Origin of the sequence: Enterococcus sp. 10F3_DIV0382 (genome assembly GCF_002140245.1) — a bacterium.
GTDB classification, from domain to species: Bacteria; Bacillota; Bacilli; order Lactobacillales; family Enterococcaceae; genus Enterococcus_B; species Enterococcus_B lactis.
This window is the reverse complement of the sequence record NZ_NGMF01000001.1, coordinates 457,021-539,369: the sequence shown is the minus strand read 5'-3', so window position 1 is coordinate 539,369 and position 82,349 is coordinate 457,021. Positions and strand designations below refer to the sequence as shown.

General features: G+C 39.2%; 73 protein-coding genes, 4 pseudogenes and 1 other annotated feature (1 of these 78 running past the window's edge). Of the genes and pseudogenes, 27 read left to right on the top strand and 50 right to left on the bottom strand.

What is annotated here, in order from left to right; genetic code table 11:
- The first annotated feature begins 181 nt into the window (after window positions 1–181).
- Together A5849_RS15395 and A5849_RS02685 are read left to right on the top strand one after the other, a co-directional pair.
- Window positions 182–337 carry a DUF4767 domain-containing protein gene (locus A5849_RS15395; RefSeq protein WP_372537911.1) on the top strand — a complete coding sequence of 52 codons (156 nt, stop codon included), beginning with the start codon at window positions 182–184 and terminating at the stop codon, window positions 335–337.
- On the top strand, window positions 286–534 hold the full coding sequence (locus A5849_RS02685) for a DUF4767 domain-containing protein (protein ID WP_079997858.1): 249 nt from the start codon (window positions 286–288) through the stop codon (window positions 532–534). The genes A5849_RS15395 and A5849_RS02685 overlap by 52 nt, the downstream gene beginning before the upstream one ends.
- 261 nt (window positions 535–795) lie before the next feature.
- On the opposite strand, the pseudogene A5849_RS02680 reads toward A5849_RS02685, so the two are convergent.
- From A5849_RS02680 to A5849_RS02670, 3 genes and pseudogenes are all read right to left on the bottom strand, one after another.
- Window positions 796–1,029 (bottom strand): annotated as a pseudogene (locus A5849_RS02680) (transposase); the annotation flags it as partial.
- A 257-nt stretch (window positions 1,030–1,286) separates the two neighbouring features.
- Window positions 1,287–2,587 (bottom strand): annotated as a pseudogene (locus A5849_RS02675) (PTS sugar transporter subunit IIC).
- Between the two features lie 11 nt (window positions 2,588–2,598).
- Window positions 2,599–3,216: a hypothetical protein gene (locus A5849_RS02670; RefSeq protein WP_002309706.1), complete on the bottom strand. Its 618-nt coding sequence runs from the start codon at window positions 3,214–3,216 to the stop codon at window positions 2,599–2,601.
- Between the two features lie 40 nt (window positions 3,217–3,256).
- Here A5849_RS02670 and A5849_RS02665 point away from each other — a divergent pair, with 40 nt between their 5' ends.
- Together A5849_RS02665 and A5849_RS02660 are read left to right on the top strand one after the other, a co-directional pair.
- Entirely contained in the window at window positions 3,257–3,949 is a 693-nt protein-coding gene (locus tag A5849_RS02665; protein WP_002301588.1) for a MurR/RpiR family transcriptional regulator, read from the top strand.
- Between the two features lie 407 nt (window positions 3,950–4,356).
- Window positions 4,357–5,037: pseudogene (locus A5849_RS02660) on the top strand (IS6-like element IS1216 family transposase).
- 120 nt (window positions 5,038–5,157) lie between these two features.
- On the opposite strand, the gene clpL reads toward A5849_RS02660, so the two are convergent.
- Window positions 5,158–7,272 (bottom strand): ATP-dependent protease ClpL, encoded by a 2,115-nt coding sequence (gene clpL, locus A5849_RS02655; protein WP_002335148.1) that lies wholly within the window; start codon window positions 7,270–7,272, stop codon window positions 5,158–5,160.
- Window positions 7,273–7,543: 271 nt separating this feature from the next.
- Between clpL and A5849_RS02650 the strand changes: the two genes are divergently transcribed.
- Window positions 7,544–8,227 (top strand): PHP domain-containing protein, encoded by a 684-nt coding sequence (locus A5849_RS02650; protein WP_086309940.1) that lies wholly within the window; start codon window positions 7,544–7,546, stop codon window positions 8,225–8,227.
- Window positions 8,228–8,263: 36 nt separating this feature from the next.
- Here A5849_RS02650 and A5849_RS02645 read toward each other — a convergent pair whose 3' ends face one another.
- From A5849_RS02645 to rlmH, 3 genes are all read right to left on the bottom strand, one after another.
- Window positions 8,264–8,761 carry a GNAT family N-acetyltransferase gene (locus tag A5849_RS02645; RefSeq protein ID WP_002295755.1) on the bottom strand — a complete coding sequence of 166 codons (498 nt, stop codon included), beginning with the start codon at window positions 8,759–8,761 and terminating at the stop codon, window positions 8,264–8,266.
- Between the two features lie 55 nt (window positions 8,762–8,816).
- Window positions 8,817–9,725, bottom strand: coding sequence for an IS982-like element ISEfm1 family transposase (locus A5849_RS02640; RefSeq protein ID WP_002332708.1), 909 nt, complete (start codon window positions 9,723–9,725; stop codon window positions 8,817–8,819).
- A gap of 275 nt (window positions 9,726–10,000) precedes the next feature.
- Entirely contained in the window at window positions 10,001–10,480 is a 480-nt protein-coding gene (gene rlmH / locus A5849_RS02635; RefSeq protein WP_002287841.1) for a 23S rRNA (pseudouridine(1915)-N(3))-methyltransferase RlmH, read from the bottom strand.
- A 427-nt stretch (window positions 10,481–10,907) separates the two neighbouring features.
- On the opposite strand from rlmH, the gene A5849_RS02630 reads away from it, so the two are divergent.
- The gene (locus tag A5849_RS02630) at window positions 10,908–12,197 is read left to right on the top strand and encodes a S1C family serine protease (RefSeq protein WP_002290101.1); all 1,290 of its coding nucleotides are present in this window, start codon (window positions 10,908–10,910) and stop codon (window positions 12,195–12,197) included.
- Window positions 12,198–12,235: 38 nt separating this feature from the next.
- Here the strand turns inward: A5849_RS02630 and ytpR are convergent, their stop codons facing one another.
- The 4 genes from ytpR to pepA form a co-directional block, all read right to left on the bottom strand.
- Entirely contained in the window at window positions 12,236–12,841 is a 606-nt protein-coding gene (gene ytpR, locus A5849_RS02625) for a YtpR family tRNA-binding protein (protein WP_002309709.1), read from the bottom strand.
- A gap of 195 nt (window positions 12,842–13,036) precedes the next feature.
- Entirely contained in the window at window positions 13,037–13,501 is a 465-nt protein-coding gene (locus A5849_RS02620; RefSeq protein WP_002292633.1) for a universal stress protein, read from the bottom strand.
- Between the two features lie 21 nt (window positions 13,502–13,522).
- Entirely contained in the window at window positions 13,523–13,843 is a 321-nt protein-coding gene (locus A5849_RS02615; protein WP_086309939.1) for a thioredoxin family protein, read from the bottom strand.
- 142 nt (window positions 13,844–13,985) lie between these two features.
- The gene (gene pepA, locus A5849_RS02610) at window positions 13,986–15,065 is read right to left on the bottom strand and encodes a glutamyl aminopeptidase (protein ID WP_002294156.1); all 1,080 of its coding nucleotides are present in this window, start codon (window positions 15,063–15,065) and stop codon (window positions 13,986–13,988) included.
- A gap of 199 nt (window positions 15,066–15,264) precedes the next feature.
- Between pepA and A5849_RS02605 the strand changes: the two genes are divergently transcribed.
- The 4 genes from A5849_RS02605 (at window position 15,265) to A5849_RS02590 (ending at window position 19,742) form a co-directional block, all read left to right on the top strand.
- Window positions 15,265–15,615: a PepSY domain-containing protein gene (locus A5849_RS02605; RefSeq protein ID WP_002309710.1), complete on the top strand. Its 351-nt coding sequence runs from the start codon at window positions 15,265–15,267 to the stop codon at window positions 15,613–15,615.
- Window positions 15,616–15,799: 184 nt separating this feature from the next.
- Window positions 15,800–16,753, top strand: a complete 954-nt coding sequence (locus tag A5849_RS02600; RefSeq protein WP_002312486.1) for a glycosyltransferase family 2 protein — start codon at window positions 15,800–15,802, stop codon at window positions 16,751–16,753.
- A 12-nt stretch (window positions 16,754–16,765) separates the two neighbouring features.
- Window positions 16,766–18,553, top strand: coding sequence for a DUF6020 family protein (locus A5849_RS02595; RefSeq protein WP_086309938.1), 1,788 nt, complete (start codon window positions 16,766–16,768; stop codon window positions 18,551–18,553).
- Window positions 18,540–19,742, top strand: coding sequence for a hypothetical protein (locus A5849_RS02590; RefSeq protein ID WP_086309937.1), 1,203 nt, complete (start codon window positions 18,540–18,542; stop codon window positions 19,740–19,742). Before A5849_RS02595 ends, A5849_RS02590 begins: the two co-directional genes overlap by 14 nt.
- A 75-nt stretch (window positions 19,743–19,817) precedes the next feature.
- Here A5849_RS02590 and pepV read toward each other — a convergent pair whose 3' ends face one another.
- Window positions 19,818–21,236: a dipeptidase PepV gene (gene pepV, locus A5849_RS02585; protein ID WP_002294157.1), complete on the bottom strand. Its 1,419-nt coding sequence runs from the start codon at window positions 21,234–21,236 to the stop codon at window positions 19,818–19,820.
- A 148-nt stretch (window positions 21,237–21,384) separates the two neighbouring features.
- Here pepV and A5849_RS02580 point away from each other — a divergent pair, with 148 nt between their 5' ends.
- The 4 genes and pseudogenes from A5849_RS02580 (at window position 21,385) to A5849_RS02570 (ending at window position 23,739) form a co-directional block, all read left to right on the top strand.
- Window positions 21,385–22,206 carry an NAD(P)H-hydrate dehydratase gene (locus A5849_RS02580; RefSeq protein ID WP_042958719.1) on the top strand — a complete coding sequence of 274 codons (822 nt, stop codon included), beginning with the start codon at window positions 21,385–21,387 and terminating at the stop codon, window positions 22,204–22,206.
- A gap of 28 nt (window positions 22,207–22,234) precedes the next feature.
- Window positions 22,235–22,674, top strand: a pseudogene (locus tag A5849_RS02575) (acyl-CoA thioesterase).
- 77 nt (window positions 22,675–22,751) lie between these two features.
- The gene (locus A5849_RS14655) at window positions 22,752–22,919 is read left to right on the top strand and encodes a hypothetical protein (RefSeq protein ID WP_002292624.1); all 168 of its coding nucleotides are present in this window, start codon (window positions 22,752–22,754) and stop codon (window positions 22,917–22,919) included.
- Window positions 22,920–23,052: 133 nt separating this feature from the next.
- The gene (locus tag A5849_RS02570; protein ID WP_086309936.1) at window positions 23,053–23,739 is read left to right on the top strand and encodes a GntR family transcriptional regulator; all 687 of its coding nucleotides are present in this window, start codon (window positions 23,053–23,055) and stop codon (window positions 23,737–23,739) included.
- A gap of 459 nt (window positions 23,740–24,198) precedes the next feature.
- Here A5849_RS02570 and A5849_RS02560 read toward each other — a convergent pair whose 3' ends face one another.
- The 6 genes from A5849_RS02560 to infC all read right to left on the bottom strand — a co-directional run bounded on the left by A5849_RS02560 (window position 24,199) and on the right by infC (window position 29,837).
- Window positions 24,199–24,888, bottom strand: a complete 690-nt coding sequence (locus A5849_RS02560; RefSeq protein ID WP_002312478.1) for a hypothetical protein — start codon at window positions 24,886–24,888, stop codon at window positions 24,199–24,201.
- Window positions 24,863–26,992, bottom strand: a complete 2,130-nt coding sequence (locus A5849_RS02555) for a hydantoinase/oxoprolinase family protein (protein WP_002309717.1) — start codon at window positions 26,990–26,992, stop codon at window positions 24,863–24,865. The genes A5849_RS02560 and A5849_RS02555 overlap by 26 nt, the downstream gene beginning before the upstream one ends.
- A 47-nt stretch (window positions 26,993–27,039) precedes the next feature.
- The gene (locus A5849_RS02550; RefSeq protein WP_086309935.1) at window positions 27,040–28,377 is read right to left on the bottom strand and encodes a citrate transporter; all 1,338 of its coding nucleotides are present in this window, start codon (window positions 28,375–28,377) and stop codon (window positions 27,040–27,042) included.
- Between the two features lie 251 nt (window positions 28,378–28,628).
- Window positions 28,629–28,988 carry a 50S ribosomal protein L20 gene (gene rplT, locus A5849_RS02545; RefSeq protein WP_002293355.1) on the bottom strand — a complete coding sequence of 120 codons (360 nt, stop codon included), beginning with the start codon at window positions 28,986–28,988 and terminating at the stop codon, window positions 28,629–28,631.
- Window positions 28,989–29,040: 52 nt separating this feature from the next.
- Complete coding sequence (gene rpmI / locus A5849_RS02540) at window positions 29,041–29,241, bottom strand: 50S ribosomal protein L35 (protein WP_002289309.1); 201 nt, start codon at window positions 29,239–29,241, stop codon at window positions 29,041–29,043.
- A 71-nt stretch (window positions 29,242–29,312) separates the two neighbouring features.
- The gene (infC, locus tag A5849_RS02535) at window positions 29,313–29,837 is read right to left on the bottom strand and encodes a translation initiation factor IF-3 (protein ID WP_002293357.1); all 525 of its coding nucleotides are present in this window, start codon (window positions 29,835–29,837) and stop codon (window positions 29,313–29,315) included.
- Window positions 29,838–29,880: 43 nt separating this feature from the next.
- Window positions 29,881–30,006: a sequence feature (ribosomal protein L20 leader region), on the bottom strand.
- Between the two features lie 150 nt (window positions 30,007–30,156).
- Between infC and A5849_RS02530 the strand changes: the two genes are divergently transcribed.
- Entirely contained in the window at window positions 30,157–30,789 is a 633-nt protein-coding gene (locus A5849_RS02530) for a pentapeptide repeat-containing protein (protein ID WP_086309934.1), read from the top strand.
- A 1-nt stretch (window position 30,790) separates the two neighbouring features.
- Here the strand turns inward: A5849_RS02530 and A5849_RS02525 are convergent, their stop codons facing one another.
- Window positions 30,791–31,696, bottom strand: coding sequence for a magnesium transporter CorA family protein (locus tag A5849_RS02525; protein ID WP_002313988.1), 906 nt, complete (start codon window positions 31,694–31,696; stop codon window positions 30,791–30,793).
- 84 nt (window positions 31,697–31,780) lie between these two features.
- Complete coding sequence (locus tag A5849_RS02520; protein WP_002316609.1) at window positions 31,781–32,440, bottom strand: deoxynucleoside kinase; 660 nt, start codon at window positions 32,438–32,440, stop codon at window positions 31,781–31,783.
- A gap of 315 nt (window positions 32,441–32,755) precedes the next feature.
- Between A5849_RS02520 and mvk the strand changes: the two genes are divergently transcribed.
- The 4 genes from mvk to fni are packed head-to-tail and all read left to right on the top strand — an operon-like array spanning window position 32,756 to window position 36,820.
- A complete protein-coding gene (mvk, locus tag A5849_RS02515; protein WP_002309722.1) occupies window positions 32,756–33,700 on the top strand; it encodes a mevalonate kinase in 945 nt (314 codons plus the stop codon).
- Window positions 33,693–34,670, top strand: coding sequence for a diphosphomevalonate decarboxylase (mvaD, locus tag A5849_RS02510; RefSeq protein ID WP_086309933.1), 978 nt, complete (start codon window positions 33,693–33,695; stop codon window positions 34,668–34,670). The genes mvk and mvaD overlap by 8 nt, the downstream gene beginning before the upstream one ends.
- Window positions 34,671–34,682: 12 nt before the next feature.
- On the top strand, window positions 34,683–35,768 hold the full coding sequence (locus tag A5849_RS02505; protein WP_002309723.1) for a phosphomevalonate kinase: 1,086 nt from the start codon (window positions 34,683–34,685) through the stop codon (window positions 35,766–35,768).
- Window positions 35,765–36,820 (top strand): type 2 isopentenyl-diphosphate Delta-isomerase, encoded by a 1,056-nt coding sequence (fni, locus tag A5849_RS02500; RefSeq protein WP_086309932.1) that lies wholly within the window; start codon window positions 35,765–35,767, stop codon window positions 36,818–36,820. The genes A5849_RS02505 and fni overlap by 4 nt, the downstream gene beginning before the upstream one ends.
- 116 nt (window positions 36,821–36,936) lie before the next feature.
- On the opposite strand, the gene A5849_RS02495 is transcribed toward fni, so the two are convergent.
- The 10 genes from A5849_RS02495 to rhaB form a co-directional block, all read right to left on the bottom strand.
- Window positions 36,937–37,740: a gluconate 5-dehydrogenase gene (locus tag A5849_RS02495; protein ID WP_002320630.1), complete on the bottom strand. Its 804-nt coding sequence runs from the start codon at window positions 37,738–37,740 to the stop codon at window positions 36,937–36,939.
- Window positions 37,741–37,759: 19 nt separating this feature from the next.
- Window positions 37,760–38,602, bottom strand: a complete 843-nt coding sequence (kduI, locus tag A5849_RS02490; protein ID WP_002288239.1) for a 5-dehydro-4-deoxy-D-glucuronate isomerase — start codon at window positions 38,600–38,602, stop codon at window positions 37,760–37,762.
- Window positions 38,603–38,617: 15 nt separating this feature from the next.
- On the bottom strand, window positions 38,618–39,625 hold the full coding sequence (locus A5849_RS02485) for a sugar kinase (protein ID WP_002309726.1): 1,008 nt from the start codon (window positions 39,623–39,625) through the stop codon (window positions 38,618–38,620).
- Window positions 39,626–39,631: 6 nt separating this feature from the next.
- Window positions 39,632–40,276, bottom strand: a complete 645-nt coding sequence (locus tag A5849_RS02480) for a bifunctional 4-hydroxy-2-oxoglutarate aldolase/2-dehydro-3-deoxy-phosphogluconate aldolase (RefSeq protein ID WP_002347814.1) — start codon at window positions 40,274–40,276, stop codon at window positions 39,632–39,634.
- Between the two features lie 99 nt (window positions 40,277–40,375).
- A complete protein-coding gene (locus tag A5849_RS02475; RefSeq protein ID WP_002312464.1) occupies window positions 40,376–41,134 on the bottom strand; it encodes an IclR family transcriptional regulator in 759 nt (252 codons plus the stop codon).
- 126 nt (window positions 41,135–41,260) lie between these two features.
- Window positions 41,261–42,412, bottom strand: a complete 1,152-nt coding sequence (fucO, locus tag A5849_RS02470) for a lactaldehyde reductase (RefSeq protein WP_002312462.1) — start codon at window positions 42,410–42,412, stop codon at window positions 41,261–41,263.
- An 81-nt stretch (window positions 42,413–42,493) separates the two neighbouring features.
- The gene (gene rhaM / locus A5849_RS02465) at window positions 42,494–42,805 is read right to left on the bottom strand and encodes an L-rhamnose mutarotase (RefSeq protein WP_002293379.1); all 312 of its coding nucleotides are present in this window, start codon (window positions 42,803–42,805) and stop codon (window positions 42,494–42,496) included.
- A 1-nt stretch (window position 42,806) separates the two neighbouring features.
- The gene (rhaD, locus tag A5849_RS02460) at window positions 42,807–43,652 is read right to left on the bottom strand and encodes a rhamnulose-1-phosphate aldolase (protein WP_002345460.1); all 846 of its coding nucleotides are present in this window, start codon (window positions 43,650–43,652) and stop codon (window positions 42,807–42,809) included.
- Between the two features lie 13 nt (window positions 43,653–43,665).
- On the bottom strand, window positions 43,666–44,922 hold the full coding sequence (gene rhaA / locus A5849_RS02455) for an L-rhamnose isomerase (protein WP_086309931.1): 1,257 nt from the start codon (window positions 44,920–44,922) through the stop codon (window positions 43,666–43,668).
- Window positions 44,919–46,379, bottom strand: a complete 1,461-nt coding sequence (rhaB, locus tag A5849_RS02450; protein ID WP_002345462.1) for a rhamnulokinase — start codon at window positions 46,377–46,379, stop codon at window positions 44,919–44,921. Before rhaB ends, rhaA begins: the two co-directional genes overlap by 4 nt.
- 152 nt (window positions 46,380–46,531) lie before the next feature.
- On the opposite strand from rhaB, the gene A5849_RS02445 reads away from it, so the two are divergent.
- Complete coding sequence (locus tag A5849_RS02445) at window positions 46,532–47,401, top strand: AraC family transcriptional regulator (protein ID WP_002309732.1); 870 nt, start codon at window positions 46,532–46,534, stop codon at window positions 47,399–47,401.
- Between the two features lie 115 nt (window positions 47,402–47,516).
- On the opposite strand, the gene A5849_RS02440 is transcribed toward A5849_RS02445, so the two are convergent.
- The 9 genes from A5849_RS02440 to tgt form a co-directional block, all read right to left on the bottom strand.
- Window positions 47,517–48,416, bottom strand: coding sequence for an AraC family transcriptional regulator (locus tag A5849_RS02440; RefSeq protein WP_002309733.1), 900 nt, complete (start codon window positions 48,414–48,416; stop codon window positions 47,517–47,519).
- Between the two features lie 163 nt (window positions 48,417–48,579).
- Window positions 48,580–49,404, bottom strand: a complete 825-nt coding sequence (locus A5849_RS02435) for a sugar phosphate isomerase/epimerase (RefSeq protein WP_002345464.1) — start codon at window positions 49,402–49,404, stop codon at window positions 48,580–48,582.
- 10 nt (window positions 49,405–49,414) lie between these two features.
- The gene (locus A5849_RS02430; protein ID WP_002345465.1) at window positions 49,415–50,710 is read right to left on the bottom strand and encodes a TRAP transporter large permease; all 1,296 of its coding nucleotides are present in this window, start codon (window positions 50,708–50,710) and stop codon (window positions 49,415–49,417) included.
- Between the two features lie 15 nt (window positions 50,711–50,725).
- Complete coding sequence (locus tag A5849_RS02425; protein ID WP_002309736.1) at window positions 50,726–51,205, bottom strand: TRAP transporter small permease; 480 nt, start codon at window positions 51,203–51,205, stop codon at window positions 50,726–50,728.
- Between the two features lie 5 nt (window positions 51,206–51,210).
- Window positions 51,211–52,239, bottom strand: coding sequence for a TRAP transporter substrate-binding protein (locus tag A5849_RS02420; protein WP_002316606.1), 1,029 nt, complete (start codon window positions 52,237–52,239; stop codon window positions 51,211–51,213).
- 16 nt (window positions 52,240–52,255) lie between these two features.
- Entirely contained in the window at window positions 52,256–53,362 is a 1,107-nt protein-coding gene (locus tag A5849_RS02415) for a glycoside hydrolase family 105 protein (protein ID WP_002345466.1), read from the bottom strand.
- A 228-nt stretch (window positions 53,363–53,590) separates the two neighbouring features.
- Complete coding sequence (gene adhE / locus A5849_RS02410; RefSeq protein ID WP_002344714.1) at window positions 53,591–56,188, bottom strand: bifunctional acetaldehyde-CoA/alcohol dehydrogenase; 2,598 nt, start codon at window positions 56,186–56,188, stop codon at window positions 53,591–53,593.
- Between the two features lie 304 nt (window positions 56,189–56,492).
- A complete protein-coding gene (gene yajC / locus A5849_RS02400) occupies window positions 56,493–56,873 on the bottom strand; it encodes a preprotein translocase subunit YajC (RefSeq protein ID WP_086309928.1) in 381 nt (126 codons plus the stop codon).
- 100 nt (window positions 56,874–56,973) lie between these two features.
- Window positions 56,974–58,119 (bottom strand): tRNA guanosine(34) transglycosylase Tgt, encoded by a 1,146-nt coding sequence (gene tgt / locus A5849_RS02395; RefSeq protein WP_002294183.1) that lies wholly within the window; start codon window positions 58,117–58,119, stop codon window positions 56,974–56,976.
- 216 nt (window positions 58,120–58,335) lie between these two features.
- Here tgt and A5849_RS02390 point away from each other — a divergent pair, with 216 nt between their 5' ends.
- On the top strand, window positions 58,336–59,034 hold the full coding sequence (locus A5849_RS02390) for a DUF975 family protein (protein WP_002293400.1): 699 nt from the start codon (window positions 58,336–58,338) through the stop codon (window positions 59,032–59,034).
- 228 nt (window positions 59,035–59,262) lie between these two features.
- Here the strand turns inward: A5849_RS02390 and A5849_RS02385 are convergent, their stop codons facing one another.
- Both A5849_RS02385 and queA read right to left on the bottom strand, forming a co-directional pair.
- Window positions 59,263–61,902, bottom strand: coding sequence for a cation-translocating P-type ATPase (locus A5849_RS02385; protein ID WP_002309742.1), 2,640 nt, complete (start codon window positions 61,900–61,902; stop codon window positions 59,263–59,265).
- Between the two features lie 863 nt (window positions 61,903–62,765).
- Window positions 62,766–63,797 (bottom strand): tRNA preQ1(34) S-adenosylmethionine ribosyltransferase-isomerase QueA, encoded by a 1,032-nt coding sequence (gene queA / locus A5849_RS02380; protein ID WP_002293403.1) that lies wholly within the window; start codon window positions 63,795–63,797, stop codon window positions 62,766–62,768.
- Window positions 63,798–63,989: 192 nt separating this feature from the next.
- Here queA and A5849_RS02375 point away from each other — a divergent pair, with 192 nt between their 5' ends.
- From A5849_RS02375 to A5849_RS02360, 4 genes are read left to right on the top strand one after another with little or no spacing between them, the layout of a single operon-like run.
- On the top strand, window positions 63,990–65,165 hold the full coding sequence (locus tag A5849_RS02375; protein WP_002309744.1) for a betaine/proline/choline family ABC transporter ATP-binding protein: 1,176 nt from the start codon (window positions 63,990–63,992) through the stop codon (window positions 65,163–65,165).
- Window positions 65,166–65,168: 3 nt separating this feature from the next.
- Window positions 65,169–65,810, top strand: coding sequence for an ABC transporter permease (locus tag A5849_RS02370; protein ID WP_002345467.1), 642 nt, complete (start codon window positions 65,169–65,171; stop codon window positions 65,808–65,810).
- On the top strand, window positions 65,807–66,724 hold the full coding sequence (locus tag A5849_RS02365) for an osmoprotectant ABC transporter substrate-binding protein (protein ID WP_002335138.1): 918 nt from the start codon (window positions 65,807–65,809) through the stop codon (window positions 66,722–66,724). Before A5849_RS02370 ends, A5849_RS02365 begins: the two co-directional genes overlap by 4 nt.
- Window positions 66,721–67,398, top strand: a complete 678-nt coding sequence (locus tag A5849_RS02360; protein ID WP_002316601.1) for an ABC transporter permease — start codon at window positions 66,721–66,723, stop codon at window positions 67,396–67,398. Before A5849_RS02365 ends, A5849_RS02360 begins: the two co-directional genes overlap by 4 nt.
- Window positions 67,399–67,495: 97 nt before the next feature.
- On the opposite strand, the gene A5849_RS02355 is transcribed toward A5849_RS02360, so the two are convergent.
- The 3 genes from A5849_RS02355 to A5849_RS02345 all read right to left on the bottom strand — a co-directional run bounded on the left by A5849_RS02355 (window position 67,496) and on the right by A5849_RS02345 (window position 73,631).
- Window positions 67,496–69,319, bottom strand: a complete 1,824-nt coding sequence (locus A5849_RS02355) for an APC family permease (protein WP_002309748.1) — start codon at window positions 69,317–69,319, stop codon at window positions 67,496–67,498.
- 351 nt (window positions 69,320–69,670) lie between these two features.
- Complete coding sequence (locus A5849_RS02350) at window positions 69,671–72,376, bottom strand: YhgE/Pip domain-containing protein (RefSeq protein ID WP_002316600.1); 2,706 nt, start codon at window positions 72,374–72,376, stop codon at window positions 69,671–69,673.
- Window positions 72,377–72,683: 307 nt separating this feature from the next.
- On the bottom strand, window positions 72,684–73,631 hold the full coding sequence (locus A5849_RS02345; RefSeq protein WP_002313980.1) for an NADP-dependent oxidoreductase: 948 nt from the start codon (window positions 73,629–73,631) through the stop codon (window positions 72,684–72,686).
- A 187-nt stretch (window positions 73,632–73,818) separates the two neighbouring features.
- Between A5849_RS02345 and rpsN the strand changes: the two genes are divergently transcribed.
- Window positions 73,819–74,088 carry a 30S ribosomal protein S14 gene (gene rpsN / locus A5849_RS02340; protein ID WP_002293413.1) on the top strand — a complete coding sequence of 90 codons (270 nt, stop codon included), beginning with the start codon at window positions 73,819–73,821 and terminating at the stop codon, window positions 74,086–74,088.
- A gap of 171 nt (window positions 74,089–74,259) precedes the next feature.
- Here rpsN and A5849_RS02335 read toward each other — a convergent pair whose 3' ends face one another.
- The 6 genes from A5849_RS02335 to A5849_RS02310 all read right to left on the bottom strand — a co-directional run bounded on the left by A5849_RS02335 (window position 74,260) and on the right by A5849_RS02310 (window position 80,664).
- Window positions 74,260–74,622, bottom strand: coding sequence for a type II toxin-antitoxin system PemK/MazF family toxin (locus A5849_RS02335; protein WP_002289874.1), 363 nt, complete (start codon window positions 74,620–74,622; stop codon window positions 74,260–74,262).
- A 10-nt stretch (window positions 74,623–74,632) separates the two neighbouring features.
- Window positions 74,633–75,754 carry an alanine racemase gene (gene alr, locus A5849_RS02330; protein ID WP_002313979.1) on the bottom strand — a complete coding sequence of 374 codons (1,122 nt, stop codon included), beginning with the start codon at window positions 75,752–75,754 and terminating at the stop codon, window positions 74,633–74,635.
- A 15-nt stretch (window positions 75,755–75,769) separates the two neighbouring features.
- Window positions 75,770–76,120: a holo-ACP synthase gene (acpS, locus tag A5849_RS02325; RefSeq protein ID WP_002293418.1), complete on the bottom strand. Its 351-nt coding sequence runs from the start codon at window positions 76,118–76,120 to the stop codon at window positions 75,770–75,772.
- 129 nt (window positions 76,121–76,249) lie between these two features.
- Complete coding sequence (locus tag A5849_RS02320; protein WP_002345468.1) at window positions 76,250–77,761, bottom strand: DEAD/DEAH box helicase; 1,512 nt, start codon at window positions 77,759–77,761, stop codon at window positions 76,250–76,252.
- A gap of 321 nt (window positions 77,762–78,082) precedes the next feature.
- The gene (gene murF, locus A5849_RS02315) at window positions 78,083–79,435 is read right to left on the bottom strand and encodes a UDP-N-acetylmuramoyl-tripeptide--D-alanyl-D-alanine ligase (protein ID WP_002312441.1); all 1,353 of its coding nucleotides are present in this window, start codon (window positions 79,433–79,435) and stop codon (window positions 78,083–78,085) included.
- A gap of 152 nt (window positions 79,436–79,587) precedes the next feature.
- Window positions 79,588–80,664, bottom strand: coding sequence for a D-alanine--D-alanine ligase (locus tag A5849_RS02310; RefSeq protein ID WP_002309755.1), 1,077 nt, complete (start codon window positions 80,662–80,664; stop codon window positions 79,588–79,590).
- A gap of 195 nt (window positions 80,665–80,859) precedes the next feature.
- Here A5849_RS02310 and A5849_RS02305 point away from each other — a divergent pair, with 195 nt between their 5' ends.
- Window positions 80,860–82,349: the 5' portion of an AarF/ABC1/UbiB kinase family protein gene (locus tag A5849_RS02305; RefSeq protein ID WP_002313977.1), read on the top strand. 256 nt of this gene lie beyond the right edge of the window; only the first 1,490 of its 1,746 coding nucleotides appear in the window; it begins with the start codon at window positions 80,860–80,862; its stop codon lies off the right edge, out of view.

The window sequence follows — 82,349 nt, the reverse complement described above, 5'->3', positions numbered from 1 at the left end:
TCTAGTTTTTTCATTTAATTTGATATTAAATAGCCACATATTAATCAATTTTCATATTAATTATTCATCATATCAGCAAAGTCTTGACTAGTTCTCTCAACAGTACAATCCGAGTGACAATGTTAAATTATACGTACTATAATTCACTGATTCAGTTCTAAATAATAAGTAACAGTCGGTTATTATTAACACACCAATAGTATTGTACTGGTCAGAAAGTGGTGAGGAAGAATTAGGTTACTCTTTAGTTGCTGTTTATTCGGATGCAGAGGCACAAAATCATTTATCGAAGAATTTTTTTTCTTTACCATTAATTCAGGAGTACCCAAAGTGTTAATAACTAGTCAGAATCAAGGGAATCCGAATAATTACTTATACTTTAAAGAAACAGAGAATAAAGAGCTTAAAGATAGTTTTAGTAATATTGTGAATAGTAGTGTAACTTTAGATGATGTGAAATCAAATTTTACCAAAGATGAACAACTCAGCTACTTTATCAGCAACTATGGTCAATTGAGGCTATCTAACGACTGAAAATGATGGCAATGGTACAAGGATTACATATTATGTTGATGAGTCTATTCCAAATGATAAGCAAGCTATATCAGAAGCAATTGAACATCTGGAAACAATTAGTCTATCTGTTCAGCAGAAGGTTGGAGAAGGGATAACAGTAATTGATTAAGCTAGAAACCTTGAATTGTAGGTTTTCTGGCTCTTTGTCAATAAGGGCTGATGAGTTGTGCTAAATCAAATCTGGATCAGAATGAACTTCATTCTGGCTCAGATTTTTTGTTATCTTACTTTGATTAATTGATTAATCATATAAATCTGTATTCTCATATTCTCAAATGATTTAACCCCGTAGGATGCTCTTTTCAATGCCTTAATATGCGTGTTTTTTGCCTCTATTTTACCGTTAGAATAAGGATAAAACATTTCATTTCGTATACCTTCTTTATTTTTGAGTAAGTTTTGTAATTTTTTTCTAAATTCTTTGCCTAAACTTTCTAGAAGATGTTCCAGTAATATCAAGGGCAGTTTAACATTGTAGGTTTGGGGAGACGGATGTTTTTTGGACCTTTTTCAACACATCCCTGACTCTTCCGACATTGAAGAAGAATTAATATTCCTAAAGATCACTTAATCCGTTGCTTATTCTGCCAATCGAATATCTCTTTACATATACTTTTTTATAAAAAATAGGTTGATGGGAAACCCTAAGATTTCCCATCAACACTAAATAGTATAGAACCATATTTTCGTTACAAGGTTAAGAATGACGACTATAGTTTTTCATCTACTAATTTTGTTTTATTGCTCTCCATGACTTTAAAAAATGGATAGTAGATGAAGATGCTGATGACGATCAACAGTAGGCAAAAGAGAATATTGCGCCAGTCCATACTTGAAAGATAAGCTTGTGCAAAAAAAGGTGTGAAGGAAGGATCGACGATAAATCCAATCCCAATCCATCCTAGTTGCTGAGCAAAGTAGGTCAGCAATAATGAAATGATGGGCGTAATCAAAAATGGAATTGCCAAAATAGGGTTAAAAACGATAGGTAATCCGAAAATCACTGGTTCGTTGATGGAACAGATTCCAGGAACCAATGACAATTTTCCAATTGTGCGATATTCGGGTACTTTGCTTCGCATCATCAATAAAACCAAACCCAAAGTACCACCGGCTCCACCAAGTACAGAAATACGGAACATTTGTAAGTTCATTAAGTGTGTCATGGTCTCACAATTTGCCAGTTGTTCAGCATTCAAACCAGTTTGAGCCATTCCCAATGTAAAGACGATAGGGAAAATAATTGACGAGCCATTGATACCAAATAGCCATAGGATGTTACCCAAAGTCACGATCAATAAGAAACCACCTAGACTGCCAGCGATGTTCGTTGCTGGAGTCAGGACTTCCATCACTGCTTCAGGGAAGATTTTGTTTGTTGCTGCCAAGAAAATCAGATTGATGCCATAAAAGATGAATATATTTGTCAGCAGTGGAACGAGCATATTGATAAAGGTTGCTACCATGGGTGGAACTGTATCTGGGAGTTTCAACTTAATATTTTTTACTTCAAATAGTCGGTTGATTTCCACTACTAGCAAGCCGATGATAATTGCGACGAACAATCCGTTTGTCCCAAGGAAATTAAGATTGATGGCACCTTCTTCCACTGGTGTACAAACCATTAGATAAATGACAGATGCAACCATGCCATTCATGGAAGGATTAATTTTGTATTCATTGCAAGGGAAAATGCAATGCCAAAAACACTAATGAATCCGATGATTCCCATTGTCAAATTATAAGGGGCTGTGATGAGATCATAATTTGCTACGGCAAAATCTTTCCAGCTGGCCATAAATTTCATGAAAATATTAGCTGTATCTGGATTGTATTGATCAATATTGATGGGTGGATTTGCAAAAATCAGAAAAAAAGAACCGATAACAATAAAGGGTAGGCCAAACATCATACCGCTGGATATAGCTTTTAGGTGGCGCTGATTACCTATCTTGGCTGCGATGGGGCTAAGTATGTCATTCAGTTTCATGATAAACGCAGAATTTTCCATATAACTTCCTCCTATACTTGCCAAGGATTAAATGAAAACGTACTTGGCACGACGTGATCTGGATCATAGGTCTCGATGATTTTTTCGTATTGTTCCTTGTAGTCATTATCAACTTTTGCTTGGGGGATCACTTTACTTGCTTCATGCAAAAAGTGTTCTGAACCACGCCCCATTGCCTGTCCCCGAACAGTATGTTTATCCAGCGCAATATCAGGAATTTCTGGAATATATCCCATAGCGAAACTCTTGATAACAATGTTCTTAAGTAAATCCGATGAACGATCTTTTTCAGATTGGCATAGGTAACGAATCGCGTGGAAAAAATACATCGCACGATCGGATTCATTGTATTGGAATTCTTTGCGCATGGCGTTTAAGTTATTGATCATGATGGCGGCCATAGGATTGCCCATGCCCACATCCTCAACACTGATCGCCAATAGCCTTCTCCAGAGTTTCTCTTCAAATTGTGGTGAGGTGATATACATTTCATAAGCAAATTCACAGGCTTCTTTTTCTTTGCCTCGACGAATCGATTTCTGTAATGCTGAGATAGCTTCATCTCCACGTAAGCCGTTACGGGTAGTCATTTTTGACCACGGATCTTGAATAAATTTCGTTTCTGTCATAATATAATACTCCTATTAGATAAAATTTGAGGTGAATCTTATGGATGTTGAAATGCTTATAGATAAATACCAACTGAATGACTCAGAAGCTGAAGTCTTACGATTTATGAAAAAAAATCGTCAGTCTTTAAAAAATATTGGGATTCGTGACGTTGCCAAAGCATCGTATGTTTCTACTGCAACGATTATCAATATGGCGAAGAAAATTGGATATTCCGGTTATAGTGAGTTGGTATTTGCTCTAGGAAACAGCCAATCTGACATTACGATGCCAAGCACATTCTCCAATGAGGAGAAGGAAGCATTCATACATTTAATGTCTGCGTATCGCGATAAACGGATTATGATTCTTGGCTCAGGTTTTTCGCAAAATCTAGCCAATTATTTTTCGGAATCTCTTAATCTATATGGATTTCGTGCGACGGCCAATAGTCATTTAGAATTTCTTAGACAGCAAGTGCAACAAGATATTCTGCTTTTTATTATTTCCAATTCTGGTGATACAGTTCGATTAGCCGAATTAGCTAAAATTGCGAACGATCACTTTATCGATGTGATCGCATTTGTTGGGCAAAAAAATTCAAAAATCGGTACGCTGGCAACATTAACCATTAGCACGGAAACCTATATTCCACAAAAAATATCTGATTACCAACCAAATCTTTTCTTTGGCACGACACTGAATCAATTTGAGCTTTTGTTGAGCGCGGCGCTGAAGGCTATTTATAAATAGAAGAACGCTGTGGCCACTGTTTCTTCAAAATCTAGTATAAAGAATCTTTTTTAGAATGTAAGTGTTTTCTGTGTGTTCTGAACATGTTTAGGAATTTCCAAACTTGTTTAGAAAACTTTCTCATTCCCTCCGCTGTAGAATTGAACGCACCTAAAAAAATCTAAACCAAAATATCTACAAGCTTGGAAAGGATCATAGGTTGTTATTAAAAATAATTTTTATTTTTTTCTTATTAAGTAAGGTACATGATCCTATTTCAACCGTATTAAGACACGTTAAACTTTATCAGTGAAATAAAAATAGGCCTGATGAATCATTTCGATTCATCAGGCCGGTTCTGTTGCAAAGTTTTAAATCTACTATCAGATAAGGTAGAATAATAGAAAAAGATAGCAGGAGGAATGACGATGAGTCATTTTAAAGGAAAGCAATTTCAGCAGGATGTGATTATTGTAGCCGTGGGCTACTATCTTCGTTATAACCTTAGCTATCGTGAAGTTCAAGAAATCTTATATGATCGTGGCATTAACGTTTCTCATACGACGATTTATCGTTGGGTGCAAGAATATGGCAAACTACTCTATCAAATTTGGAAAAAGAAAAATAAAAAATCCTTTTATTCATGGAAAATGGATGAAACGTACATCAAAATTAAAGGAAAATGGCATTATTTGTATCGAGCCATCGATGCAGATGGTTTAACCTTGGATATTTGGTTACGTAAAAAACGGGACACACAAGCAGCCTATGCTTTTCTTAAGCGGTTAGTGAAGCAGTTTGATGAACCGAAGGTTGTAGTCACAGATAAAGCCCCCTCTATTACAAGTGCCTTTAAGAAACTAAAAGAATACGGCTTTTATCAAGGGACAGAACATCGTACCATTAAATACCTGAATAATTTGATTGAATAAGACCTTCGTCCAGTAAAGAGACGCAATAAATTCTATCGAAGTTTACGCACTGCCTCTACCACGATTAAAGGCATGGAAGCCATCCGAGGATTATATAAGAAAACCCGAAAAGAAGGCACTCTCTTCGGGTTTTCGGTCTGTACTGAAATCAAGGTATTATTGGGAATCCCAGCTTAAATCATAGATACCGTAAGGGATTTTATTCTTTATTTAAAACTTTGCAACAGAACCTATCAAGCAATCTCCTTCCCAATAAATCTCCTCTTATATAAAGTTATTTATGAACACTGATTTAAGCTAAGCTGCCGATATCACAATCTCAGCATCCACTAAATCAGCCTTCAAGTTTTTGACATCTAAGTGGTCAAGGTAGAAATCTGTTACCTTATCACGAATTTGTTGTTCAATTACTCGCCGTAATGGCCGCGCACCCATTGCTTCATCATAGCCTTGTTCCATCAGCCAATCTTTGGCCGCTTTAGTTACCTCAAGTTTAATGGATTTTTTGGCTAAAGTTTTTTGTACATCCGCCAACATCAAATCGACAATTTGACTTAAGTCTTGCTTAGTCAGATGTGAAAATTCCACGATTCCATTAAAGCGGTTCAGAAATTCTGGGCGGAAAAATGGTGCTAACTTATCCATTAATGACTGATCTCGTTGCTTGTCACCACTTAATGCTTCATTACCAAAGCCAGCATTAGAAGTAGCAATAATAATCGTATTTTTGAAATTAATGACATTGCCTTGTCCATCCGTTAAGCGCCCATCATCCATCACTTGTAACAGTAACGTTAATACTTGTGGATCAGCCTTTTCAATTTCATCTAATAATACAATGGAATATGGATTACGCCGAACCCGTTCAGTTAGAGTATTAGCATTATCTTCATAGCCTACGTATCCAGCCGAGGTACCAATTAATTTCGACACAGCTGTACGATCAGCATATTCACTCATATCTAGCCGAATAATCGCATTTTCATTTCCAAACATATCTAAGGCTAATTGCTTAGCTAATTCAGTCTTTCCTACGCCAGTTGGGCCCACAAACAGAAAACTTCCAATCGGCTGATCCCCCTCTGAAAAGCCCGCACGGTTACGCCGAATTGCTTTTGCTACCATTTCAACCGCTTCATCTTGACCGATTACCTTACTTTTCAGACGCTTATCAAGATTTTTCAAGCGCTCAATATCATTAGCGCCCATATCAGAAACTGGTATACCAGTTAAACGTTCAACCGATTGTGCCACATCATCAATCGTGGCAGTGATTTTTTCTTTTTGATCCGTTTCTTTAATTTTTTGCTTGGTTTCCTCGATCGACTTCTTGATATCAGCGGCTTTTGTAAAGTCCTCCGCTTTAATGGCGGCCTCCTTAGCTGCCTCTAATTTTTTAAGGCGTTGATCCAATGTCTCAACATCAGTTTGCGAATTTTTAGCCGCTAAATGAGCCGCAGTCATGTCGATCAAATCGATAGCTTTATCTGGCAAAGTGCGTTGTGGTATATATTGGATTGAATAATCCACAGCCGCCTTCAAAACATCATCTGGTAATACAACATGATGATGTTTTTCGTACAGCTCTTTAACACCTTGTAATATACGTAAAGTGTCAGCGGCCGTCGGTTCATTAATCACAACATCATTGAATCGCCGTGCCAAAGCCGCATTTTTCAAAATAGTATTGCGATATTCATCTTGAGTCGTAGCCCCGATTACACTCAGCTCGCCACGTGACAAAGCAGGTTTAATGATATCAGCCAATCCTTTGCCACCATCTTCACCACCAGTGGCACCCGTGCCGAGAATCTGATGAATTTCATCGAAGAATAGAATAATATTACCAGCTGCTTTAACTTCCTCTACCAGCTGTTTAATATTTTCTTCAAAAGAACCGCGATATTGAGTTCCCGCTTCCAAAGACGATAAATCAATCGAATAGATTTCTTTATCTTGAATCGTTTCTGGAACTTTACCAGCCACAATTGCTTGTGCCAGACCTTCGACGACTGCAGTTTTACCTACACCGGCATCACCAACTAAGATTGCATTATTTTTCGTTCTACGACTTAAAATTTCTGCAGTTTCTTGAATCTCTTTCTCACGTCCAATCACTGGATCTAGTAATCCATCACGAGCCTGTTCCGTCAAATTAGTCCCTAACTTTTCTAAAATCCCTCCTTTTTTAACAGCCTGTTTACCATCTTTAGATACTTCTATTGTTTTATTATTTTGGGGTAGCTTACCAGTTGCTCGGTATTGAGCAAACTCATCCGGTGTCAACGATTGTCCATTAACTAAATACCGTGCACGCTCCGAATTTTGATTACCCATGCGCCGAAATAATTGATTGAAAACATCATCCATATCATTGTTGAAAAAAGGATCATTTCCGTAGAAATTTGCCATATTATCACACCTCCATAAAAATTTATATGTGTAACTTAGTGACCATAATATCCTTTAAAACTACAACCGAATTGTATCACAATTTTTATGTATCGCTAAGTAAAGTGCTTATAGAATCAATTAGAAATAATTAGGATAACCCGTGGTGCTAGTTAATTTTTTCCTAGAGGAAAATGTCTAAACATGTTGGTAAATCAACAAAAAAACGCATATAGTAGTCTCAAAACTCCCAAGAAATGAGGACTATTTAACAAACTACGATGGTTACGTCGTGACAACTGAACATTTTGACTTAGCCAATCCTGTTACTAAAGTCGATGATATCCCCGATTATGAAATGTACAGTCAAACAATCGATAGCTTAAATAAGCGTTTTGGCAATCGTGTTTTAAAAGGCATAGAAATCGGTTACATCGCTTCTGAAAAGGATCGGATCATCGACTATTTAGCCGATAAAGATTACGATTTAAAATTACTCAGTGTGCATCATAATGGTCAATTTGATTATTTAGATGACGAAGTCAAAGATATGGATCCTGCTATTGTGATTCCTCTGTATTTTGCACAACTTTCAGAAGCACTAGTTGTTATAGAAGCAGATGTCTTTGCTCATTTTGACTATGGTTTTCGGGTATTTGGTCTATCCGTTGCTGAATTTAAACAATATGAAGCGCAGTTTTTACCGATTCTAGATCAAGTAATCAAAAATAAATTGGCATTCGAATTAAATGCTAAGAGCGCTTACTTGTATGACAATTTAGCGTTATATGAATATGTCATCGATTTATATCTTTCACGTGGTGGTACCTTGTTTAGTGTTGGATCAGATGGGCATTACCTTGAACATTTCCGTTTCCATTTCGATGATCTTTTTGCTCTGTTAAAAGCAAAAGATGTGACGGAATTAGCGATTTATCAAAAAGGAAAGCGAATTATGGTTCCATTACCAGTCTAAAAAAACGTCCTCAGCATCAAAAGTGAGGACGTTTTTTTAGATTTCTTTTTCTAAAATCGGACAAATACGATCTTGTTTTCCTAAAGGAAAATGTTTGATCCCGATTTTTTTAAATCCATGACGTTCATAAAAACGAATACCTGCATGATTTTTTTCATAAACAGTCAAACGTAAATAACGTTTTTGTTTCGTTTTAGCATAACGATTCGCTTCATCGAGTAACCGTTGCCCTAACCCTTTGTTTTGATAATCTTTGAGCAGATAGAGCCGTTGAATCTCTATAGCATCTTTTTCATCATTGACTTTCATATAACCAATGAGTATTTGATGATCCTTAATACCAATAAATTTACTGGTTGACTGTGCCAATTCTACTGCCAATATTTCAGTTGTCAATTGTGTCTGTAAATATCCTTGCATATCAAGTGGATCTGCGCCATCGATAAACGATTCATAAAAACTGACAACACTTACAACTTGTAAAGCATCTAGATCATCATAATCTAAATACGCTAGTGTGATTTGATTGTTCATCTAACTCCTCCTTTTGACATAGTATACTATAAATCACCCGTGGTGCTAGTTAATTTTAATATCCTAAAGAATATCTCAAAGTTCCTTCAAAGCGTCGTTGTGCTCGACTTAATAGAACACTGTAAGCCAGTAATATGCTTTCAAATCTACTCTCTAGCCCTTTAACAGAACGTGAGTTGAAATTTTGACAACCTAATTTTTCTAAGGAAGAAAAAACAGTCTCAACTGTTTTTCTTTGTTTTCCAAGTAAGCTGTGGTCTAGTTTTTCTGATTTATCCATGTTTTTACGTGGCGGAACGGATATAGTAATGCCCTTAAGGGCAAGCTTTTCATGGATTTTATGGCTAATATATCCTTTGTCCCCTAGGATATTGGGAAGATTCGCTTCTTCCGATAAAGTCTCTAACACTTTCACGTCATGGACACCTGGATTCGTGATTGAGTAAGTAATCGGAAAGCCAGTCTTAGTAACGATCATATGAATTTTAAGACCATAAAAATAAGATTTTTTTGTTGAATTATAGCCAACTTTGGCTATTTGATTCAATAGTTTTGCTTGTCTATTTCTAACTGGTTTACATAATGGACTAGGAAAACTATCTATAATTCCGACTAGTTCACCTTTGGTGAGCTTCTTGATGAAAAAGTATCGAATAATCTTGATAGTGTAAGCTAAGTTTGAACTTAAGCGAGTGAATCGACTCCTACTAGCAAAGTCACCATTAGGAAATAAGACGGAACAAACCGCTCTATACGTGGCTCTTTGGCTAGTATAGCCATTAATTATGCCCCATATAACACAAGCAATAATCACTGTATCGCGTTGCTTCAGTTGATCAGTATTTCTTCGGTTTTTAATCTTATCTGGTACACAATTGTGGTATATGTTAGAAACAGTTCTCATAATTTCCTTGAATGTTATAAAAGTATCTGTATAATGTTCAGTATATTTTGATGAACGCATATGTAGTCCTCATTTCTTGGGAGTTTTGAGACTACTATATGCGTTTTTTTGTTGATTTACCAACATGTTTAGACATTTTCCTCTAGGAAAAAATTAACTAGCACCACGGGTGTATTTGTTTCTATGTCTACATTATCTTTTTAACAGTATCTATTTTTCTTTTGCAACTTACTTGGCTACCAAAGCAAATAAAAAAGTTATTTATAAATTTCTCCCTACCACTACCTATTGCTATTATTTAAAATAGGGATAATTTTTTCTCTTAAAAAATATCATCACTTATGATACGGAGCCCCCGCGTTGATCCGGAAGGCACGGTAGATTTGCTCGACGAGGATCAGGCGCATCAATTGATGTGGATACGTCATTTTGCCAAAAGAGATCTGAGCATTGCTTCTTTTCATGACGGCTTCGCTGAGTCCTAAAGAACCGCCGATAACAAAAACAAGGTGGCTTTTTCCTTGGATACCTAATTGGTCGATTTGTTTAGCAAAAGATTCGCTTGTGGGATTTTTCCCTTCAATTGCTAAGGCATAGACGTATTCTTGTTCTTTGATTTTCGCTAAGATCCGTTCTCCTTCTTTTTCTTTTACTTGTCTCATTTGCGCTTCGCTTAAATTCTCCGGGGCTTTTTCGTCAGGAACTTCGATCAATTCGATTTTCGCATAGGCATTCAGCCGTTTGACATACTCATTGATACCTTGGATCAAGTATTTTTCTTTTAATTTTCCTACTGAAATAATTTTGATATTCATGTTTTCTCTCCTTTGATCTTCACGCTCACTTTGTTTATTATAATCAATTTTTTCGTCTATATGTTTATTTTGACTATTTTTGTTAAAAAGATTTCCCCAACAGTTATGCACAACATCCACAGGTTTATCCACAGAAAACAGCGTTGTTTTACCTTATTTCATCACATTCATTAGGCAAACATACGTTTTATAGGAATTTATCCACTTTATACACAGGCTGTGGATATGTTTTACCCCTTATTTTTCCAATCCTATCCGCGTAGTTTTACACAATATCTGTGGAAAAAGAAAATCAAATATTTTCATCTGAAAACAATGATTTTTCCTAAAGTTTTTCATAAAAAGTTCAAAGTCTCAAAGTAGACTAAAGTCAACAAATAAGACTATACTAACAGTAGATAAATGAATGTAATTGGAGGAGGAACACATGGATAGAAAAAATGTGACACCAAAGATGAAAAAAAATAAAAATAATAGCCTCTGGCGTAAGTTGGGTCTGGGGCTTGTTGGAGGGATCGTTGGAGGACTACTGACAGCTGGCATTTTTTATGCAGCGATGGGCACTGGCAACAATAGTTCTACTGCTACAAGCGGCAATCAAAATTCTGCCGGTGAAACAGTTGTGGAAAATGTCAAAGTCAATGTAGATTCTGATATCACCAAAGCGGTAGATAAAGTTCAAGACGCTGTCGTTTCTGTTATCAACTTACAAAGTCAAAACCAATCAAGCGGTTTTGGCGGATTATTCGGGCAGCAAGAAGAAAGTAGCAGCTCAGATGATAGTAATTTGGAAGCTTATAGTGAAGGAAGCGGCGTAATCTACAAAAAAGACGGGAATACTGCTTATGTAGTCACAAACAATCACGTAGTAGATGGACAGCAAGGTTTGGAAGTCATGATGAAAGACGGTACGAAGGTAAAAGCTGAATTAGTTGGAACAGATGCCTATTCAGATTTAGCGGTGTTGAAGATCAATTCAGACAAAGTCGAAACGGTTGCCTCTTTTGGGGACTCAAGTGCTTTGAAGGTTGGTGAACCTGCGATTGCGATTGGTTCCCCATTAGGATCTGAATATGCGAATTCTGTCACTTCAGGAATCATTTCTTCCTTGAACCGACAAGTAACAAGTACGAATGAATCGAACGAAACAGTCAATATCAATGCGATCCAAACAGATGCAGCGATCAACCCGGGAAATTCTGGTGGTCCTTTAGTGAATATCGAAGGACAAGTTATCGGTATCAACTCAAGTAAGATCGCAAGTACTTCTGAATCGACTTCTAATGTAAGCGTAGAAGGAATGGGATTTGCCATCCCAAGTAACGATGTAGTGAATATCATCAACCAACTGGAAAAAGACGGAAAAGTGACACGTCCAGCTCTAGGTATCACAATGGTCGACTTATCTGCCGTTTCTACTCAGCAACAAGAACAAATCTTGAAGATTCCTTCATCTGTAACTAACGGTGTCATCGTGACAAATGTCCAAACAGCTACACCGGCTGAAAAAGCTGGATTGAAACAATACGACGTCATTACTAAGATCGATGACAAAGAAGTTTCTTCTGGTGTAGAACTTCAATCTGCTTTGTATAAGAAAAAAGTGGGAGATTCTGTCAAAATCACTTACTATGAAGGCTCGAAAGAAAAAACAACTACTGTTGAATTGACGATCGATCAATCGGCATTAAAACAAAATCAAAATAGTGAAAATTAATAAAAAAGAGGTTGTGACAAAGACTTGTCACAACCTCTTTATTTTGGAAATACTTCTCCGACTACGGCATCCTCAGGCAATACTAAGATTCCTTTTTTTTCTGGAGCATTTGGCAAATGCAATTCACGAGCAGAACAAATCATTCCATAGCTGTCTACCCCTCGCAAAGTTCCTGGCCAGATCATCATTCCATCTGGCATCATGGCTCCTGGTTTTGCAACGACAACTTTTTGTCCAGCTTCGATATTTGGTGCACCGCAAACGATTTGCAATACTGTCCCATTGTCCACTTCTGTCTCAGTAATCGATAAATGGTCAGAGTCAGGATGCGGGACGCATGTTTTTACATACCCGACAACGATCTTCGGTTCATGATCAGCTTCAAGCTGTTCTTCGAATCCTGCTTCTTTAATCAATCGATTCAATTTCGCTAATTCTTCATCTGTTAAGCTTACTTGGCCGTTCCCTTCAATTGTTAGATGATCGGAGATATGGAAAAAGTTCCAAGCAACAACTTGACCTTGTTCATCTTTGATCCGAGCAACATTCCATTTACGTTCGACAGTGTTTTCTGTTCCTTTATCGTCGGCTATGATAACCATCAAAGTGTCTCCGACGTGTGCTTTGTTATAAGCAAAAATCATGTTCTTTCCTCCATTATCCTTTGCTGAGATTTATCTTAACAAAAAATTGCATTCACTGCATGAGATTTTTTTCATGCTTTATTTCCGAAGAAGCTTCTTCTGGAACACCATTTATTCGTAACAAGGGACTGTGACAAGACTTTTGTCACAGTCCCTTTACTGTTTGATTAAAAAGGTTATACAAGTTCCACTTGCTTAATTACTTGGCTGTTCTTCTTCGTCAGAAACGATCAAGACATCACAAGGTGAATGACGTATGACGTAGCTGGCTACACTTCCTGTCATAAAGCGTTCGACTGCATTTAGTCCAGACTGCCCAACCATGATTAGATCGATTGCATATTTTTTTGGCAATTTGACTGCCATGGATTCACGAACAGAGCCGTATGCAATAATTCCTTCTATATTTGTGTAATCAACAGATTTTCCATATTCTTTACATTCTTCGATCATTTGCTTGGCTGTTTCAGTTTGCTGATCGACTAGATTTTGATCAATAGGAGCATAGCCCATAAAGTTATAAAATTGCTGATCGATTACATTTGCTACATATACTTTCCCATTATTACGGCGAGCCACTTCTACCGCTTTTTTGAAAGCAGCAAGTGCTTGTTCACTACCGTCAATACCTACTAAAATGTTCTTATATTCTTGATTCATCTTGACCCCTCCTAACAGATGTCAGCCTTTTATTACACTTTCTAGGAACGTTTCGATTTCCTGTTTTGTTTTACGATCTTTATTCACTAGACGACCTAATTCTTTTCCGTCTTGGATCACGACAAAACTTGGGATACCAAAAATGTTCCATTCAGCGGCTACATCTATGTACTTGTCACGGTCTACTTCAATAAATTGCCAATCAGAAAAGTCATTTTCGATTTCAGGCATTTGCGGTTTGATAAAACGGCAGTCTCCGCACCAGCCGGCAGTAAAGAAAAATACACTCTTTCCAGTTTCTACGTAGCCTGCTAATTCTTCTAAACTATTTGGGATAATCATTCTTTTTCCTCTACTTTCTCTTTATGTATTTTTCAATTAAATTATACACCTTTCTTTCGAACTAACAAACATTGATCCTCTTTTTATAAAAAAAATCTGACAAAAGGTTGCTTTTGCCAGATTTTATAGTTTCACTATCGCGTTATTTCCCGTATACGATCGTGTTCACTGTTGATTTATCTAAACCTTTCAATGTTTGAATCAACATTTCTCGTGCAGCTTCAAAATCGCGAATACTGAACATCGTTTGATGCGTATGGATATAACGTCCCACTACGCCAATCACTGTACTTGGGATTCCTTCATTTTGTGTATGAGCAGCACCTGCATCTGTACCGCCTTTTGAAACAAAGTATTGATAAGGGATGTTGTTTGTTTCAGCGATATCTAGCAAGTACTCACGCAAACGAGGAAGCATGATCAAACCTGGATCTTGGATACGCATCAATGTACCTTCTCCTAAATGTCCGAATGTGCCATTTTTCGTCACTGTGTCATCTGCTGCAGAGCAGTCTACTGCAAAGAACAGATCTGGCTTGAATTTATTGACAGAAGCTTTAGAACCACGCAAGCCTACTTCTTCTTGGACATTCGCGCCTGCAATCAATGTATGACCTAATGTTTCATTTTGCAATGCTTCTAAAGCTTCTAATACCATTGTACAGCCATAGCGGTTGTCCCACGATTTGCTGATGATATTCTTTCCGTTGGCTGTTTTGATCGTTTCAGCGTAAGGAACGATTGTGTCTCCTGGAAGAACACCGTAACTCATTGCCTCTTCTCTTGATTCAAATCCAGCATCGAACAAAATATCTGTTACTTCTACTGATTTTTGTCCGCTTGTTCCTCGCAATAAATGTGGGGGAACGGAAGAAGAAATACATGGATAATTCTTACCAGTAGAGGTCTTAAGTGTAAAACGTTGAGCAGAAACAACGTAAGGGTTCCATCCGCCTAGAGGTACGACTTTAAAAAGCCCGTTTTCTTGAATTTGTGTCAGCATGAATCCGACTTCATCCATATGTGCTGCGACCATTACACGAGGTGCATCCGCTTCTTCATGGTGGCGCAGCCCAAAAATGCCACCCAAACCATCTAACTGTAACTCATCTACCAGCGGTTCCATATGACTTTCCATATAGGCGCGAACGTCTTGTTCAAAACCGCTTGTTCCTTGTAATTCTGTTAACTCTTTGATTCGTTGAAATGTTTTTTCTTCCATATGCTATTCGTCTAAATTTCAGACTAAACTCCTCTCAGACTTATATTGATCTGCGGATAAAATATGATTTTTTCTGCAGACCGATCGTATTTATTATAGCTTATTTTTTCTGGTAGCGGTTATTTATTTCAAAGAAAATATGAGAGTGTGGTAAAATAAGCACAAGGAGTAGCAAGTGAGAAGAAGGAGGTATATCCACATGTATGAAGAAAGCGAATTAAGCTATTTTAAAGGCGGGTTAGCCGTTGGGATCGGTCTAGGATTATTGAGTGGGGTAGCTTCAACGATTTGGTATCATCGCAAAAAAGTGTTATCAGCAGACCAAGTGCTTGAAAATATCAAAACATCTTTTTTAAAAGAAGGCGCAATCGAAGGTGCTTGGATCTCTTTTGAAAAAGAACCTATTCGGAAATTCGCCGTTCGGTCGAGTGCTTATCGGGGTGGGCTTTCCCGGATAGAAGATGGCGAAACTGTTTATTATGAATTTTTAGCAGATGCTCATACAGGAACCGTATTAGACATTTCAAGAAAAAAGGGCGCAATAGATTAATACGTCAAAAAAATGAAATAACGAATACGCACCCACTATCTAAAAGAGAGGTATCCTATCCTTCTTTTATAGTGGGTGATTTTTATAAAAATAGGGCTATTTCCTCTTGGAATAGCTAGTATTTGTAGTTATTATACGGTATTCTTGAAATAAGATTAGTTTTATTATATAAGGAGAGTGACAAATGGAATCACGTGAAAAAATTGCCGTGCTCATTCCTTGTTATAACGAAGAGGCGACAATTTCAACTGTTATTGAAGATTTTAAAAGGGAATTACCAGAAGCAGATATTTATGTCTATGATAATAATTCGACCGATCGAACATACGAATTGGCCGTTCAAGGCGGAGCAATCGTAAAGAAAGAACCACGTCAAGGAAAAGGGAATGTAATCCGTCAAATGTTTTTTGATATTGATGCCGATTATTATTTAATGGTAGATGGTGATGATACTTATCCTGCAGAAGCTGCACATGGTTTGCTTGAGAAATTACGTTCTGGCGAAGCAGATATGGTCATTGGCGATCGACTATCAAATGGAACCTATTTTGATGAAAATAAGCGTCCTTTCCATGATTTTGGGAATAATCTTGTTAAAAATACAATTACTTACTTATATAAAACAAAAATTCGCGATGTCATGACCGGCTATCGAGGATTCAATCGAATTTTTGTCAAAAGCTTCCCTATTATGAGTTCTGGTTTTCAAATCGAAACAGAATTGACGATCCATGCTTTAGATAAAAAATTCAAGTTCGTTGAGATCCCAATCGATTATCGCGATCGTCCTGAAGGTAGCGAATCAAAATTGAATACATTCTCTGACGGATTCAAAGTGATCATGATGATCATCAAAATGTGCAAAGATTATAAACCTTTGCTTTTCTTTGGGGTCTGGACCATCTTCTTCTTTTTATTTGGATTGGTCACGGGGATTCCTGTGATTCGTGAATATATGCTGACAAGCTTTATTACACGCATCCCTTCTGCGATTTTAAGTACGGGATTGATGACTTTAGCCCTTCTTTCATTAGTAACAGGGTTGATTTTGGATACGGTCGTCACAAATGCCAAAAAAGAATATGAATTGAATTTATACCATGTCTACCACGAATATCAAAATAAAGAAATGAAGTAGGAGGCCTTTTTTATGCATAAGAAAAAGGAGAATCTATTTCCTGCTTTTTTTGCCACTTTATTTGCGTCAGGTTTTGCTTTTTTTACTTCTTATGGTTTAGGAACTTTGAATCCAGTAGTAATCATTGGTTTAGCCATGGTTTTGCTACTTGCTTTTAAGCAATATGGAATAGAGTTGTTTTCAATAAAAAACAAAGTTGCAACTATTGCCCGATTGTTTTTTTCTGTAGCTTTTGCTCTTACACTTTCTATTGGCAGACAGATACAATTTCAGTATGTCTCAGCAAACTATACAAAGACAACGATTGCTGATGGAAGTATTTTTTACTTTCTTGTTTTTTTCTCCGTTTTTGTGTATTCTTTTTTATTTTTACAATCGATTTATTTATCAATGCCAAAACTGGAAATATTTTTTACTGCTAAAAACGCACAGGCTTTCTCTTCAAGAAAATATTTTTTATTCTTTACTGTCTTTTTAGTTCTGTGTTGGCTTCCTTATCTGTTGGCATTGTATCCTGGAGTGGTTTTGCCTGATTCGTTAAGTTCGGTCGCCCAATCTATGGGTGATGTTCCTATAAGCAATCATCATCCAGTCTTATTCACCTTGCTGGTCAAGCTATTTGTTCATGATTTACCAACTGATACGATCAATCACGGTGTATTTTTATTTTCTATTTTCCAAACATTGATAACAGCTTCAGCGATAAGCTATTCTCTTTGCTGGCTGTTAAAAAGAAACATCCATTTTTTTCCGGTACTCATTAGTTTATGCTATTTTGCATTTGCACCGGTTTTTCCAATCTACGCCTTGAACATGCAAAAAGATACTTTGTTCTCTATCGCCTGCTTTTTATTTTCCTTAGCGGTTTTTGACTTTATTTTTCAACGAGAAAAGCCAACGATTCTCAATCAGATTTACGTAATCATCCTTGCTTTACTGACTACCTATCTAAGAAATAATGGGATTTATGTAGTAATCGGCACAAGTTTGATTTGCGGCTTGATTGTTTTGAAACAAAAAAGGTATCAAGCGTTCTTTCAAGTGGTACTCGGTTATATAGTGATTGCTGGACTACTCATCCACCCGTTGCTGGCTCGTTATGCTATTCCTACAGAAACTGCCGAACAATTAGGTATTCCTTTGCAGCAAATTTCTAGAACCATTGTTATGGAGGGTGACTTGTCTAAGAAAGATAAAGCATTCATGAATCAGCTACTCCCGATAAAAGATTATGAATCGTATTCTCCTAGTCTCGTAGACTCAATCAAGTGGCATAAAAATTTTAACAATGAATTTTTGAATACACATAAAAAAGAATTTTTATCACTATGGGCAAGAAATTTACCAAATAATATAAAAATTTATACAGATGCTTATATTTTAGAAACGTTCGGGTTCTGGGTACCTGGTACAAAAAATAGTTACGGCTTTTTAGATACTCGTGTAAATACGAATAATTATGGGATAAAGCAAGTAGATTTGATTGAACATCTTACTGGATTGTCAGGAATGAAAAAAATCATTGATGCTCGTGATTTCTTTGGTTCCGGCACATTATTGTGGTTAGCTATCGGCAGTGCACTTTTAGCAATCTTTAAGAAGAAATATCGGTATTTACTCCTTTTTCTTCCCGGTATGCTTGTTTTTGCTACTATTATGATTGCTACTCCTGTGGCTTTTAGTTTACGGTATGTGTTTGTTTTAGCATTAAGTTTGCCTGTCTATATCCTCTCTCCTTTTTTACTAGATAAAAGAGAAAAAATGAAAACAGATATAGGAGATACTCATGAAACTATTTAAAAAGATATTTTTTGCTTTTGTTTTCTTGATTGCTAGCTATTGCGTACTACTGACAATTACTTTTGTCATTCCGCAGCATTCTATTGAATCAAATGCAGAAAAATCTCTACAGATGGTTGAAAAAGAAGGGATGTATCCTTCTATCAATCAAGGAAATATGCTAGGTACTCGGTTAGATAACTTTACTGATCATTTGATGATACGAAAAACAAAAGCAGACCCTGAATTGAACCCATTGGAGAATGCGATGTCTATGGCGGATTATCCTCGTTATTGGCATGGTTATCAGCTCTTTTTGAGACCTTTATTGCTAGTGATGAGTTTAGGTAGCATTCGGATGATCTACGAAGCTGTTCTTTTTCTGTTGATTGGATTCACGAGCTACTTTTTAATCAAGCGTAGCGACATCTATTTAGCGATAGCCTTATTAATCTCGCTTGTTATAGGAAATGCCGCAATCTTTTTCTTCAGTATGCAGTTTTCAAATATTTGGATTTTGACATTATTGTCTGTATTACTATTTTTAACAAAACCACAATTGTTCAAGACCAATCAACAATTATTCTTGTATTTCTTTGTCATTGGTTCTTTAGCTAACTTTTTTGACTTGTTGACAACACCGGTCATCTCTTGGGGAATACCTGTGATCATTATTTATTATGTAACAAATAAGTATTTAATGGATAAACGCAGTTCATTGAGCAAACAAGTAGGCAGTTTTGTTTTTACCGGTATCTTTTGGGGATTAGGCTATGGTTTGACATGGGTGACTAAATGGATCCTATCATCGATCATATTGAACAAAAACATTGTAAAAGATGCAATCAACCAAATCCTCTTTCGAACGGAAGGAAACGACAAATACCCGTTGCATCGATTAGAGATGCTGAAAAGCAATATTAGATTGATGTATCCAAAAGTAGCAATATTATTGCTATTGATTACTTGCCTTGTTTTTCTCTATTTTGCTTATCGTAAACGAAATAGCTGGCATCCGTTCCAACTTCTAGTTTTGTTTGTCTTAGCTGCTGTAACGCCGTATATTTGGTACAACATTTTAGCTAATCACTCACAGATTCATTATTGGTTTACGTATCGTACGCAAATCATCACAAGTTTTGCTATACTTAGTGCTTTCGCCTTTTTGATCCCTCCTGATAAATCAAAAGACGAACTGAATTACTTTTAGGAAGACCGATGTACTGACTCATTTTTAAACATAAAAACTCCAGCTATCAGAGATAGCCGGAGTTTTTTAGTATTTTTATTTCGCCAAACGGTAGATGGCATCTGCATAGATTGCTGTTGCTCTGAACAAGTCATCAAGACTCATAAATTCGTTTGCTTGGTGCATTGTATCAGTATATCCTGGGAACATCGCTCCATAAGCAACGCCACGTTTCAACAAACGTCCGTAAGTTCCGCCACCGATGATTTGTTCGTAGCCTTTTTCTCCAGTGTGGTCTTCATAGACTTGCAATAATGTAGCCACCAATGGATCATCCATCGGTACGTAATGTGGTTCCATTACGCGAGCACCTCGAGTAACTGTTGCACCTTCTTGGCCGACTGTTTGTTCGATATCACTTTGCAATCCGTCTACTGTTACACCTTTTGGAAAACGGAAATTCATATTGATGAAGTTCGCTTCCTCTGTACCATTTTCTTCAAAAGCAAATAGTCCAGCATTCATTGTCAATTTGCCCATTTTTTCATCTTCATAAGCGACTCCTAGTTTTTCTCCATAGAAATCTTCATGGACATAAGCAGCTGCTACATGGATAAATTGTTTAGCAGATCCTAAGAATTCATAGTTATCTAAGAACAATGCCAAGAAAGAACCAGCATTGATACCGGATTGTGGGCTTGCACCATGTGCGCCTTTACCAACTAATTCTATTTTTACATACGTATTGTCTGCTTCAATTGTTCCGCTTACTGGATTGGCTTCGATGAATTGGTAAAATGCTTCTTCCATCGCGATAGCTGCATCTGCACTTGGTACTTGAAGTGCTGCAGTTGCTGTTCCTGGCACCATGTTTTCGCGAAGTCCGGAAACAAAAGATTTCAATACGTAATCTCCTGCATTGTCGCCTTTGAATCGTAAAGCTAAAGAAACATTTCCTTTTTCACCATTGATAATCGGAAATTCAGCATCTGGCGAGAAACCAAAATCTGGTTCTTCTTCATGTTCGAAATAATAAGCCATATCGCCCCAGCCGCTTTCTTCATCACTACCGACTACGAAACGTACTTTTTTCGATAGTTTCAAGTCAAGTTCTTTAATGATTTTCATCGCATAGTATGCTGCCATACTTGGGCCTTTGTCATCACTTGATCCGCGTGCAAAGATCTTTCCATCCTTGATCACTGGTTCATAAGGATCTGTGTCCCAGCCATCTCCTGCAGGAACGACATCCATGTGTCCAAATATCCCTAGTGTTTCGTCTCCTTCGCCAAGATCAATATGCCCTGCATAGTTATCGACATTTTTTACTTTAAATCCATCACGTTCACCATAAGCTAACATATGTTTCAATGCGTCGCGAGGTCCAGGTCCAAATGGTGCATCTGGTGTTACTTTTGAGTCGTCTCGCTCGCTGTTGACACGTAAAAGATTTTTTAAGTCTTCAAGCAAGTCTTCTTTACGTGCTTCTACTTCTTTTTGCCAATCAATTGTCATAAAGTTAATCCTCCACTTATTTAAGTCTTCGTGTTCATGATACCACAAATTACAGAAAAAAATAGTTCAAAAAATCTGACAATTCCTTTTCTTATCTGTTTTTCTCTAAAAAAAATATACGTTATAATGAGTAAAAGGAGGTTTTTTGATGCTGATAGACGAACAACTAGTGAAAAGAGTCATCACACCTCGTCCAAAAATTTCACATAAAGGAACATTTGGACGTGTCGTTTTGATTGGCGGCAATGAACAATACGGCGGAGCAATCATCATGAGTGCTTTAGCTGCCGTACACAGTGGAGCAGGTCTCACAACAGTAGTAACGGATGAAAAAAATCGGAGTGCCCTTCACAGTCATCTGCCAGAAGCAATGATCGTAGATTGGACGGATACTGACCAGTTTCTTTCCGTGATAAAGCAAGCAGATGTACTCTTGATTGGTCCCGGATTGGGCACTTCTTCCAAGAGTTTGGAACGTTTCAAACAAGTACTAGAAAACCAATTAAAAGAACAATGGCTGGTGATCGATGGCTCTGCTTTAAGTTTACTGGCTGCTAACCATCTTTCGCTACCCTATCCCGAACAAACAGTACTTACACCTCATCAAATGGAGTGGCAACGGTTGAGTGCTCTACCGATACAAGAACAGCGAGATGAAGAAAACAAAAAGAAGCAACAGGAAATCGGTGCTGCGGTCGTTTTGAAAAGTCATGAGACAAAAATTTATGGTCACCAACACTTCTACACCAATCCTTTAGGTTCAGCTGCTATGGCAACAGGTGGAATGGGTGACACTTTAGCAGGGATGATCACAGGGTTCTTGGCCCAATTCCCTCAAAATGACCAAACGATTGCGGCAGCTGTTTATCTTCATAGTTTCATCGGAGACCAGCTAGCAAAAGAACAATATGTCGTTTTGCCGACACAGATCAGCGAAGCACTTCCGAAGTGGATGAATTATTTTTTGTAAAAAATCAATGGAAAACGAGGCATGAATCATGGAGAAATTTACAGGTTATGTACGAGAACCTTTTTATTATGAAACAGATCAAATGGGGATTATTCATCATAGCAATTATATCCGCTGGTTTGAAGAGGCTCGGGTAGCCTTATTGGTACATCTAGGGTTTCCCTATAAAAAATCGAAGAATCTGGAATCATCATTCCCGTTCTGGAAGTAAATTGCAGCTATAAAGAAATGATCCATTACGGAGAAAAAGTGAGCATCCATCCAACTATCCAAAAATATACGGGGACACGTTTGGATTTTAGCTACGAAATTGTGGGAACTGAAGACAAAAAATTAAAAACTATTGGTAGCAGTAAACACTGTTTCTTACTTTCTGATTCGCAACGATTAGTGAAGCTGAGCAAAGTCAATCCGGAGCTAGATCAGTTATTCCAAGCGTACGCTTCTCTGGATAATGCTATTTCTTAATAAAAAACCGTCTAAGCATTTTTCTTGTATTGTGTCGAGTAGTTCGTATAATGAAAAGAAAAAAGCAGGTGATCCCCATGTATGTCGTTAAAGTAATGCACGGTTACATCGATAAAACTGGCTGCCGCACTCGGGAAAAAAACTTAGACAATCTGCTCATTTTCAAAGACAAAAAAGAATCCGAAGCTTTTGCTAAAAGAATTGGCGGTCGTGTCAAACCGATCCAAGAGGTACGACCAGATTGATTCAGTATTTCTTTTCGAGGCTCTAATAGGCATGCCTATCAGGGCTTTTTTTCAAGAATACGTCTTTGCACCCACACGTTTTGTAAGCGATTTATGTTATAATAGATTATACTTACACAGAAAGGAAGTTTTAATGGGTATCAATAATTTACAGCAGCAAGCTTATGAATCTATCCGTAAACAGATCATTTATTCCGAGTTAGTACCTGGAAGTAAAATCTCCGATAAAGTGTTAGAAGAACAACTAGCTATCGGGCGCACACCGATTCGGGAAGCACTGATCCAGCTTCGTAATCAGGAGCTTGTAAAAACCATTCCACAGTCCGGCACCTATGTTTCAAAAATCGATATCCGATCTGCTTCATTAGCCCGTTATACGCGGGAAAAGCTGGAAAAACCGATCCTGCAAGAATGTAGTGCGAAAATGACAGCGCAAGATCAAGCTAAACTAGAAAAAATATTAGAACAAACCGATCAGGCAGTGATCGCTCAAAATAAAAAAGCTTTTTTTGATTTGGATACTGATTTCCACCGAACTTGTTATGAAATTGCAGGAAAACGAGAGATTTGGGACTGGCTGGAAAGTTATAGTACGCACTTGAACCGTTTCAGATGGTTGCGTTTGACGATTTCAGAATTAGATTGGGGTCGAGTATTGGATGAACATCAGACAATGCTTCAATCAATGATTGATCATAACTTTGATGAAGTCGGGTTTCTTTGTACGATGCATTTACATATGATTATCGAAGAGCAAGAATACGTGATTCATAATTACCCCGATTATTTTGAAGATATTCAGGAAAGACCCATCAAATAAAGGGACTGTGACAAAAATCGTGTCACAGTCCCTTTCAGTTTTCTCCTGCCAACTCCTCAGTCACAAGGAGCAATTTCCAAAAACAGATTCTCATGTTTATTGAATATTGTGACTTGTGACTCATAGTCAAACGGCAGGCTCACGACCTCTTTCTTAAACAGTGTTCAATCAGCTGACCCTCGGTATTAGCTCAAACGCTGATTTCACAACCTCTTCCTTAAACGGTGTTCAAAAGCTTGCATCTGCGGTAATAAGTCCAACCAAACGAAAAATATGAGGAGCTATTTTTGTTTGGCTGTTCTTATTACTTGATGCAGGACAGCTTTTTCACAACCTCTGATTCACGGTGTTCCAGAAGTAGCTTCTTTGAAATAAGCCGAAATGTCACAAAAATTTAAGAAGCAATTTTCGTAAATTCCTTCTTATTTCTTGAAGCTGACCACTTCTGTCACAACCTCTTTATTTGTGAGCGAAATCATACTCCGCACATCTTTTTTCTATTTCTTTTATTTCTTCTAAAATCCCTTGGCTACGGGTTTCATTATATGGCCAAAGCAAGACTGCCTCTAATACATAAGGCGAAAAACGGCTTTGATTCATCTCTTTTGAAAAACTCATCGCTGCTATCTCGCTCAATGCACGAATGGTTGATTGGTGTGTATAAAAAGGCAGCCGCCATAGCACAATTTTTTCGTTTTGCGTATAAATTCCCTTAACAGAAGCTTCAATGTGGTGAAATAGTTCATGTCCAATAATCAAAGCTTGCGCTGTTTCTTTAGAGATCGAAGTAAGTCCTGAACATTTTAATTTTTCTAACGGCTCCGTCATCAATCGGATCCCTTCATCTTCTGCATAAGTTGCAAAAGTGATTCGTTCGTTTATTTGCTCTGATTCACAAGGAACGATTGGAATAGCCATTTGTTCACAAATTTCTCCTACATCGGCAAAAGGGTACTTTTTTTTGATGCTACATGCCGTTTCGATACCACAATCGATTGATTGTTGTATGAGGATTTTCTGCTTGGACAAAGGAATCTTTTTCCAAAACAAATCTCGCTGAAACTGATAGAATCCCCAAATTTCTTCGGGGATCTGTTGTAATTTGTTTAGTAACTCTTCTAACTTATGTTTGTTTGATATTTCCGGCAACGACGATCACTTCTTCCTCTGGTTCCATAGTAGATACTTCCAGATCCATCAAAAGCTGTAGTTGTTCCAGATCCGTCGCTGTAAAATCAGAGACTCTTGCTCCTAAACAGAGATAAAATTCTGGTCGGGCAATCAACTCCGTTTGATAAACTGCCATATCTTCCCAAAGTTGTTCGACTGCTGCCATATAATTGGCTGCAGTTGTTTTCAGACAAGAAGCATGTCCACGTTGGACCTTGATAAATCCTTTTTGGTCGATGATCCGAAGACTTCCAGCATTTTTTGAACGATGCTGTTCGCCGCATACATAAAAGAAAGGTGTATTTTCCAATAAGCAAACTTCATTTTTATTTAATCGCATATCCTCTGCAGCAAGCTCTAGTGCTTCTTCTGTTGTGATCTCCTTGGTTAGATCGGTTGCTTTCACTTCCGTAGAACCAGTAGCGATAGCCGTTACTTTTGAAGTCTGTGGATCGATTTCTACGTGGACTTCGATCGATTCTGGCGTAGCACCTGATTCAATCGCCTTATTCATCGCTTCATTTTTCAATGATCGGATATCTTCTTTACTTGGTGAAGGAATGATACGTTCTACAACATCTCGGACCATTGCAAGTGCCACACCAATAGAAGAGATCACTTCAGCATTTTCAGGGATGGAATATTTCACACCCATTTTATTGCTGAAGTAAGTAATCAAAGAGGCAGCGCCGCCCCCTACACCTACAAGAGAAATCTGATCTTTCTCCAAATGATACTTGTCTGCCAATTCTAAAATCACTGGTTCAATCTTAGCATAGGATTTTTCCATGATCTGCTCTGCGATGTCTTCAACCGTCGTATGACAATAGTCTGCTAATGCCTGTATGGCTTTTCGTGCAGATGGGACATTTCCATAAGAAAAATGTTCTTCTTGCACTAATCCAAGGACATTGGCTGCACATGTATTTGTAATAGTCACTTCTTCTCCGTCTTCCATCACTACCTTGACGTAATCAGCAGGGTCTCCTTCTTTAGGAGAGAAAAATTCAACCTTAGGACCTTTGATTTTTTCTGTCTCCGTAAATACTGCATAATCTAAACCGGCAATATGTGCAGAACGTGGACCGACATCGATGATTCCTGACTGATTGGCCCGTACCATCGAACCGCCTGCCACACCTAGAACCCGAACATCTAATGAAGAGATATATGTTGGGTGGCCACCTACAATTGAATAATCGATTGCTGGACGTCCATTTTTAATGACCCCGATATTGGTTGTTGTTCCGCCTACTTCAAAATAAACCCCATTAGACGCTCTCAAGTACATCAAAGAGCCCATGACTGATGCTGCTGGACCGGAAAGCATGGTTAAAACAGGTCGTTTTTTCATTTCATTGATTTCCATTACCCCGCCGTCTCCGCGCATGATCATCAAAGAGACATTGACTCCTGCTTCTCGTACGGAGTCTTCTGTCGATGTTGCCGTATCTAGCATTTTGGGTAAAATAGACGCATTGATCGCTGCTGTCCGAGTTCTTCTTGTCAATCCATATAATTTTGTGATATCAGAAGCCATCGTTGTAGGAATCGATTTTACCGATGCTGCTTCATAAACGACCCGTTCTGGCTCCCCATTATCTACTCCAAATGCCATAGAAGAAACCAAAACTTCCGCTCTTTCTCTTTCTAGAGAAGAAATCGTTTCTGAAACACGGTCTACATTTAAGTGTTTGACAGGTAAGAATGCATTGACGATCTCTATTTTTTTCTTATTCCCTAAATCGATATCGTTCAATCTAGTTTGTCGTTTTGCTAAAAAGCCTTCTAATCCCCCTTTTGCCATACCGATTACACCGACTTTTGCTACGTCCCCTTCAATCAGCGCATTCGTCGCTTGCGTAGTAGAATGTGCAACAAAAACAACGTCTTCTGGACTAATATTATTTTCCCGCAAACAATTTTGAAAAGATTGAACGACTCCTGCAGCTACCCCACGAACATCATCGTGGGTCGTTTTCACTGAAGACTTTCCGATGATTTCATGTGTCGCATTATCAATTGCCACTGCTTTCGTATGCGTACCACCGACATCAATTCCCATTCGCACAAAACGTTTCATTTTCTTTTCCTCCATTCATCTACTCATTTCTATCGACGTTTTGTTTACTAGGCGTTCCCGTACAAGAAGAATGTAATCAAACATAAGATCGCACCGACGATCCAACCAGTTGGGATGGATTTCTTCATGTACTCTCGAGACGTTACTTTTGTATACCCTAATCCCCAAGCGACCCAAGATTGTGTAATATCTAAATGCTGAGGGGCAATCGTTGTGATTGCAAACAATGGGAACAAAAAGGCTGGCGACATTGTTGGGTTTACAGCTAATACAACAGCTAAAATAGCTGATCCTGAACCGACTAGATTCATTGGACCGCGGAAAAATCCTAGTGGTGTCAATATAGCAAATACGATTGCCAAGACTAATGGTGATTGCGGTATCAAGTCTCCGAAAATAGCTGAAAAATAAGGAGAAGCGTACGCAGCTGAGTTATTGAACATCGCTAAGGTCATCAAGAAACCGACCATTGGTGCGACATCGACTGCGCCATCTGTAAATAATTTCGCAAATTGACGACAGATTTCTTTATAACCTCCGCGCAATTTTCCAGTAAACAGCAATGCCCAAATACCTGCTAGAATAAAACCTAAGATGATTGGAAGATCTAACAAAACGACCCCTAAAACTGGTAATAATACGGCTAACCATGAGATCATTGGTGCGTCGCCGCCTTCAGCCGGTACGTTTGCTGCCATTGCATAGCGTTTCTTTTTATTCATTGATATATTAGCCACCGTTAGTACAACAACTAAACTTACAACCATCCCAATCATACCGATTTGGAAATAGTCATTATAAGTGTAGCTTTCAGCTGCTGGGTTGAAACCAGCGTAAATCGTTTGATACTGTTTGAAGTTGACAATATTAGCAAAGATCCCAGCCATGATCGAGCCCATAAATGAGAACAGCGCAACTGGTACTGAGATTCCTAAAGACATCAAGATCGGTAAAACAATGACTGCGATAGAAATCACTGGTCCAATTCCTGTCATCGACATGAATATAACAGCGGTTACAACACACAGCAAACTCATCGTGATTCTTGGTTTGTCCCCTCCAAGTTCGACTACTTTACGAATCAGTGTGGCTGCTATCCCGCTATCTACTAGAACACGCCCAAAAAAGGCACCAAAGAAGACATTTACCAAGATCGATTTGGCGTACTCAGCAGGTCCAGTCGTATAGATATGCGTCAATACATCAATTACTCCTTGTCCTTCCATTGCCGGGTTCGGCGAAAGCGTGTTTCCCACTAGTGCTAATCCCATCCATACAGTCGCCATGATGGCAAAACCGACCATCAAGTTGTATCCCTTTACACAGTACCAGACCATGAAAAAGAATGAGATAACTAACAAAATACCAATAATAATATCACTCATGTTATTCCTCCGTCCATTTTATTTTTCTGATAAACAAACTAATATATCAGTCAAGTTCATTCTAGCTTATGTAGTTAGCGCTTTCATTAGAGGGTGACCATAAATGTTCGGATTTCAATTAAAAAACCTTAATTATGCTATTTTAGACTTATACGTTGTTATCCCGTTTTCTATGGTGAAGAATTGGAAACAAAAAAAGAGGAAAGAACATAACTTTTCGTTATCTTCTTTCCTCTTTATAATTGTTTAGCTTATTTAGCCAAAGCGTCTTTTGCTTGGTCAGCCAATGCAGTAAATGCTGCTGCATCGTTTACAGCCAAGTCAGCTAACATTTTACGGTTGATGTCGATTTCAGCAACTTTCAAACCGTGCATTAATTTTGAGTAGCTCAAGCCATTCATACGAGCTGCTGCGTTGATACGAGCAATCCACAATTTACGGAAGTCGCGTTTCTTTTGACGACGATCGCGATATGCGTAGTTGTATGAATTCATTACTTGTTCTTTTGCTGTTTTAAATAAAGTGTGTTTTGAACCGTAGTAACCTTTTGCTAATTTTAGCACTCTTTTACGACGTTTACGAGTTACTGTTCCACCTTTAACACGTGCCATGTATAATTCCTCCTAATAAAAATAAATCTTCAGATTCTGTTATTTGTACTTCTTATTTCATTTTTGCTAGTTGTTGGCGAATACGCTTGAAGTCGCCACTAGAAACCATGCTTGCTTTACGCAATTGACGGCGTTGTTTTTTTGTTTTGCCGTGGAAACGGTGACTTGTAAACGCGCGGAAGCGTTTCAATCCGCCTTTACCAGTACGTTTGAAACGTTTTGCTGATCCGCGGTGTGTTTTTTGTTTTGGCATGACTATATTTCCTCCTCAAAATCTTTCGTTATCCGACTATCGGCTGTCCAACAGCCAGTTAGTCATTCAAATTACTTACTGTCGTTTTTCGGTGCCAGCGTCAAGAACATGCTGCGTCCGTCCATTTTCGCTTTTTGTTCCACTGTTGCAATATCAGCAGTTTCTTCAGCTAAGCGATTCAAGACTTTTTGACCAATTTCTTTATGGGTAATGGCACGGCCTTTGAAACGGATAGAAGCTTTCACTTTATCGCCCTTTTCCAAGAACTTACGTGCATTACGAAGTTTTGTATTGAAGTCATTCAAGTCGATCGTAGGACTTAAGCGAACTTCTTTTACATTGATCACTTTTTGTTTTTTACGCGCTTCGCGGTCTTTCTTTTGTTGTTCGAAACGGTATTTACCGTAGTCCATGATTCGCGCAACTGGTGGTTTCGCACCAGGGGCAACTAACACAAGATCCAAGTTTGCTTGTTCTGCAATATTCAATGCTTCTGCTTTTGTCTTAACTCCTAATTGCTCACCATCTGAACCGATCAATCGTAACTCTCGTGCACGAATGCCGTCGTTAACCATCATATCCTTTGCTATGGTCATTCACCTCCAAATATTATGAGAGAAAGAAAAGCTTACCGAATAAACGGCAATAAAAAAACGAGTTCTCTTACAGAACCCGCGCGTACTTCACCTAATAGAACCAGTGAAAACTATCTAGCCCAGTGACATTATCAACTAAGGCGAGAAGCGGGTGCTTCTGCTTTTATTTCTCAACCATCATAGTATAGCAAAAACCAATCCTTATGTCAATGTTTTTCATACAGTTTTTCTTCCTTTTCTGAAAATGATTGGTCTAGCAGACTTTCTAGCAGTGACTCCCACTTCTTTGCTATACTAAAGAAAAACGAGGTGAATTCACATGAAAAAAATCGAACCTATCCCACCTTCTCTTCCTCCTCTGACAAAAGGAGATTTTTATTTAGAAGATGAAGAAATCCTCTCTGGTCTTCTGGTCAATGGAGGTGATCAAAGCTATCTTGATGCTAAAAATATGGTATTAAGAGAGAGTCATGTCCAAAAACTGACCATGCAAAAAACAGCTTTACGTCATTTTGAATGCAGTAATGTCATTTTTGAAAAGTGTGATTTTTCCAATCTGGAGTGGGTTGGTGGCAGTTTCCACCAAGTCGTGTTTCATCAATGTAAATTAACAGGTACGAATTTTGCCGAAAGTTATCTTAGAGACTGCACTTTCACTGACTGCATTGCTTCGATGGCTTCCTTTAGCAGCACAAACTTGAAAGCCGTATCCTTCGATCATTGCCAGTTAGAAGACAGCGAATTTTATGAGGTCACTTGGAAAAATCTTTTTTTGTCTGACAATCAGTTAACTGGTTCGAATTGGTTCCGAACTTCTCTGAAGGGATTAGACTTTACGACTAATTTCTTCACTACCATTGCTTTATCTCAAGATTATTTGGCAGGACTGATTGTCAACCAGGAGCAAGCACTTGTGATTGCTCAAGCTCTTGGTTTGCAGATCAAAGACTAGATCAACGAATCCGCCTCCATAGTGCAATGAGCATCCAAACAGATAAAACCAGACTGATGATCAAGGCGATTCCCCATCCGAAAACGGAATGGGTAAATGGTAGCTTAAGATTCATCCCGAAAAATCCTGTCACAATAGTCGGTACAGTCAAGATCAGCGACCAGACAGTCAAAAACTTCATCGTGTCATTCAAATTATTATTCAGCAAATTATTATAAGTGCCAGAAAGCTGATCTAAAATCTGCGAAGCTAAGTTCGTCATTTCAACTGCTTGTCGTGCTTCGATCAGTGCATCGTCCAACTCTTCCTTTTCCTTTTCTGACAACTTGCGATAAATGGCCAATGCCTTGATTTGTTCCAAAAGTACTACATTTTGTTTTGTTCCTGTAACTAAGTAAACCAAACCAATCTCTAAATCTGAAAGTTGCAGTAGATTCTTGTTTGTTGTTTTTTCCCTTAACTTTAGGTTGAGCCGTTGACGTTCGCTATTTACTTCCTCGATTAAAGGAAAAAAGGAATCAGAAATTAAAAATAATGTACGAAACAATAAACTGTATACACTCATGTCTGGCATTCGCTCCAAAAGTGATCGAATCAGTCGAATCACATACTCGGTATTCGGCGTGGTAAATGTAAACAAACCATCTTCTTTTAAAATAAAAGCGATAGGGCTAGTTTCGTAATGATTATCGACTTTTTGTTGGTGTGGGACATTTGATACAAGTAGTAACGCTTCATCAAAAGAGTCATATTCTACGCGCGCCCGCTCATTTTTATCTAGAGAATAAGTCAGCATCTCATCGCTGATGCCATATTCTTCTTTTAAATTTTTAACAGCTAGCACATCATCTTGCTGTATATTGATCCAAAAATTACGTTCTTGATTAAAATAGTGTTTTTCCCGCATACTCCATCCTCCTGATATTTGTTTCTAGTATAAAGAAAAAAGCTACTCAAATAAAGGAGCATCCTTTTTTTGAGTAGCTTTATATCAAATGGCTAATTCAGTTTGGCGGATTTCTGCTAATTTTTCTTCGATCATTTTCAAGACTTCTTCTTTTGCTTGAGAATCTTCCACAAAATTATAGCGATCTCCATCGATTTGGATTTTTGGACTTTCTTTGTATTCTTCATACCATTGATCATACCGTCTGTTCAATTCTTTGTAATAATCGTACAGACTTGGGTCAAAGGACAATTGTTCATATGAACGACCACGTTTCTCGATCCGTTCTAGCATCGTATCAAATGATACACGAATATGAACTAATAAATCCGGGTGTTTTTTATGGGCAGCATAGGGCAGCTCTTCCATCATGTTTTCCAGAAGTTCATCATACACACGAACTTCCGTTTCCGTCGCTCTTCCTAGATCTGCATTTAGATGGAAAAGCAGCGAATCTTCATAAATCGAACGGTCCAATACATTATTGTCATCTTTCATTGCTTGTTTGATGCTTGCAAAACGTTTATTCAAAAAATAAATTTGCAGCAAAAAAGCATACTGTTCAGGGTTTGCATAAAATAAGGGCAAGACTTCATTATCATCAATTGATTCATAAAATGCCTGACTATCAAAGTGTTCAGCCATCATTTCTGTCAAACTTGATTTTCCGGCACCAATTGTACCTGCTAAAACGATCACGCTCATTTACCTCCAGCTCACTTCATCACTAAATATTGTGTTTAACTCCAACCTTTTTAAATATACCCCCAATATCTAGTAGTGTCAATCGTATTTTTTTCTAGTCAAAAAAGTAAAAAGGTCAAAAAATTCTTAAGAAAAAAGGGTTTTTCCTTTAGAAAACGTATTCTTAGTTTTACTTCTGGGATGATTTTAGTAAAATAAAGAAGGAATGTTTTTTGAGACCCTTAGCGGACAAAAAATTTCGTGAAGCAGCGCAACTCGTTTTGGGCGCTTTATTTTTTGCTTAAAAATCACTTTTACGTGAGAAGGAGTTAGATTATGGCAAACTATGGCCAAGGAGAATCAAGCGGAAAGATTATCTTGATGGGCGAGCACGCGGTTGTTTATGGAGAACCGGCGATTGCCTTTCCTTTTTATGCAACAAAAGTCACCGCATTCCTTGAAGAGCTGGATGCAATGGACGATCAATTGGTTTCTTCCTACTATTCAGGAAATTTAGCCGAAGCTCCTCATACATTAAAAAATATCAAAAAATTATTCATCCATTTAAAAAAAGAGCATGATATCCATAAAAACTTGCAACTAACCATCGAAAGCACGATTCCTGCTGAACGTGGAATGGGATCAAGTGCTGCGGTCGCCACAGCAGTCACTCGTGCTTTTTATGATTACTTAGCACTCCCTTTGTCTCGTGAAATACTATTAGAGAATGTACAACTTTCGGAAAAAATCGCACATGGTAATCCTAGTGGGATCGATGCAGCCGCTACTAGCAGCTTGCAGCCAATTTATTTTACAAAAGGGCATCCTTTTGATTATTTTTCTTTGAATATTGATGCTTTTTTGATTGTCGCTGATACAGGAATCAAAGGACAAACAAGAGAAGCCGTCAAAGATGTCGCTCACCTGTTTGAAAGACAACCACATGAAACTGGACAAATGATTCAAAAATTAGGATACTTGACAAAGCAAGCGAAGCAAGCAATCATTGAAAATTCACCAGGAATGTTAGCTCAAACAATGGATGAATCACAATCACTTCTGGAAAAACTGACGATCAGCAACGATTTCCTTGATTTACTGATCCAAACAGCTAAAGATACCGGTGCATTAGGGGCTAAATTAACTGGCGGCGGACGCGGTGGCTGCATGATTGCATTAGCACAAACAAAAACAAAAGCCCAAGAAATCAGTCAAGCACTTGAAGATGTGGGTGCGGCTGAAACTTGGATACAAGGATTAGGAGTACATACCTATGTTTAAAGGCAAAGCACGCGCATATACCAACATTGCCCTAATCAAATATTGGGGTAAGAAAAATGAAGCACTCATCCTTCCGATGAACAACAGTCTTTCGTTGACATTGGATGCATTTTATACCGAAACAGAAGTTATCTTTTCTGATAGCTATATAGCAGATGAATTTTATCTAGATGACACCTTGCAAGACGAAAAAGCAACAAAAAAAGTTAGTCAGTTTCTTGACCTTTTTCGTAAAGAAGCCGGCATCTCACTAAAAGCTTCAGTAATCAGTCAGAATTTCGTTCCTACCGCAGCCGGATTAGCATCCTCTGCTAGCGGGCTAGCTGCTTTAGCAGGCGCTTGTAATACTGCCCTTAAGCTTGGATTAGACGATCTTTCTCTTTCAAGATTTGCTCGACGCGGGTCTGGTTCAGCTTGCCGAAGTATTTTTGGTGGTTTCGTCGAATGGGAAAAAGGTCATGATGACTTAAGCTCTTATGCCAAACCAGTCCCTTCTGATTCTTTCGAAGACGATCTAGCAATGGTTTTCATTTTGATCAACGATCAGAAAAAAGAAGTGTCTAGCAGAAATGGGATGCGTCGGACAGTCGAAACATCCAGTTTTTATCAAGGCTGGTTAGATTCCGTTGAAGGGGATCTATATCAATTGAAACAAGCAATCAAAACAAAAGATTTCCAACTTCTCGGAGAAACGATGGAAAGAAACGGACTAAAAATGCACGGAACGACTTTAGCTGCCCAACCACCTTTCACTTACTGGTCTCCTGACAGCTTAAAAGCGATGGATGCGGTGCGGCAATTGAGAAAGCAAGGCATTCCATGCTACTTTACGATGGATGCTGGCCCTAATGTCAAAGTTTTAGTGGAAAACAGCCATTTATCTGAGGTACAAGAAACATTTACTAAATTATTTAGCAAAGAACAAGTAATTACTGCCCACGTTGGTCCAGGAATTGCGATTATTGAATAAAGGGAGATTTTTATGATTGAAGTATCTGCACCAGGCAAACTCTATATTGCCGGAGAATATGCAGTTGTTGAAACAGGTCATCCGGCAGTTATCGCTGCAGTCGATCAATTCGTGACAGTCACTGTAGAGTCCGCACGAAAAGTCGGAAGTATCCAATCTGCACAATATAGCGGGATGCCTGTACGTTGGACAAGACGTAACGGGGAATTAGTTTTAGATATTCGGGAAAATCCTTTTCATTATATCCTTGCTGCTATTCGATTGACTGAAAAGTATGCACAAGAAAAAAACATTCTTTTATCCTTTTATGATCTGAAAGTAACAAGCGAGCTAGACAGTTCAAATGGTCGGAAATACGGATTAGGTTCTAGCGGCGCTGTTACTGTTGCAACGGTCAAAGCCTTGAATGTTTTTTACGCATTGAATTTATCTCAGCTAGAGATTTTCAAGATCGCAGCACTCGCTAATTTAGCAGTTCAAGATAATGGTTCTTGCGGCGACATCGCTGCTAGCTGTTATGGTGGCTGGATCGCCTTCTCGACCTTCGACCATCCTTGGCTCCAAGAACAAGAAACTCAGCATTCCATCAGTCAGTTACTTGCCATGGATTGGCCAGGTCTCTCAATTGAGCCATTGATTGCTCCTGAAGATCTACGTTTATTGATTGGTTGGACGGGTAGCCCTGCCTCTACCTCTGATTTGGTCGATCAAGTTCACCGTTCGAGAGAAGATAAAATGGTGGCTTATCAGCTTTTCTTAAAAAACAGTACAGAATGCGTCAACGAAATGATCAAAGGGTTTAAAGAAGATAATGTTACGTTGATCCAACAGATGATTCGAAAAAACCGACAATTACTGCATGATTTATCGGCTATCACCGGGGTTGTTATCGAAACACCTGCTTTGAATAAATTATGTAATTTAGCTGAACAGTATGAAGGGGCTGCAAAGTCTTCCGGTGCAGGTGGTGGGGATTGCGGCATCGTAATCGTTGATCAGAAATCTGGCATCCTTCCTTTAATGAGTGCATGGGAAAAAGCAGAAATCACCCCCCTACCGTTACATGTCTATAGCGATCAAAGAAAGGAAAACCGATGAATCGAAAAGATGAACATGTTTCACTAGCTAAAGCCTTTCATGATAAGCAAAAAAATGAATTTGATTTCGTACGGGTCATTCATAACCCTTTGCCGCAAACAGCAGTTGCTGATGTCGATCTAAGTACACAAGCAGCTGGGTTTACACTAAGCAGCCCGTTTTATATCAATGCGATGACTGGCGGAAGCGAAAAAACAAAAAAAATCAATCAAGACCTTGCAATCATCGCAAGAGAAGCAGATTTGATGATTGCCACTGGTTCAGTCAGCGCTGCCTTGAAGGACCCTTCTTTAGCCGATACTTATACAATTATGCGACAAGAATATCCTCACGGGAAAATCATTGCCAACATCGGTGCAGGAACTTCTGTCGAAAGAGCCCAAGAAGCTATCCGATTGTTTCACGCAGATGCCTTACAGATTCATTTGAATGCACCTCAAGAGTTGGTCATGCCTGAGGGAGACCGTGATTTTACTAACTGGAAAGCACTTATCCAAGAGATTCAAACAGCCATTGACGTTCCCCTTATCGTAAAAGAAGTCGGGTTTGGCATGACAAGAGAAACAATCAATGATTTAGCTTCTTTAGGGGTTCATACAGTTGATATCAGCGGTCGAAGTGGGACAAGTTTCACCCAGATTGAAAACGCCCGTCGCTCCAAGCGAGAACTGAATTATCTAGCTGATTGGGGGCAATCGACAGTCGCCTCATTGCTTGAAGCAAATGAAACAGACACTTCTATGGAAATCCTAGCCTCCGGAGGTATCCGCAATGCCTATGATATATTTAAAGCCCTTTGTCTCGGCGCAAAAGCAGTGGGCACTTCAGGAACTGTATTGACTCATCTGATGAATCATGGCGTGGAAGAAACCATTATGCTGATGAAACAATGGCAAGAGGAACTTCGTCTGCTTTATACCATGGTCGGCGCAACGAATACCGCGTCCCTCCACCAACAATCTCTCATCTTTTCCGGTCCAGTGAAGGATTGGTGTGAAGCAAGAGGGATCCACTTAGTGAAGTATGGAAGACGCACAGAAAAAGGAGTATGACTGATTTACGTCATACTCCTTTTTTTGGATAAATGATATTTAATCAGCTGTCCTTCGGTATTCGTTCAAGCTGCTGATTTCATAACCTCTCCACTAAATAGTGTACTAAACCTCGTTTAAGGTTGTTTTCCGATATAGGCAAGTATGCCGCCGTCTACATACAAGACATGACCGTTAACGAAATCCGATGCGCTAGAAGCCAAGAAGACAGATGGTCCAGCCAAATCGATTGGCTCGCCCCAACGTGCTGCTGGCGTACGTCCAACGATAAATTGATCGAATGGATGACGTTCACCGTTTTCTTGTGTTTCGCGTAATGGGGCAGTTTGTGGTGTAGCAATATAACCTGGTCCAATTCCATTACATTGGATATTGTATTGACCGTATTCAGAAGCGATGTTTTTCGTTAGCATTTTTAATCCGCCTTTTGCCGCAGCATAAGCACTGACCGTTTCGCGTCCTAATTCACTCATCATAGAACAGATATTGATGATTTTACCGCCGCCTTTTTCGATCATATCTGGAATAACTGCTTTTGAAACGATAAATGGAGCATTTAAATCCACGTCGATCACTTGACGGAAGTCAGCCGCATCCATTTCGATCATCGGTGTCCGTTTGATGATCCCTGCATTATTGACTAAAATATCAACTGAACCTACATCTTCTTTGATTTGCTGAACCATCGCTTGAACCGCTTCTTCATCAGTTACATCGCAGACATAACCTTTTGCATCGATGCCCGCTTCTTTATAATGCGCTATACCTTCATCAACTGATTCTTGATTCAAGTTATTAAATACGATTTTTGCCCCTGCTGTAGCTAAAGAGCGTGCAATCTCAAATCCAATACCATAGACGGCACCGGTGACTAATGCTACTTTTCCATCTAAACGAAACATATCCATATTAAATTCCATCATTTTCTCTCCCTTATGCTTATTTTAATTGATCCATTTGCACCATATCCATGTCTGTATAGGTGATGTTTTCTCCGCACATTGCCCAGATGAATGAGTAATTGCTTGTACCTACACCTGAATGGATCGACCAGCTTGGTGAAATAATAGCTTGTTCATTGTCTACGACTAAATGTTTTGTTTCATCTGGTTTGCCCATCATGTGGAACACACGTGTATCTTCATTGGCATAATCAAAGTAGACATAAGCTTCCATACGACGTTCATGTGTATGACAAGGCATCGTATTCCAAGCACTTCCTGGTTCTAAAATCGTATAACCCATTTGTAATTGACAGCTTTCGCATACATTTGGATGGATGTATTGATAGATTTTACGTTCATTCAATGTCAGACCTTCACCAGTTTCCATTGGTTTTACTTGGTCAATACTGATTTTTACATTTGGATATTTATGATGTGCTGGAACAGAACTAATATAGAATTTAGCTGGGTTTTCAGCATCTTGAGAAGAAAATACGACATGTCGTGTTTCTTTTCCGATATAATAGCCGTCTTGTTTTTTCATTTCTTCTTTTTGCCCATCGATTTCGATGAATCCTGGTCCACCGATATTGATCACACCTAGTTCGCGACGTTCTAAGAAGTAATCGACACCTAGTTCTTTGTCTAATGTGATTTCTAATTCTTTTTCAGTAGGTGTCACGCCACCAAAGATCATTCGATCGTTGTGTGTATAAGTCAAACTGATTTTTCCTGGTTCGAATACCTTTTCTACTAAAAACTCTTTTCTCAATTGTTCCGTTGAATAATGACGGATATCTTCTGGACTGTGTGTATAACGTGTTTCCATTTCTTGCATTTTCTTCTACTCCTTCTATCGAATGATTTTTCCAGAGCCGCATGCTAAAAATTGTGCGACTTCTTCTTGACTGAATTGGTTGCAGTCCCCATGGATCGTATGCTTCAAGGCAGAAGCTGCCGTAGCAAAATCAATGATTTCTTGCGGGGGCATATTGGATAAAATCCCATGGAGCACGCCACCTGCAAAAGCATCTCCGCCACCTACTCGATCCACGATTGGGGTGATTCTATGGACTTGCGATTCCACATATTCATGGTTCATCCACAATGTCCCCTTCAATTCATTTTCACTTGCTGAATGAACGGTACGTTTGGTCGAATAAAACACCTGAATATTCGGGAACTTTTCCTGCATTTTTTGATAATAATAAATCAGCGGTTGTTCTTCTGCTTCTGGTGCTTTCTCGATACCTAACAAATAAAGAGCATCCATTTTTCCAGCTGAACAGATATCTACTAAAGGTAAAAGCTGATGGATTACTTCGCTGGCTTCTTTCTGTGTCCATAATTTCCCACGATAATTGATATCGAAGCTAATCAGGCAGCCAGCTTTTTTTGCAACTTCTATCACTTGTTTCGTCATTTTTTGCCATTTTTTAGACAAAGCTGGGGTGATCCCTGAAACATGAAATATATCTATTCCTTGAAATAACTCCTCTAGCGACCATTCCAAATGATCCATTTCAGCAAAGCTTGATCCGGCACGATCATAGATCACTGAGGCGGCGCGTTCGCCACTACCAGTTTCCATATAATAAGTACCTAGTCTTGGCCCGCCAGATAATACTTGTTTCGTATCTACTCCATAGCATTGCAAGTGCTTTTTGACTGCTTTTCCCAATGCGTTATCAGGTACTTTGGTAGCAAAAACCGCGTCATGTCCGTAATTAGCTAAAGAAATTGCTACGTTTGCTTCCCCTCCGCCATAATGGGCAGCGAATCGTTCACTTGAATCGATGCGGGTTCCCTGTTCTGTGGACAATCGCAACATGATTTCTCCGAGTGTCACTACTTTTCCCATAAGCAGCTACCTCTTGATTTCTTTCATTTTTGCTGCATACTGTTGCGCGACTTCCGTTACTTTGTCAAAATCTCCTGTAGCTGCAGGTGCTAAAAGGTTCCCACCTACTCCGACTGTTACGACACCCGCATCGAACCACTCTTTCATATTGCCCAGACTCACTCCACCAGTTGGCATGATATTGACTTGAGGCATCGGTGCCTTGAAGGCAGAAATGATACTTGGTCCATAAGCGCTTCCAGGAAATAGTTTGACGATATCTACCCCGCTTTTCAGCGCTGTTTTGATTTCGGTAATCGTCATACATCCTGGTAAGTAAGGGATTTGATACAGATTGCACATCTCTGCCGTTTCTTGATCAAAGGAAGGGCTAACAATATACTCTGCGCCAGCTAAGATAGCCAAGCGAGCTGTGACAGCGTCTAATACTGTACCTGCGCCAATCACTATTTCTGGTTGATTTTTGTAGAATGACAAAAGTTCTTTGATTACTTGATCCGCTTGAGGGACTGTAAAAGTCAACTCAATACCAGTTAGACCACCTTTGATGATTGCGTGGCAAGCATTCAAAGCTTCTTCTTTACTTTTTCCGCGTACCACCGCAATCACTCCGGCGTTTTTCAATCGAGATAAAATATCAATTTTTTTCATCTTCTCCACCTATTTCCTATTTAGAAATTTTATTTTATAACTTGGAAATCTATACCCATATTATACGGCAGAAAAGAAAAAATGCAAACGCTTTTTTCGTTATTTTTGAATTCTTTGCTCGATTTCGCTTTTTGTTTGCTTGAGGGCACTGATTATTTGTTCTTTTGTCTCATCTGTCAAACGATATTTCGGCATACTTACACTAAATGCACCAATGATTTGTTCGTTTTTCACGATTGAGGCTCCTATACAAAAAATATCACGTTCGATTTCTTCATCGTCAAATGCGACGTGGGTTTCTTTTACCGTTTGGATTTCCTTTTTCAAACGCAAGGCATTGGTAATCGTGTACTCCGTGTAAGGAATCAACGGATGTTTTTCAAGATAATCAGCGTACTGCTCTTCACTGAATTCTGCTAATACGGCTTTACCCATCGCAGAATTGTATAATGGTCGGGTGATTCCGATTTTTGAAGACATACGGATCGTTTGATGTTTTGGATCTAGTTTGTTCACGTACAAAATCTCATTGTTGTCCAATACCCCTAAGTGGATAGTCTCATCGATCTTTTGCTGCAACTGTTCTAAAAATGGTAAAGTCAGTTCTACCAAATCGATTTGTTCAATGTTTTTATTCGCGTAGCGAATAAGCTTTGCACCTAAACGATAATTTTTCTCTGAATTTTTATTTACATAGCCGATCATCAGTAAAGTATCTAGTATTTTCAAGACTGTAGAAGAAGTCATTCCCACACCCTTTGCGATTGTCTGCAAAGAGATGTCTGGATTTTCTGCTAAATAGTCTAGTATTTTAGAAGCTTTGATCAATACAGTTCCATAAGGTTTTTTATTTTCCATATAATATTCTCCTATTTCTTTATAAGAAAAATTATAGCGGAAATATCATCAATTTAAAAGAGAGAAACGGATACAAACTGCTATTTCTCTTTATAGGCAACTCAAAGTTAAAGATCCGCTTCGTTTTTACATCAAGCTTTGATATAAGGCAATGATTTCTTCTACTGTCGTTTCTCTTGGATTTCCTGGTGTACATACATCTCGCAAAGCATCTTCTGCAATTGCTGGGATATCCGTTTCTTTTACACCTAACTCAGAAATGGTCGCTGGGATTCCAACCGCTTTGCTCAATCGATCGATCTCACCGCAAGCTGCATCTCTTACATCTTCTAAAGACATTTCAGCTGCTCCTTTGATCCCTAGCACAAGAGCGATTTCACGGTATTTTTCTCCAGTATATTCTTTGTTATATTTCATGACCGTTGGCAAGAGCGCTGCACACGCTACACCATGCGGGATGTTGTACCATGCACTTAACGGATGAGCCATCCCATGTACCAGTCCTAAACCTACATTTGAGAAGCCCATTCCTGCAATATATTGTCCTAATGCCATTTTTTCTCGTCCATTTTGATCACCCTCTACAGAAGCTTCCAAAGAATGACCAATGATTTCAATTGCTTTCAAATGCAGCATATCAGTCATTTCCCAAGCGCCTTTTGTGATCAACCCTTCGATAGCATGCGTCATAGCATCCATCCCTGTTGACGCAGCCAATTTTTTTGGCATTCCCATCATCATGTCACTGTCGATGAACGCAACGATTGGGATATCATGAGGATCGACACAGACGAATTTTCGGTGATTTGCTTCATCTGTGATGACGTAGTTGATCGTTACCTCTGCTGCTGTCCCAGAAGTCGTTGGTACAGCTAAGATAGGTAAACATGGATTTTTTGTATCAGCAACACCTTCTAAGCTGATAACATCTGAAAACTCTGGATTCGTCAAAATAATCCCAATGGCTTTTGCCGTATCGATTGGCGAACCTCCACCGATTGCGATCAAACAGTCTGCCTCTGCCTCTTTAACAAAAGCCACTCCGTCTTTTACATTTTGGATTGTTGGGTTAGGTACGATCCCGTCGTATAAAGCATAATCGATTGCTGCATTATCCAAAAGCTTTGTTACTTTTGTCGCTATGCCATGTTCGATCAATCCTTTATCAGTAATGACAGCTGCTTTGCTGAATCCTCGCTGCTGAAATTCGGGAACGATTGACTCAATCGCTCCTTTTCCAAAATACGATGTTTCATTTAAAATCATTCGATTACTCATTTTCTATTCCTCCTAATTTGTGTTATTTTTCACAATGAAAACGAAAGAATCTCAAGCAACCGGTTGCCCAGTTGCTTGTTTCTACAGTTCAAAGACTGGTGTCAATTCACGGCTGACTGGGGAGGCATCTGGATTTGTTTCCATGATATCTTCCATGTATTTCCACCATTTTTGATTGATCGGTGTATTTGCCATTTTTCCCCATAACTCTTCATCCTCGACCACTAAGTAACCAAATAATAAACTTGTACTCGGATCAAGATAGATCGAATAGTCGATGACCCCATGTTCACGAAGTGCTGTGCGCATCTCTGGCCAAAGTTCATCATGTCTTTTTTTGTATTCTTCTTGTTTTTCTGGGTAAACTTTCATGCAAAAGGCTTTTTTCACCATGTCAGACCCCTACTTTCGTATGAACTTCCTCCAAATAACCTGCTTTCGGAGTAACACCAAACGCATCTGCTAAACGCCACAAATTCTCATCTGTGATTGTTTGCAAGATTGGTCCTTGCGCTTTGACGTACGTATAGACTTCTGCTGCCTTTTCTGCTGTCTCGATCAAACCAAAGACTTCATCCATGTCTTTTCCTGACCCGTAGATTCCATGTTGCGGCCATAAAACCAATCGAGTTTCTTTCATTTTTTCAGCTGTTGCTTCTCCAATCTCATTTGTTCCCGGAACCATCCACGGAATGATGGAAATCCCTTCTGGAAAAACAACTAAACATTCCGTACACATTTGCCACAGCGTACGACTAAAGGAACGTTCGTCTAATTCATGCGTAAAGCTCATCGCTAATAAATGGCTAGCATGGCAATGCATAACGATCCGATTATCTGGGTCTACTTCTAAACGGGCGATATGACTCATAAAATGACTTGGCAACTCGCTTGTAGGAAGGCAGCCATTTTCTAACCCCCACAAAAGCTCTAATGTTTTGCCATCTTCGGCAACTCGAACGATTCCAAGGTTTTCGGCAGGTTCGCTCGCTACATTTTTAAAATATCTTCCTGAACCAGTTACAATAAAATAACATCCTGCTAAACGGCTGGCATCAAAAATCATCGAGATGCGACGGGTCACTTTTTCAGGATCCAAGAACGGTGTGATTTCTTCTTCTTTGAGTAAATAAGAAATATTCCCGCCATTTCGTTCATCCCAACCCAAGCGATAAAGATTCGATGTCGTTTCCATCATTTCTTTCACATAAGGCGCTTGTAAAATATCTATTTTTTTCAATATAGCCACACTCCTATTTTCTTAATCCCAACACGTCTTTTTGATATTCTTGGACTTCTTCCAGCCAATCCAAACCAACTGGAACTTGATTTTTGTAACAGAAATAATTCCATACATCGGCATACGGGAAATCTTTCAATTCTTCCGTGTAAGCCATTCTTGAAGTAAAGTCAAAAGCCAGCTCCATTTCTTTCAATCGCTCAACTGGTTCCAACATAGCTTTCATCAATGCTTTTTGTGTATTTCTCGTACCAATGACCCAAGCAGCGATACGATTGATCGTTGCATCAAAGAAATCCAGACCGATATTCGTTTTTTCCAATAATTCGTTATGGACTAATTCTTTAGCAATTTCCTGCAATTCATCATCCATCAAAACGACATGATCTGAATCCCAACGAACTGGACGAGAAACGTGCAACATGATTCCTTTGCTGAATAAAGCTAAGGAAGACAATTTATTGGAAATCACTTCTGTTGGATGAAAATGTCCAGCATCTAGACAAACAAGTTTGTCACGAGTCAACCCATAACCCATATAAAATTCATGGGAACCGACTGTATAAGCTTCAGCGCCTAAACCAAATAGTTTGCTTTCTACTGCATCTTGTACATACCGTTCATCTAGCTCTTCTGTAAAAATTTCATCGAGCGATTCCATCAAACGTTTCCGTGGGGTAAAACGGTCGATTGGATTGTCTTTCATCCCATCAGGTACCCAAAAGTTATTGATACATGTTTGTCCAGTTTCTTTTCCAAAGTATTCTGCGATTTTACGGCTTCTTTTCCCGTGTTCGATCCAGTATTCACGAACTTCTTTATCTGGATGAGCCAATGTAAAGCCGTCTTTCATCATTGGATGCGAAAAGAAAGTCGGGTTGAAATCAAGACCGATTTCTTCTTTTTTTGCCCACTCTACCCATTTTTCAAAATGTTTCGGCTCAATTTCATTTAGATCGACCACTTCTTCTGTGTCCAAATAGATAGCATGAAGATTCAATTTATGTTTGCCCGGTATCAACGAATATGCCTTCTCCAAATCTTGTCTAAGCTCTTCGGGTGTCCGTGCAGCTCCTGGGAAATTTCCTGTTGCCATGATTCCACCAGTCAATTCGCCATCCGGTGTCAAGAAACCTTTGACATCGTCTCCTTGCCAACAATGCATAGAAATTTTGATGTTCTGCATCTTTTCTAGTACAGCATCTGTATCTACACCGATAGTTGCATATTTTTCTTTTGCTTGTTCGTAATTTCTTTCAATCGTGTTCATACGATTACTCCTTTGATTTTATTCACGTACCATTCATTCGTGTTTTGCTTATTTTCATCTGGGTAAAAAGTTTCACATGGAAACGACTGTTTGATTACATTTCTTGCTTGTTCTATATTCGAAAACTGACCTGTACTGAGCATTTGCATGGCAATATTCCCGATTGCTGTGGCTTCACTAGGACCTGCTTCTACAATGATTCCGGCATAATCTGCTGTCAATTGATTCAGTAAGCGATTATTCGATCCGCCCCCTACGATGTGCAGTTTTTCCAATTTCGTTCCAGTCAAGTGTTCTACTTTGATCAGCTCTTGTGCGTAACAAAGAGCAAGATTATCATACACACAACGAGCGATAGCTCCCGGTGAGACAGGGACTGGTTGCTCTGTTTCAAAACAGTATTGCTGAATCTCTTCTATCATATTTTTAGGATTCAAAAATCGAGGGTCATTGATTTCCATCACTTGTTGCAGCGGCTTTTCTTTTGCAGCAAGTTCTGCCAATTCCGCGTAACTGTATTCGTACTCCTGCATTCGAGCAACTTCCTGGATCAACCACATCCCCATGATGTTTTTCAAGAAACGCACCGTATTATGAGCGCCCCATTCATTCGTGTAATTCTCAGAAAAAGCGGCGCGAGAAACATTGGCGATCTTTGTTTCCATCCCTAAAAGCGACCATGTCCCGCTGCTGATATAGCCCCACTGTTCTCCTTGCCCTGGTGTGCCTAATACAGCTGACGCCGTATCATGACTTGCTACTGTGATAAAGGTCACATCTGGCAAATCATATTTTGAGAATTTTTCTTTTTGCAAATCTCCTAGTATCGTTCCCGGCTCTGTCAATGGAGGAAATAATTCTTTCGAGACACCAACTTTTTCAAGAAGTTCTGTTTCCCACTCTTTTGTTCCTGCATTCAGCAGCTGCATAGTAGACGCATTGGTTTTCTCCGTCACCATATTGCCAGTAAAGACGTAGCCTAAATAATCAGGAATCAATAATAATTTATGTGCTTTTGCCAAATGGTCTTTTTCTTCGACAAACAATTGAAATAAGGTATTGAAAGGCTGGATCTGAATCCCTGTTTGCTCATACAACTTATCTAGAGAATAGATTTCAGAAAACTGTTTTACTGCTTCATCGGTACGATCGTCCCGATAAGCGATCGGATCATTCATCCGTTCCCCTTGTTCGTCAATCAAACAGTAATCGACTGCCCATGTATCGATCCCTGCAAAACAACGCTCGATTCCTGTTTTCTTTAATTTTTCAAATCCAATCAAAATCTCTTCGATAAGATAATCGATCTTCCAGCGGTCATGACCGTCTTTTTTCCGAAAGCCGTTCTTGAATCGGTGTACTTCTTCCAAGACTAAAGAACCTTCATCATTCCTCGTACTTTTCATTAGTCGTCCGCTTGACGCACCGATATCGATGGCAACAAATGTCGGATTCATTTCTCCACCTCTTTTACTTTATTGTTGATTAACACTCCATTAATAAAGCGTTATCATTTATTAACAATGCTATCATATTACATAAACTTATATTTTGCTTCACACTATTTTGGTATATAATTGCATTATCTTGACAAGTTGGGAGTGTTTACATGGATTACTGGGAAAAAGCCAATCACTCATGGTCGGAAGACTCAAAAAGAGTGATCTTGACACCTACGCAAAGAAGTAGGAATTTATTTTTTTATATCCAAGAAATCGGTTACTTTAAAGCGCCGGTCCCTTACTATACTGAACGAGCATATTTACCTTCTTATTTGATAAAATTTACTTTGTCTGGCGAAGGCTTGCTTACATATAAAGATAATCAGCACCAGCTAAAAGCTGGAGACCTCTTTTTTATTGACTGCCAAGAATATCAGCGTTATCAAACGATTAGCGAAGAACCATGGGAAATGGATTGGATTCATTTGAATGGTCAGAGCGTCCAATCATTTTATCAAGAGTTCACAAAAGACGGGCATAACACCTTCCATTCGACAGGCGATCCATCAGAAAACAAGATCCATCATCTGATCACAGAATTGATCCACATGCAGCAAGGTGCGAATGCCCGTACCGATTTCCAGTCCTCTGTAGCTATCCACGAGCTGTTGAATGAACTGATTTTGCAGAAGTATCAACTGGATTTCGAAGAAGAAGATATTCCCCCTTACGTTTATAAGCTTAAGCAATACTTGGACGAACACTTCAAAGAAACGATCACACTTGATCAATTAGAACAGCAATTTTTACTGAATAAATATCAGCTGAGCAAAGATTTTTCCAAATTCATCGGTTCTCCGCCAATTGATTATTTAATCAGCAAAAAACTCTCTTACGCTAAAGACCTTCTTCGGTATACAGAATTTACTATTCGAATGATTTCCGAAGAAATCGGAATCGAGAATTTTGCTTACTTTAGTCGCTTGTTCAAAGCAAAAACTGGATTATCACCGAGAGATTTTCGTAAATTTAGCTGATTCATATAATATGTACGCACTTTTTTAAAAGATATAGTAGAATAATAAAATAACCGCAGTTTCTGCTTCTATATAAACAACAGCAGCTACTTCGGTTATTCGGGAGTGGTTATTCTCATTTTTCATCTTCAAAATGTTCATAATGAATAAGCTGGTTTTGCGTATCGCGTTTCAAAAATTCTTTAGGCGTTATACCAAACTCTCTCTTGAATGCTTTCAGAAAATGTGGATAAGACGAAAAACCACTTTTACTATATACAGCACTAGAACTACGGTACTCTCGCAACAAGTGCTTGGCATAGATCAGCTTTTTCTTCATTACATACTGATGAAACGTAAATCCAGTGTACTTTTTGAATTCTCGGGTGATATGGTATTTGCTGACAAAAAATTGCTTCTCCATTTCCTCTAAAGAAAGCGGATGAGATAAATTTTTTGAGATATATTGTAACATTTGTTCCACACGCTCATTTGGAACTACAGCATTCTGTTCTTGCGCACTCTCTTCTTTTTGTACTACTTGATTGAGAAAAATCAAGTATTCTACTAGAGCTTGTTCATATTTTATGTCTTCACCGTAAATTTTTTTATCAGGAGGGTGGTCGATAAATGATAATTTTTGCTTCAATACTTCCTGTTCGACTTGCAATACACGACTCCTTTTCTCTCCCATTGGTTGAAAACAAGCCGATAGATTAGACCATGGCGTGGAACGACTTTCCAGAAAAGAAGGGGTAACAAAGATATAGACACGCTCGAATACATCTGAAGACTGGCGGACGATACGATGCAAATCGTTGGAATGGATGAGCAGCACACTTCCTGCTTTGATCGTAAATTGCCGTCCATTCAAATAAAAAGTCGCTTCACCCTTTAATGTAGCATGGATTTCATAAAAATCATGGTGATGGTAGATTGTTTTATTTTGGCTGACGACATCTTTGACATGATAGATTTCATACTGATCAGAAACCATCGTATTGACTTGCTCACCGCTTATTTTCTTTTGGAGCATGTGCTGCACCTCCTTTGTTCAGTTTTGCACAATTATATTATATCACGTTTTTTGTAATCAAAAAGAGCTGCTTTTATATACTCTTATAAAAAAGAAGAGACGTGACATCTTCTAGCCCCGCCCCCTCCATTCTAAATATTAGTTAATCAATGTCTTCTTTACATTATTCAAGAAGACTTCTTCCATAACGAATCCCATCATTTTTTGTTTCTTCAAGAACCACATACAGATACGGACGGTTCTTCTTGATGTTTTCTTTGATTTTTGTGTACTCGATCACACCGTCTCCCAAATTTACCGGCACGATTTTTTCCTGTTCGACACGAAAATCTTTCAAATGAACCGCACATATCTTTTCACCAAAACGCTCAAAAGCTTCTTCTACCAATTGGACTTGTTCTTGATAATTAGTGCTTGTAATCAAATTTGTCGGATCTAAAATGATTCCTAGATAGTCCGAATCCACTGCTTGGATCAGCTGCTCTACTCTTGCTAAAGAATACACTGGATGATTCAAACCTGGTTCTATCCCCACCATCATTTGGTATTTTTCTCCAGCTTTTACCAAGCGACGGATAACGGACACTGCTTCAGCAAATGCTTCATCTGTGAAATTTTCTTCCGTATATTGAATTTCCGGCAAGACACATCCCGTTTCCGAAGCAACCATCGACGCACCAAAGGAAGAAGCATAGTGAAGATACTGCTCGAACTTTGTCAGCAACTCTTCTCGTATCGTTAAATCTGGATGAATCATATTGATATAGCAGCTTAAAATTCCTACGGACACTTCTTGCTTTTCTAAGACTCGTTTGACATAATTTCCCATCCCAGAATTGATTTCGTTTGCGCCAGAAGACATTTCAGGAAACGAAAGACCTAAGGCGAGCTGCAGTGTATGGATTCCTTGTTCTTTTGTTTTTTCTGCAAGATCTTCTATCGTTTGGACTTGGGAAAGATCATGTCCTCTAATTGTAATGTTCAACATAATTATTCTCCTAACTCAGCATATTGGGTAGCCACATGACGATTTGCGGGAAATAGGTAATCAAAAACAAGACGACTAGGATAATCCCATAAAACGGAAGAAGTGGTTTCAGCATTGCCTCTGCTTTTACGCCTCCTACACTTGCACCGACATATAGCCCTGTACCTACAGGAGGTGTAATTGAGCCTACACACAGATTCATGATTGAAAACAACCCGTAATGTACAGGATCAACCCCTGCACTTGTGACGATTGGTAAAAATATTGGTGTAAAAATTAAGATAGCAGGCGCTACATCCATAAACATCCCCACAAGTAACAAAACGAGATTGACTAACAGCAGAATAACTAGTTTATTATCCGTTACCCCCATAATCAACGAACTGATTGCCTGAGGAATACCAGTAAATGCCATGGCAAAAGACATCATGGAAGAAGTAGCTAATAAGAACATGATTGTCCCTGACATCGCTACCGATTGAAACAACATATTAGGTATATCTTTGAGTTTTACCGTCTTATAGTAGAACATAGCAATCAACAGGGAGTAAATGACAGCTATCGCTGAAGCTTCTACTGCTGTAAATATCCCGGTCAAGATACCACCGATAATGATGACAATCAATAGAAGACTAGGAATCGCCTCTTTTATTATTTTTCCAGCATGAGCCATCTGCCCTTTTTCAACAACAGGGTATTTATTCTTTTTAGCAACGATGAATGCTACTAGCATGATCCCTAATGACCAAAAAATACCTACGAGATACCCTCCCATAAACAAAGCAGAAATCGAAGCACCACCAGCAACAAGTGAATACATGATAAAAGCAGTACTTGGAGGAATGACCATACCTGTCGGAGCTGACGCGATGTTGACTGCTGTCGCAAACTTCCGGTCATATCCTTCTTCCACTTGCTGAGGGATCAAGACTCCGCCAATCGCGGTAGAAGCGGCAATGGCTGAGCTAGAGATGGAACCAAATAAAGCATTCCCTAACACATTCGTATGAGCCAAAGCCCCCGGTACACGTCCGACGAACAACATCGCAAAATCCACTAGTTTCTTGGCTATCCCTCCATTATTCATGATAATACCTGAAAGAACGAAAAACGGAATAGCGATGAGCGAAAAACTGTTGATACTTCCCACCATTTTTTGAGCTGAACTAAAAGCAGAAACATCAAACGGTATAACTAACAATAAAGTCATCATTGATGAGAACGCAATACTTATAGCAATCGGCATCCCTAATACAAGCAACACGACAAATGCAAAAAATAACACTAATCCGGCTTCTATTGCCATTTTATTCCTCCATTTTTATATTTTTTCTTGAATTGCTGGCTTGTTGCTTAATGTATCGATTAGATTGATCAGACTATAGATAATGATGAGTATCCCTGAGACAGGTACTGACAAATAGACGTACCCCATCGGAATGCTTAAAGAAGGCGAGATCTGCCCCATTGTCAACGTGACAGCATTCCATCCGCCATACACCATGATCATCGTAGCAAATACCAGAAACAAACTTTGAACAACGACTTCTAAAATTTTACTTTTTTTACCAGATAATTTTTCACTTAAAACCGTTACGGCTAGATGTGCTTTTTGTCCCACAACATACGCAGAAGACAACATAGCAAACCAGACAAGTCCGAATCGGACAAGCTCTTCTGTCACCGTATTCGGATTTCCTAAAACCGTTCTGGAAAATACTTGCCATAAAACGACAGCGACCATCCCAACAAGCAAAACAGCTCCTAGGATCTCTAACACCTTATTTAAAATCATTTTCATTACAGCTACGCTCCTTGCTCTTGGATCTTTTGATAAAGGTCTTTGTAGGCAGGATCGTTTTTGAATGTATCATGAAGCGGTGCGACTGCCTCTCGAAACGGTGTATTATCTACATCATTGAATTGAACTCCATGTTCTTCTTGTGCTAAAGCTTTCTCTTCTTCAATTGCTCTGGCAAAAGCTTCGATTTCAAAAACCGTCGATTCTTTTGCTGCTTCTTCAATCGCTTTTTCCTGTTCAGCAGTTAGCTGTTCTTTGATAGCATCATTCATGATGATGATATCGGGCACACGTGTATGCTCATCATAAGAATAGTATTTAGCTACCCCACCATGTCCAGCTGTATACAAGACAAATTCATTGTTTTCTGATCCGTTGATCAAATTGGATTGAAGAGACGTGTACACTTCATCACTTCCCATAGGGACTGGCGAACCACCTAAAAGCTCGACCATTTTAATAGCTGTTTCACTTTGCATCACACGGATCTTCTTTCCCTTCAAATCTTCCGGCGTATGGATCGGACCGTCTACCATATAAAAGCTGCGCTGACCAGAATCATAATAGGTCAATCCGGTAAATCCTAAATTTTTGGTCGATTGGTAGATTGGTTCCATTATTTCTTCATTATCCATCACCTTAAAGAAATGTTCTTCATCATTGAATAGATAAGGAACTGAAAAAATCGAATAATCTTTAGAGAAACTTTCCAACGCTGAGGCACTTACTTTTGTGAAATCTACTGCTCCTGACTGTGTCAATTCGATTAGTTCACGTTCTCCACCCAGTTGTCCATCTGGGAAATACTGGATCTGTACGGAACCGTCTGTTTTTTCTTTTACTAAACGCCCAAATTCATTCATTGCATCAATTACCGGCTGGCTGTTGCTTGCATAAGCAAAGCGCAAGGTAACTGTCTCATTTACGTCTGCATCTGCGACAGTTGCCACACTAGAATTATTTCCGCAGCCGCTTAGACCTAGCAGACCTAGGCTAAGCGAACTTGCTGCAAACAGCAGTGATGTTTTTTTCATATGGGTTTCCTTTCTTTTAACAATAAGAGACGAGCAATTCTGTCAAACAAAGCACCGTTAACGACTGTCCATAAGGCATTGCTGTGATTCCGATATTCCGATAAAAATCTAAACTATCCCCCATTCCTGTCCCGATTGAAACGTTTTGGACTTCTCCTTTTTCATCGATTTGTTCAAGCAATCCTTGGATAGCACGATAAGCGACTTCTTTATATTCTTGCGGCAAATAACGTTTATGGACCGCTTTCAAAATACCGTAAGCAAATCCTGCAGTTGCAGAAGATTCTACGTAAGAAGAAGGATCATCCAACAACGTATGCCATAAACCGCTTTTAGATTGATAAGTTTTTAATGCGCGCACTTGTGCTTCAAGTGTTTCAATCAACAATTTGCGCAATGCATCTTCTTTCGATAGTTCTAAGATTTCAATGATCTCTGGAATAGCAATCGTCAACCAGCAGTTTCCACGAGCCCAAAATGCTTCGGCATAGTTATGATTTCCTTCAAACGTCCAGCCGTGATACCACAACCCTGTTCGTTTATCCATCAAGTATTTGATATGGATCATAAACTGGTAACGAGCTTCTTCTAAATATTCTGGGCGATTCAACAGTTTCCCGATTTTTGCCAAAGGAAGCACTGTCATCATCAATGTATCGTCCCACAACTGATTCTTATTTTCCGGTCCATATGTGGCATGTTGCAACCCCTCTTCATTTGTCCGAGGCATGTCATTCATGACCCATTCTGCCCATTGTTCTAAATAAGGCAAATAGCGTGAATCTTTCGTGTCTTCATACAAGTAAGCCATCGTCAACAATGGGGCCATTGTATTGACGTTTTTTGGCGGAGCGCCTTCTTCCATCCGATCTTCAAACCATTCATTGACTACTTGATAAGCGCGAGGATTTTTTGTCATCTGGTAATTTTTATAAATACCGTATAATCCGACACCTTGTGGCCAATTCCATACTGTCCAGCTTTTGTCATCTACTTTCAATCCATCAAAGTCCAATAAAAATTCACCGTTATCGTCTTTGATCGTTGTCAGGTTTTCAACGAGCAGGTCAATTTTTTCTTTCACTAATTCTTTAGGTACAAAAATCTCTTCTTTAATAATCATCTTTATGCCACCTTTTTAAACGCTTTCATTTTATATCCTTAATATAGCAGTAATACCGTTCACTATAAATATCGCTTTTTGAACAAAAACTGTCTAAAATTGACCTAAACGTTAAATAACAAAAGTAACTTTCAAATACTTAGAAAATAAAAAAAGAACTTGGAGAAACAACGTTTTCCAAGTTCTTTTTCATCTATTTTTTTATCTCTTTTCTATGCTTTCTTTTGCTTATCCATTGTAAGCATCAATGATGATCTGTTTCAATTCAGAGATCAATGGTTCTTTCGGATTAGCTGTCGTACATTGGTCTTCGTAAGCTAATTCAGCCATACGGTCTACGGTAGTATCTAGTGTTTCTTGTGTGACTCCTTGAGCTTTTAGACTCATGTTGATGCCGACAGATTTTCCTAATTCATAAACAGCAGTTGCTAAAGCTTCGACTAATTCCTCTGTTGTTTCGCCTTTCAGACCTAAGAATTTTGCAATATCTGCGTAATCTGTATCTGCACGGAAATAGTCATATTTAGGGAACATCGCATGTTTTTGTGGATCTTTTGCATTGTAGCGGATAATATGCGGTAAAAGAATCGCATTTGTCCGTCCATGAGGGATCCCGTATTCCCCACCGATTTTATGTGCGACTGAGTGACAAATACCTAGGAATGCGTTAGCAAACGCCATACCAGCCATTGTAGAAGCGTTGTGCATTTTTTCACGTGATTCCATATCAGGTGTTTTCACTGATTTTTCTAAATAGTCAAAGACTAATTTGATTGCTTGCAGACTCAATCCGCGTGTATAGTCTGAAGCCATGACTGAAACATAAGATTCAATTGCATGTGTCAACACATCCATTCCTGTATCTGCTGTGACAGATGCTGGAACTGACATGACGAATTGAGGATCGACGATTGCGACATCCGGTGTCAATGCATAATCTGCCAACGGATATTTCACATGTGTTTCACTGTCAGTGATGACCGCAAATGGTGTTACTTCAGAACCAGTTCCTGATGTTGTCGGGATACACACGAATTGTGTCTTTTCTGGTTTATCGATCTTGTATGTCCGTTTACGGATATCCAAGAATTTTTGTTTTGCACCGAAGAAAGATGTGTCTGGGTGTTCATAGAACATCCACATTCCCTTAGCTGCGTCCATTGCAGAACCGCCTCCCAGAGCAATTACTGTATCCGGCTTGAAGTCTGCCATCAATTTCGTTCCTGCGTATACGGTATTTGTCGATGGATTCGGTTCAACCTCTGAGAAGACTTCGATTTTCACATCATTTTTGCGTCGTGACAATACTTCACGAACTGTATCGCAGTAACCAAATTGGACCATACCTGGGTCACAAACGATCATGACACGTTCAACATTTTCCATTTTCTCTAAGTACAATAGAGAATTCTTTTCAAAGAAGATTTTTGGCGGTAATTTGAACCATTGCATGTTATTTCTCCGTTTCGCTACAGTTTTGACATTGATTAAGTTTACAGCAGAGACGTTACGAGAAACAGAGTTCTTACCATAAGAACCGCATCCCAAAGTCAATGACGGAATCATTTCGTTATAGATATCACCGATACCGCCTTCTGCAGATGGTGTATTCACTAAAATACGACAAGCTTTCATTCGAAGACCGAATTTGACATGCAACTCTTCGTTTTCTGAATGGATAACTGCTGTATGTCCTAATCCTCCAAGATTCAACATACCTTCACACAAATCAAACGCATGGTCCGTGTTGTTAGCTTTGATCATGGCAAGAACTGGAGAAAGTTTTTCTCTTGATAGCGGATAATCTGGTCCTACGCCTTCCAATTCAGCAATCAGCATTTTCGTTCCTTTTGGTACACTGATTCCTGCTAATTTGGCGATTTCCATCGCAGAATGTCCAACGATCGATGGATTGACCGCATATTTTCCTTCGTTCATCACTGCATCTTCCAATTTTTGCAATTCATCTTGTTTTACGATATAAACTTGGTGTGCTTGGAATTCCGCTTTTACTGCTGCATAGATTTCTTTGTCCACGATCACAGCTTGTTCAGAAGCACAGATCATCCCATTATCAAATGTTTTCGAAACGATCAAATCGTTCACTGCACGTTTGATTTTTGCTGTTTTTTCAATATAAGCTGGTACGTTACCTGGACCTACACCTAAAGCTGGTTTTCCTGTAGAGTAAGCAGACTTGACCATTCCAGCTCCACCTGTCGCTAGGACGATCGCGATACCTGGATGGTTCATTAGCATAGAAGTCGCTTCGATCGAAGGATGTTCGATCCATTGGATACAATTTTCAGGAGCTCCGGCAGCGATAGCAGCATCACGTACCACTCGTGCTGCTTCTGCAGAAGATTTTTGGGCACTTGGATGGAAAGCAAAAACGATTGGATTTCTTGTTTTCAACGCGATCATTGATTTGAAAATCGTTGTGGAAGTCGGATTCGTTGTTGGAGTTACTCCGCAAACCACACCGACTGGTTCAGCAATTTCAATCAATCCTTTTTGGACATCTTCGTTGATTACACCAACTGTTTTATCATGTTTGATATTATGCCAAATATATTCGGACGCATACATATTTTTGATTGCTTTATCTTCGTAAACACCGCGACCTGTTTCTTCCACAGCCATCTTTGCTAATGGCATATGTTGATCTAAAGCTGCCATTGCCATTTCATGCACGATATGATCTACTTTTTCTTGATCAAAGCTTTCCATTTCTTTCAATGCTACATTTGCTTTTTCTGCCAAACCATCAATCATTGCTTGTACGTCAATTGTCTTCGTTTTTTCTTTTTCCATTACTTTAGCCATCATTATCCTCCTAATGGGTCATGGTTATTTGTTAAATCATTCACATGTATATCATACAATATTTATTTTTCTATGTAAACACTTTTTTGTGATTTTTTTCACAGTTATTTTTAAATACAAAATTGCTTTATTTACAAGTATTTGTATAGAAAAATATATAAAGTTATTTATTATTATTTATATGACACACCCGATTATTCAATATTGAGCAATGTATCCCATGCTCTTATCTCTTTCTTTTTTGAACAAAAAACGAGGTAGGACATCTTTCTGCCCTACCTCGTCTTTAAATAAGCTTTGATACTTATTTTTCTTTCTTCTCTTCTGTCTCTTCCAGCATTTCTGTTGTTTCAGTTTTTACTTCAACTGTATCAGCTGGTTCTTCTGTTGTTTCAACAGTCGTTGTTGCATCATTTGTTACGACAGTCCCTGGTTTGACCGTTTTGATTGCTGCACGATCGTACTCAAGGAAGATCCCTTCGCAGTCTAAAACGACTGTCCGTTTATCATTGTCGATTTCTGAAACAACTCCGTGTAATCCGCCAATCGTTACGACTGAATCACCTGGTTTCATGCTATCTAACAAGTTTTGACGTTCTTGCTGTTGTTTCTTTTGCGAACGTGACATAAAAAACCACATTGCTAATAGCGCGATAAACATCACAAGCATTGGTAATGATCCCATTTTTTTCACCTCACTAATTCTGTCTGTATCTACAAAAAACACTTTAGCAGAAAAATGCTGCTAACACTAGTTTTTTACTTAATTTTTAAAAGATTTTCCTTTAGAAACTTTTTGCGTTTTCTTTATTGAACCCGTATTCTTCAAAAAAGGCTTCTCTAAATTCAAGCAAATTATCATCCATGATCGCTTGACGTACTTGTTTCATTAAATTCAACAAGAAGTATAAATTATGGTAAGAAGTCAAACGAATGCCAAATGTTTCATCACATTTGATCAAATGGCGGATATAGGCACGTGTATAGTTTTTACATGTGTAACAATCACATTTCTCATCAATTGGACGGAAATCATGGGCATATTTCGCATTTTTCACTACTAGACGGCCTTGAGAAGTCATGCATGTGCCATTTCGAGCGATTCGAGTAGGCAAGACACAGTCAAACATGTCTACTCCACGGATAACACCATCAATCAATGAATCAGCAGCACCGACACCCATCAAGTAACGTGGTTTGTTTTCGGGAATCAACGGTGTAGTGAATTCTAATACACGATTCATTTCTGATTTAGGTTCCCCGACAGATAATCCGCCGATTGAGTAACCAGGGAAATCCATGCCGACTAGATCTTTCGCGCTTTGACGACGAAGATCTTCAAATCCTGCGCCTTGGATGATTCCAAATAATCCTTGACGGTCTGGGTTAGCATGAGCTTTCAATCCTCGTTCTGCCCATCGAGACGTACGTTCTACTGATTTTTTCACGTAGTCGTAACTTTCATCGAATGGTGGACATTCGTCAAAACTCATCATGATATCAGAGCCCAATTTATTTTGTATGTTGATTGCTTTTTCTGGTGATAAAAACATACGCGAACCGTTCAAGTGGTTTTTGAAATGCACGCCTTCTTCTTCGATATTCCGCATATCACTTAATGAAAAAACTTGAAAGCCGCCTGAATCTGTTAAAATCGGTTGATCCCAGTTCATAAATTTATGCAGTCCGCCAGCTTCTTCTACTAAGTCTTCACCAGGGCGTAGCCATAAATGATATGTATTACTTAAAATAACGCCAGCACCCATTTCTTTCAACTCTTCTGGGGACATTGTTTTTACTGTAGCTAATGTTCCTACTGGCATGAACATTGGTGTGGGAAAAGTTCCGTGTGGCGTGATCAATTCCCCTAAACGCGCGCCAGTGTGTTTTTCTTTCTTGATTAAACGATAGCGAATGGCAGGTTGCGTCATTCATTTCCCTACTTTCTATATAAAATATCTTGACAACTCCCACCATCATAATCGTTTCAAGTGCTTTTTGCAAGTTCCCTCGGCTTCCTTCTACTTTATTTAATATTCTTTTTTTTATCTTTTTTTCATGAATAACAAAAAAGAAAAAAACATTATGACAGAAATATTTTTTGATACATGGTATATTGGTTTTATGAAAGAAAGGAGGGGAAAATCATGCAATCTTCTGCAGAATTAAAACGCCAAGCAAAAGAGAGTTTAAAAGGTCGGTGGGGTCAAGCTGTTTTATTAAATCTAATCCCTACATTGATTGGTATTGTTGCTATTCTTCTTATTATGATTCCTATTATCTTGTTTGCTATTGCCACATATGATGGATCAGCGAACGTCTCAGATGCGATGGCATCAGGAAGCGGTAGTTCAGGAGGTGGTGGTGGAATTATTTCTAGCATTATCAGCGCTTTGTTCATGAGTGGTATTTCTTGGACTTATCTTGATGTTTTACGTGGTCAAAAAGATCAGATTGAACCATTCAAAGATGCATTTCGTGGATTCAAAGGTTTGTTTATCGGCGGAGTGATCGGTTTAGCTGTGTTGATTTCAATCTTTACAACATTATGGGGTTTGTTATTAGTTATTCCTGGAATCATTAAAAGCTATTCTTATTCTCAAAGCTATTTTATCTATTATGATATCGTCCAAGAAACAGGTCAAACGCCTAAAGTACTGGATACGATCACCGCAAGTCGAAAATTGATGGATGGTTACAAAGGAAAACTTTTCTGGTTAGATCTTTCATTTATCGGCTGGCATATCTTAGCATTAGCAACTGCTGGTATCGGTTATCTATGGCTCAGCCCATACATTTCTGCAACAAAAGCAGCATTTTATGAACAATTGCCAAAAGATATTTAAAAGAGAGTGTGAGCCTGCCGTTTAATTCCGAGTCACAAAAAACAGTTTCTCATGTTTGATGAATATCGTGACTTGTGACCGAAGGGTTGGCAGGAGAACACCGTTTATCAAGAGGCAGTAAAAGAAACATTCAGCCTATTAGCAAAAAAGGAGGTGTGACAACATTCATGTCACGCCTCCTTTTTTGTATAGTTCCAGTAAAAAGAAAATCAACTTAGAAACAGTTGATCATTCCTCTTCTTCTGCTTCCGGCAATCGGTGGAACTTGATCAGTTCATTGACCGCGATTGGTACGATAGACAAAATCCCTACCAAGAACCAGTGATTCAAACTGATGTGTACTAGGCCGAATAGTTCTTGCGTAAACGGCAGCAAAGCAACAGCCGTTGTAATAGCTAATGCCAGTAACGCCATTTCAAACAACGCTTTATTTGTTGCTAAATTGACTTTGAAGATCGATTGACTGCTGCGTACATTGAACACATGCAAAATTGATGAGTAAGCTAAGATCAAGAATGCAACTGTTTGACCGACATGTTGACTTGCGTCTACCCATGGGCTGATAGTATCGACATAACTACCTAAATAATAACCAAACAAAGTTACGATGGTGAAGACCCCTGCGTTTATGGCGATTTTTTGCAATAAGCCTCGAGCAAAGATCCCTTCGTTTTTCGGAATAGGAGGCTGATCCATGATGCCGTGTTCTGCTGGTTCTCTTCCTAAAGCAAATCCTGGAAGTCCATCGGCAACTACATTGACAAACAGTAACTGTACAGCTGTGAATGGTGCGCCCCAACCTAACAGCATCGCAATCAAAACAATAAAAATCTCCGAAATGTTGCAACTTAGCAAAAAGTTGATTGCTTTACGAATATTCTGATAAACCGAGCGTCCTTGACTGACAGCATCGACGATCGTCGCAAAGTTGTCATCCGTCAGAATCATATCTGCGGCACTTTGCGCCACGTCTGTCCCTGTGATCCCCATAGCACATCCGACGTTACTTGCTTTCAACGCTGGTGCATCATTCACACCATCACCAGTCATCGCTACGACTGCACCCGTACGTTGCCAAGATTTGACGATCCGGATCTTGTCTTCTGGCGTTACCCGAGCATAGACAGAGAGAGCTTTGACACGCGCATCTAATTCTTCGTCTGATAATTGATGCAGTTCTGATCCTGAGAGTGCTTCTGACGGATCATTCAAGATACCTAATTCTTTCGCTATGGCACTGGCAGTTACCACATGATCTCCAGTGATCATGACTGTTTTGATGCCGGCCTTTTTCGCTCGCTTGATTGCTCCTTTACTTTCTGGACGTGGTGGATCGATCATTCCGATCAGGCCAATCAAACGTAAGTCTTTTTCCAATGCTTCAGAAGAAATATCTTGCGGTTCTTCGTCATAAGTAGCATAACCAACAGCAATCACTCTCAGTGCCCGTTTACCAAAGCGATCATTAACAATTGCTGCTTGTTCTACATCGCCTGAACTAAAGCGCGGAGCCAGAACATCGAATGCTCCCTTGGTGATTGAGATGTATTTTTCGCCCATTTGATGAACCGTTGTCATCATTTTTCGTTCAGAATCAAAAGGAAGCTCGTTTACTCGTGGATATTTTTCTTCTAATTCTGCTTTTGTATGATAATTCTCTTCAACAGCCCTGACGATGGCTACCTCTGTTGGATTACCTTTGATAACAAGGTCGTCATCTTCTTGTTCGACCGTCACATCTGTACATAGTGCGGCCATTTTCAATATTTCCATCGCGCTGTTCGTCATTGAGTCTTCGATATTCGTTACTTCATCGTCTTTGCTCCAGACTCGGCGGACGCGCATTTCATTTTGTGTCAGCGTTCCTGTTTTGTCTGAGCAGATAACATTAGCAGTTCCTAGAGTCTCTACTGCTGGTAGCTGCCGGATAATCGCATGTTTCCTCGCCATCTTCTGCACACCGTATGCAAGTGTCAACGTAACAATAACAGTCAAGGTTTCCGGTACAGCTGCAACAGCCAAGGAAATCGAAGTCATGAACATTTCAAGGAGTGGTTCTCCTTGTAATTCACCAATCACAAATACTAAAGCCGCAGCCGCTAAAGCGATCATACTGATTCGTTTGCCTAGCTGATTCAACCGGACCTGTAAAGGTGTCTTTTGCATGGTGTTTTCGTTCAAAAGATCCGCGATCTTACCCATTTCAGTAGCCATACCAATAGCCGTGACGATGGCTTTCCCACGACCTGCAACAACCGTACACCCTTTAAATACCATATTAAGTTGGTCACCTAATGACTCATCTTCTTTTGCGACGAATGCTGCATCTTTTTCGACTGCTTCACTTTCTCCAGTCAGCACCGATTCTTCTACACGTAATTGGGATGCTTCGATCAAACGGGCATCGGCAGAAATAGCATCACCGGACTCTAAAACAAGAATATCACCAACCACCAGTTGCTCTGACTCAACAGTGGTCACTTTGCCATCACGTATGACAGTTGCCGTTTGTTTATTCATATCTTGCAAGGATTCCAGTGCTTTTTCTGCGTTTCCTTCTTGGACGATTGACAATACCGAGTTGATCACAACGATAGCGATGATCAGCAGTCCTTCAAATAAATCTCCATGCTCTGTAGCAAATGCAGTATAAAAGGAAATCATCGCTGCTATAAGAAGTACGATCGTTGTAAAATCCGACAAGCTTCGAAAGAATTTTTTGATCATTGATTCTTTTGGTACCTCATCGAATTTATTCAATCCCTGCTTTTTTCGTCGTTCATCCACTTCTTGTGAAGACAACCCAGTATCTGGATCTGTTTCCGTTACCTTCCTTACTTCTTCTATTGTCTGCTTGTATTCTTCCATCCTATTTCCTCCTTTAAAATCTTCGTACAAAAAAAGGTACTAATTTTACTATAACATCCTTTTTTTAATTACTTCAACCAAAGGGCTTATTGATTATTTGTTAAGAAAGCATAAAATCCAAAGCACTTATATTTGCAAACGCTACCAAAAGATGCTATTATATAGATGTAAGGAAGGAGGATACCATCAAATAAACAGAAGAATTTCTCGATAGAACAGTCTAAGCAAACAAAGTTGTTAGAAGTACAGGTTTCACCCAGACATGCGTGTAGAGTACAAACCTATAAATAGTGAATGCGTATGGATGTTTGGATCACGAAGTATCCGAAACAAGAAGTAATGCGATACGTAACAATTGAATAACGTAAACGTCTGAAAATTGAATAGGAACAAGAGATGTTTCAAATGTTGAAGATGTAACGAAAACAAAATTTTTGTTTAACATGAAGAAATTCAACACCGTGCTTTGCATGTATGATGGAAAGTTACAATCATTTCTGTTTATTTGAATCCTTCCGAGATACAAGAAAGCCGAGCTTATCGAGAGCTCGGCTTTTTCTTATTTGTACGCATTTTTCTTATCTTTTAACTTGCATCTTACTACATTTTTCATACAAAAATTGATCGATTGTCGCTGAAAAGTTGGTGTATCATAAAGATAGTTCTTAACTTCTTCAATGTTATTACTCGTTAATGAAGTTTCTAGTAATAACACGTGTTTCAAAGCAGAAACGCAACTGTATAATTATCTGCGAATAGAAGCATCGAAAAAAGCTGCCAGTTAAAAAATCGGCAGCTTTTTTTGTTTTTACGGAGATATTCTTGACTTTTTCATACTCAGAGTACGATCGTTCTAACCAGTCTTATTTCACGAACATCGCATCTCCGAAACTAAAGAAACGATAGCGCTCGTCAATCGCGTGCTGATAAGCAGATAATGTCAATTCTCTTCCGGCAAAAGCACTTACTAACATGACTAAAGTTGATTTTGGCAAATGAAAATTGGTTGAAAAAGCTTCCACCACTTTGAATTCATAGCCAGGTGTGATGAAAATATCGGTCCATCCACTGTCTGCTTTGATTTCTCCATTGAATTTCGTTCCAATCGTTTCTAATGTTCGAATCGAAGTCGTTCCGACAGCCACGATTTTCCCGCCGTTTTTACGTACTTGGTTCAATCGCTCAGCTGCTTCTTCCGTCAAACGGTAGAATTCACTATGCATATGGTGTTCTTCGATCTTATCTACGCTGACAGGACGGAATGTGCCTAACCCTACGTGTAGTGTCAGATATACTAATTCAACACCCTTTGCTTCGATCTCATCAAGCAGTTCTTTCGTAAAATGCAAACCCGCTGTTGGTGCTGCAGCAGAACCATTTTCTTTCGCATAGACAGTTTGATAGCGATCTGGGTCTTCCAGACGTTCTTTGATATATGGAGGCAATGGCATTTCTCCCAACGATTCAAGAATCTCTAGAAAAATTCCTTCATACTCAAAGTCAATGATCCGTCCGCCGTGTTCCAATTCTTCTTTCACTACTGCTTGCAATCTGCCATCACCAAAAGAGATTCTTGTCCCAACTTTGGCACGTTTCGCAGGTTTGATCAATGTCTCCCACGTATCTCCTTCTGTATTCGTTAGAAGAAGGACTTCTAAATGAGCACCAGTATCTGGTTTTTCTCCATATAAACGAGCAGGCAGAACTCGTGTATTATTCATGACTAGCGCATCACCAGGATGTAATTCTTCAATGATTTCATGGAAATGCTTGTCTTTCATTTCTCCAGTTTTCCGATCCAAAACAAGTAAACGAGAATGATCGCGGTCTTTTAATGGTGTTTGTGCGATCAACTCTTCCGGCAAGTCAAAATCAAAATCTTCTGTTGTTAACATATCGTCACTCACTTTCTATCATGTGCTTCATCATTCTATCATGTTTTTCGTTCTGTTGGCAAAATCAGCACATTTTTATCCTAGCTTTTTATTTCCCTAAATAAAAAAACTACCCTATTTGTATTTTTTTATTGTTTTAGGCATACTAGTAATAGATAGTTCTTCATTGAAAATAGAAAAAGAGGTGGCACCATGATTGAATTTCAAAATGTGTCAAAGATTTATAAAGGTGGGAAAGTTGCTGTAGAGGACGTCAATCTTTCATTTGAAAAGGGTGAGTTCATTTGTTTTATCGGTACGAGCGGGAGCGGAAAAACGACGACAATGCGGATGATCAACCGAATGACTGATCCAACACAAGGGAAAATTTTGATTGATGGAAAATCCATCCAAGAAATTGATCCAGTGGAATTGCGACGTCAGATAGGCTATGTTATCCAAAGTATTGGATTGATGCCTCACATGACGATCCGTGAAAATATCACTCTTGTCCAAAAATTGTTGAAAGTCAGTCAAGAAGAACGGAATAAAACAGCTGAAAAAATGATTGATCTTGTGGAATTGCCCCGTGAGATGTTAGATCGCTACCCACATGAATTATCTGGTGGTCAGCAGCAGCGTATTGGAGTCGTTCGTGCCCTTGCAGCGAATCAAGATATCATCTTGATGGACGAGCCATTCGGTGCGCTTGACCCCATCACTCGCGATTCTTTGCAAGACCTTGTCAAAGATTTACAAGAGCGCTTGGGAAAAACGATCGTATTTGTAACCCATGACATGGATGAAGCGATTAAACTAGCAAGCCGTATCGCCATCATGAGTGAAGGTCGTGTGATCCAATTCGATACACCAGAAAATATTTTACGTCATCCTGCAAACGATTTCGTAGAAGAGTTGATTGGAGAAGATCGCTTACTACAAGCAAAACCAAATGCGACAAGAGTCGGAGAAGTTATGCTAAATACAGCAATCACGATTACACCGGAAAAATCATTACAAGAAGCAATCAAACTGATGAGGGAAAAACGTGTAGATACGTTGTTAGTTACTGATAATTCGAATGTATTAAAAGGATTTATCGATGTAGAAACGTTGAATAAAAAACGAGGAAAAGTATCCAGTGTAGGCGACATTTTGAATAAACATGTTTTTTACGTAAAAAAATCCGCTTATCTTCGTGATACCTTGCAACGCATTTTAAAACGCGGGCTGAAATACGTGCCGGTCGTTGATGAACAGAACAAAGTCGTAGGTATCTTGACTCGCGCATCATTAGTGGATATCGTCTACGATGTGATTTGGGGAGAAGACCCCGCAACTACTGATGTTGCAGAGTCAGCTACTCCTGAAGAATCTAAGGAGGTCTGACCTATGCAGCAGTTTTTTCATCAGCACGGTTCAGAAATTCTCTCAAAAGGTTTTGAACATCTTTATATTTCAGGACTTGCTTTGATCATTGGTATCATCATTGCTGTACCGCTTGGTGTCTTACTGACACGTTTTCCGAAAGCTGCTACGATTGTGATTGGTTTAACCAGCGCCTTGCAAACAATCCCTTCTCTTGCTTTATTGGCATTGATGATCCCGCTATTTGGCGTAGGTAAATTACCTGCGATCATCGCTCTCTTTATTTATTCATTATTGCCAATTCTACGAAATACGTATATCGGGATGAAAAATGTCGATTGGAATTATCGGGATGTGGCAAAAGGGATGGGAATGACTGAGTTCCAATCCATTTTTTCCGTCGAACTGCCTATTGCTATGCCAACGATCATGGCCGGCATTCGTTTAGCTGCTGTTTACGTGATTGCATGGGCTACCCTTGCCTCTTATATCGGGGCTGGTGGTTTAGGTGATTTGATTTTTAGTGGACTGAATAATTACCAACCAGATCTCATTTTGGCAGGTACGATCCCTGTAACGATTTTAGCTCTGTTGGCTGATTGGCTTCTAGGTCTCTTGGAACGCCGGCTGACACCGATCGCACTTAGAGAGGAGAATGAAGAATGAAACGTATACTAAAAATGACTATGGTTCTTTTCTCTCTTCTTATACTTGCAAGTTGTTCCTTCCCTGGACTTGCCAGCAATACAGATGAAGACACCATCTCGATCACAGGTGGGATCACTTCTGAAGCTCAGATCTTAGCAAGCCTAGTTGCCGGGATGGTTGAACACTATACAGATAAAAACACAGCGATCATCAACAATCTCGCTACTACAACTATCAACCACCAAGCGATGATGAACGGAGATGCTTCGATTTCAGCAGCTCGCTACACAGGAACAGATTTAACCACTACATTGAATCTTCCTCCTGAAAAAGATCCGAAAAAAGCTTTTGAAATCGTGAAAGATGAATTTGAGAAAAGATATGACCAAACGTGGTTCCCATCCTATGGTTTTGAAAATACGTATGTCTTTCTTGTTCGAAAAGACACCGCACAAAAATACCATCTATCTAAAGTCAGCGATCTGAAAAATGTAGCGGATGAATTAGTAGCTGGTGTAGATACTTCTTGGATCAATCGTAAAGGAGACGGTTACGACGGCTTCCAGGAAACTTATGGTTTCTCTTTTAATTCGATCTTACCTATGCAGATTGGACTTGTTTACGATGCAGTCGAAGCAGGTAAAATGGATATTGTTCTTGGCTACTCTACAGATGGACGGATCGCCAGTTATGATCTAGTCATGTTGGAAGATGATCGTCAATTCTTCCCACCATATGATGCTGCTCCAGTTGTAGACAACAAGGTATTAGCTGATACGCCTCATTTAAAAGAAGCCTTAAATAAGTTAGGTCATACCATCAGTACGGAAAAAATGCAGGAATTGAACTACGAAGCAGATAATAATCTAGTGGAACCATCAGTAGTAGCACAACGTTTCTTACAAGAAAACCACTATTTTGAAGGGAAGTGAAGCAATTGGATAAAATGAATGTCTTTCAACAATTTTTCTATTATTTCCAGGAAAATGGCTCCTATATCTTTGCACAATTTATCCGTCACTTCCTGATTTCTATCTATGGTGTCCTCTTTGCAGCAGTTGTCGGGATTCCGGTCGGGATCATGATTTCTAGGAGACGTAAATTAGCAAACTGGGTGATTCGTTTGGCGAATATCATCCAGACGATTCCTTCCTTAGCCATGATCTCCATTCTGATTATTGGATTAGGTCTAGGAGTCAATGTCGTGATTGTTACTGTATTTTTATATTCCCTATTACCCATTATCAAGAATACGTACACCGGGATGATCCAAGTAGACAAAAATATCCTGGATGTCGGCAAAGGCATGGGGATGACTGCTAGACAACGGCTGTTCATGGTAGAGTTACCACTCTCTGTTTCTGTTATCATGGCAGGCATAAGAAACGCGCTAGTTGTTGCCATCGGGATAACCGCGATTGGTGCATTCGTCGGTGCTGGTGGTCTTGGAGATATCATTATCCGAGGAACCAATGCAACAGATGGCACATCGATTATTTTAGCCGGTGCATTGCCAACTGCATTAATGGCGATCATCACAGACTGGCTTTTAGGTATTTTGGAAAAACGGCTAGATCCTGCTTCAAAAAAATCGCAGACAGAATGAATCAAGACAAAAAAAGGTCGTAGCGCTTGAGCGCTACGACCTTTTTTATTTAAATGATATTCAATAAACTACTTTGTGTCCCAGATTCTTGATGGACTTATTTCTTCAAATGGTAACTATAGGTGCTGATAACGATATTTTCACGCCAAGACAACCGCAATCTTAACCGCAAACTTGTTTGGTTATGGAGAATATTCTGCCAACGTCTGTTTGGTACAAATTGAGGAATCAGCACAGTAGTTGTATAGTTTTGTTTCGCTGCATTTTTACTTACGATATCTACATACCGGATAATCGGATTTTCAATCGAGCGATAAGAAGAATGGACGATTGAGAAACGGACATCTGGGAAATGCTTTTTAAATTCTGCTTCGATTTCTTTTTCTTTTTCGACATCTTCGTCTAGCGAAACATGCATTGCAACGACATAATCACCGATCGAACGTGCGTAATTCAACGCACCGATATTCACCCGTGTCACATTCCCAACTAATACAAGAACGGTATTTCCGTCATAGTCATGTAGTTTTGCATCATTTTCTAAACGAAGCTGTTCTGCCACTTTTTTATAATGATCATGGATCTTATAAAAAATGAACATAACGATTGGCATGATGATGAAGAAAGGCCAAATGTCCCCTAACCGATAGACGAACAAAATCGCAATGATTGCATATGAGATGAACGCACCTGTAATATTGGCAATCGATTTGCTTAACCATCTTTTTCCTTCTTTTTTCCATTTGACGACCATCCCTGTTTGAGATAAAGCAAATGGAATGAACACGCCGATAGAGTATAACGGAATCAAGCGTTCTGTTGAGCCATGGAAAATAAACAGCAACACGATTGAACCTAGCGCTAGTGTGATAATCCCATTGGAATAGCCTAGTCGATCCCCACGATCTTGATACATGTGGGGCATGAATTTATCTTTTGCCAAATTGTATGCAAGAACTGGAAAAGCAGAAAAACCGGTATTGGCAGCAACGGCTAAAATCAGCGCTGTAGCAAATTGAAGGACGTAATACAAAATACCATGTCCAAAGACAGCTTTACCGATTTGAGACAAAACAGTGACTTCTTTTTCTGGAACGATTCCATACCAATAATTGATAAATGTGATTCCAACGAAGAAGAAACCTAAGATCAAGGCCATCATCGTCAATGTAGCAGCGGCATTTTTGGCTCTTGGCTTTTTGAAGAATGGTACGGCATTACTGATAGCCTCAACCCCAGTCAAAGAGGAGGAACCAGAAGAAAATGCCCGTAAAATCAAGGCGATAGAAACCCCTGGAACAACCGCCCCTGGCAACGCAGTAGCTTGCAATGGCACAGCACCTGTCACGATATTATATAACCCAACAACGATTAGCAACGAGATTACAAGGATAAATGTGTACACCGGAAATAACAGGAACGATGCAGATTCTCTCAGACCACGAAGATTCAGCATCATCAGTAGTAAAACGATTGTCACAGAAATAGCAACTTGATGCCCGTATAATGCTGGGACCGCTGATGTGATTGCTTCAGCACCTGCTGAGACAGATACTGCTACCGTCAACATGTAGTCGATCAATAAAGAGCCACCGGAAATCAAGCCCGCATTCTTCCCAAGATTCTCACTGCTGACGACATATGCTCCACCGCCATGAGGATAAGCATGGATGATTTGACGATATGATAGCGTTAAGGAAATCAATAAAATAATAACAAAAGCGGCAATGGGCAGCGAATACCAGATAGCTGCAGCAGACAAAGCGACTAAAACAACAACGATTTGTTCCGTACCATATGCAATAGATGATAACGCATCAGACGACAATAATGCCAAAGCAGCAAAACGGGTTAATTTGTGCTCATCATTTTCAGCAGATTTTAAAGGCTTACCTACTAACAACCTTTTTAAGTAATCCAATTTTTAAACTCCTTTACACGCAATTTTACTTCAAGTATGATAGTCGAAAATTTATAGTAAACAAGATGTTATAGTACGCTCACTGACCTTAAAAGTCAATAAACTTTAAGAAAATAATTGGAAAAAAACAGAAAAATATCAAGCGCTTTTTCAAGCGCTTTAATACAGCAAAAATCTAACATTTTTTTATGGGCTTTTTCTTTGAATTCTATAATAAAAGGATAGAACTTGACTTAGAAAATCAGGTTCTATCCTTTTTTATATCTTAACTTTTAAAAGAGAAATGTGAAGCTGTTTTTTTGTTTGGTCATTCTTATTACTGCAGAACAGCTTTTTCACAACCTCTTTTCTTTAATGAAAAATATGGCTCTCATGCGCCGCTTCTTTGAATTTCGTCATTTTTTCTTCGATGAACGGATAGACTGCCGTTCCTACGACTCCAAAGACAACAAACAAACCGATCATGATCCAGATTGCTTTCGTAGCATTTGGCCAATAAATTCCTCCTGCAGATTCCCGTAACAAGTTTACCGCATGAGTAAATGGCAAGAACGGATTGATCATTTGGAAGAATTTCCCTGAGACTTGGATCGGATAGTTCCCGCCTCCACCAGAGATTGACAGTACTAAAATGATGATAGCGATCCCTTTACCGACATTATCGAATAATGCAGCCAGGACGTAAACGATCATCATAAATGCTAAGGCAATCAAGACAGCAAATGACACGCTGTAGACTGGATTTTGGACATCTACTCCTAGTAAGAAAATATTCCCTAATGTAACAATCAAGCTTTGCGCGATTGCCATTGTCAAGAATGTCAGCATACGAGCAACGAATTGTTCTCGTTTCGTAAAATTGTTTCGGTCTTTCTTTCCTAAATAGTATTCTGTCGTAGCAACACTTGAAAGAAGAACAGCGCCGACCCACAGACATAGTGCAGTATAAAATGGAGTGCTAGCTGAACCGTTATTTGCGATTGGATAAAGCGCATTGGTTTGCAGCTCAACAGGTTGTGTAAAGAAGTCACTTTCTTTTGTTGCATCTAGTTTCAATAATTTGATGACTTCTCCTAGATCGACTTCCTGTTCGCCTTTTCGGATCGCATCTGCTGCTTTTTGGATACCAGCTTTGATATTTGGCCAGTCATTGTTGATCAAGTCCGCAGCAGCGTTCACAGCTGTTTCGACTTCTGGCATTTTTTCATTTACTGTTGTCAATGTACCGGTGATTTCATTTTTTAGTGTGGGCCAATCATTTTGGATAAAATCAGCGGCCAACCCTAATTTTTGCTGAAGGATCGGTAATTCATTGTTGTATAGGTCTGCCCCTTCATTGATGCCATTGACGATGGTCTCCATATTGCCATTCAACATTGTATTGGCATCGTGGATTTCTTGTCCAATTGCAGGCATTTCTTTTTGATATTTTTCTAAGATTGCCACTGCATTTGTTACAGTTGCTTTCGTTGAGCTGAGAAGCGAATCAAAGTCGATCTGGTCCGCTTTGCTCAGTGCGCCTTGTGCAGTTCCAATCGTATCGATGACTTGGTCTAGTAGAGAAGTGACGGTTGAGCTGATTTGACCTGTATTGATACCAACAATGATGCCATTGATATTATTAGCAACGGCATCAATTTGATCTAGCAATTCATCAATAGCCTTCGTGTCTTCATTTTGAACAGCTGTGTTCAAAGCAGATAGGCGGTTTTGCAGATTGCTTAGCAAGGGTTTTAATTGATTTAGCTGATCAATGATTGGCTGCAATTTCGTATTTCCAGCACTTGTTTGCAATTTAGTCAGGAACTCGACCAGTTTATCGATTGCATTTTGTTGTTGAGATATTCCGTCAATAAAGCCGTTCAATACATTGCTGATGTTTTTCTTTTCATCATCAGTCAGCTTACCATCTTCAATAGCTATTCTTACAGTATCTATTAACGAACTAGTCGTTGTTGCCACTTGTCCAATTGACTTCAATGTAACATCTACACTGTTTGTGATGCTTGGTATCGCATCTTTCAGCTGAGAGGCACCTGATTTTGTTTGGTTTGCTAGATCACTTGCCTGGTTTTCTAAATTTTTCACATCTGGCAAGATATCTTGTACTTGTTGGATGATCGTCAAGCCTTGTTTTGCTTCATCGATTCCTTGATTCATTGTCTCTTGGATCGAAGCAAAATCGCCGTCGATCTCTGCTAGTTGTTTACCAGCATTTTGGATCTCTGGGATTTTTTCTTGCAAATCAAGGATGATTTTTGCTTGGTCTTTCAATTCAGGCATTTTGTCATTCAATGCAACGACTTTTTCGCCCATCTCATCTACTTTAGGGATGTAATCCACGAATTCATTTGCTTTATTCAATTTTTCCTTGATGTCAGGTAATTGACTTTGTAATTCGAGGACTTGCTTTGTGTAGCCGTCGATCGTGTCCAGATTTTCATCTGTTGATAAAATCATCTCTTTGACTTTATTGATACTTACTAGGTTCGTATCGATGTCGTAACCTATTTCATTGAATACTTTCAATAAAGTCGAACTGGCTGTTTTGATAAATTCATTTGTGATTTGCGATTGGATCGAACTTGCTCCTTTATCGGTGATTTTCGGTGCAATCGCATTGATTTTTTCATTTACCGTATATTCGATTTTCGGTTTCTTGATGTCACCACTAGTAAAACTCAGCAGATCTTCTGAGAAATCCTTTGGCAGGTAAATACCTGCGTAATACTTTCCGGAACGGACTCCGTCTTCTAATTGCTCTTTTGAATCAACGAATTGCCATCCTAATTGTTTATTTTTATGAAGCGATTCGATGACTTGCTTCCCAATGGCCACTTCTTTACCTTGAAACTCTGCTGGCTTGTCTGCACTGTAAACAGCAATTGGCAGCTCTCCAGTATTTCCATATGGATCCCATAGTGCTTTAATGTTAAACCACGCATATAGCGAAGGGATGATCATGATCGCAATGATCAAAAGTGTAGCAATCGGGTTTTTGAAAATCCGTTTCCAGTCAAGCAAATATAAACGAAGTGTATTTTTGATTGACTGCATAGTTCTCCCCCTTCTTCTTTTTTCAGCTGAATTACTTTACCATGTATTTCATACTTTTTTCAATCGGCTTTTTTCAAAAAAGTCGAATTTTTGGACATATCACGGCAATTGTCTCATTGTAATCTCTTATATATTGAGAAATAATTAAGGATTACAGCCTTTACTTTATCATGAAATAAAAGGGAAAGATAATTTTATGCCAAAGTTTTTATCTATTATACGTATACGCAAAAAAGCTAAAACACTTTTTTGGTCTTTGCCCCTACAAAAATGTTTCAGCTTTTTTCATTTTTTATTCCTATGTTTCTTACTTTTCGAATGACAAAATGATTTTCCCGGCAGGAGGATGCCCTTCAACTTGCTGATGTGCTTGGATAACATGTGCAAGTGAAGCAGACAGATTCATTGAAATAAAAATATGAAAGGCACCTTTTTGATAGGATTTGATTATGCCAGCAAAGGCTTCTGCATCTTGATATTCCTTTCTTGGAACAAATGATTCATAAAAGCCTTCCTTTTTTTGCCGCAAATTTAGGTCTGGGAGGTCATTTAATGCAACATATCTCCCACCTGGTTTCAGGATCTGGATGCCGGTTTCTCCTTTGATGCTTCCTTTCGTGGCATCAATCACAAGGTCTGCTTGATCAGCAAATTGCATACCTGGGTCTGTTTTATCATAAGCAGCAAATGCTGAAACTCCTAGTTTCCTTACTTTTTCTTCGTTTTTACTAGAGGCACTGGTTAAGACTCGGATACCCTTTTCGTGGAGAAGCTGGATCAGACTAGACCCGACCGCACCTGATGCACCTAGAATCATCACTGTATCTGTCGGCTGGATTTCCGTCAAATGATTGATTAGATTATACGCCGTAATCCCTGGTGTGACCATTCCGGCTGCTTCTTCCCAACTCATTTCATCTGGAATTTTTGCTGCTTTTGTTGATGGCAGTACGACTTCTTCTCCGTAAGTCCCGCCGACTGCATGGACAGCTACTCGATCACCTACATGAACAGTTGTGACATCTGAACCAATCTCTGTCACGATACCAGCGCCATCATTACCTAGTACATAAGGGAATTTCAATGTTCGTATCTCTTTCATCTCTCCTGAACGCAAGGCAACATCATACGGATTCACGCTGAATGTTTTTATTTCTACACGAATATGTCCAGAATCGACTTCTCTGGGATGAGCATTGATTTCTTCAAAAACATCTTGCGCTTCTCCGTAACCATTAATTGCAAATCTTCGCATAGTTACCATCTCCCTTTTTCTTTAAGTTTACGTTTATGCCTTTATTTTGACAAAAAAAATGTCTTTTCAATTTGGAACATAATCCAAAACAAAATAGTTGTTTTTTTTCGCGTATCGTGTTAAATTATTCATCTAAAAGCGTAAAGATTACGATTTACGCTAATAAAAAAATTGGAGGAATTTGTTGATGGCTAAAAAATCAAAGATTGCCAAAGCAAAAAAACAGCAAGAAACGATTGAACGCTATGCTGCTTTACGTCAGGAATTAAAAGCGCAAAAAGATTATGAAGGCTTGCGTAAACTTCCTTTAGATGCTCGTCCAGAACGGTTGAAAAATCGCGATCTAATCGATGGACGACCTCGCGGATACATGCGTAAATTCGGGATGTCCCGTATAAAATTCCGTGAGTTAGCACATAAAGGTTTGATTCCAGGAGTAAAAAAAGCCAGCTGGTAGTCCAAGTCTGGCTGTAAAGGAGGAGGGCGCATGGACCACTCCTTGGATCATCAAAAAAGATACGTTCGCTTCTTCTAGCAGAAATGCTGGTACTAGAAGCGGACGTATCTTTTTTTACGCACAGTTGGTCCTTTTTTTATATGTAAAGGCTGCATGGTTACTTCGCTATACTTATTTAGTAACAGGAGTCAGTGCCTCAATGCCCACACTAATTTTTAATGCTCGGTCAACTTCTGCCATAATTGGTCGATCCAAATGACAGACTTTTTCTTTCAATCTTGATTTATCGATCGTTCTGATCTGCTCCAACAGGATAACGGAGTCTCTTTCTATTCCTGTTCCAGTAGCTTTGATCCCAATGTGAGTCGGAAGCTTAGGCTTAGCCATTTTTGCCGTTATGGCCGCAACAATGATCGTCGGGCTGAAATGGTTACCTAGATTATTTTGAATAACCAAAACTGGGCGTGTTCCGCCTTGCTCCGATCCCACGACTGGAGAAAGATCAGCAAAATAAATATCTCCTCTTTTTACCATAGGATCCTCCTTATTCTTGATATTCTCTTGGTATCCGCTGTCCTAATCCGCATGCCACTTCATAGTGGATCGTACCTAATTGATCTGCTACGTCTTGCATAGTGATTTCTTTGTCTGCATTTTTGCCGATAAGCGTCACTTTTGTTCCGACCGGAAATTCTTGAGGCAATCGGATCATCAGTTGATCCATACATACACGTCCAATCGTTTCACAATAGTTTCCTTCTACCAATAAAGAAAAACCTTGCATCTTTCGTAACCAGCCATCTGCATAACCGATCGGTATCGTTCCGATCCATTCTGCTTCAGGAGTGATATATGTTTCCCCATAGCCGATTCCTTCACCTGCTGGGAGTTTTTTGACTTGGATCAATTCAGAAACCAGTTCAAGTGCTGGCTGTAACGGATAAACTTCCGGAAGTGCATGTCCAGATGGGTTCAGTCCATACATTGCTACACCATAACGAATCATATTGCCGATTGTTTCATCATGCCATAAAGCCGTTGCACTGTTACTGACATGTACATATCGAGGAAGTTCAGGAAGTTTTTTTAGCACTTCCATAAAGCGTTCTTTTTGCAGGTTCCAATACGTATCATCTGGTTGATCTGCTGTAGAAAAATGGGTAAATAATCCTTCCCATTCTAATACACGACTTTCTCTGATGAATGCAGCTGCCTCTTTTACTTCTTCAGGTGTACAAAAACCGATACGTCCCATCCCAGTATCTGCTTTTAAATGGATCGAAAGAGGCATTTCTAGCTTACCTTCCTCTAAAATAGCAGCTGCTACCTGCAACCATTCCCGTGTACCTGCAGTTACTGACAAATCATGAGCAACAGCTAAAGCCAGTGCGTCGTAAGGAACCATGTTCAAGATAAGGATAGGCTGAGTAAATCCAGCTTCTCTCAACTCGACTCCTTCATCTAAATTTGAAACACAAAAGCCCGAAGCTCCACCAGCAACTGCTGCTTCAGCTGTCTCTACAGCTCCATGACCGTATCCGTTTGCTTTTACTACTGCAAACAATTCTTTCCCTTGCGGAAGTCTTGCCACTTCATTTGCTACATTTTCAGTTATAGCTTTTTTATGTATCACTGCTTTCGTTGGGCGGTGCCAAGCGACAACCATCATTTTTCCTTCTTTCTAGTCTTCCAAAATAATTTGTGCAAAAGCTGTTTCATTTGTGTGAGTAATACTGACCCATACATTGCCTTCATGGGGTGAGCGCGTAACAACGGGCTGACCGTTTTCATTTTTTAAAATCTCGATATCTTGAAAGGTAACTTTCCCGATTCCCGTTCCCCAAGCTTTAGAGAAAGCTTCTTTACAAGCGTAACGTCCGCCTAAAAATTCTACTTGGCGATGAAAAGGCAAGGATTGGAACAGTTTCGTTTCTTCAGAGGTCAAGATTCGTGCAATGAATTTTGGTTTTTCTTCGATCAGCCGAGTGATCCTAGACAATTCGACTGCATCGATCCCAATTCCTTTTATCATATGCTTTTCTCTTTTCAATAAATTTAGAACACTCTCATTCTACCAAATTATAACCATTTTGCCACAAATAAGTCCACAAATAACAAAAATGAAAGTTTCTCTTAAAACAGAGAAACTTTCATTTTAGGTTTAATCGTTATTTGAACGGATCACAAATCCGCGTTTTTTATCATTGTGACGTTTACCGCCATCTTTTTGGCTGTTAATGTTTTTGCTATAACCGCCTTTTGATTTGTTTCCACGATAATTCCCGCCGTCACGACGATTACGGTTGTTTCCGCCGCCACGTTTGCCATTTTTGTTGTATCCTTTTTTCTGCATTGGCAATGGGCGTTCTGGTGTGATCTTCACTGGTACTGCATCAGCTGGATCTTTTGCTGTCGTTTTCAGCAGTAATGCAACCAAATCTTGTGCAGAATATTCTTCTAATAATTTATCTGCTGTTTGCAGATATTTATCTAGACCGTTTTCTGCAAGTTTTGTTTCGATTTGTTCAACTGCAGCACCTAATTGACCTTTGAATGCTTCTTTTTCGGTTGGCGGACGTAAAGTCGTCATCCGTTTTTTCGTCAAGTTTTCGATCACATGCAAGTAGTCCATTTCATTTGGTGTAACGAAAGTCACAGACATACCGCCTTTTCCGGCACGGCCTGTACGTCCGATACGGTGAACGTAGCTTTCTGGATCTTGAGGGATATCATAGTTGTACACATGAGTGACACCTGAGATATCTAATCCACGTGCGGCAACGTCTGTCGCTACAAGGATATCTAAGTGACCGCTCTTGAATGAACGCAATACGCTCATCCGTTTTTGTTGAGACAAATCGCCATGGATTCCTTCTGCACGATAACCACGTGCTTCTAATCCGCGTGCTAATTCATCTACACGGCGTTTTGTACGTCCGAAGACGATTGTTAGTTCCGGTGTTTGAACATCAAACAAGCGAGTCATGATATCAAATTTTTCGTATTCTTTTGCGCGGACATAGTATTGATCGATCAAGTCAGCTGTCATTTCTTTCGCTTTGATCTTCACATGATGTGGACTTTTCATGAATTTAACGCCGATGTTCTTGATGGCTGGCGGCATTGTTGCTGAGAAAAGTAATGTTTGTCTTTGTTCAGGAACTTGGGAAATAATTTTTTCGATATCTTCCAAGAAGCCCATATTCAACATTTCATCTGCTTCATCCAAGACTAATGTTTGAACAGTTCCAAGTTTCAATGTATGGCGGTTGATGTGGTCAAGCATACGTCCTGGTGTACCCACAACGATATGTGGACGATCTTTCAAGCCACGGATCTGACGGCCAATATCTGCTCCACCGTAGACAGCTTGTACACGCACTTTTTTGTCGCGCCCTAAACGATATAGTTCTTCTTGTGTTTGGATAGCTAATTCACGTGTTGGTGCGATAACCAGACCTTGTAATTCGTGACGATCTGGATCGATTTTTTCTAACATTGGTAATCCAAATGCAGCTGTTTTCCCTGTACCTGTCTGTGCTTGTCCAATAACGTCTTTTCCAACTAATGCTAGCGGAATCGTTTCTGCTTGGATAGGTGTTGCTTCTTCAAAACCAGCGCGTTCGACTGATTTCAACAATTCTGGTGATAATTCTAGTTCTTTAAATTTCAAATGAATCCTCCTATATGGTTGTTAACTGAGGATGTAGCTTTTTTGCTACCCCGTCGATTTGTTCGGTCAAAGTGTATTGTTTCTTTTTGACAGTGGCCACGCACGTTTTTACCCATTCTTAGCCCCTGTGGCACCACCGAAAAATCACTTTGCGAAGTTTAGGCATTAGAAAAGCCAAACGGGTCGCGTTCAGCTTTATCATGATTATGACATCTGGTTTCGACAAGTTGCTTCCATGGCAAAACCAGTCCAATTTCTCTTCATCTTTCGGCAATAGGTTATTCTAACATAGCTTTTCATTTTCTGCAAGTTTACAGATTTTCATTTCATTTGCTGAAGCTGTTCTACTACTTCGAATAAGCCCATGCTGTTGCTGCCTTTCAGCATAATACTATCTGTTGATTCAAGATTTTGTTTGACAGCCTCAATCAATTTATTCTTTTCTTTTTCAAAATAGAACACAGGTAGTTGCGGATATTTTTGATTCAAGTCTTCTTTTAATGCATGCATTTGTTCCCCGTACAAGAAAATCATGGCAAATTTCTCAGGATCGATATGTTCACTCATTTGCGCATGCATGTTTAAAGAATCTTTCCCTAATTCCAGCATATCTGCTAACACAGCGATTCTACGCCCTTTTGTTGGCAGATTTTTAAAAGTATCTAATACCAGTCCCATGGCTGTTGGATTTGCATTGTAGACATCGCTCAAAATAGCTGCACCATTTCCTGCCGTTAGCCATTCAGTTCTGTTTTGTGTGATAGAAACATGAGCGAGCCCTTGGCGTATCTCAGGTATAGACAGTCCAAAGAAGCGCCCAATCGTATACGCAATCAAAGCATTCGTTACATTATAACTTCCAGGCAGCGGGATCGTAAATGTTTCTCCTTCTACTACAAAATCGGTTTGTGCTTTTCCTTCTGCTGTCACTTCCGCATGAACATCGCCATTTCCAATACCGAATGTTGTGACTGTTTGTACTAATGTTGCAGTTAAAGGTGTCAACAACGGTTCATCTGCGGGCACAACGAGTAATCCGTCTGGTACAAGTCCGTCAGTGATTTCCATTTTGGCTTTAGCGATTCCTTCTCGCGACCCAAGATTTTCTATGTGTGCTTCACCGATCATTGTGATTGCTGCAGCTTTTGGTTGAGCCATAAGTGAAAGTTCCGTGATTTCATTGGCGTGATCCATGCCCATTTCCAAGACGATTTTTTCTGTATCTTGCGGCATGTGCAAAATCGTGTAAGGAAGACCAATATTATTGTTGTAATTTCCTTGCGTCTTATATGTTTTGTATTTTTCAGACAAGACAGACGCGGTTAGATCTTTCGTGGTGGTTTTACCATTGCTTCCTGTAATTGCAACGACTTCTGCACCTACTTTTTCCAAGTAATAGGTTGCCAATTGCTGCATGGCTTTCAAAGGATCTGCTACAGGGATAACTGGAAAATCTTTTGGTGCTTGTTCAACAGGCAAGCTCCAAAATGAAGCAGATGCGCCGTTTGTGATTGCTTGCTGGATAAATTCATGTCCATCTCGCGTACCAGCAAGAGGAACGAATAAACTTCCTTCGGTTATCTTCCGGCTGTCAAATTCGACATTGGTAATCTTTGTCAGTTCAGAGCATTCGCTGCCCACGGCTTGTGCAATTTCTTGTATTGTTAGATTCATTGAGATCTCTCCTAAAAAAGGTTGTGAAAAAAGCGTTTGGCCTAAACGGCGGGTTCGCATGACTCTCACTTCCAAGTAAATTTCTCTATTCGTATTTAGAAGCTAGAATGAACGCGGTTACGCAATCACTCCAGCTTCTTCTTTATTTCTCTTTATTCATTTTTTTCAAAAAAAGATTGACGCTGACGGTATCGATTCATTCCTAATTGAATCAGTTCTTCAATCAAATCACCGTATTTCAAGCCCATGTTTTCCCATAAGAGCGGGTACATACTGAACTCCGTAAATCCTGGCATAGAGTTTAATTCATTCAGGAATAATTCATTTTTATTTGTCAAAAAGAAATCACACCGGCTCAATCCGCTTCCGCCTAACATCGTGTAAGCTAACTTCGCGTACTCTTGCGCTTTTTGATAAACTTCTTCCGGCACTTCGGCTGGAATCTGCATTTCGATTTTATTATTGATATATTTGGCTTCATAGTCATAGAATGCTACGTCTTTTACGACTTCGCCAGGCAAAGTCGTCCGAACATCTTCATTTCCTAATACAGCAACTTCGATTTCGCGAGCTTCAATTCCTTGTTCAACGATTGCTCGAGAATCATACTGATAGGCTGTTGCTAAAGCATTTTGCAATTCTTCTCGGTTTTCTGCTTTTGTAATGCCGACACTAGAACCCATATTCGCCGGTTTGACAAACATCGGATAAAGCAAAGAACCTTCACATTGATCAAATACTTTTTTAGGATTTTCTTTCCATTGATTCTTAAGTACTGGTACATAAGGAACTTGTGGCACACCAGCAGCTTGTAAAATATATTTGGTCATGATTTTATCCATGGCACATGCACTGGTCAATACGCCTGCGCCGACATAAGGCATATTCAATGTCTCTAAGAAGCCTTGGATCGTTCCATCTTCCCCGTTTGGCCCATGTAAAACTGGAAAAACGATGGCTCCTTCTTCTTTGATTTCGCCCGGATTGATCACTTTTCCTGTAAAGCCTTCCTCTGTCTGTCCACTTGGGTCCCATGAAAGGTGCAAGACATCTTTGCTTGCAGGTTTTTCTGTTAGTAATGGACCTTTGACCCATTGTCCTTCTTTTGTAATAAATACGAGTTGAACTTGGTAATAATTATAATAAATGGCATTTAAAACTGAAAATGCGGAAAGAATGGACACTTCATGCTCTGCGCTGCGTCCGCCATATAGTAAAGTAATCTTCAAAAGATTGTCCTCCTGTATTCTAAATCGTTCAGTGATTTACTCTCATATTTTAGCACAAAACAAAAATAAACGAATAACTTATTTATAAAAAAACGAGTTGGTTTCTAAAAGAACAAACGTCATTTATTTTTTGCCAGCTAGATTATTTGTCCCATTTTTTATAAAAAGTTATGATAAAGAAAAGGAGGGATGATGATGGCGCAAACAAATCCACGCAGCCGCTTGGCAGAAATCATTCGAGTGTTCATCAACTACAATGTAGTGCCAAACTTTGTACAGCAAAAAAATCCCGAACAGGTAAAAAAAGCCTTTGAAGAATTAGGCCCCACCTTCATCAAGATAGGACAGATGCTTTCTGTTCGAGAGGACTTGCTTTCCTCTGCCTTCACTCAGACATTTAAAACATTACAAGACAGTGTACCTAGCGACACATTTTCAACGGTCAAAAAGACGATCGAAACGGAACTTTCTCTTTCGGTATCAGATATATTCGATGATTTTTCCAAATCGCCTTTTGCCTCCGCTTCTATGGGACAGGCTCACCGTGCCAAGCTGAAAAGCGGTGACGCGGTAGTTGTTAAGATCCAACACCCTAACATTGCCGAAGAGATTCGCCTTGATCTTCAACTATTTGAACGTGCAATCCCTTTGATCAAATACATTCCTGAAACTAGCGTAGTTGATCTAAAAGGGGTACTCCAAGAAGTAAAACGTTCCTTGATCAATGAAATGAACTTCTTAAAAGAAAGTCAAAATGGCGAACAATTCTATCAAAAGAACAATGGCTGGAAAGAGATCCGCAGCCCCAAAATTTATGACGCTTTTTGTTCGAAAAAAGTGATCGTGATGGAAGAAATGTCTGGTAAAAACTTGAATCATTTGATGAATGCCGAAAACAGAACAGAAACTTTTATCACCGGTATTCAAAACAAGCAGCTGAAACAAGAAGTTGCAAAGCTTTTAGTTGAGAACTTTATGAAGCAGGTGTTTGATGATGGTTTTTTCCATGCTGATCCTCATCCGGGGAATTTGCTGTTCCATGTGCTAACAAAAGAAGAACAGACACGAGCTCGCCGAACAACTGAAACAGTTCATGAAAAAGAGTTCGGTCCCTTTGCTTTTCGAGCCTCTACTTCTATAGAAGACCCTGTTGCGCCATATACAGTCAACTACATTGATTTTGGCATGATGGGGCATCTTTCTGCAGGTCTTAGGCAAAAGCTCACACAAGCCGTTTTAGCGCTGTATACGAAAGATGCTTATCGAATCGAAAAAGCGGTCCTTCGACTTTGTCAGCAAGAAGGCTTATTTGATGAAAGTCGGTTTCACCAAGAACTGACAAGTTTTCTTGAACAATATTATGATTCCCCTATTGATGAAATCAACTTGCAAGAAGTATTCGCACAAGTCGTGATGATCTGTCATCAAAATAATCTGCAGTTCGACCGTGATATCACGCTTTTGCTGAAAGCATTCGGGACATTAGAAGGGGTGATCCGTGTCCTTGACCCTGAAGTTTCCCTCATGGAAATTGCTTCGCCTTTTGCCCAACATTACTTTCTCACCCATTTGGATGTAGAAGATACATTGAAACAAAGTGGATTAGACCTATTAGAAGGAATGAAGGCTGTGCCTAAGATTCCACAACAACTTCATCATCTATTAGAAATGTGGACTTCGGGACA

Coding starts and splice junctions, on each gene's coding strand:
- A5849_RS02670 (WP_002309706.1), bottom strand. CDS start 3,216: ATGACAGAAACGAAATTTATTCAAGATCCGTGGTCAAAAATGACTACC.
- A5849_RS02665 (WP_002301588.1), top strand. CDS start 3,257: ATGGATGTTGAAATGCTTATAGATAAATACCAACTGAATGACTCAGAA.
- clpL (WP_002335148.1), bottom strand. CDS start 7,272: ATGGCAAATTTCTACGGAAATGATCCTTTTTTCAACAATGATATGGAT.
- A5849_RS02645 (WP_002295755.1), bottom strand. CDS start 8,761: ATGAACAATCAAATCACACTAGCGTATTTAGATTATGATGATCTAGAT.
- A5849_RS02640 (WP_002332708.1), bottom strand. CDS start 9,725: ATGCGTTCATCAAAATATACTGAACATTATACAGATACTTTTATAACA.
- rlmH (WP_002287841.1), bottom strand. CDS start 10,480: ATGAATATCAAAATTATTTCAGTAGGAAAATTAAAAGAAAAATACTTG.
- A5849_RS02630 (WP_002290101.1), top strand. CDS start 10,908: ATGGATAGAAAAAATGTGACACCAAAGATGAAAAAAAATAAAAATAAT.
- ytpR (WP_002309709.1), bottom strand. CDS start 12,841: ATGATTTTTGCTTATAACAAAGCACACGTCGGAGACACTTTGATGGTT.
- A5849_RS02620 (WP_002292633.1), bottom strand. CDS start 13,501: ATGAATCAAGAATATAAGAACATTTTAGTAGGTATTGACGGTAGTGAA.
- A5849_RS02615 (WP_086309939.1), bottom strand. CDS start 13,843: ATGATTATCCCAAATAGTTTAGAAGAATTAGCAGGCTACGTAGAAACT.
- pepA (WP_002294156.1), bottom strand. CDS start 15,065: ATGGAAGAAAAAACATTTCAACGAATCAAAGAGTTAACAGAATTACAA.
- A5849_RS02605 (WP_002309710.1), top strand. CDS start 15,265: ATGTATGAAGAAAGCGAATTAAGCTATTTTAAAGGCGGGTTAGCCGTT.
- A5849_RS02600 (WP_002312486.1), top strand. CDS start 15,800: ATGGAATCACGTGAAAAAATTGCCGTGCTCATTCCTTGTTATAACGAA.
- A5849_RS02595 (WP_086309938.1), top strand. CDS start 16,766: ATGCATAAGAAAAAGGAGAATCTATTTCCTGCTTTTTTTGCCACTTTA.
- A5849_RS02590 (WP_086309937.1), top strand. CDS start 18,540: ATGAAACTATTTAAAAAGATATTTTTTGCTTTTGTTTTCTTGATTGCT.
- pepV (WP_002294157.1), bottom strand. CDS start 21,236: ATGACAATTGATTGGCAAAAAGAAGTAGAAGCACGTAAAGAAGACTTG.
- A5849_RS02580 (WP_042958719.1), top strand. CDS start 21,385: ATGCTGATAGACGAACAACTAGTGAAAAGAGTCATCACACCTCGTCCA.
- A5849_RS14655 (WP_002292624.1), top strand. CDS start 22,752: ATGTATGTCGTTAAAGTAATGCACGGTTACATCGATAAAACTGGCTGC.
- A5849_RS02570 (WP_086309936.1), top strand. CDS start 23,053: ATGGGTATCAATAATTTACAGCAGCAAGCTTATGAATCTATCCGTAAA.
- A5849_RS02555 (WP_002309717.1), bottom strand. CDS start 26,992: ATGAAACGTTTTGTGCGAATGGGAATTGATGTCGGTGGTACGCATACG.
- A5849_RS02550 (WP_086309935.1), bottom strand. CDS start 28,377: ATGAGTGATATTATTATTGGTATTTTGTTAGTTATCTCATTCTTTTTC.
- rplT (WP_002293355.1), bottom strand. CDS start 28,988: ATGGCACGTGTTAAAGGTGGAACAGTAACTCGTAAACGTCGTAAAAGA.
- rpmI (WP_002289309.1), bottom strand. CDS start 29,241: ATGCCAAAACAAAAAACACACCGCGGATCAGCAAAACGTTTCAAACGT.
- infC (WP_002293357.1), bottom strand. CDS start 29,837: ATGACCATAGCAAAGGATATGATGGTTAACGACGGCATTCGTGCACGA.
- A5849_RS02530 (WP_086309934.1), top strand. CDS start 30,157: ATGAAAAAAATCGAACCTATCCCACCTTCTCTTCCTCCTCTGACAAAA.
- A5849_RS02525 (WP_002313988.1), bottom strand. CDS start 31,696: ATGCGGGAAAAACACTATTTTAATCAAGAACGTAATTTTTGGATCAAT.
- A5849_RS02520 (WP_002316609.1), bottom strand. CDS start 32,440: ATGAGCGTGATCGTTTTAGCAGGTACAATTGGTGCCGGAAAATCAAGT.
- mvk (WP_002309722.1), top strand. CDS start 32,756: ATGGCAAACTATGGCCAAGGAGAATCAAGCGGAAAGATTATCTTGATG.
- mvaD (WP_086309933.1), top strand. CDS start 33,693: ATGTTTAAAGGCAAAGCACGCGCATATACCAACATTGCCCTAATCAAA.
- A5849_RS02505 (WP_002309723.1), top strand. CDS start 34,683: ATGATTGAAGTATCTGCACCAGGCAAACTCTATATTGCCGGAGAATAT.
- fni (WP_086309932.1), top strand. CDS start 35,765: ATGAATCGAAAAGATGAACATGTTTCACTAGCTAAAGCCTTTCATGAT.
- A5849_RS02495 (WP_002320630.1), bottom strand. CDS start 37,740: ATGGAATTTAATATGGATATGTTTCGTTTAGATGGAAAAGTAGCATTA.
- kduI (WP_002288239.1), bottom strand. CDS start 38,602: ATGCAAGAAATGGAAACACGTTATACACACAGTCCAGAAGATATCCGT.
- A5849_RS02485 (WP_002309726.1), bottom strand. CDS start 39,625: ATGGGAAAAGTAGTGACACTCGGAGAAATCATGTTGCGATTGTCCACA.
- A5849_RS02480 (WP_002347814.1), bottom strand. CDS start 40,276: ATGAAAAAAATTGATATTTTATCTCGATTGAAAAACGCCGGAGTGATT.
- A5849_RS02475 (WP_002312464.1), bottom strand. CDS start 41,134: ATGGAAAATAAAAAACCTTATGGAACTGTATTGATCAAAGCTTCTAAA.
- fucO (WP_002312462.1), bottom strand. CDS start 42,412: ATGAGTAATCGAATGATTTTAAATGAAACATCGTATTTTGGAAAAGGA.
- rhaM (WP_002293379.1), bottom strand. CDS start 42,805: ATGGTGAAAAAAGCCTTTTGCATGAAAGTTTACCCAGAAAAACAAGAA.
- rhaA (WP_086309931.1), bottom strand. CDS start 44,922: ATGAACACGATTGAAAGAAATTACGAACAAGCAAAAGAAAAATATGCA.
- rhaB (WP_002345462.1), bottom strand. CDS start 46,379: ATGAATCCGACATTTGTTGCCATCGATATCGGTGCGTCAAGCGGACGA.
- A5849_RS02445 (WP_002309732.1), top strand. CDS start 46,532: ATGGATTACTGGGAAAAAGCCAATCACTCATGGTCGGAAGACTCAAAA.
- A5849_RS02440 (WP_002309733.1), bottom strand. CDS start 48,416: ATGCTCCAAAAGAAAATAAGCGGTGAGCAAGTCAATACGATGGTTTCT.
- A5849_RS02435 (WP_002345464.1), bottom strand. CDS start 49,404: ATGTTGAACATTACAATTAGAGGACATGATCTTTCCCAAGTCCAAACG.
- A5849_RS02430 (WP_002345465.1), bottom strand. CDS start 50,710: ATGGCAATAGAAGCCGGATTAGTGTTATTTTTTGCATTTGTCGTGTTG.
- A5849_RS02425 (WP_002309736.1), bottom strand. CDS start 51,205: ATGAAAATGATTTTAAATAAGGTGTTAGAGATCCTAGGAGCTGTTTTG.
- A5849_RS02420 (WP_002316606.1), bottom strand. CDS start 52,239: ATGAAAAAAACATCACTGCTGTTTGCAGCAAGTTCGCTTAGCCTAGGT.
- A5849_RS02415 (WP_002345466.1), bottom strand. CDS start 53,362: ATGATTATTAAAGAAGAGATTTTTGTACCTAAAGAATTAGTGAAAGAA.
- adhE (WP_002344714.1), bottom strand. CDS start 56,188: ATGGCTAAAGTAATGGAAAAAGAAAAAACGAAGACAATTGACGTACAA.
- yajC (WP_086309928.1), bottom strand. CDS start 56,873: ATGGGATCATTACCAATGCTTGTGATGTTTATCGCGCTATTAGCAATG.
- tgt (WP_002294183.1), bottom strand. CDS start 58,119: ATGACGCAACCTGCCATTCGCTATCGTTTAATCAAGAAAGAAAAACAC.
- A5849_RS02390 (WP_002293400.1), top strand. CDS start 58,336: ATGCAATCTTCTGCAGAATTAAAACGCCAAGCAAAAGAGAGTTTAAAA.
- A5849_RS02385 (WP_002309742.1), bottom strand. CDS start 61,902: ATGGAAGAATACAAGCAGACAATAGAAGAAGTAAGGAAGGTAACGGAA.
- queA (WP_002293403.1), bottom strand. CDS start 63,797: ATGTTAACAACAGAAGATTTTGATTTTGACTTGCCGGAAGAGTTGATC.
- A5849_RS02375 (WP_002309744.1), top strand. CDS start 63,990: ATGATTGAATTTCAAAATGTGTCAAAGATTTATAAAGGTGGGAAAGTT.
- A5849_RS02370 (WP_002345467.1), top strand. CDS start 65,169: ATGCAGCAGTTTTTTCATCAGCACGGTTCAGAAATTCTCTCAAAAGGT.
- A5849_RS02365 (WP_002335138.1), top strand. CDS start 65,807: ATGAAACGTATACTAAAAATGACTATGGTTCTTTTCTCTCTTCTTATA.
- A5849_RS02350 (WP_002316600.1), bottom strand. CDS start 72,376: ATGCAGTCAATCAAAAATACACTTCGTTTATATTTGCTTGACTGGAAA.
- A5849_RS02345 (WP_002313980.1), bottom strand. CDS start 73,631: ATGCGAAGATTTGCAATTAATGGTTACGGAGAAGCGCAAGATGTTTTT.
- rpsN (WP_002293413.1), top strand. CDS start 73,819: ATGGCTAAAAAATCAAAGATTGCCAAAGCAAAAAAACAGCAAGAAACG.
- A5849_RS02335 (WP_002289874.1), bottom strand. CDS start 74,622: ATGGTAAAAAGAGGAGATATTTATTTTGCTGATCTTTCTCCAGTCGTG.
- alr (WP_002313979.1), bottom strand. CDS start 75,754: ATGGTTGTCGCTTGGCACCGCCCAACGAAAGCAGTGATACATAAAAAA.
- acpS (WP_002293418.1), bottom strand. CDS start 76,120: ATGATAAAAGGAATTGGGATCGATGCAGTCGAATTGTCTAGGATCACT.
- murF (WP_002312441.1), bottom strand. CDS start 79,435: ATGAATCTAACAATACAAGAAATTGCACAAGCCGTGGGCAGCGAATGC.